This is a genomic window from Streptomyces sp. Edi2 (assembly GCF_040253635.1).
Taxonomy (GTDB): Bacteria; Actinomycetota; Actinomycetes; order Streptomycetales; family Streptomycetaceae; genus Streptomyces.
On sequence record NZ_JBEJGX010000003.1, the window covers coordinates 172,260 to 287,602 of the forward strand.

A 115,343-nucleotide genomic window follows, 5' to 3' on the forward strand; every position below is an offset into this window, starting at 1 on the left:
CGAAGTCGGTCAGCTCGTTGTTGAGGAGGAAGCCGCGTCCGGGCACCGTGATGGCCGAGCCGCCGGTCTGCTCGATGGTCAGGGTGTAGGAGACGACGTTGCCCCAGCGGTCCGAGGCGACCAGGTGCGTGGTCGAAGGCCCTTCGTGGGGTTGCTTGTTGCCGGTCTTCAGGTCGCAGCCCGCATCCGGATGGCGCGGGTCGGCGGGAGCCAGCGGGCTGGTCAGCGCCTTGTCGGAACGGATCTGGCAGGCCCGGGCCTTGCCGAACTCCTTGGAGAGCAGTTGCTTGGTCGGCACGTCCGAGAACGCGGGGTCGCCCACCCAGCGGTTGCGATCGGCGAAGGAGATCCTGCTGGCCTCCAGGTAGTGGTGAAGCGCCTGGACCTTGTCGGCCTTGGAGAGGTGGAAGTTGCCCAGGATGTTCAGCGCCTCCCCCACCGTGGTGCCGCCGGCCGAGGACGGCCCCATGGAGTAGACGTCCAGACCGTGGTAGCCGGTCCGGGTCGGTTCCCTGCGTTTGGCGGTGTAGTCGGCGAGGTCGGCCGTCTGCATCAGACCGGGACGGGCCTTGTGCCGGGCGCCGGGCGCCATCGGCGGCTTCTGGACGGTCCGCACCACATCACGCCCCACCTCTCCGTGGTAGAGCGCGTCGACGCCCTCACGGGCGAGCAGCCGATAGGTGCCGGCGAGATCGGGATTGCGGAAGCGTGAGCCGACCACCGGGAGTTTGCCCTTGGGCAGGAACAGGTCGGCGGTGGACTTGATGTCGCGGAACCGCTTCTCGTTCATTTCCGTCTGGGCCCGGAATTCGTCGTTGACCACGAAGCCGTCGTCAGCGATCCGGGTGGCCGGACGCAGGGCCTTCGCCAGGGAGACCGTGCCCCAGTCCTTGAGCGCCTTCTGCCACGTCGCCGGAGTGCCCGGGACACCGACCGACAGGCCCGAGTTGATGGCGTCCTCGGTGGGAAGCGGCTTGCCCGTCGAACGGTCGAGGAAGGAGTCCGCACGCATGCGACGGGGAGCGGTCTCCCGGCCGTCGAGGGTGTGCACCTTCTTGGTTTTGGCGTCGTAGTAGACCATGTAGCCGCCCCCGCCCACCCCTGCCGAGTAGGGCTCGACCACGCCGAGCGCGGACGCGGTGGCCACCGCCGCATCCACCGCGTTGCCTCCCTTGCGCAACACCTCGAGCCCGGCCCGGGAGGCGTACGGGTTGACGCTGGAGACGGCGCCACCGCTGCCGGTGGCCACGGCCTTCTTCGCAGGCGGCCGCTCCGCCCCGTCGGCGGCCGACGGGGCGGCGTTGACCTGGCACGCGGTGGCCAGCAGGGAAAGACTGAGCGCAGCCGCTGATGCGGCGGCGACAGCGGTACGACGGACAGCCATACGGCCTCCACGACTTCACTGTGATGCTTACGAGGGATTACCGAACCCTGGCATCGCTCGGGCAGGGGAGCAACGCCGCGCCACAAGGTTTGCGCGAGATCTGAGGTTTCCCTCCGGTAACCCGTCCGGAGGTCCGGGGTGTCGGAGGCTGTTGTGGGAGGAACGGCAGCTCGCACCACCGGCGGGGAAGCAACGGGGAAGCAAAAGTCCCCGGCTGGACGGGGGAGGCCAGCCGGGGACTACAAAGCGCGTGCCCCGCGCGTCGCGGCCAAAACCTGCCGGTCCGGTCGAGGTGCGCGCCTGCACGGCCATGAGTGCGCGTCGGCTTCGGAGGGGCCACCTCCATACCCCGTTCGCCAAGGGACGAGCAGGTGGGGCGCCGGCCGATCTGCAAGGGCCCGTCAGGCGGCGCGCCGGCCATTCCGCGAGGCCCAGCCAGGTGGCCCGTTCAGGTGGCGCGGTCAGGTGGCGCGGTCAGGTGGCGCGGTCAGGTGGCGCGGTCAGGTGGCGCGGTCAGGTGGCGCGCCACCCCGACCAGCGGCCCACCGCGATCTCCACCACGGGGCCGTCCGGCGGGCGGTCGGCGTACTGCTGCCGGTACTTCCGCACCAGCAGGTCTACGTATCGCGCCGACACCTCCGCTTCGTCGGCCGGTGGCAGCACCACGGCCGTACCGTCCGCCCGCGCCCACCACAAACGGTCCCAGTCCTCGTCATAACCGTCGACGAGGAGACACACCTCGGGATGGGCACGGATATGGGCCAGCCGCTTCAACCGGACCGTTTGCTTCGGCTTGTGGTCCACGGCGAAGACGACGGTGTCCCCGGTGACGGCGAAGACCGCGGGGACCAGGTGCGGCCGGCCGGAGGCGTCGACGGTCGCGAGCCGGCCGATCCGGGCCCGGATGAAATACTCCCGGGCCTCGCCGTTCGTCATCCTCGGCACTGCGGTCCCCCAGGTCTCACCGGAAGCGCTGCGCGACGTCGGCGAGCTCGTCCAGGCAGGCCAGCGTCTCCGCCTCCGGCATCGTGGGGAGGTAGAACAGCAGCCGCTCCACATCGAGCTGGAGGTACTTCTCGATGATCTCCGGATCCCTCCCCACCGCGTAGACGGTCACCGGCACGTCCCGCCCCGCGATGCTCCGCATACGGTCGATCTTCGGCCCGAGCTCCTGGGGCGGCAGACTGTTGGCCAGCCAGGCGTCGCCCAAGGCGGCCACCCGCGCGAAGGCCGCCTCCCCACCGCCCACGTACAGGGGAGGGTGCGGTCGCTGTACAGGCTTCGGCCAGGAGTAGACGGGGTCGAAGTCGACGAATTCCCCGTGGAACTCCGCCTTGTCCTTCGTCCACAGCTCGCGCATCGCCCGCAGCCGCTCGTCGACGAGGCGTCCCCGGGTGCGCGGGTTTGTCCCGTGGTTCTCCATCTCCTCCCTGTTCCAGCCGACGCCGATCCCGAAGACGGCCCGCCCGCCGGAGACGAGGTCCAAGGAGGCCACCTCCTTGGCCGTGATGATCGGGTCCCGCTGTGCCACCAGCGCGATCCCGGTGCCCAGCAGGATCCGCTCGGTCACCGAGGCGGCCGCGGCGAGCGCGACGAACGGGTCCAGGGTGCGGTAGTAGATGTCCGGCAGCTCACCGCCGGCCGGGTAGGGCGAGCGGCGGTCCACCGGGATGTGGGTGTGCTCCGCGATGAGCAAGGAGTCGAATCCTCGTTGCTCGACCGCGCGCCCGAGTGGGGCGGGCGCGATGCCCTGGTCGGTGATGAACGTCGACACACCGAACTTCACAACGGCTCCCTCGGTTCCAGAGTCTCGGACGTGCGGGTTCGCGAGCGCGCGCCCTCGCCAGCCCGCCTCCCCGCAAGCGCGCAAGCCCGCGGCCATTAGCAGGTACCCCGATCACCTCCAGCGCAACAATGCGTGCAGCCGACCGGGCGAACCCCTCCGCCCGGCGCGCATCACCGCACGTCGCGCCCCGAAGGCCCACGGCTCACGGGCCGGCCGAGGCTGTGCGGGCAGAGGTTGACACGGAGGAACTGCGCAGGTCTGCCGTCGTGGCGCCCACCACGGCCACGGCACCGAGGCAGAGCAGGCCCCCGCTGACGAGGGCGGTCGCTCCCGAGGAGGCATCTGCCACGAGGCCGCCGCGCATATTGCCGATGTCGGGCCCGGCTTGCCCGACGATCTGTTCAGCTGCGCTGACCCGGCCGAGTAGTTCGTGAGGCGTGTGCATCTGGACGACGGTGCTCCGGGAGACGACAGAGACGGTGTCGGCGGCACCGGCTATGACGAGGAAGACCAAAGCGGCCCATGGGCCGGGTGACATGCCGAACAGCGTCAAGGCTGCGCCCCACGTGGCGGAGCCGCCGAGCATGACCAGGCCGGGGCGGGGGAACCGGGTGAAGGTTCCGGAGAAGAGGGACGCTGCGACACCGCCGACGGCGATGGCCGTGAGGAACAGTCCGAGGGTGCGTGGGTTGCCGCCGAACCGTTCGGCGTTGATCAAGGGAAACAGGCTGATGGGCATCGACAACACAGTGGTGGCCAGGTCGGTGAGCAGGGCCCCGCGAATGATGGGGGTGCGGCTCAAGAAGGCCAGGCCGTCCAGTACACCCCGCAGGCCGGGCCGTGCGGGCTCGTTTCCGGGGTTCATCCGCGGCAAGCCGAAGGCACCATAGAGCGCGGCGCCGAACGTCACGGCGTCGATCAGGTAGCAGGCGCCCACTCCCGAACCGCCCACGATCAACCCGCCGATCGCCGGACCGAGCAACATGGCTCCCTGGAAGGCGATGCGTCTCAGCGCCAGTCCTGCGGCCAGTTGCTGCTTGGGCAGGAGGTGCGGAATGAAGGTGCGGGAGGCCGGGCCGCCGCCGGCGACGAAACATGACTGGAGTGCGACCAGTCCCAGCACACCCGCGACCGGAACGTGCCCGAGGAAGCCCTGGAGTGCGAGGAGAAGTGCACACACGGCTTGCCCGCTGGTCGTGAGCAGGTAGAACTTCCGACGGTCCACTCGGTCGACGAGCGATCCGGCGAACAGCCCGAGCGCGACGAGCGGAATCGCCTGCGCCAGCCCGACGCCTCCCGTCCATGCGGTGCTCTTCGTCATCTGCCAGACCTGGAACATCACCGCAACGAGCGTCATCTGACTGCCGAACCCGGACAGCGCCTGGCCGATCCACAATCGCCGGAACGGTGGTGACGACCGTAAGGGAGTGACGTCGAGAAGCGTGTGCCTCATTCCCATGCGGGGTCCCCGGCCAGCTTCTCGGCGATCCGGTCCTGGAAACCCTTGCGCTCAAGGGCGCGCTCGATATCGGTGACGACCCGAGAGAGCGGGTAGGGGATCTCGGCTTCCAGATCAGCGAGCGCGGCCTCAGTGGCTCGCCATTCCGCCGCCAGGCGAGGGACGACGCGGCGAGCCTTGTCGGTGAGCGTCACCTTCCTGGTGCGCGCGTCGTCGCCCACGACGGTCTGCACCCAGTCCGCCTTGCGCATGGCGGCGACTTTCTGACTGACCGCCGAATGCGTGAGCTGAACCGACTCGGCCAGCTCCGCGATGGTCATCGGCCCGCAGGCGTGGAGCCGGAGCAACTCCATGATGAAGCTGGGCTTGAGCCCGTCGATCTGTTGCTCGTCGTAGATGCGAGCGATGCCGGCGTCCAAGGACGCCTGGAGCAGCCGCAGAGGGCGCCAAAGGCTCTGCTGTGTCGGGTCGAGCGCATGAGTTCCGGTCATACGACGCACCGTAACAGCACTTATATAAGCACTGTTGCTTTTTTGATCCTCGGCTGACGAAGCGGGCGCAAGGTCACCGACGCGCGAGGAACTGGACATGGGCGGCCGGCAGCCGGCAGTCGTCAGGTACCGATGCCGTACAGGGCTGCCGCGTTGGCCGACGAGAACTTTCCGCGGTCCGCATCGGAGGCGAAGTGCCCGAGGAAGGTGGTGATGTCCTCGCGGGTCGGACGCTGGAAGGGGTAGTCGGTGGAGAACAGCAAGCGGTCCACGGTCGTCACCGACAGGGTGTGGTGAAGGAGCGCCGGGTTGAGCATGCCGGAGGCGGTGATGAAGAAGTTCGACCGTAGGTAATCCGACACCGGTCGTCGCAAGCCGGAGACGCGGGACAGGCTGTCGGCCCGGTCCAGCCAGAACAACAGCATTTCGCCCCAGTGTCCGAGCACGACCTGCAGATCGGGATGCCGGTCGAAGGTTCCCCGCAGGATCAGTCGCAGTGCGGCTGTCGCGGCGTCGAGATGCCACCCCCAGCCGAAGGTGGCCAGAGCGAGGTCTGTCATCGGGTCGAAGCCTCGGTAGGAGGCGTCGCGAACCGCGGAGGAGGGCAGTTGGGGGTGGATGAACACCGGCTGGCCGAGCCGTTCTGCGGCGGCGAAGAAGTCGTTGTAGACGGGGTCATCCAGGAAGAGATCGCCTGACCGGCCGTAGACCATGGTGCCGACGTGCCCCAAGCCGGCGGCTCGTGAGAGCTCGCCGGCAACCTCGTGTGGCGCCGACATGGGCAGGGTCGAGAGCGCCCGGAGCCTTGACGGGTTGCCGGTGACGGTTTCGGCGGCGACGTCGTTCGCGGCGCGGCTGAGTCGCACGGCCTCATCGGGGGCGAGCGGGTGGGTGCCGGGCGGTGTCAGGGCGATGATCGATACGTCGATGCCTTGAGCGTCCATGGCGGCTATCCGGCCTGCGCCCAGGTCTTCCAGACGCCACCGGTTGTCGCCCGTCTCGTTCAAGGCGAGGCTTTCGTCCCGGTGCTCAGGCGGGACGGCTTGGAGGGCGGACGTCAGGTCCGGCATGATCCAGTGTTCTTCGACAGCGATGAGCGTCATGTCGTTGTCCCCCTTGTCCTTTTGCCCTTGCTGCTGGTGCACTCAGGTGGCGACGACAGCACGGTTGACTCCCCCTCCGTGGCCGAACTCCCCAGAGACTGAACGTGGCCGTCGGAAGGGACTCCGCCTTCAGGTCATTGCCGTCGCCTGATCAACTCGCGTATCACCAGGGAACGGTTCGGCCCTGGTAGTCACGGAATTGCACGCCGGGGGTTCCGAGCTGAGCGAGCATGATGTTCACCAGCCGCGGAATGCTGTCCTCGACAGCGAGAGGGGCGTTTGGTCCTCCCAGCTCCGTGCGGACCCAGCCGGGTGCCATGACCAGCAGCGTGCGTGCCGGTTCGGGCTGGCGGACCGCGAAGCTTCGCATGAACTGGTTCAGGGCCGCCTTGCTGCCTCGGTAGACCTCTCGCAGTCCGGTCTCGTTGTTGGCGATGCTGCCCTGGCCGGACGACATCACGCCGATCAAGCCGGTCGGGGTGACGAGGTCCTGCAGGGATTCGATGACGCGCATCGGGCTCAGCGCGTTGGTGAGCATGACGTCGTTGAATTCGTCGGTCGTGACCTCGCCGATGGGAATGTGTTCGTCCCGGGTGGTGATTCCCGCGTTGACGAAGAGGATGTCCAGCGCCCGGCCGTCCAGGCGCCTGCGCAGCGCCGCGATCTGCTCCGGCTCGTTGATGTTCAACGTTTCGATCTCCACCCTGCCGCCCGCGGTCTCGGCGAGATCATGGAGCTTGGGTCCCGGGCTGTCCGGTCGGACCGTGCCGATGACATGCCACCCCTTGTCAAGGAACTGCTCGGCGATGGCACGGCCCAACCCGCGTCCGGCGGCAACAACCAAAACGGTGGGGGGCGCTTCGTTCGAGGTGGGAGCAGACACAGTTCAGAGCCCTTCATTGGTTCGTAGATGCCGAGAGACCGGGATTGGGGGATCCGGAGGCCGCGCAGGCCTGGCCTGCGCATCCCGCATCCCCACGCCTGCGGTCGCATCCGTGCAAGCCTCGGCGACGTGCGGTGCGCAACGGCTCAGAATCAGCACTCTCTGTAGTATTGCTGCCATGTCGCGTCCTGAGATCGCTGATTCCGACATTCTCGAGCCGGATGATGTGCGAATCCTTCGCGCCCTTCAGATTGATCCGCGGGTCGGGTTCGCGACCGTGGCGATGGTCCTCGGACTCTCCGAGCCGACCGTCGCCCGCCGCTACCGCCGCATGCGGCGTGCCGGGGCGATCCGGGTGATCGGGGTCGTCGATCCTGGAGCGCTCGGGCAGAGCCGGTGGATGGTGCGCCTGCGCTGCCGGCCCGGCAGCGCCACGGCCATCGCCGAGGCACTTGCGCAACGCGACGACATCAGCTGGGTCGCCCTGAACGCTGCCGGCTCCGAGGTCACCTGCGCCGTGCGCTCGCGGTCACAGGAACAACGCGACGACCTGCTCGGCCGCCGGCTCCCCCGCACCGCCGCCGTGCTCGACCTACAGGCATCGGTGCTGCTCCGTCAGTTCGTCGGCGGACGCGGGCACTACTGGGCGGCACTCGCCGGATCCCTGACCCCCGAGCAGGAGTCCGCCCTGGGGTCCGGCGACAACCCGTTCACCGAACGGCCGGTTGTGCGGAATCAGCCCTCACAGCTCAGCGCCCAGGACGAGAAGCTGCTCGCGGCCCTCGCCGCCGACGGACGGGCGAGCCTCGTCCACCTCGCAGCCGCGGCCGACCTCACACCGGGCCGAGCATCACGACGTCTGCACGCACTGCTTTCCGGCGGAGTGGTCCACATCGACGTGGAGATCGCACCGATGGCCCTGGGATACCGAGCCCGGGCGAACCTGTGGATGCGAGCCCACCCAGGCAAGATCAAGGCCGTCGGGCGGGCCATGGCGCAGATGCCCGAGGTGGGATTCGCCGCCGCGGTATCCGGACCGTACAACCTCCATGCCGTCGTACAGTGCCGCGATCTGGACGAGCTGTTCGAGTTCGCCACCGACCGCGTCGGAAACCTGCCCGGTGTCGAAGGCATGGAGATCAGCCCCGTCGAACGCCAGATCAAACAGGCCGGAACCCGAGTCGACGGCGACCGGCTGACCGACCCGCCGAGTGAGCACAACCGCCGGTGATACCCGCGGCGGAAACACTCGGGGCACGCCCATCCTGGGCACGTACACCACCGGCTCCTGGGTATCCGGGCCGAACCCTGGCGCGTTGACCGAGCCGGTCGACCGCGCGCCGCCCGAGGCCCCCGCCGAGCACCCCCTCGTCGCCTACCGCTACCCCGCCACCACCTACGCTCCGGACCAAGTCATCGACGAGGAGGCGCACGACTGGTTCCGCTCCCCTACCGACGAGGAGTGTCCCAAGAACTACACCCACGCGGTCGGCATCGACGTTTACATGGCCTTTGCCGCCGCCAACCGGCTCGTCATCGGCACCGGCCCGGCAACCCACGTGAAAAACCCGGCGTTCGAGCCCAAGTTGCCCGGCTCCTGGCTGGTCGGCCTCGCGCACATCGAGACCGACCCCCGGCTGCTCATCCCCTTCACCCCCAGGGGGCCCGGCCGGCCGGACACTGCCTGGTAGGCGACATCGACCGTCGCTACGCGGTGGCACTTGGCTACGACGTGACACCGGCAGAGGCGTACGCCCGCCACGAGCACGCGGCCCATTTCGACGCCTGGTACACCCACCTGCGCGACGCCTACATCGCGACCATGGCCAGCGGGGCTGAGCCTCCTGGTCGGCCGGCAGAGCGGCTGCGCGACTTCTCATCCGCAGCTACAGGTTCGTGGGTGGGGCAGGTCGGGCATGGTGCGTGCCGGGCGCCGCTACGGTCACACTGCCGTCACTGCGGTCACTGCGGTCACTGCCGTCACTGCGGTCACTGCCGTCACTGCGGTCACTGCGGTCACTGCGGTCACTGCGGTCACTGCGCCGACCGCAAGATGTCGGCGAGTTCGGCGGCCGGGGTGGTGGGTGTGCGGGGGTGAAGGAGCTCGGTGCGGTGCACGATGCGGGGCTCGGTGATCGGCACGGCCGCGATGCCGGGGAGGTCTCCGGCTGCGGGCAGGGCGGCAACGGTGAGGCCGGCTCCGGCGGCCACCAGGACGGACAGACCGCTGAAGTCGGTCCCGGTGTAGGTGAGTTGGTGGCCGAAGCCGTCGGACCGGGCGGCGGCCCGGAGCTGGGCGAGGGGTACGGCGGCGTCGGGTGCATCGATCCAGCGGGCGGCGGCGAGGTCGGCCAGCCGCAACGCCGGACGGCCGGCAAGCGGGTGGGTGGCGGGCAGGAGTACCGCGAGAGGTTCCTCGCCGAGGGGAAAGGTGGTCAGGGGGCCGGCGTCGCGCAGCGGCAGCGGATCGCTGGGTGCCACGGCCCCGTCGACCAGCACCAGGTCCGCCGTGCCGGTCAGCGCCGCCTGGACCGCCTCGGTGCGACCGCACACCCGCACCGAGGCCGCGAGCTGCGGGGCCGCGGTGCGGGCGCGTACCAGCGCGAGCGCGGCGGAAGGCGTCAGCGCGCCCGGCGTGCAGGCCACCGCGAGGCGCCCCGGGCGCACTTGCCGCAGGCGCGCGACGTCGGCCCGCGCCGCATCCAGGCGCAGCAGCAGCGGCCGGGCGTGTTCCAGCAGCCGTTCGCCCGCCTCGGTCGGCGCTACCGGGCGGCGGGTGAGCAGCGGCGCCTCCAGATCGGTCTCCAGGCTCGCGATGTGCTGCGAGACCGCGGACTGGGTGTAGCCGAGGGCCTGGGCTGCGGCGGAGAAGGAGCGGTGGTCGACCACGGCGACGAAAGTTCGCAGCTGCTGCGGATCCATGAGCATCAGTATTACTGATTGTGGATGCAGGAAACATCGTTGGACGTGATGCAGGTGGGCGGCTGAGGATTGTCGCGTGACACACACCGCCCGCGTCGCCCTGGTCGGCGACCGCTCGCCCCACGTCCGTTCCCACACCCGCATCCCGGCCCTGCTCGACGCATTGCGCGAGCGTGACGGTCTGGACCTGGACGCCTACTGGATCCCCACCCAGGATGTTGCGGACCACACGACCCTGGCCGGGTTCGATGCGATCTGGGTGCTGCCCGGCAGCCCTTACCGCAGCGAGGCCGGCGCGCTCGCGGCCATCCGCACCGCCCGCGAGGACCGCATCCCCCTGCTCGGCACCTGCGCCGGTTTCCAGCATGTCCTGCTCGAATACGCCCGCAACGTGGCCGGGTTGGCAACGGCCGGTCACGCGGAGAGCGCTCCCGGCACACCGGCGGCCGACGCCGTGGTGGTGCCGCTTGCGTGCTCCCTGGTCGGGCACGAGGGCACGATCGAGCTGACCGCGGGCTCCCGCGCCGAAGTGCTCATCGGCGCCGAACGATCCGTCGAGCGCTACCACTGCAACTTCGGCGCCAGCCCCCACCACGTTCAGCTACTGCGCACCCATGGGCTGCAGTTCACCGGCACCGACACCGACGGCGAGGTGCGAATCGCCGAGCTGCCGGAACACCCGTTCTTCCTCGCCACCCTCTTCCAGCCGGAACTCGCCGGCGACGGCGCCCGCCCGCACCCTCTCATCCGCGGCCTCGCGGCGGCCGCCGTTGCCCGGGCGAAGACGGCAGAGTGAACGGCCTCAGGCCTCTGTTGAGCACCTGCCTGCGTCTCCAACTGAAGCGCTCGGCCGCAGCGCTGCTCTCGATCTCGCCACCACCTCTGCGGCCCATCAGGCGGAGTTGGTCGCGCGCCTCCAGGCACTCGGTGCGACGCCCGCCCACGTGGGACGGGGCACAGTGCCGTGGACGGTCCTCGCCGACCCGCAGGGCAACGAGTTCTGCGTCCTCGGCCCGTCCTGAGGCGGAGCCTCAACGACTCGGGCTCGTCGGGCCGGTCCGGAAAGCCGGGCAGGTGGGCGCAGGGCCCACAGGCGGACCGGCAGACGGCAGGTCCGAGCATCGGCAAACGGCAGGCCTGAACATGGCGGTGCGCCGCAGGTGCAGGAACCTGCGGCGCACCGGGTGGCCGGCGAGGGGACGTCACCTCTCACCGGCCGGTTCGGGCTGATCAGCGGGGGTGGCCCCAGTGACCGTTGTGCCCACCGTGGCCGTGCTGCCCCCAGCTTTCGGAGTCAACGACCCGGCGGTGGTCGTTGCTCAGCACCGCGGTGCCCCTGTGGTTGTCCCAGACGTAGTCACGACGGTCCTGGAAGAGGTCCCGGCGGTTGTCACGGCCGATGCCCGTGTGGACACGGACCTGTGAGTGGCCGCCCAGACGGACGTTGCCGAAGCGGTAGGTGTGGCCCGCGCGGTCCGAGAGGGTCCAGCCACGCAGGTTGACCGCCGTACGGCCGTTGTTCTTCACCGTCACATACTCGGCGTTCAGGCTCCGGTTGGAGTGGTCGTCCCGCCCGGGGCTGTCGTACTGGATGGCACCGAGCACCACCGCCGAGCGGTGATGCGGAGCCGGAGCATGGCCGTGGCCGGCCGCGGCGGCCGGGAGAACGGCGGTGGCCGCCAGAGCCACGGAGCCGAGGACCGTGGCAGCAATACGCGAAGTCTTACGGAGCACGAAAACCCCCTGGATACGGCACCTACAACCAGGTGCCGGAAACCGGATACCCGGCCGGTTTGACCGGGCTCCCACACAGTGACGGCTGGTCACACCTTGAGGGAAGAAATCCGGTTTGGTGTTACAAAACACAGACATATACACAACCACACCACGCCAGGCGCACACTCCCCCGCGCTCACCAGCGCAAACACGACGCCCTGTACACGCACCCAGACCCTGCAAGGGTTACTCGCGGTGTACACCTCGCGGTTGCGGCGGGGTTGCGCCGAGGAGGCGCTCGATCGGGAGGGGGCATGGACTCCGAAGCGCCCCTGAATTCCGGGCGGTATGACGGCATGCCGTATGGCCACACGGCCGTATGCCGACTTCCCCATTCCCCATGCGTCCGGCGTCCGGCATCGGCATCGGCATCGGCATCGGCATCCCACGATCACCTCACGGGTGATGCTGTCCCAGCAGCTCAGCGCCCACGGCATCCCGCGAGATCCCCAGCCGGCCGGTGGCCGTGTTCCGTCGCCGTTCCGATGGACATGATCGGTGCGGCGAACGGGCGGCCCGGTGCTGCCCGTCGCGGCCGTTCCACCGACGAACCGCCGCCCCACCCGGGGAGTCGGCCCATCTCCCCCTCGCCGTGAATTCGCCTTCAGCTCGCTTCGAACGCGCCTTGAACTCGCTTCGACTTCATCTCGACCAGTCGTCACGAAGGGAACCCGGCTATGTCCACCCATCTGTCCGCTCGCAGCGGCCTCGTCGCCGTGCTGGCCGCGGCTGCCATCGCCGCACCCGTCGCCACCGCAGGCACCGCGGCCGCCAGCGGTTCGAAGCTGACGCATGCGCAAGCCGCGAGCAGGCTGCGGGCGGCCGGTATCGCCTGGACCTCCAGCGGTCACTGCTCGAACCGCAACAACCGGCGGTGCACGTCCTTCACCCGCATCAACTCCGGCACCATCAAAGGGATCATCACCTTCAAACGGACCGCCCGGTGCGCGGTCACCATCACCGGCGGCACCGAGACCGGCCATGCATCAGGCCGGTACAGCCACTGGAACGGCTACAAGGTGGATATCTCTCCGACCGGTTGCGTCACGAATTACATCAAGCGCACGTTCCGGTACGCCGGCAAGCGCGGGGACGGAGCGCCCATGTACAAGTCCTCCGTGGGCAACATCTACGCCCGCGAAAGCAGCCACTGGGACATCACTTACCTTTGATCGACAACGGCCGCCCCCTTCCTGAACAGGCATAACGCTGGCCCGGAAGGGGGCGGCGGCAGGTGTGGGGCTTTTCTGGGAATTGCGCCCGGGCAGGGGATGCCGCGTGCCGCTCCACCTGCTCCACCTGCTCCACCTGCTCCACCTGCTCCACCTGCTCCACCGGGGGAGCAACGACGACGGCCTTTGTGGCACACCGTCCACGACCCCGAGACGAGACGCTGGGGCCCGGAAACGCAGTACCCGCACCACCTGACACCACACCGCCTATGCACCCGCACTGGCCGTCTTCCAGGACAAGCTGTAGTGCGTCCACCGCTCCCAGGCCGACCTCCGTGCGGCGCAGTCCTGGACAGCTCCACCACACGGAGGCCTTCGCCATGATCAAGCCGGGCCGCTGTCAACAACGCTCCGGGTCAACACACCCAGATCCTGCGGCGGGGAAGAAATTCGAGTCACCCTTCGCGAGCTCGGACCCGCCTGCCCGCCCTGCAGCATGGCGTTCTCGGCCAATGTGACCTCAAGTGGCCCACGAGGAACATGAGTTGTGTGTATGTTCAATGGGAGTGTGATCGACTAGAAAAGCGGGAAGAGGCTGCATGGCAACGGCACCGTCGGCTCGCTGGCACAGACTGGCCGTGCTCGCGGCCCTGATGCTGGCCGCGTTCACTTTCAACACCACGGAGAACCTGCCGATCGGGCTGCTCAAGCTCATCTCGGCCGACGTGCAGGTGTCACTCTCGGCGGTGGGCTATCTGGTCACCGCATACGGTCTGACCGTCGCCCTGGTCTCCCTGCCTCTCGCGCACACCACCCGGTCCATGCCGCGCCGCCATGTACTCACCGTCCTGCTGGCCGCGCTCGTCCTGTCCAGCCTGATCTCGGCGCTGGGATCCAACTACTGGCTGCTGATGGTCGCCCGGCTGGTTACCGCGCTCGCCCAGGCGCTGTTCTGGGCGGTGATGGGGCCGGTGGCGGTCGGCCTGTTCCCACCGGCTGTCCGGGGGCGGGTGATCGGGGTGCTGTCGGTGGCCGGTTCCCTGGCCCTGGTGCTGGGTGTCCCGCTCGGTACGTGGCTGGGCCAGCAGAGCGCGTGGCAGGTCCCACTCGTCGTGCTGGCCGGGCTGGGGCTGGTCTCCCTCGTCACGATCGCTGTTCTGCTCCCGACGTCCCGTCCGGAGGAGGGGCACGCGGCCTACGGTTCGGCACCCGACAAGCGGCGGTTCGGGATCGTGCTGGCGACCACCGCCCTGTCCGTCACGGGCGCGTTCGCGGGCTATACGTACCTCGTGAAGTTCCTGGGTGACGTGAGCGGTTTCTCCGACACCTCCGTCAGCGCTCTGCTGATGGTCTCCGGCATCGCGGGCGTGGTCGGTGTGTCGAGCGCGGGGCCGCTCCTGGACCGCTACCCGCGCGGCACGCTGGTCGTTCCGGTGGCCACCCAGGCGGCCGGCATGCTGGGCCTGTACGCGTTCGGTACCGCCCGGGCCGGAGCCGTCGCGTTCCTGGTGCTGCTGGGCGGCTCGCTCGGCCCGGTGTTCATGGCCACACAGAACCAGATGCTGCGCTTCGCTCCCGGCCGTACGGAAATCGCCCTGGCGGCCAACTCCGGTGCCTTCAACGCCGGGGTCGCGGGCGGGGCGCTGCTCGGTGGCCTCATCCTGCCCGTCTGGGACGTGCGGGCCACGTTCCTGGTGGGCGGGCTGCTGACCGTCGCCGCGTTCGCGACAGTGCTCACCGAGCGGATGCTGCCGCCCGCGGAGCAGGGCCGTCCGGCCGAATCCGGCCGGACGGTGGACAGGAGCCCCGCCGAGCACCGCTGATTCCGACGGGCGACGCCCCGTCGGCCCCTCTCACCAGGCGTACGCCTCCGGTGCGGGCCCGCCGGGTCCGGGGAAGAGCGCGTCGAGCTCCTTGAGCTGGCTCCTGTCCAGGGAGATCTTCAGCGCTGCGAGGCCCTGGTCGAGCTGTTCGGCCAGGCGTGGACCCAGGATCGGCGCGGTGACACCCGGCTGGTGCAACAGCCAGGCCAGCGCCACTTGGGCGGGCGGCAGACCCAGGTCGGCGCACCACTTCTCGTACGCCGCGATCCGATCGTGGTGCCGCTTCAGCTGCTTGCCCGATTTGGGTTCCGCCATACGGCCGTCAGCAGTGCCACGGCGCACCGCTCCGCCCAGCAGACCGCCGTGCAGCGGGCTGTAGGGGAGCAGGCCGATGCCGTAGTCGCGGCAGGCGGGCAGCACTTCCAGCTCGACGGTGCGCTCCAAGAGGTTGTAGACGGACTGCTCGCTGACCGGGCCGGGTGTGTTGCGCTGCCGGGCGTGCTCCTGTGCCCTGGCCAGGTGCCACCCGGCGAAGTTAGAGGTGCCGACGTAGGTGACCTTCCCCTGGGCGACCAGCAGGTCCAGTGCCTGCCAGGTCTCCTCCCACGGTGTGGTCCGGTCGATGTGGTGCACCTGCAGCAGGTCGATGTGGTCGGTCCGGAGCCGGCGCAGCGAGTCCTCGCACGCCTTCCTGACGTGGAAAGCGGACAAGCGGCCGGAGTTGGGCTTGAGGCCCATCATTCCGTAGACCTTGGTGGCCAGAACGATCTGGTCGCGACGTGCGGGATCCTCGGCGAGCCAGTTGCCGATGATCTGCTCCGTGATCCCCTCGCCCATCTGCGCGCCGTAGATGTTGGCGGTGTCGAAGAGGTTCACGCCCTTGTCCAGGGCCAGGTTCATGATGGCGTGCGCCTCGCGCTCCGGTGTTTGAGGGCCGAAGTTCATGGTGCCCAGACCGAGGCGTCCGACGACGAGTCCCGAGCGTCCCAAATTGGCGTACTTCATGATGCAGGTGCCTCCACCTCGTGACGGGAGCCCGGTGACCGGGCGGATTGGACAGATCGGACGGCGCTCAGCCGGTGCTCCAGATCTGCGGCCAACGGGCCTGGCGGCCGCTGGACGACGTAGTGGTCCCCAGGCATCCGTACGGCTGCCGCCCGCCCCGTGGTGTGTTGCTTCCAAGCGAGCGCGGGCACGTCGTCCTGGTTCCCGTAATAGGAAACGATGTCGCAGGACAGGGCTTCGGTGGGCGGCAGGTGGCCGTCGCACAGCTCCAAGTCCGCCCGCAGGACCGGAGTGATGAGCTCGATGATCTCCTCCAGCAGCGCCGGGTCGGCCGGGCCCAGGGACGTACTGAACGCCCGGGTGGTGCGCTCCAGTTCGGCGGGGTCGAGCCGGCCGTGGTCCACGGGTGCTGGGGTGCGGAGGGGAACAGCCCGCCACGCACAGCAGGTCGGGCTCGGCCAGGGCGGCGACGTCCCGTGACCGAGGTAGACGAGGGAGCGGCCGGTGCCGCCCAGTCGGGACCCCACGGCGGCGGCCACCTCTTGCGCGGCCGCGTGGCTGTCCGGACCGAACACGGCGTGCCAGCCCGCCGGCGCCTCGGCGGACGCAGGCCACAGCGAGTGCTGGCCCTCGTGGTTGACCAGGGCGAGGAATGATCCCGCCGGGTCCTCGAAGGGGTTAGGCACGGTTCTGCCTCCTTTTCTCCGGGAGTTGGGTATGGCGCCTCCGTTTCTCTTCGCGTCTACGCCTCTGCGTGCAGGCGCGCGGCGAGTGAGGCCACGGTGGGCGCTTCGAAGAGGGTCTGGACGCGGATGCTCGCATCGACGTCGGCCCGTATACGAGCGACCAGTTTGGTGGCGAGCAGGGAGTGCCCACCGAGGTCGAAGAAGCTGTCGTCGATGCTGACCCGGGGCACCCCGAGAACCTGCTCGAACAGGTCGCACAGTGCCTTCTCGTCCGGCGTGCGCGGGGTCCGCCCCGCCCCGTGTCCCACGGCGTCCGGTGCGGGCAGGGCGCGGCGGTCGAGTTTGCCGTTCGCGTTCAGGGGCATCTGGTCCAGCTCGACGAAGGCGGCGGGGAGCATGTACGCGGGCAGGGTCCGTTCCAGATGCGTGCGCAGCTCCTCCTGCTGGGGCACCGGCCGGAGAGCCACCGCGTCCCTCGTCCCGCGGCTCGGCACGTAGTACGCGACCAGCTCCTTGTCGCCCGGCCGGTCCTCCCGTACGGTCACGGCCGCTTGGCCGACCCCGGGGTGGCCGGTCAGGGCCGCCGCCACTTCATCCAATTCGATTCGAAACCCGCGGATCTTGACCTGGTCGTCCGTCCGCCCGATGAACTCCAGGCAGCCGTCCCGGTGGCGACGGACCAGATCGCCGGTACGGTACATCCGCTCGCCCGGGCCGCCGAAGGGATCGGCGACGAAGCGCTCCGCGGTCAGCACGGGGCGGCCGAGGTATCCGTGTGCAAGTCCGGCGCCCGCGATGTACAGGTCACCTGCCACACCGGGCGGAACCGGCTGGAGGTACCGGTTCAGCACATGGACACGAGTGTTGTCGAGGGGGCGGCCGATGGGCGGAGTGCGGTGGCCGCAGTCCTCGCCCAGCCAGGCCGTGGCGTAGACGGTCGTTTCCGTCGGCCCGTAGATGTTGGCGATTCGGGCGCCGGGGACGGCGGTCCGCAGTTCCGCGGCGACATGGGCGGGCAGTGCTTCGCCTGCCAGCACGACGGTCTCCGCCCTGAGGTCCACATCGTGGTGGCCGACGAGGTTGGCCACGGCCGAGGGCACGCCGCTGATCAGACTGCCCGTCCAACGTCCCGCCGGGCGCTCCGCCACCGCCAGCACATCGCGGACGATCTCGATGCTGCCGCCGCACAGCAAGGGGCACAGAACCTCGAAGACGGAGACGTCGAAGGTCAGTGAGGTGGCGGCCAGGACATGGGAGAGCCCCTGTCGCCCGAAGGTGTCGCGGGCCCAGAGCGCGAGGTTCACGGCAGCGGAGTGTGGGACCGCTACGCCCTTGGGTCGGCCACTCGTCCCGGATGTGTAGATCACGTACGCGGTGCTGCCGGGGAGCGGTCCCTGCGGCCGGCCCTGGTCGGCGAGGCCGTCATCGGCCAGGCCGTCGACGCGGAGCACGGGAAGGCCCTCGGGAAACAGTGCGCAGGTCTCGTCGGTGGCGACCGCGCAGACGGGGGCCGCGTCGTCCAGGACCAGGGCAATGCGCCCCGCGGGGTGGCGCGGGTCCAGGGGAAGGTAGGCGGCGCCGGTCTTCAGCACGGCCAGTACGGCCACCACCATGTCCGCCGACCGGGGCAAGGCCAGGGCCACGAACCGCTCGGGTCCCGCTCCGGCGGCGCTCAGACGCCTGGCGAGCCGGTCGGCACGGGCATCGAGCCGGGCATAGGTGAGACGGTCGCCGTCGCAGATCACGGCCGTCGCGTCCGGGGTGCGGACGACCTGGTCCTGGAAGAGGGCGGGTAGCGTGGTGGCGGGCCGGGGGCGGTCGGTGCGCGTGCGTTCCGCCAGTAGCTGGTGGTGCTCCTCGGGGGCCAGGATGTCCAGGGCCTCGACGGGCGTGTCCGGGGCGGCCACCGCCCTGGTGAGCAGGAGGGTCAGCCGGGCGACCAGGCCGAGGACGGTGTCCCGGTCGAACAGGTCGGTGCTGTACTCGAGGAATCCGCTCAGCCCATCAGGTTCGCCGTCCGCCGTCTGCTGCTCGGCGAGGTTGAGCAGCAGGTCGAAGCGGGCCGCCCCGGGGTGCAGGAGCTCGCTGTCGATCTTCAGCCCGGGGGTGGTCCACCTGGGTTCGGGGGCGTTCTGCAGGGCCAGGGACACCTGGAAGAGCGGATGGCGGCCGATGGCGCGGGCCGGGTTGAGGTCCTCGACGAGGTACTCGAAGGGCACGTCCTGGTGTGCGTACGCGCCCAACGCGGTGTCGCGTGTGCGGTGGAGCAGTTCCCGGAAGCTCGGGGAGCCGGAGGTGTCCGCCCGCAGGACGAGGGTGTTGACGAAGAATCCGACGGACCGGTCCAGGGCCTGGTCGGTACGTCCGGCGACGGGTGAGCCGATGGGTATGTCGTGTCCCGCGCCCAGCCGGGTCAACAGGGCGGCCAGGGCAGCCTGCAGCGCCATGAAGAGGCTGGTGCCGCTGTGGTGGGCCTGATCGGCCAGGGCGCGGTGCAGTTCCGCGTCCCAGGCGACCGGCACCGTCGCGCCCCGGTACGTGGGGTCCGCGGGGCGCGGGCGGTCCGAGGGGAGGTCCAGTTCCGCTGGCAGACCGCTGAGCTCTTGCCGCCAGTAGGCGAGTTGGCGGGCCAGCCGGCCGGCCGGGTCGTCGGCGTCGCCCAACAGGTCGCGCTGCCAGAGCGTGTAGTCGGCGTACTGCACGGGCGGCCCGGGCCGTTCGTCGGCATGGGCGTCGCCGGGTGTGCCGGCCGCGACGGGAGACGTGGCAGCGGCCTCGGGCACGGCTCCGGTGTGGACCTCGTAGGCCGCCATCAGGTCCTCGGCCAACGGGGCGAAGGACCAGCCATCGCAGGCGATGTGATGGATCAGGAGCAGAAGTACGTGTTGGTGCGGGCCGAGGGAGAAGAGATGGGCCCGCAGCGGAAGGCCATCGGCAAGGTCGAAGGGCTGGCCGATCGCCTCGTCGAGGGCGGTGGTCAGTGCGTCGTCGGTGATGCGCCGTACGGGCATGGCCGCGGGGGCGTCCGCCGGGTCGAGGATCCACTGGCAGGGCTCGCCGTCCTGGTCGGGAAAGATCGTGCGCAGGACTTCGTGGCGGGCGACGAGGTCCTGGAGGGCTGCATGGAGCGCGCCGGTGTCCAGTTCGCCGGCCAGCCGGAGCAGCCAGGGCACGTGGTACGCCCGGCTCGGTCCTTCCAGGTGGTGCAGGAACCACAGGCGGCGCTGGGCGAAGGACAGCGGCAGCGTGCCGGGGCGGTCGGCCTGCCGCAACGCGGGACGGGTCTCGGTGTCGAACCCACGGTCCTGGACCCGCTCGGCCAGCTGGGCGACGGTGGGGCGCTCGAAGAGTGCGCGGACGGGGAGTTCGGTACCGCGCGCGGCACGTACCCGTGCCACGAGGCGGGTGGCCAGCAGGGAGTGACCGCCGAGGGCGAAGAAGTCGTCGTCGATGCCGATGTCCGCGACGCCGAGGATTTCGCCGAACAGCTCGCACAGCTCGCGTTCGAGGTCCGTGCGCGCGGGGCGGCCGGAGCCGGCCTCGACAGCCGGGGCGGGCAGCGCCGCCCGGTCGAGCTTGCCGTTGACCGTCAGGGGCAGCCGCTCCAGGAGCACGATCGCCGTCGGCACCATGTAGTCGGGCAGCTGTTCGCGCAGGTACGCGCGCAGTGCGGCGGTCAATCGCGCGCCATGGCGCGCCGCTGCCGGACTGGTGGCATGCGCAGCCGGTGTGCCCAGGTCGTCGGCGGGCTCGTACGCCTGCAGAGTGGTGCCGGCGCGGGAGAAGAGGACGTCGACAGCGTCCACGTCCGTCGGCGACGGTGCGACCGCCACCTGGTAGCCGAGTTCCGCACCGAGTGCGTACAGCTCGTCGGGCTCGACCCCGTGCGGTGCGGCCGACAGGAGGTTCAGTGCCTCGGCCGGGGTCGCTCCCTCGTCGAGGGCCCGGGCGGCTGCGACTTCCTGGGTCGTTCGCCGGTTGGGGATCGCGGACATCCGAAGGTGCGCTGGACGGTGCTCGCGCAGGTACTTCGTGAGGGCGGCCGGAGTGTCCTCGATGTCGGGCCGCCGCAGCCGGAGGGTCGCGTCGTGACGGTTGGCTGTGGGCGGTGTCGTCGTCTTGTACAGCACGGCGTCGTAGCGGTAGCGGGTCATCTCGTTGTGGTGGCGGCCGCGGCGCACCTGAATGTCGACCGCGCCGACCGACGGCTGCCGACGGGCGAAGGCGTGGAAGTAGTCGGGTGCCAGCAGCAGTTCCTCCTCCAGCATCAGGGCGCGTTCCACGGCCTGGCGCAGCCTGGCCGTGTTGTCGTCCACAGCGGCGCGGTGCAGCTCCACGGCGGTGGTGAAGCAGCGCAGGGAGCGCGCGTCACGGACGTCGCCGACGAAGAGGGCCCCGCCGGGTGTGAGCAGCGCGAGGGCCTGCGTCAGTACGTCGTGGAGATAGCCGGGGTTCGGGAAGTACTGCAGGACGGAATTGAGGACGACGACGTCGAAGTGACCGGCGGGCAGTTCGCCGACGGTGTCGGCAGCCCGACAGCTCAGCCGGATCCTCGGGGCCAGGGCGGGCCGCGCCGCCACTTCGCGACGCAGCAGGTCCACGGCTTGCTGGGAGACGTCCGTGCCCCAGTACTCCTGGCAGCCGGGAGCCAGCTGCGACAGCAGCAGGCCGGTGCCGACGCCGATCTCCAGGACGCGGTCGGGGTTCAGGGCGCGAATGCGACGGACGGTTTCGTCGCGCCACTCCCGCATGTGGGGTGCGGGCAGGGATGCGCCGTCGAGGTAGCTGTCGTGCCAGCCGGAGAAGTCCTCGCCGAAGGCAGGGGCAGGGGCAGGGCCGAAGCGCGTGCGCGCGTACTGGGAGTCGAACACCTTCGCCCAGTCGTCGACCTGCTCGGCGGCCGTGTCATCGGGTGCCTCGCCGGTCCGGGGGGCGGTGACGGCGTAGGCGGTCAGGCGTTGGTCGCCGGGGCGGTCCTCGCGGACGACGACGGCTGCCTGGCTCACGGCGGGGTGGGCGGTGAGGACCGACTCGATCTCGCCCGGCTCGATGCGGAAGCCGCGGATCTTGACCTGCTGGTCCGCGCGGCCGAGGAACTCCAGTGTGCCTTGGGCGTTCCAGCGCGCCACGTCACCGCTGCGATACATGCGGCTGCCCGGCGGCCCGAAGGGGTCGGCGACGAAGCGTCCTGCGGTGAGGGCGGGCCGGTTCAGGTAGCAGCGTGCGACGCCGGGCCCGGCGACGTACAGCTCGCCGGGGACTCCGGCCGGCACGGGGCGCAGGGTTTCGTCGAGGACGTAGGTGGACAGGTCGGCGAGTGCGGTGCCGATCCTGCTGGCGGGCCGGCCGAGGGTGTCGTCCCGGGTGAGCGCCGTGTAGGTGACGTGGACGGTGGTCTCGGTGATGCCGTACATGTTGACCAGGACCGGTGCGTCCTCGGCGTGGCGCTCGTACCAGGCGGCCAGCTTCCCGAAGTCGAGTGACTCGCCGCCGAACACGACGGCGCGCAGGGCGAGCCGGTCTCCTTGTGCGGGCCGGTCCCGGTCGGCCTGGATCAGGGGATAGAAGGCCGACGGGGTCTGGCTGAGGACCGTGACGCGTTCTTCGGCGAGCAGGGTGAGGAAGCGGTCGGGTGTGCGGCTGATGTCGTAGGGGACGACGACCAGTCTTCCGCCATGCAGGAGGGCACCCCACATCTCCCAGACCGACACGTCGAAGGCGTAGGAGTGGAAGAGGCTCCACACGTCCTGTTCGGTGAAGTGGAAGTGGGACGCGCTGTGGGTGAAGAGGCGGACCACGCTCCGATGGCTGACCACGACTCCCTTGGGCCGGCCGGTGGATCCCGAGGTGTAGATGACGTACGCGGCCGTGTCCGGGCCCACAGGGGCGCTGCGGTCCATGTCGGTGGGGGCGGTCGTGTCCTGTTCCGCCAGCTCCGCGGCTGCCTGCGGGGTGGAGAGCACCAGTCGTGGCGTCGCAGCACGCAGGTCAAGGGGGGCGAGGCTCAGCAGGAGCAGCGGGCGGGCGTCCTGCAGGATGCTCTCCAGCCGCTCCTCGGGGTGGTGCAGGTCCAGCGGGAGGTAGGCGGCGCCGGACTTGAGGACCGCCAGAATGGCCACGACGAGGTCGATCGAGCGCGGCAGGGCGAGAGCAATGAGCTGTTCGGGTCCCGCGCCGCGCTGGATCAGGACACGTGCCAGCCGGTTGGCGCGTGCGTCGAGTGCGGCGTAGTCGAGGCTGTCGCGGCCGTAGTTGACGGCCGTGCGAAGGGGATGGCGCAGCGCCTGAGCCTCGAACAGGTCTGTCAGGGCCGTACCGTCGGCCGCGTGCCGGTGGCACGCCGGTACGCTTTCCGATCCGGTGATTGCCATTGCTCAGTTCCTCACTTGTTCGTCCCGGCGGATCCCGCGGCCGGTCTGTTCGAGGTCTCTGTTCCAGGTAGGCGGCCGGTCTGTTCCGGTTTGCAGCGGGCGGGGTGTCCACGGTCCGTGTTGTCAGCCGGCGACGTCGGCGGCTCCCTTCCGCGGTGCGGCCGCCGGGTGCGGAGCGGGGCGGCTGCCGGGCGCCAGGACACGCAGCAGGTTGTCGCGCAGGATGAGTTGTTGGTCGGTGCGGGAGACCCCGGAGAAGACGGTCGGTCCGTGCAGGATTTCGTCGGTCAGGCGTTTCAGCCCACCGCCCATGCGGCCCAGCGGCCAGTCCGTCCCAAAGATGATCTTGTGGTTGATGCCCGCCCGGAAGAGCCCGTTGAGATGCTCCGGCCAGTCCCGGAGGGTCGGGGTGCTGGCGAATCCGCCGATGTCCAGGTACACGTTGGGCCGGTATGCCGCGAGGTAGCCGCCTGAGTCCACATGGGTCAGCCCCGCGTGCCCCAGGACGAAGTCGACCTGCGGGAAGTCGCGGGCCGCCCGATCGATCTTGATCGGGTCCGCGGGCTCGTAATCCAGGCTCGCCGCCGTGGGTCCGGTGTGTACGAACACGGGCAGCGACAGGGCCGCGCAGATCTCGTAGTACGGGTAGAGATCCGGGTCGGAAGGCGAATAGCCGCAGGGCGGATACAGCTTCACCCCGTCCAGGGCATACTCGTCCACCATCTGCGCGAAGGCTCGCACCCCTTCGGGGCCGCGCCGCGGATCGACCCCGATGTAGACCCAGAAGCGATCGGGGTGGCGCTGCCGGATCTCGTGGTGAAGCCGGGCCGCCTCGGAGGGCGGCACGCTTCCGGGCATGCGCAGGCTGAAGTCCGGTACCAGCAGCACCGCCCGTGCGATCCCGGCGGCGTCCATCTCGGCGATCAACCCGTCGGCCAGATGGTCCTGGTGCTGGTCGACGTAGCTGCGGGCGATGCGGGCGACCGACGGGGACGCGCCCCTCGCGGAGAGCTTGCTGTGGACGTTGCCCGCGACATCCGCGACGAACGCCTGGGGGATGAAGCGCGTGGATGCCACATGGCAGTGGCCGTCGTAGATGGTGGTCATCCGACGCAGTGCCGAACGATGCCCCGGACGGTGACACCGTCACTGTGGTCGAAGGTGGCGAAGTCGAAGGTCGTGTCGATCTGTTCCTCCAGGTGAGCGATCAGGCCGACGACCGCCATGGAGTCGAGCAGACCCGTGTGGCTGAGATTGGTGTCCGCGTCGACGACGGTCTGCGTCTCCCCGGCGTTCCAGTCCTCCACCCATGCGATCAGCGACTTTTCCAGCTCCGCGCTGTCCTGCTTCATATCAGGTCACTCCTTTGCGTCGTTGTGGGATCGTGTGGTGTGCGGTGCGGCTCCCCAGGAGCCGGTTCCCGTGGACTTCCTGCGGCCGATCAAGCGCAGGCTGTTGCCGCTCATCAGCAGGCGTCGGTCAGGCTCCCGCACTCCGGCGACGGCAGGGGAGCCCTGGGCGAACGCGCCGACCAGGCCGCTGAGCGACTCCGACAGCCGGTAGGAGGGCCAGCACGTACCGAAGAGAATCTTGTGGCAGATCCCCGTGCGGAGGAGCCGGTTCAGATGGGCCTGCCAGCCGTCCGCGGCCAGGACCGAGTGGAACTGGCTGATGTCCAGGTGCACGTTGGGCCGGTGGGCGCACAGATAGGTCGCCTCATCGATATGGGTGACCCCGCCGTGCCCCAGGATGAAGTCGACCTGGGGGAAGTCACGGGCCGCCCGGTCCAGCAGGAGCGGACTGCCGTAGGAGAAGTCCAAGGGCCCCCAGCCGGGACCCGTGTGGGTGAGGACGGGCAGTCCGTAGTGCGCGCACATCTCGAAGTACGGGTCCAACCGCGCGTCACTGGGCGAGTAGCCGCACAGCGGGTACAGCTTCAGCCCGGCGAAGCCGTACTCCGTCACGCACCGTTCGAAGAGGTCGATGCCGTCCTGGCCGGCTCGCGGGTCGACGCCCCAGAAGACGTGGAAGCGGCCCGGGTGGCGGCGGGTGACCCGGTCGTGCCAGGCCGCGAGTTCGGGACGGGACAGGCGGCACCGCGCCACCTGGGAGAAGTCGGGGACGACCAGGAACGCCTGATCGACGCCCGCCTCGTCCATCTCGGCGACGAGCTTGTCGGCCTCGTCGTCCTGGTGGAGGGCGAGTACGTGGTCCAGGGTGCGCGAGGGTCGCACCCGGTGGCCGTACGAGGCCAGCCGGTGCTGGACGTTGGCTGCCTGGTACTCCAAGAAGGCGCGCGGGATGGCCAGTTCGCTGCCCAGCTGTACCTGGGCGTCGACGACGAGCGGTCGGCCGGAACTCCCGGTCCCCGTACCGTTGCGTCCAGTTCCGGCCGTCGTCGGCCCGGCGGACTCGCTCACCGGCCCCCCTCGTCCGCTGCGGGCGCGGCGGAGAGCATGGCGGCGAAGTGCTCCGCCGCACGGGCCCTGCTCAGCTTCAGATTGCCGGTCAGGAAGGCGGGATCGGAGCGCAGCGGCCGCTCGGAGAAGACCATCGACATCACGCGCTGGTGGGCCGGGAGCGACCCGTTGACCTCCTCGACGCGCTTGCGGAGCTGCGTGCGCAGGGCGGCGTCCTTGGGGTCGGTCGGAGTGATGATCGCGCCGAGCCTGGCCGATTGCGAAGTCGGCACCACGATGATCTCACTGAGGCCCTCGACGGAGACGAACGCGCTCTCGATCTCGGCGGGGTGCACCTTGCGCCCGCTGCCGAGCACGATGACGTCCTTCTTGCGGCCGATCAGGGTGAGGTACCCGTCCTCGTCCAGACGTCCGTAATCGCCGGTCAGGATGGAGCCGTCGGGACGGAAGCAGTCTTCGGGCGTCAAGCCGTCTTCGGTCTCGAAGTAGCCCCGGCTCAGCGGCGCCGGGCGGTTGATGACCACCTCCCCGTCATCCAGGAAGGTCACCGCGTCCGGGTCGATCAGCTTGCCGACGGAGCCGAGGCGGTAGGCGTCCTGGGTGTTCCAGGCGACCATGCCGGTCTCTGTCAGCCCGTACGCCTCCAGGAGGCGGACATCCTGTTTCCAGTACCCTTCGAGGGTTTCACGCCGGATCGGCGCCATCCCTGTGATCAGGAAGCGTATGCGCCCACCGAGGAAGTCGCCCAAGGTGATGTCCGCGCCGCTTGAGGCACAGAGCTGCAGCGCGGTGTCGTAGAAGACGGGTGGGCCGATCAGGAAGGTCGGCTGCTCCTTGCGCAGGGCCTGGAAAACACGCTGGTAGGGGGCGAGCACCAGATCCGCCCCGAGCCACAGGCAGCAGTAGACCGACAGCCGCTGCTGGTAGTTGGAGAGCGGCAGGAAGATCAGGTGCCGGTCGGCGGCGGTCAGACGGAAGCTGTCGATGAAGCGGTTGATGACGTAGTCGGTGCCGCTTTCGCTGATCTGAAGTCCCTTGAGCCGGCCCGATGTGCCCGAGGAGTAGACCAGGCTGTGCACGTCCTCGCGGTCGTACACCTCAGCGCTCGGCGGCGCCACGTTCTCCCCGGGGACGCCGTCGGGCCGGATCACGGTGGGCGCCGTGAGCGGTACGGAGTCGTCCGCGATCAACAGTGCCAGGCCGTGCCGGGCGACGAACTCCGAGGGATCGGCCACCTCCGTGGAGTCCGGGAACGCCTTGAGCAGGGCGCCGGTGGCCAGTGCCGCGAGGTCCCAGGCCAGCCAGTCGAGGCTGTTGCCCGCCTTGATCCCGATGATGTGACCCCGCCGCACGCCCGCGGCGGTCAACTGCCCGGCGCGGTCGGCCGCCAGGGCGTGCAGATCGCTGTGCGTCATCTCTCGGCGACCGCCCGAGACGTCGATCTCCACCACGCGGGCGTCCGTGTGGCCGCCGTAGCGGTCCGTGAGGTCGTGCAGGGTCATGCTCACTTCGAGTTCGCCTTTCGTTGCCGCTGTTGCCGCCGTTGCCGTCTCGTCGTTCGGGGTGTTCGCAGGGCTACCCGCAGGGGGCTGTGCGCGGCTCACACGGTCTCCCGCACGGATCCGAGCGCGGACCGCAGCGCCGCGACGCACTCGGTCAGCGCCCGGCCGGCCAGGAAGCCGATACGGCCGCCGAGCAGTTCCTCGTACGAGCCGCTGTCGGTGTCCCAGGTGATGCACAGCTGCAGGAGGCTGCCGCCGTCGGCGGCGGGCGTGACCGTCGCCTCGCGGCAGAGGGTGCGCCACAGCCAGCCGGCCTCGGCGCTCAGCCGGACTCCCTGGGCGGTGGTCTCCATACGATCGGCCCAGACCACGGTGTCCGCCCCGAGCCGTCCGGCGAACTCCGCGTCGTACTCCTCCGGTCCGCTGTCGGCAGTGGCGAAGGGATCCAGGATGCGGGGCCGGGCGTGCAGGAGTTCCAGCACCTCATGGGCCGGGTGCGGCAGCGACACGGTGCGGGTGAGCGGGGACAGTTCGGTGCCGGAGCCGTCGGCACGTCCCTCGCCGACAGCACGTAGATGCGCGTCGGCCTCCGCCAGGAGGGTGTCAAGGACCGACAGGCAGTGGTCGAGCTCGTCCACGGTGATGACCATGGGGGGTTGGACCCGCAGCACCGCCGGGTTGTACAGCGAATAGGTGGACGTGATGCCTTCTTCCAGCAGCCGTCCCAGGACGAGACCGGCCAGGGCCTGGTCGTGGAATTCCAGGCCGTGCATCATCCCCACACCGCGGTGCGCGGCGACCACGCCGGGGTGCCGCTCCGCAGCCGCGGTCAGCCGCTGCCCGATCATCCGCGCCCTTTCCCGCACTCCGTCGAGGAAAAGCGGGTCCGAGGCGATGGCGACACTCTCCAGACCGACCCGGCACGACAGCGGGTTGCCGCCCAGACTCGACCCGAATGTCGAGGGCAGTTCCCGCAGCACTCTCCATACCTCCTCGGTGCCCAGCACCGCCGAGACGGGCAGCACACCGCCGCCGAAGGCCTTGCCCACGCACACCAGGTCGGGGACGATGCCGAACTGCTCGTGAGCGAAGAAGGTCCCGCACCGTCCGAAGGCCGTCTGCATCTCGTCGAGGATGAGGAGGGCCCCTGCCTCGGTGCACAGCCTGCGCACCTCCCGCAGGTAGTCGGGCGGCGGCACGATCACCCCGGCCTCCGCCTGTACGGGTTCCAGCAGAACCGCACCGACCGAGTCGTCCAGCGCGGCGGCCAGCTCGGCCGTGTCACCGAAGGTCACCTGCCGGAAGTGCTCCATGAAAGGGCCGAGATGCGCGCGGTGTTCGGGGCGGTTGGAGGCACTGAGGGTGGCGAAGGTCTTGCCGTGGAAGCAGCCTCGGGCGCTGATGACACCGGGGCGGCCGGTCGCGGCACGGGCCAGTTTCAGGGCGTTGTCGATCGTCTCCCCTCCGCCGTTGGCCAGGTACGAGTACGGCAGACGCTGCCCGGTGATCTGCGCGAGCCGCTCGGAGAGCCGTATCTGCACATCCTCGAACATGATCTTGGTGCTGTTGAGCACCCCGGTGTCGAGCTGTTCCCGTACGGCCGCGACGATCCGCGGATGGGAGTAGCCGAAGGACTGGTTGCCGTACTGGTCGAACATCGCGAGGAACGACCGTCCCTCGTCGTCGCTGACGCGGCTCCCCTCCCCCCTGTCCTGGACCTTGCAGCCCATGACGAACGCCATCTTGGCGTAGGTAGGGTGGTTGTGTGCCGCCTTCAGTTCAGCCAGCCGCTGGCGTCGGGTTCGCATATACGGCCTCCTTCGGACCGGCGGACGTGTAGGTGTCGTAATCGCCGAAGAAGTACTGCAGCAGCCGATTGCCGCGGTGTACGTCATCGCGCGCCGCCTGTGCGGCTCCGGGCACATCCAGGGTCGCCACCAGGCTGAGCGGCGCGCCCTGGAAGCGTTCGTCCGCGTACGGCTCGCCGAGTGCCACGAAGCCGATGTCCTGGTAGAAGCTGCGCAGGCCGCCCGAGTCGTCGACGAAGAAGTCGCCGATGATGTGCGTGGCCCCGTGCGTACGGACGCTGTGGACCAACGCCTGGCGCATGAGCGCCATGCCGATCTCCTGGTGCCGATGCTTCGGCAGGGTCATCAGATGGCCGAACTCCACCAGCCGGTTTCCCGGCCGCAGCAGTGAAAGGTCGACGGTGTCGTCGCAGGGCAGCCCCGACGGTGAGTCCGGAACGACCTTGACGGTGCCCACCGGCACGCCGTCGAGGTAGCCGACGATGTATTCGGCCGTCCCGTCGAAGCGGTCGAAGGTAGCTGCCGTGTCGGCCGTGTCGGCGAGCCGGCCCTGGTCCTGTACGTAGACGGCGTCACGCAGCAGGATCACATCGGCTCGCTCGGCCTCCGTCCGGGCTATTCGATAAGTAACATCCACGACCTTCACCCCTTTTTGGATCACTTGCGGAGCAACTTCAGGAAAAAGTCGAGATATCCGCTGTGGAAGTAACGGATCCGGTCTCGGACTTCGGTGTGGAGAGCGGGCAGTCGCTCGATCGGAAGATTCGGCATCAAGTGGTGCTCGACGTGGTAGTTGTTGCCATTTGTGAACCACATGGCGATCCGGTTGGAACGTATCGTCCGAGTATTGGCGAACGGGTCCCGGTTGAGGGTCTCGCACCGGTAGTGCTCGGGCAGTTCGATCACCGCGTGCACCGGAGCGGCGACAAGCAGAAGCGGCAGCAACCACACCCAGACGATGACGGCATACCCTGTCCACCAGGTCAGTGCTCCTAACCCGGCAATGACAGCCGCCGCAAGAAAATGGTCCCGCCGGATCCTGCGGGAAACCAGGGCGTTCTCATCGGGGAAATCCTGACCCAGCAGCGAGCGGCCGAGATTCGCGACGAAGAATACGTAGTGGTGGGCCATGGAGAAACGAACGGCCCAGTCGAGACCAACAGCCAGTCGCGACCGGTCCCCTTTCGCGCCGTACTGGTTGCCGTAGTCGAAGAACTCACGGTTCATCGGGGTTCCCAGATCGCGGTGATGGCGCATGTGGGTGGCCCGGTAGGCGGCGAAGGAGATGAGCATCGGCAGCCCGAGGACGATGCCGGTGACGGTATTCGCCCGGCGGCTGCGATACGCCAGATTGTGAAGTGTCTCGTGCTGGAGCTCCGCGGCGTGCGCGAACATGGCACCGGCCAGGGCCACTCCGACGATCCGACACCAGAGCACGGGCTGCAGCGCCAGCGCGACACCCGCCCCGGTGAGGACGACGCACAGTGTCAGCTTGAGAGAGAACACCCAGCCCCGGGGCTCGGTGCGCAGGTGTTTCAGCGTTGCTTTGAGATCAGCGGCCTCCTGCTGCCGGGATAATCGAGGGACTGTCGTCTCGCCTGCGGACGCGTCCACGCTCCTGCCTCCTTTTCCGATCACGACGCAAGGTGTGCGGTGCCGAGGGCGCGTTCGGGCGGGGTGTGTTCGTGGCAACACCGCCCTCGACCTGGCCTGGTCCGGATCTGGCCAGGCCTGGTTCGCCGCTCGGCTCTGCTGGGTCGGCGCCTGGTCAGCCCGACGACGCGGGGGACCGCTCGGGCCCGGGGCACAGCGCCTGGAGCGGCGTGCGTGGAGCGGCCTTCTCGATCGCGTCGAACATCGACAGCAGCCTCGCCAGATGCGCCTCGGTCTCCGGTGCGCTGTAGAGGTCGGGGTGGGTGTCGAGGATGAGTTCCATGGTCCCGTCGGACGCGATCTGGATCAGGTACACCGTCATGTCGACGGTGAGGGGGATCGAAACCGTGTGCTGGATCGCCGGGACTCCCGCGAAATCCAGCCGGTGGTCGAACAGCATGACGTTGACCATTGCGGCCCACAGCCGTCCGCTGCCGCCCCGTTCGGTGATCTCCCGCGACAACTCGGCTGTGGGATAGCGCGAGTGCAACAGCAGTTCACGCACTTCGCGCGAGACGCGTTGTGCGTGACCGACCAGGGACGATCCGTCGTCAAAGGGGACCCGCAGCGGCAGGATGTTCGTCGCCATGCCGACGGCGTTGCGCACCTGCGGACTCAGCCGGCCGGCTGTCGGAAGCCCGAGGAGCACTTCGGGCACCTGGACCGTGCTGCCCACGTACGCGGCCATCACGCCGATGGCCAGATCGGACCAGGTCACGCCCAGGCCGTCCGCCACCTCCCCCAGGCGGGCGACCCGGTCGGGCGCCAGCTCGTGCCGAAGCCGCCGGCCTGCGGTGACTTGGGCCCGGCGACGGGACGGTCCGACGGGCTCCGGGCGGTCCGCCAGTTTGCTGTGCCAGTGTGCTCGATCTGCGAGGTAACGTTTCTGCCAGTAGGCGGCCTCGCTCTCCTGCAGCCGCTCGAAGGGCTGGAGCATCCCCTTCTCGTAACTCCGCCCCTCTGACAGGGCGCTGTAGACGGCCGCCATCCGGTTGAAGATCAGTGCGAGGCTCCAGCCGTCGACGACGGCGTGGTGGACCTTCCAGTACAGCAGGAAACAGTCGTCCGCCGTTTTGATAACGGCAGCACCGCACAGCCTCAGCGGATCCACCGGCCGGTGGACGTCCTCCGCCATCCACGCCGCAGCCGCCGCAGCCGGATCGCTCCGTGCACTCAGGTCGACCCATTGCAAGGGAGTAGGGTCCGGGTGCACGAATTGGCGGTGTTCGCCTTCCACCGTGATGATGCCCAGACGCAGCGCGTCGGCTTCGCGCTCGACCTGCAGATGTGCGGCACGCAGGAGATCGGGGTCCACTGGACCGCGGATTTCCAAATAGTCACAGATGAAGAAGACAGGATTGGTGAGGTCTTCGATCTGTGCATTCCATGTTCTCAACTGTGCAGGGAGCAGCGGAAAGTGTCCCCCGTGAGGTGCATGCACTTTGCTTCCCTTCTCTGATGTGGGGCGAACTGAAACATTCACAAGCGGGCGAGGAGGAAAATGGCTGGATGCATTCGTTAATGGTCACGCTCGATAGTCGACCGGCAGGTCAGAACAGATAACCGGCATGGATGTCATGCCGGCGGCCCTGTCAGGCAGTCGGTACCCGACAAACGCTGCGAACAGTCCGAATGCCGACCACCTTGCAGCCCGAAAATGATGTTCATCAGTCGACCGGTGAGACGCTACACGCGCAACGAGATGGCCTCAAGGATCAAGGATTAGCCCAGATTGTGATCAAGACAGGCTGCGATACGGCTAAATCTGCTCACCGCGCGTCGGGGGATTGCGGAAGATCCGCTGGTCACGAGAACGCCGTTGCCAGATTGGCCAGAGTGAACGGTGTGGTCCGATCTGCCTCGCGTGATCGGTGAGCGGACACCCCGCCCGCTCAGGGGCGGCTGACGGCCGGGGTGAGAAGGCTGGTAGCAGCGGCGGGAACGGGGCCGACGGCGTCCGCCGGGAGGCTTTGTCACCAGCTCACCGGCCGGCGATGAGCTGGCCAGTTCCGTCAAGGCCCTCTTGACAGTGGATCCGGAGGCGCGGCGCGAGCACGAGTGGGCCGCAGCCAAGCGTCACCGGCTTGCTCATCATCGCCCGCGTGGACGAGCTGGGCCGGCCCCCTCAGCTCTTCGACGACTTGGACGGATTCCGCGGTTCGTTTCCCTCATCACGCCAGGCTCACAAGGCCGAGCGCTTCGGCGAGGAGTACCGGTGGCTCGCCCTCCATGAACTGATGGAGCACGCCTCGCCAACCACCACCACGACGCCGGTCCTTCGCCCACGAGCCGTCTGTCTACGACGTATGCGTATCGGCAGCCGGGCACCCACGCACCGGCGGGGACATCGGCCTCCTCGACCGCGTCATGGACTCTGCTTCGGTGGGTGCTCCTGGGCGGGCATCCCGACGCGGCCGTGAGAGCGCGCCGCATAGACTCCCCCTGCCGGCCCGTCCGCCGCCCCCGCCCGCAGAAAGGTGCCGCCGTGCCCGAGCAGTCCGCGTCCGCCGCCCCCGCCCACGGCTGCGCTCACCTCCTCGCCGTCACTGGCGACGTCGTACCGGCAGCCCCTCACCTCTGAGGGACGCCCTCCAGCCCAGGCCCGTTTCCCCGGCCCACCCGCAAAAGGACAACCCCACCCGTGAAGAAGAGCGCGATAGCCGGAGTCTGCATACTCGGCCTTCTCGTGATCGCCGGCGCCTACCAGGGCAGCACCGCCTCCACCGACCCGCTGACCCTCGCCGAATACCAGAAGCTCAAGGCCGGCAGCAGCGAGAAGACCTTGTTCACCTACGCCAGCACCTGCCAGCGGGAAAGCGAAAAGCCCGCCGAGGGCTATCCCCTCACCTGGACGTGCTACGGCGCCGACGGAAGCAGCAGCGCGGTGTTCTTCTATTCCAAGGGTGTGCTGTTCAGCAAGGCAGAGACCGGGCTCACTTAGCCCGGGTCCACCGAGCGTGTGATGCGGTGACGCGGGACCCAAGGGGATGAGACGTTGCGAGCTATCGCTTCCAGCAGTGTGTCCCGGTCCGCGAAGTACTCGTAGAACCCGCACTTGGTGACGCCGAGCGCCTTGGTCGGCGCCACCACCCGCGCCGCGCGTCCGCGGCGCTGGTGGCCGGCGCCCGCAGCCCTCCTCAATCAATCAGGCAGTGACGGCGCCGGTCGACCGGCTGACGCGCCGCGGCCCCCGCCGCTCGGCGGGGGCCACAGTGTCCTGGTCTTTCAGTGAAGCCGGGAGGGACGATCGCGGGTCACTTGCCCGACGTCTCCGCCAACCGGAAGGGTCCCGCGGCGCCGGGGCCGAACATCACCGGAAGGTTGCGCCCCAGCGGCACCACGACGACCGGCTCGTCGCGGTACTCCCTGAGAAAGTTCTCCAGGGGCTCCCAGATGAGACTCCGGTAGGCCGTCTCGCTTCGTTGAGGTTCGAAGGACAGGGTCAGCGCGGAGTCCATTACGGTGACGCTCACGGCGTCCACTTCCAGCCACTCTCCACCGATCCAGGCTTCGAGCCTCACGTATGACATGACGTAAGGGTGCCTTGCACCTCGTGCCACCCGCAAACCAGCCCCCGCGTGCGGCCCCTGCGGGGACGGTCCGGACGACGGTCGCGAGGCCCGGTGGGAGTCCTATCCCCCGTTTTCCGTCAGTGGGACCGGGCCGGTGCGGGAAGGAACTCCACTGCCGTCACCTGCTCTCGTGAACCGCGGTCCAGCAGGACCACCGAGTGCGCTTCCGGCACCGGGTCGGCGGCCGGGTTCGCCGGTGGTGCGGACTGCTTCGGACGCCTGGTGGCGTGTGGGGGTGAGGCGTCATCCGCTTCGTCGGCGGCAGTTCGTGGGGCAGGCAACTGCGCCGGGCCGAGCTCGGGCAACGCCCCGAGCAACCGGTCGAGGCCTCTGCGATGCCGGACGAAGGCACGGCGCGGAGCCCACCGGCCGCGGGCCTGCTGACCCGACAACGCCTCGGCCACCCCTACGTCCAGCAGCACCAGGTGCAGTTCGCGCCCCTGCCGTCCGGCGCTTCTGGCCAGCCACCGGCGCATCCACGGCCGGCCACCGCAATCGTGGACCAGCAATGCCTCGCCGCCGCGTACCGCCGTACGCAGCCACCGGAAGTACTTCCACCGCGCCCAAGGGCGGTACACCGCGTACGGCAACCGGGCCGGCATCACCGCCTCACAGGCGAGATGCACGGTGCGCGGGTCCACCACGCACGCGGCCTCGGACCAACGTCGCAGCAAGGTGCTCTTTCCGCTGCCCGGCAGCCCGGAGACCACCACCACCGCTCCCGGGGGATACGACAACAGGGCCGGCACGTCTCCCGAGCCCCGCAGATCGACCGGTCCGCGCGGCCTCAGCACCAACCCCCCGTGCAATGCAACGGACTTCTCCGCTGCACCCGGTGCACCCGATGCACTCGGTACACCCGATGCACCCGGCCAGACCGAATTACCCACTCCACGCCCTTTGACCTCATTGGTTTCCCCCGCCCTCCGCAACGAGCGATCTTCACACACGGCTCACGGACTGCAAAGCCGGGACGGTTCGTACCGGTGCTGCCGACCGCCGTGGCGGCGCGGCCGACCGGTCACACCAGCTCGTCGGCCGTCGTCGGGTGGTACCACTCAGCGTCCAGGAGAGCCCGGAGAGGCGGAGGGCGGGCGTGGGTGCGCGCGCAGGACGCCGTACACGGACCAGGCCACGGAGACCAGCGGTACGGCGACGACCGCTCCGGGCACGCCCGCCGTGACGCTGCCGCAGATGACCGAGAGCGCCACCACCACCGGATGCAGACGGACGGCCCGGCTCATCACGAGGGGATGCAGCACATGGCCTTCGATCTGTCCGATGACCACGATCAGCAGCACCACGACCACGGCCACCAGCGGCCCCTTCGCGGCCAGCGCCACGACGGCGGCCACCGCCAGTGCGATGGGCGAACCCACCAGCGGGATGAAGGCGGCGAAGAACTCCAGCACGGCCAGCGGAACGGCGAGGGGAACTCCCAGGACGAAGAGCATCACCCCCACCAGCACCGCATTGATCGCGGCCACCACCACGATCCCGCGGGTGTACCCGGTGAAGGTCACCCACGCGGCACGCCCCGCCAGACGCACAGGGTGCCGCCCGCGCCCCGGCAGCTGACCGCCGAACCACCCCCACATCCGGTCCCCCGAATGCAGAAAGAACACCGCACAGAAAAGCGCCAGCACGCCCACCGTCAGGACTTCCACCAGCTGACCCACCCCGCTGAGCGCGGTGCTGATCAGACTCGCGCGATGGCTCGACACGAACCGTGAGACGCGCGCCTGGACATCCGAGAGCGTCCCCGCACGCAGGCGGAACGGCGGCCCTTCGAGCCACCGCTCGATCCTCGCCACGCCGCCGACGAACTCCCGGCGCAGTCCCTCCCACTCGCCCGCGACATTCGCCCCGATCAGACTCAGGATGCCGAAGAGCAGCACGATGCCGAGCAGCAGGCCGACCGCGACCGCCACGGGCCGTGGCATCCAGCGGTTCAGCAGACTGACCAACGGTTCCAGAAGGGCCGTCAGCACCAAGGCCAGGAACACGGCCAGCGTCACCAGCTGGAACCGCCCCAGTGCCGCAAAGATCGCGTAGACGGCGGCACCCACGATGATCAGGCGCCACCCGTAGGCCGCCGCCACCCGCAGCGACGGCGAGACCTCGGCCTCCGCGCCCGGACCGCGATACGGCATGCCCCCTGCCGAGCAGCGGATGCCGATGACACGCGCCCCGCGGGCCAGACGCCGCGCGCGGTTCCTGCGCCGCTGTGCCGTGCCCCCGTGGGCAGCGGGGCCACGCCCGTGATCCCTGCCGGACCGGTTCCGCACTTGGCCGCCACCACCTCCCTCCCCTCCCGTGCCCAGGGCCGGAAGAGGGACGTCTGCCGCACGAGGGGCGGGGCGCCCGCCCTGCGCGCATACCCCAACGTGGTATCACCGCGAGCGGGCCTTCGAACGTGAGCGGGGCTGCATTCCCCCAAAGGCACGCGGCAGGGAAGGGCTCACGGGACGGAGGGCTCACGCTGAGAGAAGGCAAGTGCTCATGCTGGGAGAAGCCCAGGGCGCACGGCACCTCCGCAGAGCGCACCTCCACAGGGGCACCTCCGCGGAGACCCCAGAGGGACCTCCGTGGAAAACGTCTCCGCTCCCCCACTCCCGGAGCGGGCGCAAAAAAATTGCCGTCCGGTCGTCCTCCGGCGTCGATCCGCGACGAGGCCGTTCGTATAGAGAGTGAGACGACGCCGGCACAGGGCCGGATGACTCGGCCAAGGAGGCACACCATGACGCACTACCTGCTCAGCATCTACCAGCCCGACGGGGACGGGACCCCGCCGCCGCCGGAGTTCCTGGAGCCGATCATCAGGGACGTCGAGGCCCTGAAGGCCGAGCTCAGAACGGCCGGCGCCTGGGTGTTCTCCGGGGGTCTGCACGCGGCGAGCACCGCCACCGTGGTGCGGCAGAAGGACGACGAGGTACTCACGACCGACGGGCCGTACATCGAGGGCAAGGAGCACATCGGTGGCTTTACCGTCATCCAGGCACCCGATCTCGATGCCGCCCTCGAATGGGGTCGCAAGCTCGCCCGCGCCACCACCCTCCCCATCGAGGTCAGGCCGCTGCAGGACGGGTCCTGCGGGTGACATCCGGCGGGCCAGGGGCGACCGCAGCGGACATCTCCGGCGTGTTCCGCGAGGAGTACGGCCGCGCGGTCGCCGTCCTGGTCCGCGTGTTCGGTGACCTCGATGTCGCCGAGGAAGCGGTCCAGGACGCGTTCACCACGGCGTCCGAGCGCTGGCCGTCCGCCGGGCTGCCCCCGAGCCCGGCGGGATGGATCATCACCACCGCCCGCAACCGGGCGATCGACCGCCTCCGCCGGGAAGCGTCCCGCGAGGACCGGCAGGCCCAAGCCGCTCTGCTGCACGCCGGGGACGCACCGGCCGAGGAGGGACCCGTGCGCGACGACCGGCTACGCCTGATCTTCACCTGCTGCCACCCCGCACTCGCCCCCGCCGCCCGGGTCGCCCTGACCCTCCGGCTCCTCGGCGGGCTGACCACCGCCGAGATCGCCCGCGCCTTCCTGGTCGCCGAGCCGGCCATGGCGCAGCGGATCGTCCGGGCCAAGGGCAAGATCCGCGATGCCCGGATCCCCTACCGGGTCCCTGCCGACGCCGACCTCCCCGACCGCCTCCGGGCCGTATTGGCCGTCCTCTACCTGATCTTCAACGAGGGCTACACGGCCAGCTCGGGCGAGGCGCTGGTCCGCGACAACTTGTGCACGGAAGCGATCCGCCTCGGCCGGCTGCTCACCGCGCTCATGCCCGACGAGCCCGAGGCCACGGGTCTGCTCGCCCTCATGCTGCTGACGGCCTCGCGCCGCGCCGCCCGTACCGGCCCGGACGGCACCCTGGTCCTGCTGGCCGACCAGGACCGCCGTCGATGGGATCACGGTCTGATCGCCGAGGGCCACGCCCTCGTCCGGCGCTGCCTGCGACGCAACCAGCCGGGCCCCTACCAGATCCAGGCGGCGATCCAGGCCGTGCACAGTGACGCACCGACCGCGGCAGCCACCGACTGGCGGCAGATCCTGCAGCTGTACGACCAGTTGCTCGCCCTCGACCCGAGCCCCGTGGTGGCTCTTCACCGCGCGGTGGCGGTGGCCGAGGTCGAGGGGCCCGAGCAGGCACTCGCCGTCGTCGGCAGCCTTCAGCTCGACCGCTACTACCTGTTCCATGCCGTCCGCGCCGACCTGCTCCGTCGCCTCGGCCGCGATACCGAGGCGGCCCTGGCATACGAGAAGGCGATCGCCCGCACCGAGAACGCGGCGGAGCGTGACTTCCTGCGGCGCAACCGCCAAGCCCTCTCCGGGGAGGGCTGAGGCCGGCAGTGAAGGAAGTGGCCGCTATGCCGAGGCGGCGGCCAGGGACGGAAGCGGGGTGGGCGGGGCCGGGGCAGTGGCGGCGGCGTCGAGGATCTGGCAGGCGTCCGCCTCGTGGTGGGCGAGGACGGCGCTGAGGGCTTCGTCCGCCTGGCCGTGCGGCTGGGTGTCCGGCAGAACGGTGATCGACAGGTGGCGCAGGAGCTCGGTATGGGCGGCCAGGACCTGACGGGTGCGGGTATCGGTGTGGTCGGTGAGCAGCAGGCGGGCCGCGGTGTTGGCGGCGCGCAGGCGGGGCTGGTGGAGGCGGCGGTGGGAACGGGGAAGGGCGCGCCAGGCGGTGTTGGCCACGGTCACCAGGCGCCAGATTTCGTTCTCGGCGGGTTCGGTGTCGTAGAACCGCAGGCCGTAGCGGCTCACCAGCCAGTAGGAGGCGGCCAGGATGAGAGCAGTGGCGGTGTCGAAGGTCAGCCAGAGCTGCAGCAGCGGGGGCCGGCCGCAGGCTGCCCGTACCACCATGGCTGCACCGGCCCCGCCGGCTCCGAACAGCAGCACCCCGGCGAGCAGAAGGAGGAAGACAGCCGGCAGGGCACCGATCCCGTTGTCACTGTCAAGGCGCGCCATGCCCTTCCAATGGGGCGCCAGATAGCGGGCGTAACGGGCCGGCTTGGGGGCGGGCTCGATCAGCGCGATACGTCCGGCCCAGCTGACACTCTTCGGTCTGTTCATCGTTTTGGTACCAGAGAGGGGGCTGCTACAGGGAATCATGTGAGCGTCAACGAGCCGTGAGGGAAAACGCGACAGGCTGAGCGGAGGTTTAGGCGGCAGATTCCTCCCACCGGCCGGGCGCGCGACGCAGCAGCCGGAATGCGCCGGTGGAACACCTGGCCGATCATCCGACACATCGTCACCGCGGAGCGACCGCGTGAACCGCGCTCACGGGCGCCCGTGTAGCCGTGCGGCCGTCCGCGCCGTCCCGTGCATTCCGCGTCTCCGGGGGCTGCGGGTCCGTACGCCGTGCGGTGTCGCCGGGGTGTGGTCGTACCCGCGCTGCGGCCGGAGGGGAGTCCTCAGCCGGAGCCGGACGGGAGTCCTTTGCCGGAGAGAGCCCCCGGCCGGACGGGGGGGCCGGCCGGGGACTGCAGAGCGTGTGCCCTGCGCGGCATCACCGAAACACGGTGTCGGAGTTACGCCGCGTCGCCGTCCTTCGGGTCCTTCCGGTCCTCCGCGACCTCCGGGAATTCCGGGTCCTTCAGGTCCTTCAGGTCCTTCGGGCGGTACTCCTCGGGGATCGGCTGCTCGAACCACACGACCTTGCCCGTGCTCAGCCGGGTCGCTCCCCAGCGCTGCGCGAGCCAGTCGACCAGGAACAGGCCGCGTCCGCCCTCGTCACCCGCCTGGGCACGCCGCATCCGGGGCACCTGCGGTGAATCGTCGCCGACTTCGCAGCGGAGCACATCGGTGCGCAGCAGCCGCAGCGCGATCGGCCGGGAGGCGTAGCGCACCGCGTTCGTCACTACCTCGCTGACCAGGAGTTCGGTCGTATCGAGCATCGGGTCCAGGCCCCAGCGGTGCAGCGCTCTGCGGGTCAGCTGCCGGGCGCGGCCGGCCGTCTGCGGCTCCGGGTTGAGGAACCAGTAGGCGACATTGCGCGGCGGAAAACCGTCGAACCGGGCGGCGAGCAGCGCAACATCGTCGTCCCGGTCGCCGTGGTCCAGGATGGTCAGCACCGCGTCGCAGAGCATTTCCAGCGGCGGGGAGCTGACCGCGGCGGCGGTGGCTTGCAGGCGGGCGCACAGCACCTCCACTCCTGTGCCTACGTCCCTCCCCCGGGACTCGACAAGGCCGTCGGTGTACAGGAGCAGAGTCGCTCCCGTGGGCGCGGGCATCTCCACGGATTCGAAGGGGACGCCGCCCACCCCGATCGGCGCGCCGGGCGGAATCCGCAGTACTCGGGCCGACCCGTCCGGGTGCAGCAGTACCGGGGGCAGATGGCCGGCGTCGGCCACCAGCAGCCGCTGCGATATGGGGTCGTAGACGGCATAGAGGCAGGTCGCCATGTGCTCGCTGCCGAGGCGCTGGGCCTGCTCGTCGAGGTGGTGCAGGACCTCTTCCGGCGGCAGGTCGAGCCCGGCCAGGGTCTGCACGGTGGTGCGCAGCTGTCCCATGATCGCGGCGGAGGTCATCGAGTGGCCCATGACGTCACCGACGACCAGCGCGACGCGGTTGCCGGGCAGCGGGATCGCGTCGTACCAGTCGCCGCCCACCTGGGAGGTCTCGGCGGCCGGCAGGTACCGGCTCGCCAGTCGGACACCCGTGGTCTCGGGGAGCGACGAGGGCAGCATGGTGAGCTGGAGCGCATCGGCGAGCGAGGCCTCGTGCCCGTGGAGCATCGCCTTGTCGACGCCGAAGGCGGTGTGGGTGGCGAGCTGGGAGGCGACGAGGAGGTCGTCGCCCGTGAAGGCGGGCCGCTCGGCGCCGCGCAGCAGGGCGACGGTTCCGACGAGATGGCGGCGGCCGTACAGCGGGGCGATGATCAGCCGTCGGCCCGGTGGCGGTGTCTCCGGCGTGCTCGCCACCGGCTTCAGCAATGCGGTCAGCTCGGTCACTGCGGGGGCGATCTCCGGGGCCTCGCCGAACGCGGGACGCCCGGCCAGCAGGAGCTCGGCGAACCGGCCGGTGACCGTCAGCCGGACGAAGTCGCCGGAGCCCACCGGCGCGGCGGTGACCAGGCCCTCCTGCCCTTGAGCGATGCTGTGCAGCCGCAGGACGAGAGGGCCGGCCGGCTGCCGCTCCCCGGTCGGAAGGGGATCACGCAGATGGACGAGAATCGCGTCGGCGAAGGTGGGGATCGCTGCCCGGCACAGTTCCCAGAGGGTTTCGTCCTGGTCGAGGCCCCGGGCGATCTGCCGCGTGGCGGCTTCGAGGTAGCGAAGCCGGTCGGTCGGTGTCCCGGGGGCGCGCTCCGTCGCGTCCCGGACGCCCTGCACGGGGCGCTCGGCGGCGGCCGGATCGGGACGGGTGGTGCCGCGGTCGGGAGCGGCCGGGCCTTTGGGGGACGCGCTCTCGGGACGGCCGCTTGCGGGAGGCGGCGGCCGGGCCGGCGGAGCGGTGCCCGTGTCCACGGGTGTGGCGTGCACTGCCAGGTCCTGGGGCACACCATGCCCCTCGGTCCCGGCGGGGAGCGGGCCGGGACCTTGGTCGGGGGTGCGGGGCTCCATTACTCGTCGCGTCCGTCCGGTGGGTGTCAGGGACCGCGGGGCGGTGGCCTCAGCCGCGTCGCGTGCAATTGAGGAACAGCTGTTCCTCGGGCGGCACGTCCGAGATCGCAGGGGCGTAGGTGTACGAGGTCTCGTCGACGATCTCGAAGTCCGCCTCCTCGAGGACCGCGCGCAGGTCGTCCCGCAGGTAGCCGGACACCCGGATGGTGTTGCCGAGGAACGGGATCGTGAAGTAGTCCACATCGGCCTCCACCATCGAGAGGGCGAACAGGCCACCGGGAACCAGCAGGTCGTGGACCGTGCGCAGCGCACAGGGGATCTCGGCGCGCGGCAGCATCAGCAGGGAGAAGAAGGCCGCGACGGCGTCGAAACGGCCAAGGTCGTGGGGGCCGTCGGGCGCCAGGTCGGCGATGTCCAGGCGGTGGAACGTTGCACGAGGCACATACTCCCGGGCGAGGTCCACCATCCCACGGGACAGGTCGACGCCGACCACCTCGAAGCCCGCCTCCACCAGCTGCCGCGCGGTCGGGAGGCCGGTTCCGCAGCCCAGGTCCAGCACCCGGGCCCCGGTGGGCAGCGTCCTGATCAGCCACTCGGCCGCGGCCAGCTGCCCCTTCTTGTACGGGAACGCCTCGTCGTAGCGGTCGCCGATCGCGTCGAACGCCTCGGCCTGCCCCTCGCGGTCGGGCCGTGTGCCCCCGGGGGCGGCATCGCTCTCGTAATCGGTCTCCAGAAATCCTTCGCTCACGAATGACGCCTCTTCACGTGCGTTTATTCGATTACCTCCATCATGCACCCCGTCCGTCCGCCACCGCCCCCTGCGCAGCTGGCCGCCGGGGCACACAGGGAGCACGCACGGAGCACGGGCGGAGCGCAGGCGGTGGCCAGGGCGGGGCCGCTCCTCCGGCGGCCCGACCGCGGTGGGGCGCACGGCTGCCGGCCGCGCCACCGCCGGGCGACGACCTCGCGGCGACGGCTGACGGTTTGCGGAGCTGCCCTCACGGTTAGTCCCCCCGTACCCAGACGCACCGCGGCACAGGTCACGGGGACAGGAGTCCAGATGGCAACGGAACCGGTGGAGACCCTTGATCTGGCGGCGTTAGGGGAGGACTTCGTCCGCCATCCCTACGAGGTGTACGCGCGACTGCGCGAGCGCGGGCCCGTGCATCGCGTACGGCTCCCGGAGGGCACGGTCGTCTGGCTGGTCGTCGGCTACGAAGAGGTGCGCGCGGCCCTCAGCGACCCCCGTCTGTCGAAGGAGTGGCGGCACGCCTCGTCCGCGCTGTCCCTGCAGCGGGTGTCCATCGGCGTGTCGATGCTCCGCTCCGATGCGCCAAAGCACACCCGCATCCGCGGACTGGTCGCCCGAGCCTTCACCGCGCGCCGGGTGGCGTCCCTCGCACCACGGGTCCAGGAGATGACCGACGAGCTCCTGGCGGCGATGCTCAAGCGGCCCGAAGGCCGCGGTGACCTGGTCGAGGCGCTGTCCTTCCCGCTCCCGGTCACCGTCATCTGCGAGCTCTTGGGAGTGCCCTTCCTGGAGCGGGAGGCCTTCCGCACCTGGACCGACATCCTGATGGTCGGTGCCAGGACGCCGCAGACCAGGGAAGCCCTGACGGCCATGACCGGGTACCTCGACGACCTCGTGGAGGCGAAGCGCGCCCGGCCCGGCGACGATCTGCTGACCGATCTGATCGCGGTGAGCGACGAGGACGGCGACCGGCTCAGCCGGGAAGAACTGCTCGGCATGGCCCAGTTGTTGCTGATCGCCGGCTATGAGACCACCGCCAATCTCATCTCCAACGGGGTCCTGGCCCTGCTCACCCACCCGGATCAGCTCGCCTTGCTGCGCGCCGATCCATCCCTCATCGGCGGTGCGGTCGAGGAGATGCTGCGCTATGACGGACCTCTGGAGACCTCCACCTTCCGTTTCACCGTCGAACCGACCGAGATCGCGGGCACGGTGATCCCCGGCGGCGGCGAGGTGGTGCTCCCCGTGATCTCCGACTCGGGACGCGATCCCCTGCGCTTCGACGATCCCGGCCGCTTCGACATCACCCGCGACGCCAGGGGCCATGTGGCTTTCGGCCATGGCATCCACTTCTGCCTCGGGGCCCCGCTCGCCCGGCTGGAGGCCCGGATCGCGGTGCGCACGCTCCTGGAGCGCTGCCCGGCACTGGAACTGGACGCCCACCCGGCCGACCTCTCCTGGCGGTTGGGCGCGTTGCTCCGGGGTCCGCGGAGCCTTCCCGTCCGCTGGGCGTGAAGGGCCTTCCGGCAAGCCTCTCCTCCCGATGGTGGGCGGCTTCGGTCAACTCCACCACGGACGAACGCCGGTGGCCGTACCCGAACGGTTCGGGTACAGCCACCGGCGTGTGGGTGCCTGCTGCTCAGCGGACTACTTGGTGAAGCCGATGTGCTCGTAGACCGGGTCGGTCATACCGAGGGCGCCCATGTTGGCGAGCTTCTTGTTGATCGCCGCGATGTCGGGACGCTGGTAGAGCGGCAGGACTCCGGCGAGCTGCCAGGCCTCGGCGTCTGCCTGGTTGGTCGCCTTGAGCGCGCCGGCCGGGTCGGCAGCGTTGCTGCTGGCGGCGTTGAGGAGGTCGTCCAGCTTCTTGCTGCCGACCTTGGAGTAGTTGTTGCCGCCGTTGGCGGCGTAGACGTTGGTGGCACCGCTCGCGGCGAACGGTGTGCCGAGCAGGGTGTAGGGCGTGACCTCGAAGTCACCCGGAGTGATGTACTTGTCGAAGAAGTCGTTGCTCGGCACCGTCTGTACCTGCAGCTTCACACCGATCTGCCGGTACATCTGGGTCAGCATCGACCCTTCGTTGGTGGCCGCGGGGGTGCCGGAGGGAATGACGAACCGCAGCGACAGCTCCTGGCCGCCCTTCTTGCGGACCTTGCCACTGAGCTTCCAACCGGCCTCGTCGAGGAGCTGCCCGGCCGCCTGCGGATCGTACTTACCGAGCCTTCCCCCGTTGTCCTGATACCCCTTCTGGTTGGCGATCAGGAGGTGGTTGTCCAGGGTGGAGGGCTTCCAGCCCAGGCCCTTGAGGTCCGACTTGGCGATCGTGGCGCGGTCGGTGGCCTTGAAGAGAGCCTGCCGGACCTTCGGGTCCTTCAGCTTGGCGCTCTTGCCGTTGAAGGTGAGCTGGCGGTAGTTGGGGCCGCCAGCTTCACGGATTTCACCGGCCGACACCTTGGACGCCTGCTTGTAGGCGGAGGAGTCGCCGCCGACGTCGAAGTAGTCGACCTCGCCGTTGGCGAAGGCGCCGGGCATCGACCCCTGGTCCATCGCATGGAAGACGATCTTGTCCAACTTGGGCTTGTCGCCCCACCACTTCGGATCGGCCACCACCGTGACCGTCTTGGCGGACTTGTCGATGTTGCCCACCTTGAAGGCGTTGCCGGTGACCGGGATCTTGTTGACGTAGGCGGTGTTGTAGGACTTCGAGTCGGAGACGTACTTCGCCGGATACAGCGGCTGGTTGTTCGCCGCGTTGAACATGCCCTTCCAGTCCGCGAACGGCTTGGCGAAGGTCATGACGGCCTCGTAGTCGTCCTTGCCCTTCTTGACGTCCGCCACCTGGTCGAAGCCGACGGTGGTGGTCACCTTGAACGCCTTGTCGTGACCGTCCATGGCGCGGGTGCCGGCGGCGATGTCCTTCCAGGTAATCGGGGTGCCGTCGGACCACTTGGCCTTGGGGTTCAGATGCCAGGTGACCACCTGCTTGCCCTTGACGGTCTGGGAGTCCGCGTCCAGCAGGAACGCTTTGTTCGGCACCTGCTCGCCGCGTGCGTTCGAGTGCCACAGGCTCGGCATGAGGGACTTCATCACCTCGGTGCCTTCCAGCCCATCGATCTCGGCCACGTTCCACTGGGTGGCGAACGTCTGGACGGCCCAGTTCATCGTCCCGCCCTGCTTGAGCTTCGCGGGGGCGGTCGCCTTGATGTTAAGGGCGGTCGTCCCCTCCGGCGCCTTCTGCTCCGCGTCGTCGTCCGAGCCGCCGCAGGCGGTCAGTGCCAGCGACGACACGGCGAGGGTCGCGACGAGCGCGAGGGGATATCGGGAGACCTTCACGGATGCCTCTTCCTGAGCTGTCGGGAACTTCCGGCTCACGTGCCGGCTATGGATGTGTGGTGCGAAGCGATGCGGACCGGAACGGTCGGGTGGGCGGCCTGTCAGTCCGCCGCGGGCTCGACGACATCGAGCGGCGCCGCGTAGTGGCAGGCCGCCGTGTGGTCCGTGCCGAGGACGACCGTGGCGGGGTCCTCGTCCCGGCAGCGTGCCTGCTCGCTCTCGCCGAGCCCGGCGTACTTCGGGCAGCGGCCCGCGAACCGGCAGCCGGCCGGCACGTCCGCGGGACTGGGCAGATCACCCTTGAGCAGGATCCGGCCGCGTTCCCGCTCCTTGCGCGGGTCGGGCAGCGGGACCGCGGACAGCAGCGCCTGGGTGTACGGATGGGAGGGCGCGGCGAAGACCTCGTCGGCCGCGCCGAGCTCCACGATCCGGCCGAGGTACATCACCGCGATGCGGTCGGCGATGTGCCGGACGACGGACAGGTCGTGGGCGACGAAGAGGTAGCTGAGCCCGAGACGGGTCTTGAGCTCGTCGAGGAGGTTGAGGACACCCGCCTGGATGGAGACATCGAGGGCGGAGACCGGCTCGTCGAGGATGACCAGCTTGGGTTCCAGCGCGAGCGCGCGGGCGATGGAGATGCGCTGGCGCTGACCGCCGGAGAACTCCTGCGGGTAGCGGTCGGCGTGCTCGGCCTCCAGGCCGACCATGTCGAGGAGTTCGGGGATACGGGCGGCGATGCGTTCCTTGTCCCAGCCGTGGGTCTTCAGCGGCTCGGCGAGGATGTCACCGATCGGCATCCGGGCGTCGAGCGCCGCCATCGGGTCCTGGAAGACGATCTGCATGTCACGGCGGAGCCCCTTGCGGTCCGCCCGGCTGAGGCCGCGGATGTCCTTGCCGAAGACGGTGACGGTGCCGGCCTGGCCGCTGGGCAGGTCGAGGATTTCCAGCAGGGTGGTGGTCTTGCCGCAGCCGGACTCGCCGACCAGGCCCAGCGTTTCGCCCTCGCGGATGTCCAGGCTGATGCCGTCCACGGCCCGTACGGTGCCGACCGTGCGCTTGACGAGCGCGCCCTTGGTGAGCGGGAAGTGCTTGACGAGTCCGTCGAGGGCGAGAACGGTGGGCCGCTCCTCGCGCGGCAGCCGCTCGATCGTGCCGGCTTCCGGGAGGACCGGCACCGGGTAGACGGCGTCGCGGTCGAGGCCCGCGCCGATCTCGTGGGCGCGGTGGCAGGCGGTGGGGTGGTCGGAGCCCTCGGCGAGGGTCAACTCCGGTTCCACCGTGCGGCAGCGGTCGATCGCGATGGGGCAGCGGGGGGCGAAGGGGCAGCCGGGCGCCAGGTCGACCATCTTGGGCGGGTTGCCGTCGATGGGGGTGAGCGCGCGGCGTGCGGTGCCCTCCGCGCGGGCCTCGTCCAGCCGCGGGATGGAGCCGAGCAGGCCGATGGTGTACGGCATCCGCGGCCCGTAGTAGACCGCGTCCACCGGGCCCGCCTCGACCGGCTTGCCCGCGTACATGACCTGCACCCGGTCGGCGAAGCCGGCGATGACACCGAGGTCATGGGTGATCATGACGATGGCGGCGCCGGTGACCTCCTGGGCTGTCTTGAGCACGTCCAGGACCTGGGCCTGGATGGTCACATCGAGGGCGGTGGTGGGCTCGTCGGCGATGATGACCTTGGGGTCGTTGGCGATGGCCATGGCGATCATCGCGCGCTGGCGCATCCCGCCGGAGAACTCGTGGGGGAAGGCGTCCACCCGGCGCTTGGAGTCGGGGATGCCGACCACGTCGAGGAGGTCGATCGCCCGTTTGCGGGCGACCTTCTTGTCCAGGGACTGGTGGACCTGAAGGGCCTCGATGATCTGGTCGCCGACGGAGTAGACGGGGGTCAGCGCGGACAGCGGGTCCTGGAAGACCATCCCGATGTCCTTGCCACGGATCTTCGACAGGGCGGCGTCGCCGAGGCCGAGCAGTTCACGGCCGGCGAGCTTGACGGACCCGGCGACCTCGGCGCTCTCGGGGAGCAGCCCGAGCACGGCCATGGAAGAGACGGACTTGCCGGAGCCGGACTCGCCGACGATGCCGAGCACTTCCCCGGGGCGCACCGCGTAGGACACGCCGCGTACGGCCTGCACCTCGCCCGCCTCGCTCGGGAAGGAGACCGTCAGGTCGCTGACTTCGAGGACGGGCTGCGCCTCGTCAAGGGCCTCGGTGGGCTGGGACGGCCTGGTCTCGGTCACCGTCGGGGTCCTTCCTGGGGCGCGCGGTGCGCGGGGTGCTGGTGCTGGTGCTGGGGGTGTGCGGCGCGGTTCACGAGGCGGCGCCCTGGCTGCCGGCGGACGTCTCGTATTCGTCGGACCGGGTGCCGGGAGCCGTCGCCTGTGCCGGGACCACCGCGGCCGCGGACGGTCGCTGCCGCTTCTTCTTGCGGGGCGAACGTGCCTTCGCGCCGGACGCGTTGGGGTCGAGGGCGTCACGCAGCCCGTCGCCGATGAAGGAGATGGAGACGCCGATCAGCACCAGGCAGCCGGCCGGGAAGAAGAACAGCCACGGGTAGGTGGAGGCGTTGGTGGTGTTGTCGGCGATGACCGTGCCGAGGGACACGTCGGGCGCCTGCACGCCGAACCCGAAGTACGACAGGCTGCTCTCGCCGATGACCGCGGCGCCGACCTGGATGACGACGTCGATGATCAGCATCGAGGCCATGCTGGGCAGGATGTGCCGGAAGATGATGACGGGCGCGGGGACGCCCATGTACTTGGCAGCCTTGACGAATTCGCGGTCCTTGAGCGTGAAGGTCATGGAGCGGACGACCCGCCCGGTGACCATCCAGCTGAAGGCGCCGAGCAGGAAGACGAAGACCAGCCAGGTGGCACCGCGGAACGCGGGCGACAGCACGGCGATGATCAGGAACGAGGGCATCACCAGCAGCAGGTCGACGATCCACATCAGCACCCGGTCGGTCCAGCCGCCGAAGTACGCGGCGAAGGCGCCGACGGTGGCGGAGAGGAAGGTGGAGATGAGGCCGACCAGCAGGCCGATGATCAGCGACTTCTGCAGACCGCGCATGGTCAGCGAGAAGAGGTCGACGCCGCCTTGGGTGGTGCCCCACCAGTGGTCCCCGGAGGGGCCGGCGAGGAAGTTCATGAAGTCGTGCTGCTGGTAGTCCCACTTGGTGAGGAACGGGCCGCCGTAGGCGCCGGCGAACAGCAGCACGAGCAGCGCCAGGCCGAGCAGTGCCAGTCGGTTCCGGGCGAAACGACGGGCTGTCAGCCGCATTCGTGAGGTACGGGCCTTGGTGGGACGGCCTTCGGCTTCACCGGGCGGGACGGGGCCGGGGACCGGTTCGGTCGCAGGGGGCAGCTGGACGCTCATCGCGCGCTCTCCTGAGGGGCGGTGGGGGTGGGGGCCGGTCGGCGATGGGGCACCTCCCAGCGGTAGCTGAGGGGCACCTCCCAGCAGCAGCCGGGGTGGGGGCACCTCCCAGCGATAGCTGGGGTGGGGCACCTCCGGCGGTAGCTGGGGGAGGTCAGCGGACCCGTACGCGCGGGTCGAGCGCCGCGTACAGCAGGTCCGACAGCACGCCGGCGATCAGTACCAAGACGGCCGTGAACAACCCGACCGTGGCGACGGAGTTGACGTCCTGTTTGTTGATCGAGTCGACGAGGAGTTCACCCATGCCGTGCCAGCCGAAGGTCTTCTCGGTGAAGGTCGCTCCGGTGAAGAGCAGCACGATGTTGTAGACGAGCAACGGCACCACGGGCAGGATCGCGGTCCGCAGCCCGTGCTTGACCAGGGCCTTTCGTCGGCGCAGCCCCTTGGCCCTGGCGGTGCGCAGGAAGTCGCTGCCGAGGACGTCGAGCATGGTGGAGCGCTGGTAGCGGCTGTAGAGCGCCACCTGAAGGATGATCAGGGTCAGTGCCGGGAGCAGCATGTGCTGGGCGCGGTTGACGAGGGCGTCGAAGTTCCACTGCCCCGCGTACTGCGGGTCGTACTCACCGAGCACCTTGATGGTCTGTGTGCCGTCGTTGACCGCGGTGGCACCGATCTTGAGCGCGACACCGATCACGAACACCGGCATGGCCAGCACGAAGAACGAGGTGAGGGTGGTGAACCGGTCGAAGAGGCGGTACTGGCGGATGGCGCCGAATGCGCCGAGCGCGACACCGCCGAGGGAGCCGATGAGGGTGGCGATCAGCAGGAGCCGGGTGGAGACACCTACCCGCCTGCCGAAGTCGTCGTTGACGTCATCGCCTTCGATGGTCTTGCCGAGGTCACCGTGGACGACGCCCTCCGCCCAGTGTCCGAACCGGGACAGGATCGGGGTGTCCGGGTTCATGTTGTAGTCGTCGAGTGTCTTGGTGATGGACGACGCGGGCAGCGGCGGGTTGCGGCCCTCGAACTTGGCGCGGGGATTGAGGCTGAGCCCGGCCAGAAAGTACGTCAAGGACGCGGCGACGATGACCAGGACCAGGTAGTTCGCCAATCGGCGCAGCAGATATCGGCCCATGGTGATGTCTCTCCTCATGCGCACCGAATCAGCCATGTGCAGCTGAAGTGGGGGTCGGTACGGATCGAGCACATCCTTCTTGGCATCGACACATTTGTCGATCACAAGATGTTTACGGAGCGGTAACGCCAACTACCCTGCCAGCTAAGGACATTGCGACCTCCACTAGGACAATCGATGGCCAACGCGGAGTCACGCTTTCGAATCGCAGGCCTGCACCGCTCCCCCGCGTAGCGAAACCCGATAGTCGGACACCACGCGAACGTGATGTGTCACAAAGGTAGTTGACGAAGACTTTACGACAGAAGAGGTATCGGGGAGACCGCGGACTGACGGGGCGCCCGAAGAGACATCGCGGGCCGGCGTCGCAGAGTGGAGGGGTGCAAACCCTGGGGCGGCTCAACACGGGCATGGGATCAACGGGATCAATCGGAACAATCCGGTGCCGGTGATCCTAGAGTGGCGTGGTGAACGATCACCGGCGGATGCGGGACGACGAGGGGAGCGCAGCCCGGTTCCTCGCGCTGTCCGATGGAGTGTTCGCCATCGCGATAACGCTGCTGGCGCTGGATATCTCGTTGCCCGACGGGCTGGGCCCCGCCGGTTTCGACCGGGCGCTCGGCGAGGTGATGCCCAAGGTGTGGGCGTACGCCCTCAGCCTGCTGGTCGTTGCGGCGTTCTGGCGCGGCCACTACCAGATCTTCCAGTACGTGCGGGAGGTGGACGGGACGGTCATCAGACTCGGGCTGCTGGGCCTGGGGCTGATCGCCTTGATGCCGTTCCCCACCACCCTGCTCGCCGAGTACGGGGACCTGCCGCAGTCGGTGGCCATCTACTCCGGCGCCGTCGCGGCCATGGGAGCCACGCAGCTCGCACTGACGGCCGTGCTCTGGAAACGGCCGTGGCTGGGGCGCGCGGCGCTGCCCGACCCCGTCGCGCGCAACGATATGGCCGACCTTGCGTCCACGGTGCTGGTCTTCGCCACCGCCGTACCGCTCGCTTATGTCTCCCCGACGGGCGCGAAGCTGTGGTGGGCGGTACTGATCCCGGTCAGAACGGTGACGGGCAGACGGGGCAAGCGGCTGCGTGCGGTCACGCAGCGACTCAGTGACTGAGGGACGTCCCGGGTATCGGCGTGATCGCCGCAGTGGTCTCGACACCGTCGGCGTGCAGCAGATGGCGCATGCGGGTGATGTCGGCGTACGCGTCGTCGAGGCCTGTTCGACCTGCTGCAGCAGGTACGAGCGGTAGCCGGTCCGCTCGTCGACACCGGCCGGGACGAGCAGCCCCTCGGAGTGGTAGTACCGCAAGGTCTGCGGCGGCAGATGGCACATTTCGCTGAATTCACCGATCGACAACATGACGCCATGGTCGTCCTTGCAACAACTACAAGGTCAAGCGTGGTGGCTGCAGGGCGGCCGAAACGGTCCCGGACGCCGGTGTGAAGTGCCGTTCGGGGGAAGGGCGGGTGTCGCAGAGGGGGACCGGTGCGCGCGGCTCGTACGTTCGGTCGGCATGACGTACGTATCGGCTGATCACACATCCGGCCCCACCCGCCGCACCGCGCTGGCCGGGCTCGTCGGTGGGGCCGGGGCCGTACTGGCCTCCGGGTGCGGCACCTCGGGCGGCTCGCCCGCGACCGCGCCCACGGCCCGTCGCACGGCGTGGGCCTACGCCACGGCGAGCGATCCCACGCCCGGTGTGATGACGCTCTTCAAGGACCCCGGCTTCAATTTCAACGGGCTCCTTGCGCTCGGCGCGTCCGGCTACGGCGCCGGCGAGGTGGGCGAGGTGCTCACCGCAGTGAACACCATCAACAAGGACGGCCTCTCCGCGCAGACGTACACCGACACCTTCAGGAAGCTCGGCGATCAGCTGAGGGAACCGCCTCAGGACACCGAGCCCGGGACGCAGACCACACGGTTCCGGGACCTGCGGGCCGCGCAGTACTACGGCCAGGGGCTCTTCTTCGTCCTCGGCTCCCACACCCCCGGCAGCGAGGAGCAGTTGTACACGGCGGGGCGCGACGCCTGGGACGCGTTCTGCGAGCGGTGCGACCCGGCACCGGTGACGGCCCGCGTCCCGTACGGGAAGACCCCGCTGCCCGTGTGGTTCTTCCGGCCGGACGACTCCCGCGAGCGGCGCCCCACCGTGATCCTCACGAACGGCAGCGACGGGCAGAACGTCGACATGTGGACCTATGGCGTCCCGGCCGCTCTGCAGCGCGGCTGGAACGCCCTGGTGTACGACGGTCCCGGACAGGGCCAGTTGCTCTTCGTCGACCAGGTGGTCTTCACACCACGCTGGGAGAGGGTCGTCACGCCGCTCGTCGACTGGCTGTCCGCCCGCTCGGACGTGGACAGCGGCAAGATCGCGCTGACCGGGCTGAGCATGGCCGGCAATCTGGCTCCCCGGGCCGCGGCCTTCGAGCACCGGATCGCCGCGCTGGTGGCGATGCCCGGTGTACTCACGCCCTGGCTGGGCTTTCCTCCGGAGATCCGGGAAATCCTCACCCCGGACAAGGAGAAGACCAACGCCATCTGGAACAAAGAAGTCGTCCCGGACCTGCCGCCGTCCGCGGCCGCGACGATGAAGAAGCGCTTCGAGCCGTTCTCCGTGCCGGCGATGCTCGCGGCCCGCAAGGGCAAGATGTTCACCGACTTCTACACCCCCGCCACCCTGATCAAGTCGCTGGACATCACGGACGTCGTGGGCCGGATCATGATGCCCACGCTGGTGCTCGACTACGAATTCGAGCAGTTCTACCCGGGACAGCCGCGCCAGATGTTCGACAAGCTGACGGCTCCCAAGGACTACGTGAAGCTCACCGCGGCCACCGGCGCGCAGTTGCACTGCTCCCCGATGGCACCGCAGCAGCACTGCGAGGTCGTCTTCGACTGGCTGCAGGAGAAACTGACCGGCAGCTGACCTCCGCGGCGGCCTCCCCCGGCCCGGGGCCGGAAAGGCTCCCACCTGCCGCGGCGCAGAGAACCTGCGCCCGTACACGCCCTCCCGCCTGCCGTACCCGGTCCGTGGCGCTCTTGCACGGCGGGGAGAGGACGGCCAGTGTGGTCGCACGTGGCCCTTGGCCGCCTGCGGGTTCGTCACACCTCTGGAGTGCGCGTGGCTTCCTTCGTACTGCCTCATGCCCTGCACGGACGGGGACCGCACAAGGTCATCGCCGTGCACGGCTGGTTCGCCGACAGGTCCGCCTTCGACCCGGTCCTGCCGGATCTCGATCAGAGCGCCTTCCAGTACGCGCTGGTCGACCTCCGTGGCTATGGCGAGGCGAGGGGCGCGGTCGGCACGTGCACCTCGGGCGAGGGCGCGGCCGATGTGCTCGCGCTCGCCGACCGGCTGGGCTGGGACCGGTTCTCGGTGGTCGGGCATTCGATGGGCGCCAGTGTCGTCCAACGGGTACTGGCCGCGGCTCCGGACCGGGTGCGCAGACTGGTGGGAATCTCGCCGGTGCCTGCCTCCGGGCTGCCGCTGCCACCGCAGCAGTGGGAGTTGTTCTCCTCGGCGGCGCACTCGCCGGAGAACCGGCGGGTCATCATCGATCTCACCACCGGCGGGCAGCGCCCGGCCGCCTGGCTGGACCGGATGGTGCGGCGGTCCCTGGAGTGCAGCGATCCGAAGGCGTTCCGCTCCTGGCTGGATTCCTGGTCCGGGGAGACGTTCTGTGCCGAGGTCGAGGGCTCGGCGGTGCCGGCGCTCGCGGTGACCGGGGCGCTGGATCCCGCGCTGACCGCCGAACTCGCGCGTGCGACATGGATGCGCTGGTACGCCAACAGCCGGCTGGTGGAGCTGCCCTCGGCGGGGCACTACGCCATGGACGAAACCCCGCTGGAGCTGATCCGGGCCGTGGAGGACTTCCTGCGCGCCGACGGGGACGGGGATGGGGATGGGGATGGGGATGGGGACGGCAGCGGCGACAGGGACGGTAGTGGCGACAGGGACGGCGACGGGGCCGAAGCCGGATGACCGTGCCCGCCAGCGGTGCGGCTCAGCCGGATGTGCCCGACGCGCCCGATGTGCCGGACGTCCCGGACGTCCCGGACGTCCCGGACGTCTTCGACCCACGCGGCTACGCGGACGGCCTGCCGCACGCGGCGTACCGGCTGTTGCGTGAGCGGCATCCGGTGGCCTGGCAGGAGGAGCACGAGGTGCTCGGCTGGCCTGCCGGCCCCGGCTTCTGGGCGGTCACGCGCCATGCGGACGTCGTACGGGTGCTCAAGGACGCGGGCAGGTTCTCCTCCCAGCTGGGAGCCACCCAGATCCGCGATCCGGACCCCGCCGATCTGCCGTTCATCCGCCGCATGATGCTCAACCAGGACCCTCCCGGCCACGGGCGGCTGCGGCGCCTGGTCAGCCGTGCCTTCACCCCCCGCCGCATCGAGCGGTTCGGCTCGGCCGTCCGCGAGCGGGCCCGTGACCTGCTGACCTCGGCGGTCGATGCCGCGCATACGGGGAACGGGGTACGCGACCTCGTCACCGATGTCACCGACGACTTCGCGCTGCTCAACCTCGCCGACCTGCTCGGAGTGCCACCCGCTGACCGCGGCCTGCTCCTGGCCTGGACCCGGCGCGTCATCGGCTACCAGGACCCGGACGAGTCGGGCCAGACCGCCCCGGGCCCGGACGGCCGCCTAGCCGACCCGCGGTCCCCGGCGATGCTGCAGGACATGTTCGGCTTCGCGCGTGAGCTGGCTGCCCACAAACGACGGCACCCGGGCGACGATGTCATGACCGTCCTGGCCTCGGACGGCGAACTGGCCACAGCCGAGCTGGAGATGTTCTTCTTCCTGCTGACCATCGCGGGCAATGACACCGTACGCAGCGCGGCCCCCGGCGGCCTGCTGGCACTGGCCCGGCACCCGGACGCATACCGCGGCCTGCGCACCGGTGAGGTGGGGACGGCGACGGTTGTGGAGGAGCTGCTGCGCTGGCATCCGCCGGTGCTCAGCTTCCGCCGGACCGCCGTGTGCGACACCGAGCTGGCCGGACAGCGGATACGCGCCGGCGACAAAGTGGTCGTCTTCCACGGCTCGGCGAACTACGACGAGCGGGCCTTCGCCGCCCCGTACCGCCTGGACCTGTCCCGCTCCCCCAACCCCCATGTCTCGTTCGGTGACGGCCCGCACATCTGCCTGGGTGCCCATCTCGCCCGGCTGCAGTTGCGGGTGCTGTACGAGGAGACGGCTCGCCTGGTGTCCTCCCTGGCGGTCGCCGAGCCTCCCCGGCGGCTGGTGTCGAACTTCATCAACGGGCTGAAGTCGCTGCCTCTGCGGCTGGTGGACGACCCGCACCGGTAGCGGCGGCCAGGGCGGGAAGCGACGCCCTCGCGGATGGGCCGGGGCACGGGGCGTACGCGCGGACGGGGCGTACGCGCGGACGGGCCGGGGCACGGGCTGTGTCCTCGCGGACGGGCAGGCTCACGCACCGGCCCGTGTCATGGCACCGAAGCGCACTACCGCTCCCCGGGGCGCGCCCCCTCCAGTTCGTCGATGCTGCCCGACATGACCGCCGGGAGGTGTGCGGTCAGGTGCTCAACCGGCCAGTCCCACCAGGCCACTGCCAGCAGCCGGGCAATGTCCGCATCGGTGAAGCGACGACGGATGAGGCGGGCCGGGTTGCCTCCGACGATCCCGTAATCCGGGACGTCATCGACGACGACGGACCCGGACGCGACGACCGCGCCGTGACCGATGCGGACGCCGGGCATCACCGTGGCCCGGTATCCGAACCAGACGTCGTGACCGACCACGGTGTCACCCCGGCCGGGCAGGCCGGTGATCAGATCGAAGTGCGCGGCCCAGGATCCGCCCATGATCGGGAAGGGGAATGTCGAGGGGCCGTCCATCCGGTGGTTGGCGCCGTTCATGAGGAACCGCACCCCCTCCCCCAGCGCACAGAACTTCCCGATGACCAGCTTCTCCGGCCCGTATTGGTACAGCACATTGCGGGTCTCGAAGGCCGTCGGGTCGTCCGGATCGTCGTAGTAGGTGAACTCCCCCACCTCGATCAGCGGCGAGGTCACCAGCGGCTTCAGCAGCACCACACGCGGCTGCCCGGGCATCGGGTGCAGCACGGTCGGATCAACGGGAACGGCAGGGCCCACGGTGCTTCCTCCACACACTGCAGCAAACGGGCTCCCATGGTCACAGCCGTCACCGAGGGCGGTCCACTCCCTTTCGCCGGCCGGCCCACCCGGTAGCCGCGTGTCGGGCAGTGGCCGCGTGCCGGGCACGCGGCCACAGAGCCTTCAAGAACCTTCCAGAGCCTTCAACTGACGGCGGGTGCCCCGACGTTGCTCGACAGCGCGTCGATGGCTGCGCCGACATCGGCTCGCGTGATGACCCAGTCCGCGCGCCTTCCGGCCTCCGCTGTGCCGACGCATACCGAATATGCGGCGTTCTCGAACATGCGCAGATCGTTCTGGTCATTGCCGAAGGCGACATATTCCTTGGCGGGAATGTTCAGCGCGAGGAGGGCCGTCGCTTTGTCGACCGCCTTGGGGGACAGGTCCACCAGGTCCTCGGACTGGTGGATATTGATCGTCACACCGAGCTTGGTCAGTTCCGTCAGTGCGACCTCTCCGGCGCCGAACAGAACGACCTTGGCGTATTCCGGCAGTTCCTCCCGGGCCACACGATTCGCCAGGCCCGCCTGGTCGACACGATCAAGGATCTCCCGTTCCTGGGTTACATGGAAACTGTAGTCCCAGGAACTGTCGATAAGGTACTCGAGCTCGTACCGATCGATGATGTCGTTGATCGAGCGCCGAACGCTGTCGCTGAACTTTGTCACCTCGATGCGCCCGTCGGACCGGGTAAACGCGCCGTTGCCGCCGATGAGTGGGACATCGGCCAGCTCGGTGGGAAGCACCGGAATGAGGTCGCGAATCGGGCGGGCCGAGGCAAACAGGATGGGGTGCCCGGCTCGGCACCGTGCGATCGCCTCAACGATCTCGGGCGGAATCTGCGTCCCATTGAAACAGGTGGTGCCGTCGACGTCGAAGACGAACGGTATCCCCTGATCCATCTGCGGCACCTGGTCGGCACCGCCTTTCCGTGCGTGCATCGATTTCCTTCCGGATCAACCTGATGAAATGGTCACGCTATCCGACGGACTCGCTTCCCGTCCGGCAGATGTACGTGCCGAGCGCAGATTGAGGGTAGCTGCGGAGCCCACCGCCAGTATCGATGCAGCGACCATCATCACCACCACTGCCGACTGCCCGGACCACGAGCCCAGGGTGCCCGCCAGGAAAGAGCCGCCCGACGAGCCCACGACGATGATGCCGCCGAGCCAGGAAAACGCCTCGGAGATCTCTCCCTTGGGAATGGAGGCATTCACCAAAGCGAATGTCCACGTCAGGGCCGGTCCCATGAAGAATCCTGCGAAGAAGAAGGAGGATTCCTGGACGAGTACCGGGAAGAACGGCGCGGCCAGCGCCCAGGACGCCGAGAAAGCGGCAAGGACGGCGATCAGTCTCTTGGTGAGATTCCCGATCTTCTCGGTGTCGCCGCCGCTCAAGGTCAGGGCGCCGATGAATGCACCGCAGCCGTGTAAGGACAACAGGATTCCCACACCCCCCACGGACGTGTTCGACTCGGTCAGTCGACCACCCAGGATCGCCATGGCGCCGATCGTGACCCCGATCATCGCGGCACAGCACATCAGAAGCCGGAAAGCGCCGAAGAACAGCGGACCGATGATCCTCCTGAACCCCATGTGCTCGACCCGGTCTTCGGTATCGGCCGTCGGCATCACCTCGATCATCCAGGCACCCAGCAACAGGAAAGCTATACACAGGTAGGACGCGAGACTAGGGTTCAGGGCGATCGCACTTGCCGTGGCCACAAGCGGCGCCACGATAAAGAGAAGTTCCTGTGACGCGGAGTCGAAAGCGTACGCCTTCATCAGCAGGGGACCCCGGACGATTCGAGGCCAGGCGGACCTGAGATACGGTTCGAACGGGGGATTGAAGACACCGGCGACGCCAAGTGCGGCGAAGGCGATAATCATCGAGTGGCCCGAGGCGGCAAAACCCAGGAATCCGAATCCGCTGACAATCGCTGTGAGCCAGATGGCGAGCCGTGCGCGACCGCGGTCGACCATCCGTCCCCAGATGGGTGACCCGGCAGCGGACAGGAGTGAATATACGGCCGCGGCCGCACCGACCGTCAGCCAGCTCTGGTCCATATAGCGAAGCTGCATGGGAATTGCCGCGAGTGCCAGTGCGTTCGGGATCCGTCCGACGAGGGTGCCGGCGGCGAGGCGTGGAACGCGGTTGCTGCGCAGAACATCCACAAAGCCCAGGTTGATCATTAACTCTCCCATCATGGTCAGCCTCCGTACGGCCGGCCTCACGGCGCACGGGCACACGTCAGATTTCATTTACCTCGTAGACTGTCATGCCCATGGCTTTTGCCTTGCTCACCCGCAACACGTCGACGTCGTTCGATGCGATCTTTCTTGCCAGCACAGGAAGGCAGGATTGCAGTACCGCCCGCGCCAGTCGGGCGCCGAGGCAGTAATGCCGTCCGTGCCCGAAAGAAAGGTGGCGATTCGGCTGGCAGTCTTCGTTCGCCTTGAGGAGATTCACCACGACCCTGGCGTCCTCGGGTATGGTGCGGCCACCTAATTCGACGGTCGTGGTGGTACGCCTCGGCGCGAAATGAAAAGGCGGGTCGTCGCGCAGCTGGTTCTCGATGAAGTGTGCCCAGTCCGCCGGTTCAAGCTTTTCGACATCCGCCGGGGACCAGCCCTGGTCATCGATATGAGCGAGACAGGACACCAGAGCAGTCTTCAGGGGCTCGAGCGCACCGGTGAACAGCTGGGTGTACGTCGCGGACACCCCGGTCAGATCCAGTACCTTCTGCTGATGCAGCGCGCGCAGGGCAACGGCGATCCGGTCCTCCCCGTGCAGAAGCCGATCGTCGACGAGAGCTTCCAGCAGACGAATGTGATCCGCCGCGCATTGAGCCTTGCCGGCATCCACGCCAGGCACGGCCAGATAGGCCATCACCGCGTCCGAAACACTCTCGATGATCTCCAATTGCGAGAGGGTGACACCGAGCAAGGTGCGGGTCGCCGCACGGGCGACGGGCAATGCCATATCGGTGATGAGATCCACCCCTGCGGACCTGATGGGCACATCTGCCTGCTGTGCGGCCTCGCGAGTTATCTCGGTCATGAACGAACTGCTCAGAGCGGCCGCCAAAGCCATCCGGACGTGTTGCTGGACTGGCGGATCGGAGAACACCAGCCATTGCGAGAGGAAACTCTCGACATAGTGAACGTCGGCACGTCTGACCTCGGGGACCAGGTGGGTCTTGTGTTTCATCCCCCTGGCGCGGAACCTCTTGTCCGTTAACACCTTGCGTGCGAGAAGTGGCGACATGACGTGCCAGGACTGCGTGGTCGGGTCATACGCGACCTCTCCCTGATCTTCTCGGAGCAATTCGTATGCTTCGCGTGGCGCATGGAGCACATGCTCGTGAAAACTGATCGGACATTTCAATGAGCGGTGCCGACCGTGGTCGGCCACGCCTTCGTCGGAATGCACGCCTTTCTGTCCTCCCCCGTGACCACTTCTCGAAAACCGAGCATTTCGACACTCCAGCGCGCAACCATTGCCCGACTGCGGGCCGACCCATCATGATTCATTGCAGAATTCATGCGTGCCAGGTGGTAATCACCCTTGAAGTGCGTAAGGGCGCAGCTTTATTGCATCGCAGATGAATGCGCAATTGAGGGTACGGGCATGACCGGCACGCTCTCGTACCCCCAGATGCGCACACAGGTCGCACCTACCGAATCGACGAAGCGGCTCTCCGACCCCTTCGAAATCCCCCAAGAATCCGCACTCGCGCATTCACGCATCAATGTGACAGCGCGCGTCACCGAGGCGGCTTCAACCGCCAGTTCCCGCTCGTCACATCAGTCACATGAGCCACATTGATCCACGCTTTCCCCCTCGCCCCCGTGACTCCGCAAACTAGTCAGGAACGCGGAATCTTCGGGATGCTATCACTCGATTTTGGGCGCGGCAATGAGCTTTTAGCGAGTTTTTCCTCGACATCGGATTCGATGATCAGGGGGAAGATCCGTGACGCATAAGATCATGGCGGGGGCGGCCCCCTTCCAGAGGCGGCGAAGGGGATACCCGGAGAGAAAGATCTTCCTGGGGATAAGGCGTAACCGGCAGTCGGGCCGCCCTACGAGGGATGGGCCCGGCGGGTGCAGGTGAACGGCTCATCGATCCAGTAGGTGTCATGCTGCTCGTCGTGGACGACCGAGTACCTGGTGTGCGGATCGCAGAGCTTGTCGATCTGGGCGTGATCCGCGGAACTGATGGTGAACCAGTACTTGTTGGTGTCCGGGCCGATCCTCCGGCACTTGTAGAAGAACCCCTTCATACCGGGGCCGAACACATCGCTGCGGAAGTCAGCGGCCAGCTTCTTGTTCAGATTGATGTTGTCGCAGTCTGCCTTCATGCCCTCGACGCTGATGGTCTCGGCTGCCTCGGTCGTATATCCCTTGGCCGTGTGGGTACCCGACGCCGTCCAGGCCCGCGCCGGCAGGTCGATCTGCTCGGCGACTTCGGCAAGGAAGGGGCTGCGCGGTGCGGCCGGTGTCGTGGTCCCGGCATCCGCCATGCCTACGACGGCGACACCGACACCGACACCGACACCGACAGTCGCCAGCAGAAGGGGCGCGATCCGGATCCCCTTGCGGACCCAGGACGAGTAGGTCACGTTGCGCTCCATTCCGGGCGGGCCCGGCGGTCCTGCTGCCGGCCGGGGACCTGATCGCACCCTAAGACGCCGCGGCGAGTTACTGGTGGGAGCGGCGGCCGACCGAGGCTCGTCTCCCCCATGGTCGACCCGGACGGGCGAAGCATGCACCGTGTCAGCTGGTGTCCAGGCGACAGGGCGTCACCTCCCCTCCCTCCCACGGAGCCTGTGTCCCTACCGACACGCCGGGCATCGCCTCGTGGCAACCGCGCCACCGGCCCCCTCAGGCACCGGCCCGGCCTCGCTCGACGAGCAGGTGCCGGGGGCCGCGCAGTACGGGACTGCGGCGGTAGGGAGGCGGGTCCTCGACCAGCCGGGGGTCGTCGAGGTGCTGGATCAGCTCGTTCAGGGCGATCTGCGCCTCCAGACGGGCGAGCGGCGCGCCGAAGCAGCTGTGGATGCCACTGCCGAAGCCGAGATGCTGGTTGTCGTCGCGGGTCGGGTCGAAGCGGTCGGGGTCATGGAACCGCCGGGGGTCGCGGTTGCCGGACGCCAGCATCAGGATGAGGGGCGCGCCCTTGGGGATGGTGACGCCCGCGACCTCGACATCGGCCAACGGTGTGCGCTGCGGGAGCATCTGCACGGGCGGCTCGTAGCGCAGCAGTTCCTCCACCGCTCGGGGCATCAGGGCGGGTTCGCTGCGGAGGCGGGCCAGCTGGTCGGGGTGGCGCAGCAGGGTCAGGATCCCGTTGGTGATCAGGTTGACGGTGGTCTCGTGACCGGCGATCAGCAGCAGCACGGAAGTGGTCATGATTTCGAGCGGTGTCAGCTGCCCGTCGGAGCTGTCGCTGACGAATGCGGAGAGCATGTCGTCGGACGGATGGGAACGGCGCTTGTCGGCGAGGTCACCGAGGTACAGACCCATCGTCTTCCGGGCCTCGGCGGCGGCCCGTGACCGCGCCTCGGGGTCCTCGCCCGGGGTGGGATCGATTCCGGCGACGATGGCGTCCGACCATCGGCGGAACCGTGGCTCGTCCTCGAGGGGCACTCCCAGGAGACGGCAGATCACGGTGACGGGCAGCGGGTAGGCGAAGTCGTCGACGACGTCGATCCGCTCCTTGTCCGCGAAGTTGCCGATGAGGTCCTTGACGATCCGGGTGATGTCGTCGTGCATACCGGCGATCCGGTCCGGCGTGTGCGGCGGGCCGAAGGAACGCATCGTCAGGTTCCGCAGCCGGTGGTGTTCGGGGTCGTCGAGTCCGATGAAGGCCGGCGAGAGCCCTTCCTCGGCGACGGCGGCCTCGTCCGGGACGGTGCGCTTGCGCCGGTCCGAACTGATCCGCGGGTCGTGCAGCAGAGCTTCGATCTCGTGGTAGGTCCCGACCAGATAGCTGCCGTCCTCCTGCCGTACCACCCCCTCCTCCCGGAGCTCGGCGTACAGCGGGTAGGGGTCGGCGCGGTGGGCATAGTCGGTGATCCGGTGGAACAGGGTGTCCGTGTCCGCAGCCATGCGCGGCGCTCCTCATCGCTAGGGAGTGGCGGTCTCAGCGGGCCGGCTGCACCAGGGTCAGGCGCCGGTCCGGCAGATGGCCGGTGAGCGCGACGGTCGGTCCGTGCGACAGCATCTTCGGGTCCGGCACGTCCGAGGGGACCGGCGCCCGGGAGTCGAGCTGGTCGGCGGCTCCCGGCGCGGGCGGGAACGGCGCTGCCGTCTCGATCAGCCGCTGGTAGTACTCCAGCGACTTGGCCTGGTTCACGCTCACCGCGGCGGTGACGCGTCCTCGGTAGCCGTAGACGGCAACCAGCCGGGCGTCCTTGAGCGACCCCTGGGCGATGACCACCTGGTCGGAGAAGGTGGGTACCCCGACCGACTTGATGTTGAGTCCGAACTGGCTGGACCAGAACGCCGGGACCGTCAGATGAGGGCGTCTGCGCGGCCCGGGATTGACCATGTTGTGGGCCGCGACCTCCGCCTGGGCGACCGCGTTGCCCCAGTGCTCCAGCGAGAGCAGTTGGTACTCGAAGAGCGGATGCGGGAACCGGGCCACGTCGCCGGCGGCGAAGACGTCGTCGGTGACGATTCCGTACATGTCGAAGGCGCGGCACCCCGCGTCGCAGGTCACGCCCCGTGGGCCGGCGGCGAGTCCCGTCTCGGCCAGCCACCCGGTGTTGCGGACCGCGCCGAGGGCCACCACGGCGACATCGGCATCGATCCTCGTACCGTCGGAGAACTGTGCGCCGGTGAGCCGGCCGTTGCCCTCCAGCGCGGTGACCGTCACCCCGCAGCGCAGATCGACGCCGTGGGCACGCTGCAGCTTCGCGGCAAGCGCGCCCAGTGTTCCCCCGAGCGCACCGACCAGCGGCGCCGGGCCCCGCTCCGCGACCGTCACGGCAAGACCGCGCTCCCGGCAGGCGGAGGCGATCTCCGAACCGGTGAACCCGGCGCCGATGACCAGGACGCGTTCCGGCCCGGCGTCCAGACGCTCCACAAGGCGGCCCGCGTCCTCGCCGGTGCGCAGGGTGAACACCCCGTCCATGGCGGCCTCTGCCGGGTTCGGCCAGGGGCGGGCCCGGGTGCCGGTGGCGATCAGCAGCCGGTCGAAGGGCACTTCCTCGCCGTCGGCGAGGAGTACCCGTTTGCCCACCGGATCGAGGCTGGTGGCGCGCACGCCGAGTTTCCAGTGCGCGTCCACGTCACGGCGCCGGGGCAGCCCGGTCTTGTCGGCCGGCACCCTTCCGAGCAGCACCTGTTTGGACAACGGTGGCCTGTCGTACGGGGGGTGTGGTTCGTCGCCGATCAGAGTCAGCGAGCCGACGAACCCCTCGTCACGCAGGGTCTCGGCGGCCCGCAGACCCGCGAGCGAGGCACCGACGACCACGATGCGTCCTTCGCGTGGTTCACCCTGCACCGGGGCCCGCCTCCTCGCCCACGACGATCGCCTGCACCGGACACGCTGCCGCAGCCCGGAGAACACGTTCCCGCTGGTCGTCCGGGACGGCCGGGGTGTACAACAGGGCCTCCTCGCCATGCATCGTGAACACGCGGGGAGCGAGGAAAGCGCACTGTGCATAGCCCTGGCACCGGTTGAGATCAACGACGATGTTCATCCCGCGCCACTCCTCCCACGGCCACACCCGTCGTCTGCCGCCCCGTCCGTCTGCCGACCCGTCGTCTCCGTCCTACAACCGGTCCCGGTGCGGCGCACGTGGTGCCGGGCCATCCGAGGGGTGCGCAGGGTGAGCGGAAGCAGTGGCGCGCGCGGAAGCAGGGGACGGGCGCGTCAGGCGGCGCAGCTGGGGTGACGCGCCTCTGGTGGCGCATCTCTGGCGGCACACCTTTCACCGCCGGGTCGCCCGGCCCACCTGCGGCGACGGGCGGCCGACCGCTGTCTCACACCGGACTTCGCCTCGCCACCCACGACGGCTCGGCTCCCACAACCGCCCGGCACCACGGCACAGCGGCATTACGGCACCTCGGCGTCACGGCACCTCGGCGTCACGGCACCTCGGCGTCACGGCACCTCGGCATCACGGCGTCACGACACCTCGCGTGCCACCCGACTCCGGCAGTTCACGCGGCGCACGCGGAGTTCACGGTGGTCTCTTCGCGACCGGTGAACGGAGAAAACCACAACCGGTCCACCGGAAGAAAGACTCAAAGGAGTGACAACCGGACGGAGTTCACGACCTCTGCCGACAGCGCATGAGGCCACGCCCCATGCCCGTATGGCTCATTCAAGTCCCTTGTCTTGACTGGTGGCGAAGGGTTGGGCAGCATCCGAACACCCCATGATGGTGAGCTTGTTCGGCCGCGGAGCCGACCACCGATGCCCTGTGTGTGGCGATAAAACGGAACGGAACCGGGTTAATCGCGGAGCGGGATGAGTAACATCCAGCCAACCGCAGACCGATCAGGCAAGAGAGAGCAGGCTGTTTCATGTCAGACGCGGATTTCGCTGTCCAGGTGACTGCCAAGCTGAAGAGCATCGCGAAGGAGATCGACGAACTGCAGAAACTCCGGGCGAAGCTGGAAGACCTCCAGCAGCATCTCGGCACGGCATCTTGGGAAGAAGCCGTCGCCCCTCAGCCCTCGGAGGCCGTCACCCCGGTGACAAAACCGGCGACCGTGCCCGCGGCGCGACGCGCGAAGCCTGCCGCGCCGAAGGCCAAGCCGGTAAAGAAGGCCCCGGCCAAGGCGGCGGGGAGCACAAAGAAGGCACGGAAGGCCGCACCGGCACGAGGTAAGGCCCGGCAGCGGAATGCCACCCGCGCCGACCGCGTTCTCGCCCTGCTCGACGGGCAGCCGCGCACGGTGACGGAGCTGACCAAGCTGCTGGCGCAGGAGCACCCGGACCACACGGCACCGGAGACCGCCGTGCGCAACACCCTGGAGACCTCACTCGTCGCCAAGGGCCTGGCACACCGCAGCAAGCAGGGAAGGAGCGTCTTCTACTCCCTCCCCGGAGCCGCTGCCGAGGCCGGCGCCGAGGACCGCGCGGCCAAGGACGCCGACACCTCCGAGGAGGCCGCTCCCGCCCGGGCCTGACCGGCGGCACGCCCCGGGGCGCCCGCCGGGAGACCGGGCGCCGAGGGGCGGCCCGGCGGCGAGGAGCCCGGACGGGGACCCGGCGAGGGGCCGGCGGCGCAGGGCGCGGCGCCGCCACGGCCCACCCTGGCGATCAGGAGCCCGGGCTTCTGAGACGATGAAGATCGACAAGAAGCCTTGCAGTGAGAGCGAACTGCCCGGCGGCCGAGACATCGTCGCGGCCCGATACGGGTCATACCACCGCAAATTACGGTGCTGACGCCGTCGGCGAAGGCAGTCGCAGGGGGGCGATACGGCCGAGTCTTGACGAACCGGCCCTGCCCGATCTTGACTGCCAGGGTCCCACCACCGCAGGGCCCCCACCAGGGGTGTTGCCCCCCTTACCGAAGGTCACGAACATGACGGTTGACGCCACCGCCGCCACCGAAGTCGACGCCTCTGCCGACGTCGGACGGTTCCTGCTCGGCGACGCCTTCCCTTGCCTGGCCGGTCGCTCGGCGTGGCGACAGGGCGGCATCGTTCATCGCCACTACACGTGGTTCGGGGATGACGACACGGCCCGGGAGATGGCCGCTGATCTCCAGGCGTATGTGGAGGCGGTGGACTGGGCCGCCAAGCCCTTCACCAGCTTCGTAGCCACCTTCTCGGGCCCTCTGAACGTGTCGGAGGTCGAGTTCGAGGCGCTGCTGTGGCAGCAGCTGCAGGCGGTCCACGACTATGACAGCCTCACGTACCCGTGGGCCGAAGGCTACGACCCCGATCCGTCGTCCGGAGCCTTCGCTTACAGCGTCGCCGGGCACCCCTTCTTCGTGATCGGGCTGCACGAAACGCACAGCCGCATCGGCCGCCGCCCGCCCTTCCCCATGCTGGCCTTCAACTCCCACGCCCAGTTCGACCGAATAAAGGCCGCGGGCCTGTGGGACCGGCTGCAGGAGAAGATCCGCAAGCAGGACATCGAGCTGCAGGGCAACATCAACCCCAACCTGGTGGAGTACGAGCAGCTCTCCGAGGCCCGTCGCTACTCGGGCCGACGCAAGCCGGCGGACTGGGCCTGTCCCTTCTCCGCCCGGGCGTGAGTCAACTTCTGTGCTTCCAGGGGCAGTTCACACAGTTCTCACGCAGTTCACACCAAGAACTCCGCGAGAAACCGCAAGAAACCGCGAGAACTCCGACGCAATGTGGGGGCGAGGCAGGTCCGCGCCCCCCTGTATGACGGCGGGTGCATGACTGCGGGTGCACGACTGCGGATGTATGACGGCGGACGGCCGGAATGGGATCAGGCGGTCTGCGGTCGCGTGGCCCGGTCCTCCCCCTCCCCGGTGCCGTAGTGGGCGAGCTGGCGGTCGTGGACGCGACTCAGGAGCAGCAGCGAGACGATCGCCCCGAGGAGGGCGCAGGCCATGTCCCACTGGGTGTCCCACTGGTCCCCCTGGGTGGCGAGGAACGCATCGGCCCCGGAGCCGCCGACCAGCGCGCTCCACCACTCGATCAGTTCGAAGAATGCGCTGAAGGCCAGGCATGCGCACACCGTCAGGGGAGCCAGCCAGGCGCTGCCGCGCAGCGGGGAGGTGCGGACCAGAAGTTCGCGGACCAGGATGGCGGGCACGAAGCCCTGCATCAGGTGTCCGATCCGGTCGTAAGGATTGCGGGACAGGTCCAGCACGTCCTGGAGCCAGTGGCCCACGGGCACCTCGGCGTAGGTGTAGTGACCGCCGACGATCAGGATCAGTGCATGCGCGGCGAGCAGGCAGCACAGGAGCGGGCTGAGCGGAAAGCGGCGCCACACCGCGACCAGCAGTGGCAGGCCGGCCATCACCCAGCAGGTCTCCATGACCCAGGTGATCCGGTCATGGGGCTGCAGACCCGACAGGATCAGAGCGAAAAGGACCGCTACGGCCAGCGCCTGGGGAAGCACACGGGAAGTGGTCGGGGTGGCCTTCATGCATCAGCCTCGATCAGCCTCGAAGACATTGGGTGCAGGTCGGCGCGGTGCCGACGCCGGGCGGAGGGAGCGGCCCCGGCCGTAAGACGCAGGTACCCACCGAAGCCCTCATGACGCATGTGCCCAGCGAAACCGGCATGACGCATGTGCCCGCCGAAGCCGCCACCACACCACAGCGGGCCTCCGAGGCTAACCGGCGGCAGGTGACAGAGCGGTGACCGTGAACTCGTCGCCGCATACCTGCAGGCCGGAGGTGCGCGTGGTCATCGCCTCCTTGGAGCCCGGCGGGTACGCCTGCACCAGGTCCGCGCTCTTCCAGCAGCCGGAGCCCTTCGTCCCCTCGCTGACGGTGTGCAGCACCGCGTGTGCGCCGGTGTCGGGAGCAAGCGTGACGGCCTTGCCCGCGCCACCTTCACGGACGGCCGGCTTTCCGATCGGCTGCCGTCCCTGGCCAGGAGCGAGACGCCGGAAAAGCCTCGCAGCGTGCAGGACCGCTTGCCGTTGTTGGTGAGCACCAGCGCATAGCGGATGTTGCCCGCCCCCTGGTCAGGCCGGCCCAGGCTCGTCCGCAGCGACGCGGCCCGGCAGCGGTCCGAGGAGTTGTCCGCGGAAGCGGCCCCCCGCGCCGCGGTCGGCTGACGGCTGACGCCCCACCGGAGCTCTGCGAGCCCGCGGCCGCACCGCCCCCGTTGCCCCCATTGCCCCCGTCGCTGCCGCTGCCACTGCCACTGCTGCCGGACGCCGCGGCCGACCCGGCGTCGGACGAGGCCGCGCGCGACGGATCCTTGGCGCTCTCGGCCTTCCCCTCCTGACACGCGGCGAGCGCGACAGCGGCGGCGGTCGCCTTACTCGTCGTCGCGGCCGGTATCCACGGTCCGACTACGCCGATCCCCTTACTGACGTGCACATGGCGCGTACGATCGGATGTCCCCCCTACGGGAAGGTATCCCCATGAAGAAGACATCCGCCCGCAGAGTCACCTGGCGCACGCTGCTCGCCCTGGGCGGCGTGGCAGCGTTAAGCGTGCCGGCCGCGGGCGCCGCCGAGGGCGCACCGTGCACCGCCGGTGAAGGAGGGCGGGCAGGCGGTTGTGCCGTGGTGTATTTCGACCTCGGCGAGACGCTGGTACACACGGCCGAGGACAAGAGCGTGCGGTACATGCCGGGAGCCGCCCGGTATCTGCGCGCGCTGCGCGCCCGCCATATTCCGGTAGGGCTGATCACCAACGTTCCGTCCTCCTGGGGCGCCACCGACGCGGAGCGCGCAGCGGAGTTGAAGAAGGTGATCGACAAGGACTGGGCGGGCACCAGCCCGTTCGCCTGGTCGGACTTCGGCGACCGGATCTTCACCCCGCGGACCGAGGCGGAACGAAAGCCAGCGTCGGCGTTGTGGAAGCGCGCCAAGAACGCATCGGGTCACTGCCGGGTGGTGTACCAGGCGGAGACACCGGAGGAGGTACAGGTCAGCCGCTCTCTCGGGTACGTTGCCTACCAGGCGACCCGCCCCGAGTGGCCCGCGTACCTGCCGGTCCCGGTGATCACCGCACTCGCGCACCTGCCGTAAGGGGCACAGCAGTCGAAGGGCTGTGAGGTCGTCACTCCGCTGCTGACCGGCTGTAACGCTCCAGTCGGTCAGCCAGCTCCACCGGACGGGACAGCATCGGGAAGTGCCCGCCGTCCATCTCGTCGGGTGCCACCCCCAGGCGTTCGGCCACCACCTCGCGCAGGAACGGTGCCGGGAAGAGGCGGTCCTGACGGCACAACAGGAACCGCGTCGCCACCGCGGGCCAGGCTTCCATCGGCCAGGGCCGCGAGGCAGGGGTGTCGGACTGGCGCCGCCAGCGGACCGCCGCCTCGGCCGCCAGCCGCGGCGGCAGATCCTGGAAGAACGGATCCGCGGCGGAACCCGGCACGGCGGACTCCGGCGTCCCCTCCGCCGCCGGGTCCGCGCCGGCCCGCTGCGCCTCCCGCCCCGCCCGTCTGACCTGCGAGTCCGGGTGACGTGTGGCTCGCCACCACTCCGCCGGCGCCTCACCCGGCAACGGCACCATCGCCGCCAGCAGCACCAGCTGATCCACCGGCACCCGCGCACAGACCAGGGGCGCGGAGAAGCCGGCGAACGAGTGCGCCACCAGCATGAGCCGCCCCCGGCCCGCGACCGCGTGGACGACAGCATCCGCGTACTCGTCCAGGCCTGCCGCATCGTCCTCGCACGGCAGATCCACACTCACCACGTCACGGCCCCGGGTGCGCAGCTCCTCCGCCAGCAGATGCCAGTGCCACGAGTCGCATGCCGCACCGGGAATCAACACAAAGGTCGTCATCGACCGCATCATGCCACCGTCGTCCGTCCGACGTCCGGGCCTCGACCAGATGCTCAGGACAACTCAGGGCTGCGTGCTCAGCGCTCGGCGCTCAGGACTCACGGCTCAGTGCAGGACTCAGAGCTCACCACTCGGTGCTCGGCTCAGGCCGGCTGGGTCGCCCCTCGGCAGACCGTGCACACAATGCGGCGCGCCGGCTCCGGCAGGGTGCTCTGGCCTACGCCCTGCACACGGACCACGGTCTGCGGGGCGGACCAGGCGTGCTGGTCGCACAGCGCGGCGCCGCAGTTCCGGCAGATCGCTACCGCGGCGGCGTTTCCGTTGCCCCTCGCGTTGCCCCTCGCGCAGTCATAGCAGTTCATGGCACATGTCCGATCTCGTGAGGTAGCCGACGCAGACCCAACGGCAATGTACGTCGCGCGGCATGAGGGACGCGAGAAGCGCCGTCCCGGGTCGGGGCGGCTCACCTGACCGCCCCAAGGAGGACGCGGCTGACCGGGACCGCGGTGCGTCAGCTCGCTACGGGTGGCCGTTCCCGTCAGAAGCAGTGCCCGCCACATTCAAGAGCAGGGCCCGCCACATTCACGATCTTCGAATTGTCCTGGCGGACGCGGCCGCGCCCGGCATGGTTCCCGCCACGGATTGCGCGGTGTCGTGACATGCGTCATACGGCATTCCGGTACTAACTAAGCTGGATAGTAGACTCTACCCCAAGGACATAGTGGATTTGTCCGTCTTGGCTGATGAATACCCCGCACGGGGATAAGTGAGATTCGGTCCGTCGCACGCTTTTGCCCGCGCGGCGAGCACATAAAGGATTCTGACGGGTCAACAGGAATTCCCGAAGATCCAGCAGCCGGACCAGCATGCTCCCTCACTCATGGCAAGCACCTCGGAGTCCTACGAAGCGAAGTAGTACTCAGAGTTTGTTGCCTCGCCTGCGCAGCGGTGCCAAGAATGACGAGCCGCAAGGCGTCTCCGCAGCTCAGGCGCGGGAATTGCACAGAGCCAGGCGCACCAGGGACGCTCCGCAATTACCGATTGAGGTCACGCATGACGAAACATCGCAGGACGCGGCGATACCGGCAGATAACCGTCGCCGCCTTGGCCATAGGCGCCGTGGGCGTGCCCTCCGCAGCAATGGCTTGCCTGGGGCAGGAGAATGAGGCCGGCCGGCACCACGGCCATTGGCAGAATGCGTCCTACGATCATCGGCAGGCGAAGGCGAAATGGGGCTCCGAGCCGGCCGCTGGTGCGGCACAGAAGCCCGCCGCTTCTTCCGGCGCCTCGAAAACCACCAGCGCTTCGAAAACCGCGGCCCCGGCGTCCGGCGATGCGGCTCGCGTGGTGGAACTCGTCAACAAGGAGCGCAGCAAGGCCGGGTGCTCCCCGCTGACCGTGAATGCGAAACTGACAAAGGCCGCCCAGGACCACAGCAAGGACATGGCGGACCACAAGAACATGTCGCACACGGGCTCCGACGGCTCCTCCCCGGACGACCGGATCACGCGTGCCGGTTACCACTGGAACTCCTACGGCGAGAACGTGGCCTACGGGTACTCCACACCCGAGAAGGTCATGGCGGGCTGGATGTCCAGCCCCGGCCACAAGCGGAACATCCTGGACTGCTCCTTCAAGGAGATCGGCGTCGGCCTCGCTCAGCCCGGCGATTACTGGACGCAGGACTTCGGCACGGCCGGCTGACCGCCACCAGAGCTCCGGGCGCCCCTACCCCGGCCTCCGTTCCTCAGCCCCTGCGGTGCACATGCGCCACCCAGGAGCCGCGCATGAGCCATGGCGGCGTATGAGTCCCTGCAAAGCGCACGAAGGTCCCCGACCGCATTCCGGCCGGGGGCCTCGGCGCGTCCAGGCCATCAGCGCACCGGCTGAGCACCGCTCTCAGGCCCCGGCGTGCGGGCCGAATGCCGGTGGCCTCTGGTCCTCCCCGGCCGGGCCGATGTCGCCGTTCTTCCACGCCGGGTCGTAGGCGCAGGGCATGGCGGCGTCGCCCATGAAGTACTCCCGGTCCGGGAACCAGGTGAAGGACATGCGCTCGGCCCCGTCGTCCCGCTGGACGAACAGTTCCCATTCCTGGCTCTTCGTGCCCTCACGGTAGGAGGTGACCACCCAGCCGTTGTCCTTCAGGTGCCGGTGCAGTCGGCGGAGGCCGGATTCGGCCTGGCTCGCGGGGACGTGGTCCAGGGCCCAGCTGTGGCTCATCCGGTAGGCGCCGTCGACGGTCTCGTCCGCCAGCCCCAGCGGGCCCCCGTCGTAGCAGAAGGAAGAGCTGAACGTGTTCTCCGTACTGACGCCGATTTTCTCGACACCTGGTTTCACCGTGCGGGTGAACCCCACGACGTCATACATCTTCCGGGATCGCTGGAAGACGCGGCGCGCCATGTCCTCGGGTGCGACGCGGGGAAAGTCCGTCGACCCCCATGAAACCGAGGCGAGCGGGACGATCAGAACGAGGACGACGAGCGCGGCACAGCCGCATCCGAGGGTCTTGAGGACGGATGAGGAGGCCTCGGACTCGCTCGGGGCAGTGGTGGCGTTGGCTGGCATGGTCTCCTCGGGCATACGGGGACGGTATGCCGACCGGGAGCGTGGCGGATGAGCGCGGCAACCCGGCAAGGGGTGAGTATGCGTACTCACTTGATCTGCCCTCGGTGTCAGCGGGCGGGGGTGGGTCCGGCTCGACACCCGTGCCGCGCATACGTGATCGTGCCGCGCGTACGTGACAGCCCTTGGCTAGAGCAGATCGCTCGCCGAGTCGGCGAGCCGCCGCCGTGCGGCGCGGGCGGCAGGCAGGGCCGAGGCGGTTGCGGCGATCGCCACCGCGACGGCAATGACCAGCAGCAGGGTGGCCGGGCCGGGTTGCCGGGCGATGCCGGTCCCCCAGCCACTGGTGCGGCCCTGGAGGTCGATGAGCCATTCGGAGGCGAGGAGGCCCGATGCCGTGCCGGCCAGCGCGGCGGCGAGCGTGACGAACGCGGTGCCCGAGACGATGACGGCGGTGATCTGGCGGGGTGTGAGGCCGACGGCCTTGAGGGCGAGCAGATCGCGGCTGCGGTCGCGTACGCCGGCACCGACCGTGGTCGCGAGCTCCGCCAGCCCGATCAGGATCAGCACCGCGATCAGACCGATGGCGACGGCACGGACCGCCGACAGCTGGTCCGCGGGGTTGGGGATCTCCCGCACTTCGAGACGGCCGGCCGACGCCTTGGTCAGGGCGTCGCGCACCACGCCGGGGTCGGCTCCGTCGTGCAGGACCAGGTTGTAGAAGTCCGGGCGGGGTGGCTGTGCTGCCGGAGGCGTGGTACCGGCGGTGTCGTCGTCGCGCAGGGTGTCGAGGGTGGTGGAGACTACCCGGCCGCCGTCCGCGGTTTCGATGTTGCGGCCGACGATATGGAGGACGTGCGGACGGCCGGCGACGGTCATCCGGACCCAGTCGCCGACGCGTGCGTCCAGCAGGTCCAGCAGGCCCTGTCCGGCGATCGCTTCGTCGGGGCCACGGGCGGCGCGGCCTTCCACGACGGCGAAGGGGTACGGCTTGGCGTCCGTGCCGAGCCCGCGCAGGGTGATGGTCCCGGTTTGTCCCGGTACGAGGGCCTGCACCTCGGCTCCGGGGTAGGCGGTCATCCGCGGCCGGGAGGAGAGGAGTTGGCCCAGTTCGCGTGCGCCGAGGGTGTCGGAGCGCGCGGTGAGCGCCGCGGGCAGGCCGACGTTCTCGGGGTGTGAGGTGAAGCGGTCCAGCGTGGTCCAGGTGCCCAGCGCGATGGTGATGAGCAGCAGCGGGACCGCGAGCCGTGCCACGGCTGCCGACGAGCGCAGCGGGCGGTGGAAGGCGCCCCGCCAGCCGAGGACCAGGGCCGGCGGGATCCTCAGGCCGAGTGCCCGCCGGGTGAGGCCGGAGGTGCGGCCGCCGCCGGCCGTGGCGGCACGGGCCACGGGCACCGGCGGTACCCGTCCCGCACGCCACGCGGCCAGGCAGGTCGCCGAGCCGATGAAGACCACCACCCCGCCGGAGATCACCAGGGTCAGCCAGGCGTGCCCGGGGAGCTGCCGCCACAGGGCCATCGCTTCGCCGATCCGGCCGGGGACCAGCGTGCCGAGCGCCTGGGTGAGCAGCGCCCCGAGGGCGACGCCCAGCAGCGCGAAGCCGAGGTGGAGGGCGAGGAACATCCGGACCACCTGGCCGGGTGTGAACCCGATGGCCTTGAGGATCGAGATGTCGCGCAGATGTCCGCGGATCCGGGTGCTGATGGCGCCGCCCACCGCCAGGGCGGCGGCGAGCAGCGCGCCCAGCCCGAAGAGGCCCAGCAGCCGTCCGAGGAGCTGGTTGTCCCCCTCGGCTTCCGTCTTGGCCTGCCGCCAGGTGGAGACATCGGTGATCTGATCGGCGCCGAGCCGGGTGACCGCGCGCTGGACGACATAGTCGGTGTCCGCGGGGTCGGTGAGCTGGAGGCCTATGGTGCGGCCACGCTGGTCACGGCCCGCATCCGAGGCGGCCAGGGTGCCGGGGAGCACCCATGCCACGCCCGGGGATTCCCCCGCGCGGAAGGCGGCCTCGGCGGTGTCCGCGACGCCCACCACGCGCAGCCGGGCCGCGATGCCGCTCAGCACCAGCGAGTCGCCCGGCTTGGCCCACATCGCACGGGCCACCGAGCTGTCCAGCACGATGCCCTTGGTGGCGCCCGCATCGGTGCCCGCGTCGAGCCAGCGGCCCGCAACGATCTGGGGTGCGGCGGTGGCGGGGCGCTTCGCCACGCCGCGCAGCTCCAGGGTGGCCTTGGCTCCGCCGGGCTGGAGGCTCGCGGTGGTGCGGACGGTGGGGAAGGGCCCGGAGGTGGCTCGTACCTCGTCCAGTCCGGCGAGCGACCCGGCGGCGGTGCCGGCCTGGGTGTGGATCCATACGTGGGCGCCGGAGGACTGGGTGAAGGCCCGTTGCCAGGGGTCGGTCGCGTAGGCGAACAGTGCGGTGGCCAGCAGGAGCGAGATGGTGATCCCGGCGGTGGCCAGCACGATGAGCACCGCGGCCGGCCGGTGTGCTCTCAGATGCGCCTGGGTCCAGCGTGCTGCTGCTCGCACGGGTCAGCCCTTGAGCTTGAGGACGTCGGCCACACCGGCCGCGGGACGGTTCCGGCTGCCGCCGAGGTGCGCGTCGTCGGCGACCTGGCCGTCGTAGAAGCTGATCACCCGGTCCGCGGCGCTGGCCATTCTGGCGTCATGGGTGACCAGCAGGATCGTCTGCCCGCGCCGGTGGAAGCGGGCGAGCAGCCGCAGCACCTCCCGCGTCCCCTTGCTGTCCAGGCTGCCGGCGGGCTCGTCGGCGAGCAGCAGGCTGGGGGTGTTGACCAGGGCACGGGCCAGCGCGACGCGCTGCTGTTCGCCGCCGGACAGTTCGCCCGGCGTGCAGTTCTCCTTGCCGGTCAGGCCCAGTTCGTCGAGCAGTTCGGCCCGGTCGGTACGGGCCTGCCGGGGGGATCTGCCGGCGAGCAGTGCGGGGAGTTCGACATTGTCGGCGACGCTGAGGTTCGAGACCAGGTTGAAGAACTGGAAGACGATGCCGATGTGGTGGCGGCGCAGCTCCGCCCAGCGTGCCTCGCTGTAGGCGTCGACCTGGCGGCCGTCGAGCCAGAGCGCACCGCTGTCGGGCCGGTCGAGGCCGCCGAGGAGGTGCAGCAAAGTGGATTTGCCGGCCCCCGAGGGCCCGGTGACGGCGACGAACTCGCCGCGCTCGATGCACAGATCGACGCCCCGCACCGCGGGGACGGGTGCGGCGCCCTCCGGCCGGTGGGTCTTGACCAGGCCGGCTGCCCGGACTATCGGGCCGGACGGCTCGTCCCGGTTCATTCCAACTCCTCTTGACAGCGCTCCAGCCAGTCGAGATCCGCCTGCAGATGCAGCATCGCGCCCTCGACCAGCAGCTGCGCGACCCGGTTGTCCCGGTCCTCGCCCGCCGCGAGTTTCGACAGGTCACGCATGGTGTTGAGGTAGTGGCGGCGCTGCTTGTTGATCAGGGCGATCTGGTCTGCGGTCCCGGTGTGGGGGGCCAGGGCGAGCTTCATGAAGAATTCGTCCCGTACCCGTGGTTCGGCGGTGGATTCCTCGAACCACGCGTCCACCGCTTCGCGTCCCGCTTCGGTGATCCGGTAGATGCGCTTGTTCGGGCGGTCCGACTGCTCGACGTCTTCTCCCTCGATCAGGCCCGACTTCTCCAGCCTGCCCAGGGTGACGTAGATCTGGCCGACATTTGGCTGAGGGTATGCCGCGCCCAGAAGGTTCTCAAGGGCCTGTTTGAGTTCGTAGCCGTGTGCGGGGCCGCTGACCAACAGTGCCAGGAGTGGCAGCCGCACGCTCTCGCTCTCCCTCTTCCGCCCTGGGGCGTATCCGTCGGATCGCCGCGGGCCCGCGGCGATCCGGAAGATACGACCTAGTTGACGGTCATCTGCACTCATCCGGCTGTGAGCCGGGTCGCCGTCGTATCTTCCTGCACCATCTAGTATCCCGCATGGCTAACAGGTATACATGGGGTGGGTTGTCGGCCCCGTACCCCGTCGACGCCTGGTGCGAGGAGGAGCCCATGCGGTGGAAGCGTGCCGCGGGAAGGGCTCTGCTGGTCTGCTCGCTGCTGTTCGCGGGCCATACCGGTGCGCAGGCCGGGGAGCCGGCCGGCGGTTCGGACGGGCGGGGCCCGATCACCCTGGTGACGGGCGGCGACCTCACGGGCTATTTGCGCGGCGTCCTCGACGGCTGGAACGACCGGCACCCGCGCGAGAAGGTCACGCTGGTCGAGCTGCCGGACGCGGCCGACGAGGTGCGGGCCCAGATGGTCACCGAGCTGCGCTCGCACAGTGACCGCTTCGACGTGCTGAACATCGACGTGGCATGGACCTCGGAGTTCGCTGCCGCGGGCTGGATCAAGCCCGTGAACGCCGACCGGTTTCCGCTGAAGCACTTCCTTCCTCCCGTGGTGGACACCGCCACCTTCCGGGGGCGGCTCTATGCGGTCCCGTATGTGACGAACGCGGGGCTGCTCTACTACCGCAAGGACGTGCTCGCCCGGGAGGGTGCGCGGCCGCCGCGCACCTGGGCCGAGTTGGAGCAGCTGGCGAAGACTGTCGCGCCCAAGTACGGGATGGACGGTTACGCGGGCCAGTTCCTGCCGTACGAAGGGCTGACCGCCAATGTCGGCGAGGCCGTCCAGTCGGCGGGCGGCACGGTGCTCGCGGGCGAGGGCTCGCGCGTGACGGTGGACTCCCTCGCGGCCCGCCGGGGCCTGTCCTTCCTGCTCGACGGGGTGCGCGAGGGCTGGATCCCGCAGCGGGCGCTGACGTACAAGGAAGAGGAGTCCCGCAAGGCCTTCCAGGACGGCCGGCTGCTGTTCCTGCGGAACTGGCCGTATGCGTACGCGCTGGCCAACGCCCGGCCGTCGAAGGTGGCGGGGAAGTTCGGCGCGGTGCCGCTGCCGGGCCCCGGCGGGCCGGGGTCCAGCGCGCTGGGCGGCTCCAACCTTGCGGTCAACGCGCAGTCGCGGCACCAGAAGACCGCCACCGAGCTGATCTCCTATCTGACGTCCGAGTCGGTCCAGCGCCGGGTCCTCACCAAGGGCGCGCTGCCACCGGTATGGGCCGATCTGTACGCGGATCCGGAGCTGGTGCGTCGCTTCCCGTACCTTCCGACGCTGAAGCGGGCCGTCCTGGCGGCCAAGCCGCGCCTCAAGAGCCCGCACTACGACCAGGTGAGCCTGGCGGTGCAGGCAGTCATGCACGATGCGCTGGTGCATCGCCGGAGCACGGACGCCACCGTCGCGCGGCTGACGCGGGAGCTGCGGGCCATCGTCGGCCGCGGCTGACCCTGCCAAGCTCCCCGCGGCCCCACACCCCACTCCTACTTACATGTTAAGTACAGGAGAGCTGCGCAATCTCCCATAAATCCGGGCATCTCACAGCGAGTTTCGACCATTTCGTTGACACCCAAAAGACATCCCTACTTAACATGCATGCATAACAGCGATCGCAGCCGCACGGCATGCCCATGCAAGAACGGGATCACGGCAGATGCTCATAGCCACGGCAGGGAACGGCTCCTCCGCCGACTCCGCGCCCTCTCCCTCCCTCCCCGGTCCGGCCTCCCCCACGGCCGCCACCGGAACCCCGTCCCAGGACCCGGCACAGCGCTGGTGGCGCGATGCGGTGATCTACCAGGTCTACGTCCGCAGCTTCCTCGACAGCACCGGCGACGGCATCGGCGATCTGGCCGGCGTCCGCACGGGGCTGGCGTACCTCAAGAAGCTCGGGGTGGACGGCATCTGGCTCAGCCCCTTCTACCCCTCCCCGCAGCACGACCACGGGTACGACGTCGCGGACTACCGCGAGGTGGACCCCGTCTACGGCGACCTCGCCGAATTCGACCGCCTGGTGGCCGACGCCCACCGGCTGGGCCTGAAAGTGCTCCTGGACATCGTCCCCAACCACTGCTCCAGCGAGCACCCGTGGTTCCGGGCCGCCCTCGAGGACGGTCCCCGCAGCCCGGCACGGTCGCTGTTCCACTTCGCCGACGGGCGCGGCGAGGCCGGCGAGCTGCCGCCCAACAACTGGCGGGCGATGTTCGGCGGCCCCGCCTGGTCCCGGGTCAAGGAGGCGGACGGGAGCGAGGGCCAGTGGTACCTCCACATGTTCACGCCCGAGCAGCCCGACCTGAACTGGCGCAACCCCGCCGTGGCCGCCGACTTCGACCAGGTGCTGCGCTTCTGGCTGGACCGCGGTGTCGACGGCTTCCGTATCGATGTGGCCGCCGGGCTGTTCAAGCACCCCGAGCTCCCCGACTCCCCCGACCCCGCGGCCGACGAGCGGACCCGCGACTCGGTCAACCCGCTGGCCTGGAACCAGCCCGAGGTGCACCAGGTGTGGCGCGACTGGCGCGCGGTGTGCGAGGAGTACACGGCCCGCGACGGCCACGACCGGCTGCTGGTCGGCGAGGTCTCCGTACGGACACCGAGCGAGCAGGCGGCATACGTCCGGCCCGACGAGCTGCACCAGGCGTTCTTCTTCCACCTGCTGACCGCGCGCTGGGACGTCGACACCTTCCGCCGGGTCATCTCCGAGGCGCTGACCGATATCGCGGACACCGGTTCCACCGTCACCTGGGTGCTCAACAACCATGACCAGGTCCGGACGGTTACCCGGTACGCGGCCGCCCCGGGGAGCGCCGGGCCGGCGGAGTCCGCGGGCGCGCTGGGCCCTGCGCGCGCCCGCGCCGGCGCCCTGCTGATGCTGGCCCTGCCCGGCGCCGCGTACATCTACCAGGGCGAAGAGCTGGGCCTGCCGGAGGTCGTCGACCTGCCCGACGAGGTCCTCACCGACCCGATCTTCCACCGCACGGGCAGCCGGGAGCACATCCGCGACGGCTGCCGGGTCCCGCTGCCCTGGTCCGGCCACGCCTCCCCGTTCGGCTTCACCTCCGGTACCGACGCGGCGCGGCCCTGGCTGCCGCAGCCCGAGTGGTTCGCCGACCACGCCACGGACCGGGCGCTCGCCGACACCCGGTCGTTCTGGCACCTGTACCGCGAGGGGCTGCAGCTGCGCCGCAGCCTTCCGCAGCTCGGCGAAGGCACCCTGCGCTGGCTGGAGTCCCCGCCGCAGGTGCTGGCGTTCGTCCGTGGCGACGGTCTGGTCTGCGCCGTCAACTTCGGCACCGATCCGGTGCCGGCTCCCGTACCCGGTGTCCCGCTCTTGGCGAGCGGTGACTGCCCGGCGGGCACGCTCCCGGGCTCCACCGCCGCCTGGTGGATGCACGCGCCCGCACACCCTTAGCACCCGCTCCCGCCGGCGCCCGCTTCCCGTTGCGCCCCCGTTAGCGGCTTCTCCCCGTCAGCCCTCCCCCTCCCCCACCCTCCCCGTCAGTCCTCCGAAGGGAACCCACGATGAGACGACCCGCAGTACGACACACCCGAGCCGCCGTGTCCGGCGCCGCCGTGCTCGGTCTGGCGCTCGGCGCCACCGCATGCGGCGGCAATGTGGCCGCCGGGGGCAAGAAGCAGGAACTCACCGGCCAGACCGTGACCGTGGCGGGCGTCTGGACCGGCGTGGAACAGCAGAACTTCAAGAAGGTCCTGGACGCCTTCTCCGAGAAGACCGGTGCGAAGGTCACCTTCGCCTCCACCGGCGACAATGTCTCGACGGTCATCGGCAGCCAGGTCGAAGGCGGCAACGCCCCCGATGTGGTGATGGTCCCCCAGGTCGGCGTGCTCCAGCAGTTCGCCAAGAAGGGCTGGCTGGCACCGCTGTCGGCACAGGTCGGCGCCGAGGCCGACAAGAACTTCGCGAAAGTCTGGAAGGACTACGGCACGGTCGGCAACAAGTACTACGGCCTGTACTTCAAGGCCTCGCACAAGTCGACGGTCTGGTACAGCCCGGAGGCGTTCGGCCAGGCCGGCGTCACCCCCGCGAAGACGTACCAGGAGCTGCTGAAGTCGGGACGTACGCTGTCCGACTCGGGTGTGCCGGCCTTCTCCGTCGCGGGTGAGGCGGGCTGGCCGCTGACCGACTGGTTCGAGAACATCTACCTCTCCCAGGCCGGTCAGGAGAAGTACGACCGGCTCGCGGCCCACAAGATCCCGTGGACCGACCCCAGCGTGGTCAAGGCGCTCACCGCGCTCGGCAAGGTGTTCAGCGACAAGAACCTGGTGGCGGGCGGCGGTTCGGGCGCCCTGCGCACCGATTTCCCCGAGTCCGTCCAGCAGGTCTTCGGCCCCGAGCCGAAGGCGGCCATGGTCTACGAGGGCGACTTCGTCAGCGCGCTGGTCACCGATGAGCTCCACAAGGAAGTCGGCAAGGACGCCAAGTTCTTCCCCTTCCCCGCGGTCGACGGCGGCAAGGCCCCGGTGGTCAGTGGCGGCGACGCCGCGGTGGTGCTCAAGGCGGGGAAGAACAAGAAGGCCGCGATGGAGCTGGTGAAGTACCTGGCCACTCCCGAGGCGTCCAGCGTCTGGGCCAAGGCGGGCGGCTATATCTCGCCCAACAAGAAGGTTCCCGCGGACGCGTACCACGACGAGGTCGCCCGCAAGGCCGCCAAGTCCCTCACCGACGCCGGGAACTCCGTGCGCTTCGACATGTCCGACCAGGCCCCCGCTGCGTTCGGCGGCACCCAGGGCGCCGGTGAATGGAAGCTGCTCCAGGACTTCCTGCGCGACCCCTCGGACCCCGAAGGCACGGCCCACAAGCTCGAGGCCGCCGCGGCCAAGGCGTACGGAAAGTAAGGACCAGGGCCCGATCCATGCCTGTCACCACTCCCGCGGCGGCGCCCGCCACCTCGCGCGCCGCCGCGCCCCGCCCTCCGGGCGGCACCCCCGGCAGCACCACCGACCCCGTGCGGCGCGCCGTCCGGCGCCGCCGCCGGATCGCCGCGCTGTTCCTGTTCCCCGCCCTGTTGCTGCTGGGTGCACTGGTCGCGTACCCCATCGTCTTCTCGGTCGTCCGCAGCCTGTACGACGCCTCCGGCAGCACCTTCGTCGGCGCCGGCAACTACACCGCGATGTTCCAGGACCCCGCCACCCTCCGGGCCATCCGCAACAGCGCGATCTGGGTCGTCTTCGCCCCCGCGCTGCTCACCGGACTCGGTCTGGTCCTCGCCGTGCTGACCGAGAAGATCCGCTGGAAGACGGCGTTCAAACTGCTGATGTTCATGCCCATGGCGATCTCTTTCCTCGCCGCGGGCATCATCTTCCGCCTCGCCTACGAGCAGGATCCGCAGCGCGGTGTGCTCAACGCGATCACGGTCGGCATCCACGACAAGGTCCAGGGGGAGTCCGTCTCGTTCCCCACCGCCAAGGCCCGTCTCGGCGACAAGCGGCTGGCCAAGGGGCATGACGGTTCCTACCGCACGGCGCACCGCACCGGCCCGGGGAACACCGTCAACCTCGGCCTGGTCGGCGTCGCGCCCAAGGACATGCCGGCGCAGGCGCGGCCGGCGGCCGAGGCCGCCAAATCCCCGGCCGGCAAGGGGGAGCTGCGGGGCGTGGTCTACCTGGACTTCACCCCCGGCGGGGGCGGCACACCCGGCACGGTGGATCCCCGCGAACGCGGTCTGCCGAAGCTCGCCGTCGAGGCCGTCGACTCGCACGGCAAGGTCGTGGCGACGGCCACCACCGCGGCGGACGGCTCCTACCGGCTGCCCCGTCTGGCTCCGGGGTCGTACGCCGTCCAGCTCCCCGCGAAGGACTTCGCCCCGCCGTACGAGGGCATCTCCTGGCTCGGCCCGGCCCTCATCACGCCCGCCATCATCGGCGCGTATATGTGGATCTGGACCGGCTTCGCGCTCGTCCTGATCGGCGCGGGGCTCTCCTCGATGCCGCGTGACGTCCTGGAGGCGGCACGGATGGACGGCGCGAACGAGTGGCAGGTCTTCCGCAGGATCACCGTGCCGCTGCTCGGCCCCGTACTGGGCGTGGTGTTCGTGACGATGGTGATCAATGTGATGAAGGTCTTCGACCTCGTCTACATCATCGCCCCCGGTCCCGTACAGCAGGACGCCAATGTCCTGGCCCTGCAGATGTGGCTGGTCTCCTTCGGCGGCGGCAACAACCAGGGCCTCGGCAGCGCCCTCGGTGTCCTGTTGCTGCTCCTGGTGGTCCCGGCCATGTTCCTCAACATCCGACGTTTCCGCAGGAGCCAGTCATGACCACCGTCCCCGGTACCGCAGCGTCCCGCCGGCGGGCGACGGCACGGCCGGTGAAGCGTCTCAGCCGTGGCGCGATCCAGCTGTTCCTGCTCCTCATCGGCCTGGTCTGGCTCACCCCTGCCGCGGGACTCTTCCTCTCCTCCCTGCGTACGGAGGAGAAGAACGCGAGCAGCGGCTGGTGGACCGCCCTCACCGCGCCCGGCCAGCTGTCGCTGGACAACTACACGGCGCTGCTGAAGGACTCGGGCATCGTCCAGGCGTTCTGGAACACCGTGCTGATCTCGGTGCCCACCACCCTCGCCGTGGTCGTGATCGCCGCGCTGGCCGGATACGCCTTCGCCTGGCTGGAGTTCCCCGGCCGGGACTGGATCTTCCTGGTGGTGGTCGCCATGCTGGTGGTGCCGGTCCAGATCGGACTGCTGCCGGTGGCCAAGCTGTTCGGCGCGCTCGGCCTGTTCGGCTCCATCCCGGGTGTGGTCCTCTTCCACACCGCCTACGGCCTGCCGTTCGCCATCTTCCTGCTGCGCAACTACTTCGCGGAGATCCCCAAGGAGATGCTGGAGGCGGCCCGTATGGACGGCGGCGGGGAGTGGCGCATCTTCTCCCAGCTGATCCTGCCGCTGGGCCGCCCCGCCATCGCCAGCCTGGCCATCTTCCAGTTCCTGTGGGTCTGGAACGACATGCTGGTCGCGCTGCTCTTCGCCGACAACGCGTCACAGCCGCTGACGGTGGCCCTGCAGTCGCAGATGCGACAGTTCGGCAGCAACATCGGGGTACTCGCCCCCGGCGCCTTCCTGTCGCTGATCGTGCCGCTGATCGTGTTCTTCGCCTTCCAACGGCACTTCGTGCAGGGGATCATGGCCGGTTCGGTCAAGTAGGCCCTCCAGTGAGGGGATGGTGACCGGGCCGTACGGAGGGGGCCTCGGCGCGGGCGGGTTCGGGCTGTCCGGAAGGGCCGTGGCAGCCGTCCGGAAGGGCTGTGGCAGCGCGGGCGGGCCGGCCCCCGTCCGCGCTGCCTGCATCGCGGTTAATCGCTCGCCTCCCCCGCCCGGCGGAGTTAGGTTGGCCCGATGTCTGCACTGCAAACCGAGCGTCTGCTGCTGCGTGCGTGGCGGCCTGCCGACCTTGCGCCCTGGGCGGCGATGAACGCCGATCCCGAAGTCCGCCGGTACTTCCCGGAAGTGCTGACGCGTGAGCAGAGCGAGGCCTCCGCCGCTCGTTTCCAGGCCTGTCTCGATGAGCGCGGCTGGGGGTGGTGGGCGGTCGAGGTGCGCGCCACCGGCGAGTTCATCGGGTTCACCGGACTCGATCCGGTGGACGAGGACATGCCCTTCACGGGAGTGGAGGCCGGCTGGCGTCTGACCCGGTCGGCCTGGGGGCACGGCTACGCCACCGAGGCCGCCGAGGCCGCTCTGGCCTTCGGCTTCACCACCCTCGGTCTGCCGGAGATCCTTGCGGTGACGACCGCCACCAACCTCCGGTCCCAGGCCGTGATGCGCCGCATCGGTATGGTCCGCGACCCCGCGGACGACTTCGACGATCCCGATGTACCGGACGGGCCGCTGCGCCGGTGCGTGGTGTACCGGATCTCCGGCGAAGCGCAGCGGGTCAGGAAACAGCGGACGTAGCGCCGACCGCGCAACCGGCTCCGGCTCCGGCTCCGGCTCCGGCACTGTGACCGGCTGCCGGAGCCGACACCGCCCGTCCACCGCGGCCCGCCCGTGGCGCCGCGATGCGGCCGTACGGCGCCCCGGCGACCTGCGTCACCGGCCGGAGGATGCGGTGGCCGGCGGCGACAGCATCTCCAGGCCCGCCGGCAAGGGCGCCGTGTGCACGACGCCGAGCCGTTGCGTCGCCCGGGTGAGGGCGACGTAGAGGTCGCTGGCCCCGAATTCGGCCGGTTCCACCACGATCACCGTGTCGAATTCCAGGCCCTTGGCCTGCCGTGGGTCGATGAGGACCACCGGGCGGGTCAGGTCCGGGAAGGAACCGGCGGAGGCGGCCGGGAGGGCGGCGGACAGGGCCTCGTGACGGGATCGCGGGGCGATCACGGCGAGGCGGCCTTCCTCATGGGCGTCCCGCGCGACCGCCTCGGCGACGGTGCGCGCGCAGTCGCCGGTGCGCTGCGCCCATGGGGGGACACCGGTGGAACGGATCGAGCGCGGCGGTTCGAACGCGGGGTCCGTGGACCGGGGCACCTGCGCCGCGATGTCCATGATCTCGCTCGGCGTACGGTAGTTGACCCCGAGCCTGACATGGTGCCGGCGCTCCCCGGTGTACGGCGCGAGGATGGCCTCCCACGAGCCCAGGCCGCCCGGTTCGGCGGTCTGGGCCGGGTCGCCGACCAGGGTCATCGAGCGGGTGGGGCAGCGGCGCATCAGCAACCGCCACATCATGGCGGAGAGCTCTTGAGCCTCGTCCACGATGATGTGGCCGAACGCCCAGGTCCGGTCGGCTGCCGCGCGCTCGGCGGCGGTGCGGTGGTCGGCCTCCTCGTGGCGGTCGGCGAGCCGTTCCGCATCCAGCAGATCGTGCGCGGCCAGTACCTCGGAGTCCTCGTCCACCCGGTCCTCGAACTCCTGGGTACGGGAGCCGTAGGAGAGTTCGAGCACGCCCTTGGCGTACGCGATCTGCTCCTGTCGTTCCGCCTCGGCCGCGGCGCGGGCCGCCGAGTCGTCCTCGCCGAGGAGTTCGGCCGCCTCGTCCAGCAGGGGGATGTCCGCGGGAGTCCAGTCGCCGTCCGCGCGGCGGATCAGGTCCGCGTCGGCGTCCGGAAGGTGGGCGGGGTCGGCGAGGAAGCCGGCGACCAGCCCCTGAGGCGTGAGGTCGGGCCACAACTCCTCGATGGCGCGGTGCACTTCGGGGCTGGTGGCGATCGCCTTGCCGAGCTGGGCGAGATCGTCGGGGCCGAGGAAGTTCGGCCCGCCGAAGGGGTCGGCGCCGAGCTGGTCGGCCAGTTGTGCGGTGAGCGCGTCGATGATGCGGAAGGCGAAGTGGGGGCGGGCGAGGTTGTGCGGCAGCTTGGTCTCACGCGCGAGGCGGCGTGCCTCGTGCGCCATGTCCGCGTCCAGCCGCAGTTCGCCGTCCTCGTGGTCGATCACGATCTCGGGGTCGGGCAGGGTCTGCCGGTCCCGTACGTACGCCGCCAGAGCCTCCGCCATCTCCGCACGGCCCTTGATCCCGGCGGCCTCGGCGGTGTCGGTTCCGGTCGCGGTCACGCCGGGGAAGAGCTCACCGGGTGTGGCGAGCAGGACGCCCGTCTCGCCGAGCGAGGGCAGCACCTCCTCGATATAGCTGAGGAACGCGGGGTTGGGTCCGACGATCAGCACGGCACGGCGGGCGAGCAGTTCGCGGTGCGCATAGAGCAGGTACGCGGCGCGGTGCAGCGCGACGACGGTCTTGCCGGTGCCGGGCCCGCCCTCCACGACGAGGACGCCGCGGTGCGGGGCACGGATGATCGCGTCCTGTTCCGCCTGGATGGTCTGCACGATGTCGTGCATCCGTCCGGTGCGCGCCGCGTCCAGCGCGGACAGCAGGACGGCGTCCGCGTCGGCGCTCTCGTACCCGGTGCATTCGGTGTCGTCGAGGTCGAGGATCTCGTCATGGAGGGCGGTGACGACCCGGCCTTCGGTCGTGAGGTGACGCCTGCGGCGCAGCCCCATCGGGGTGTGCCCGGTGGCGAGGTAGAACGGGCGGGCGACCTCGGCCCGCCAGTCGAGGACCAGTGGGGTCCGGTCCGCGTCGTCGCGCCGGATGCCGATGCGGCCGATGTGGTGATCGCGCCCGTCCCGGAAGACCAGCCGGCCGAAGCACAGGCCGTTCTCGCCGGAGTCGAAGGCAGCCAGCAGGCCCGAGTGCTCGGCCACCAGTACATCGCGCTCCAGCCGTGCCTGGGCGTGGTTCCCGTCCAGCGGCAGGGCCGCGTTCACCGCCCTCTCGGATCCGGCCCGCAGTTCGGCGAGGCGTTCATAGAGCAGATCAATGAATTCCTGCTCGTGCCGCATTTCCTCGTTTGACAATTCAGCTCCGCTCGGGTAATGTTCGGTAATGAAGTTGGGCTCACTTCATTGCTTGACGAAGAGACAGCTTGAAGACACAGAAGCCCTCAATATACACAGAGAAATACCCCGGCCGTCAATTCGGACCGGGGTATTTCTCTGTGTGCCGCCGGAGCTTTTACCCGGGCGTCAGGCGGGTTGCCGCATCCCTCCCGGCGAACCGGGCCGGGCGCCCACGACCAGCCGGTTCACCACTTGTGGGCGACATCCACGATCAGCTCGTGACCGGACTGGACCACCCGGAACGGCAGCTTGGCGCGCAGGCCCAGGCCGACCTGGGTCTGCCCTTCGAAGCTCGCCCCGAACTTGGTGTCCGTGAACGTCTTGTATCCGGTGATGTTCACCCCCGGGAGCGGCTTGCCGACCGTCCCCGCATAGGTCTGCTTACCGGTCACCGGGTCGTGGCTGGGCGCGGACACGAATATCTGCAGGATCGCGCCGCCCTTGACGGGTATCGGCTCGCCCGAACCGTCCTGATGGAACGCATCGACATAACCGACGTGGTAGCCGAGCTTGCCGTGTGCGCCGCTGATATCGAAGACCATCCGGTCATAGCAAGCGGTCCGACTGGTCTTGACGTCCGTCAAGGGCTTGATATTCGCGGTCGTCGCCGACTTGTTGCCGCTGCCCCAGGCGGTCGAGCAGGCCGCGGGGGCCTTGTCCGCCGGGCCGGTCACAGCATTGGCCGCCGTGGCCGTGCCCGCCACCCCGGCTCCCGCCAGCACGAGCGCCGCGGCCGCTGTCCCCAACCGTCGCATGAATAACCTCCGAAGAAGAGTGCCTACAGATGCGTGCGGTAGGACGGATGGGGTTGCGGGAGAGTTGTCCGCCGGCCGGTATGTGGCCGACGGACGGGCCACGTTGTCGCGAAATCGGAGTGGTCAAGCAGTCGCGCTGTCCGTCCGGGGCGCCGCCGCGCTCAGTTCCTCCACCGGCCGGCCCTCGCCCCCCGCCTCCCTACCGGTCGGCGAGGTGTCGCACCCGCACGGCGACGTCGTTCCAGACCGGTTCCGGCAGGTCGTGGCCGACCCCGGGCAAGGGGACGAACTGCGCACCGGGGATACGGGCCGCAACGGCGCGCCCGGCAGCGGGTTTGACCAGGGGGTCGTCCGCGCCGTGCAGGACCAGGGTCGGCACCGTGATCCGGCTGATGGCAAGGCCATGCCACGTTGCCCCGATCTGCCGGCTCTGGCTGTGCCCGTCGCGGACCCCGGTATCCGCCAAGCTGGTGACCGAGTCCCTGACGGCTTGCTCATCGAACGGATATGCGGGCGAGTGCAGGAGTCGGGCGAGGGCGATTCCGGCCTCGATATCACCTTCGGGAGTGTCCGGGTACGTCATCCGAGCGAGCTTGCCCAGCGTCCGCAGCCGGATGTAACGCAGGGCGCCCAGGCCCGCGGCGTCGCCGGGGACGGCCGACACCGACGTCAGCGTCCGTACCCGCCCGGGGTGGCGCAGCGCGATGCGTTGGGCCACCGCGCCGCCGAGCGACTGGCCGAAGAGATGGGCCGAATCCCAGCCCAGCGCATCCATCACGGCGACCGCGTCGTCGGTCATGCCCTCGGCGGTGTACGACGCGCCGCGCTTGCGGACGAGCGCCGTGATGGGGTTGCCGGTCGCGGTGGGCGGCAGACGGGTCGATTCTCCCGCGTCGCGCTGGTCGTAGCGGGCCACCGCGAAGCCCTGCGCGGCCAGGGCCTGCGCCAGTCCACCGGGCCACCAGAATCGCGAAACGCCCAGGCCGGTCACCAACAGCAGTGGCTCGTTGCCTTGATGGCTCGTCAACTGGTCATAGGCAAGCTCCACTTCGCCGTTGTGGGCCCAGTGGGTCGGTGTCCATGTGGTCATGATCCCCCTCAATACTGCGATCACTGTTCGCAGTTATTAGCATAGCGGCCGGACGAGAGAGAGGGGCAGGTGAGGGGCTCGGTGGCCGAGGAGCCAGTAGTGGTGTGGAAACGTCCCGAGCGGGGAGCTCGAGGGCCGGCACCCGAGCGCAGCCGTGGGCAGATCACCCGGGCCGCGGTCCGGCTGGCCGATGCCGGCGGGTTGGCCGCCGTGTCCGTACGGCAGGTGGCCAAGGAACTGGGCACCGGCCCCGCGTCCCTCTACCGCTATGTCGCCGGCCGTGATGATCTGGTGGATCTGATGGTGGACGCCGTGACCGGCAAGATCGACCTCACGGTGACCTTGACCGGGGAACCGGTGACGGATCTGGTGGCGCTGGCCACCCGTACCCGGGAGGTCCAACTCCGCCACCCCTGGCTGCTCGAGGTGACGCCGGAGGCGATGCGGGTGGGTCCCTGCGGACTGGACTACCTCGAATTCGCGCTCGGGGCCCTGGCGCCGGTGCGGATGACGGGCCCGGCCAAGCTGGAGGCGGTCGCCGTGCTGAGCGCGCTGGTCGCGATGCTCTCCCGTGCCGCCCTGCAAAGCTGCCGGTCATCCACTGCGCGCCAGTCGGCACAGGCCGCCTATCTCGCCACCGCGGCCCGGGAAGGTGCTCATCCACTCCTCGCGGAGGCCCTCGCCGCCCCCCCGGCGGCCCACCCAGAGGCCGACCGGGCGCAGGAAGCTCCAGAACTATTCGAGCGGGTGCTCCGCCGGGTGCTCGCGGGCCTGCTCGCCCCCGGCCCGGAGTCACCGCAGCCTCCCCGGGGATGAGGTTCGGCGCAGGCCCGGCGGGTGGGGGGGGGAGCCCCGGCGGGTGGGGCCGGTACCGCTCCACTGCGGCGTACCGTCAGGCGTCGACCACGTCGACGGCCACTCCCCTGCGGCGCAGTTCGGCGAGTTCCCCGGCCGGCGCACCGCGGTCGGTGACGACCCGGTCGTAGCGGGCGATGTCGCTGTAGGCATGGGTGGCGGTCTTGCCGAACTTGGTGTGGTCCACCAGCAGCAGCGACCGCTCGGCGCAGTCCAGCATGGCTTCCTTGACCTCGGCGTAGTCGCGTATCGGGTGGAAGAGTCGGCCGCCGAGTACGGACACCGCGGACATCACCGCGAGGTCGGCGCGGAGCCGGCCGAGGGCGCGGAGTACTTCGGGGCCGACGCAGGAGCCGAACTCACCGCGGTAGCGGCCGCCGAGGAGGGTGACGTCGGCGCCCGGTGTCTCGTCGAACAGCCGGGCCACACCGAGGGAGTTGGTGATGACGGTGACCGCTTCGGTCCGCGCGATCCGGGCCGCAAGCGGGAAGACCGTGGTCGAGTCGTCCAGCACGAGGGTGCTGCCGGGCCGGATCTCGTCGGCGACGGCGGCACACAGCGCCTCCTTCACCCCGAGGTTCACGCCGATGCGGAAGCGGGTGGCGGTCTCCATGGTGAGGGTCGGGAAGGGCGCGGCCCGGCCGCGTTCCTTGCGCAGCAGGCGGCGTTCGGCGAGTTGGTCCAGATCGCGGTGCATGGTCGCGAGGCTGACCCCGAAGTGTCTGGCCAGGTCGTCGATGCGCACGTCGCCGTGCTCGACGACATGGGCCAGTACGTCCTGCCGTCGCCGGTCGACCTCGGCCAGCGACGACCGTGTGGAAGCCATCGGGGCCGCCCCCTTCCGTTCGGACAGCGGCAGCGCGGCTACCGCTGCGGGTAGATGACGGCCTTGACGGCAGTCGCGTCGTGGGTGGCGACGGTCAGTGCGCTCTCGGCCTCGGCAAGACCGTAACCGTGCGAGACCAGGGAGTCGAGCCGGACCCTTCCCGACTCCACCAGGGACATCGCGGTGGGCCAGGTATGGGCGTAGCGGAAGGTGCCGGTCAGTTCCAGTTCGTAGTTCTGCAGCCGGCTCACGGGCAGCGGGACCTCGGACCCGCCCATCCCGATGAGCACCACCCGTCCGGCCCGGCCCACGGTACGGATCGCCTCGCCGCTCACGGCGGGGACGCCGGAGCACTCCAGGAGGACGGTGGGGGTGTACTCCGCCTCGGACAACGGGGTACGGGAGACATCGAGGGCCGTGGCGCCGGCGGCGCGGGCGAGTTCGAGGCGGTGCGGCAGGACATCGGTGACCAGTACCTCCCGTGCCCCGAAGGCCCGTGCCGTCTGGGCGGCGACCAGGCCGATGGGCCCGGCGCCGGTGATCAGCACCCGGTCGCCGGGGGCCACGCGGGCCTTGCGGCAGGCCCAGACCGCCACGGAGAGCGGTTCCAGCAGGGCGGCCTCCTCGATGGTGAGGGCGTCGGGGACCTCGTGGGCGAAGCCCTCGCGGACGGCGAGGTATTCGCAGAAGGCGCCGTCCACGGGCGGCGTGGCGAGGAAGCTCATGTCCGGGCACAGGTTGTAGCGCCCCGGACGGCATTCACCGCAGCTGCCGCAGGGCGTACCGGGCTCGATGGACACCCGCCGACCCATCCGGCGCTCGTCGGTGCCCGGACCGCAGGCGACGACCGTGCCGGCCGCCTCGTGCCCCAGCACGAGGGGTGCGCGTACGACGAAGTCACCGATCCGCCCCTCCCGGTAGTAGTGCACGTCCGAGCCGCAGGTCCCGACCGCCTCGACGCGGACCAGGACCTCTCCCGGGCCGGGGGCGGGAGCGGGGCGTTCCTCGATGCTCAGCTGCCCGGGTCCGTTCAGTACGGCGGCACGCATGGTGGTGGGAATCCCGGATGTGGTGGTCATGGCGGGGTCACGGCTCCCTCGGTGCGGGGGTGGGGCGGGGCCGTGCACGATCCGGTTCCGGACCGGCGCGTCCCTGGATGTCAGCACGGTACCGCTTCTTTTTTTATCAGAGGAGCCTTGACTTCGCACAAAATACGAGAAGACTTGCCCCGGCTCACCGTCTGCCGACGCGGCCGGCGGTGCGGCCTCCCCCTTGCTCACCGATCACGCCCAGCCCCCTGGAGAGCCCATGAGCAGCCCCGCTCACCCCCGGCCGGCGCCGGCACCGGCCACCGGCTGCCCGCCGGCCGTCAGCAGCCACTCCCGATGTGCCCGCCTGGGCATACCTCCGGCTCTGGCCTGGGGATTCCTGGGTGTACTGCTGTTCATGACCGGCGACGGCGTGGAGACCGGTTTCTTCTCGAAGTACCTGGCCGATCAGGGCCTGGCCAAGGCCGATGCTGCGGCGGTCATCGCCGTCTACGGCATCACCGTCGCCCTCGGTGCCTGGCTCTCGGGGGCCCTCTCGGACCTGTGGGGGCCACGGCGGGTGATGACCGCCGGATTCGCCATCTGGCTGGTCTTCCAGCTGCTGATGCTGACGGTGGCACTGCCCAGCATGAACTATCCGCTGCTGATGCTCATCTACGGGCTGCGCGGATTCGGATACCCGTTGTTCGCCTACGGGTTCCTGGTGTGGGTCACCGCGGCGACCCCGCCGCAGCGGCTGGGAACGGCGGTCGGCTGGTACTGGTTCGCGTTCACCGGCGGCCTGCCGACCCTGGGCTCACTCGTCGCCAGCGCCACGATCCCGATGGTCGGCTCCTACCGGACCCTGTGGTGCGCGCTCGGCCTGGTGCTGCTCGGCGGCCTGCTCACCCTGCTGCTGGTGCGCGAGCCCACCGGCCGTAGCGGACTCGCTCCCGACCGGGGGCATCCGCTCGCGACCCTGGCGGGCAGCGTCTCGATCATGCGGCGCCGCCCCCGCGTGGCCATCGGCGCCGCGGTCCGCGTCGTCAGCACCGGTTCCCAATTCGGCTTCCTGGTCTGCCTGCCGTTCTTCTTCACCGAGACGGTCGGCTTCAGCACCTCGGCCTGGCTGCGCCTGCTCAGCGTGATGTTCGCCGCGAACATCTTCGCCAACCTGTTCTTCGGAGCCGTCGGCGACCGCCTCGGCTGGCAGCGCACCATGACCTGGTTCGGCGCCGTGGCCTGCGCCCTCACCTGTCTGGCGCTGTACTACGTACCGGTCCTGGCGGGCCCGCACTTCCTTGCCGCCGCGGTGGCCGCCGCCCTCTACGGCATCGCCCTGGCCGGCTACGTCCCCATCTCGGCGCTGATCCCCGCCCTGGCGCCACGCCACAAGGGGCAGGCGATGTCCGCACTCAACCTGGGCGCCGGAGCGAGCACCTTCGCCGGCCCCGCCATCGTCGCCCTCGCCCTGGGCCCGCTCGGTGTGGAGGGCATCGTCTGGATCTTCGCCGGCCTGCACCTCGCCACCGCCGTCGCCATCCGGTTCCTCGAACCCGACCCGGAGTTCCTGACGGCCGACGCCCCGCCGGCCGTGGAGGACACCGGTCTGCCCGCGGGACAGCACTGACACCCGGACGTATCGCCCGTTACGCGGATGCCTGCGCGGCCGCGCGTTCGTGGGCGGCCGCGGCCCGTGCCGAGTCGCCGAGCTGTTCCTCGAGCCGGGCCTTGGCCGACCAGTTGTACGGGCAGACCGGGCGCAGCTGAATCCGTTCGCTGAGCAGGGTCCGCGCCAGGTCGGCCCGGCCCGAGCGGAGGGAAGCCTCGACGAGGGTGCGCTGGATCGCGTCCCGCTGGGCGTGGCTGCCGCCGAAGGTGTGCAGGCGGTGACGGACGGGCAGCAGCAGATCGACGGCCCGGCCGTAGTCCTGCCGGCCGTAGGCGATCAGTGCGCGGCAGACGGGCAGTCCGACCTCGGCGGTCATGACACGGTTGGCGATGCTTCCCTCCGCCGCCAGCCAGTTCTCCCGGTCCCGGACGAGGCGCTGGGCCTGGGTGAAACGGCCTGCCCCCACATACGCCATGACCGCGTGTGCGTCGTTGAAGGCATAGTGCGGGCCGTCCTGACGGCTCTCCCAGGCATCGGCGAGCGGGGCCCACCGCGCGCTCTGTTCCTCCTCTGCCAGGTACAGCCGCCACAACAGCGCCGCGGCGTCCAGCAGTTCCATCGCCACACCGGCCGAGGCGTCGTGGTGGAGCGCGGAGTCGTAGATCTCCAGGACCCGGTCGGTGGCGCCGAGCTCCAGTGTGTAGAGGGCGTAGTGCCACCAGTTGTGGACGGTGAGCAGGCTGCCCCGGGCCCAGTCGTCCGTACGGGCGTCAAGAAAGCGGATCCCGTCCGCGAACCGTCCCCGCATCTCGTAGGTGTGCACCACGCTGTGGATGCCCCACACATCGCCCGGATGCTGCCCAAGGGCCGCCAGACCGACCTCCTCCGCCCGTTCGTAGTGGCCCGACTCCTCCAGGCCGAAGGCATACATGCCGAGCAACGGACCGCGGTGGGGGTCGTCCTCGTCCCAGACGTCCAGCGCTCCGCCGACGCGGTCGCGCAGGCGCTGGGCGTCCCCGGTGAGGAAGTCGTGCTGGTGGCCGGCGAACAGTGCCAGCGCATCGCGCGGGAAGGCGACGGAGAGGTCGCCGAGGATGCGGCCGCCGCCGTGCAGGTCGCCGTCCAGCCATGCCGTAGCGGCGGCGATATGCATACGTTCACGGGGCGTCAGGCGCTCGGTGTCCAGGCCGGAGCGGAAACGGACGAAGCGGTCCCGTGCCGCGGCCGCGTCCTTCTCCTCGGTGCCCAGCACCCCCAGATAGGCGGCCAGCGTCTGCCCCATCACCGACCGCGGCGAGGCAGCCAGTACCGCCTGGGACGTCTCCGCGACCCGGGGCCGGAAGAACAGCAGGTCGTCCAGGGCCTGTTCGTACCGGTGGCCGGCCTCGGCGCCGGTATCGCTCATCAGGTGCCCGTGTCGGTCCGCTGTCATGGTGCCTCCTGCGGGTGAGTGGGGAGGGAGGGACGGGGCGAAGAGGGCTCGCCGGGCGGTGACAGGCGCCGGGTGCCGTCCCGGACTCCGCTCCGCCGTCGGCAGCTTCATGTCTACCCGCTCTCCCGGACGCGCAGCGAGCACATCGTGCTCATGGCGCCCGCCGTTCTCCCCCCGCCCCGGAAACACCCCCTTCACCGGGGAGGACGCTGCGGGAAACACGCGCTCCCTACTCTCCCCAGCACCGCACACCCGCCTCGCCGACGTCGGCACGCGCCGCACGGTCCCCTGTCGTGCGCGCGGCCGCACGGCGTATTCCCACTGCCCCAGGAGGTCCGGCATGAGCGTCGAGCCACAACTGACCGTCCCCGACAGCAGCCCTCGGCCCGCCCCCACCGAGACGCCGGCCGGCAAAGCGGCCGACGAGACCCTGGAGGACTACACCCTCCGGTTCGCCCCGCGCAGCTACCGCCGTTGGACGCCGATGGTCGTGGCCACCACGGCGCTGGGCGGCATCGCCTACATGGCCGACTTCTCGATCGGTGCGGGCATCGGCCTCACCCACGGCACGGGGAACGCCCTGGCCGCGATCCTGGTCGCCGCGGTGGTCATCTTCATCACCGGCTTCCCCCTGGCCTACTACGCGGCGCGCTACAACATCGATCTGGACCTGATCACCCGGGGCTCGGGCTTCGGCTATTACGGCTCTGTCCTGACCAGCGTCATCTTCGCCAGCTTCACCTTCATCTTCTTCGCCCTCGAAGGCTCGATCATGGCGCAGGGCCTGAAACTGGGCTTCGGGCTTCCCCTGTGGCTGGGCTATGTGCTGTCCACCTGCATGGTCATCCCGTTGGTCATCTACGGCATGAAGGCACTGAGCAAGCTCCAGGTCTGGACGACCCCGGTCTGGCTGCTGCTGATGGTGGGCCCGCTGCTCTACCTGATCGCCACGGACCCCGGCACGGTGCACACGTTCCTCTCGTACCGGGGCACCCACGGCAACGGCACCGGCACCGGAGGGATCGACGCCGCGTCGGTGCTGCTGGGTGCGGGAGTGTGTCTGTCGCTGATCGCGCAGATCGGCGAACAGGTCGACTACCTGCGCTTCATGCCGCCCAAGACCGAACAAAACCGGCGCAGTTGGTGGACGGCCGTGGTGATGGCCGGCCCCGGGTGGGTCGTGCTCGGCGCGCTCAAGCAGGCGATCGGTGTCTTCCTGGCCGTCTACGTCCTTTCGGAGGTGGGCGCGGCCTCGGCCACCGAGCCCATCCAGCAGTTCTCCGGCGCCTTTGCGGCCATGATGCCGTCGTGGCTGGTCATCCCGCTGGCCGTGGTTCTGGTCGTGATCAGTCAGATCAAGATCAACGTGACCAATGCCTACTCCGGTTCGCTGGCCTGGACGAACTCGTTCACCCGGGTCACCAAGCGCTATCCGGGCCGGTTGGTGTTCGTGCTCGCCAACCTGACCTTCGCGCTGGTCCTGATGGAAGCGGACATGTTCAGCTTCCTCAACAGCGTCCTGGGGTTCTACTCGAATTGCGCCATCGCCTGGATCGTCACCGTCGCCACCGACATCATCGTCAACAAGTACCTGCTGAAACTCTCCCCGAAGGCCCCCGAGTTCCGCCGCGGCATGCTCTATGCGGTCAACCCTGTCGGTGTGGTGTCCTTCACCGCCGCGTCCGGCCTGTCGATCGCCCTGTACTTCCACGCTCTGGGTGACACGCTCCAGCCGTACTCACCTGTCGCGGCCGCAGTGATCGCCTTCGTGCTCACCCCCCTGACGGCCGTCCTGACCAAGGGCCGGTTCTACCTGCGGCGCACCACCGACGGAATTGACGCTCCGCTGCTGGACCCGGACGGCAACCCCAGTCCGGCCCGGTACGCATGCCATGTCTGCCGGCAGGAGTTCGAGCGCCCGGACGTCGCCGCCTGCCACCAGCACGCCGCGGTGATCTGCTCACTGTGCCTGAGCACCGACCGGCCCGGCGCCCATGTCCTGCCGGCGGCGCCCGCTTCCTGAGGCCGCGGCAGGCCGTGCCTCGCTGACGGCCCGTCGCCTGCCACCGAGGCACGGCCCGGGCGCTGCCGTCGCGGGCGGCGAGGTCCTCTTCCCGGGTACGCACCACCAGAAGTGGCCCCCGACATGCGCTTCCCGGGGGCGACTTCGGCCCGGAAAATGCCATGCCCGGCGTCGTCGGCCCGGATAGCCTCACCGCTCATGACCCCATCTCGTATTCGTCCTCCTTTCGACGCCGATGAGCGGAACCAGCTTGTCGGGTGGCTCGATATGCAGCGCGCGATCATCCACTACAAATGTGACGGGCTGTCGGGCACCGACACCCACCGTCCCGTCCTGCCGCAGTCCCCCCTGATGACGATGGCGGGGCTCGTCTCCCACTTGCGCTGGGCCGAGCACGGCTGGTTCGAGGTCGTGTTTCTCGGCCGGCCGGCCGTGGGGCCGCAGTTCGACGACGGGCCCGAGGATGCCGATATGAGGGTCGACGACATCCCCCTCGCGCAGCTCCTTGCCGAGTACGACCGGCAGTGTGCCGTGTCGAACGAGATCATCGCCGCCCATGCGCTCGATGACGTCGGCTCCCACCCCGACTTCGGGATTTCCGCCGCGAACCTGCGATGGGTCGTGTTCCACATGATCGAGGAAACAGCCCGGCACGCAGGCCATATGGACGCCATCCGGGAGCTCGTCGACGGCAAGAAGGGTCACTACTGACCCGTTCCGGAGGGTCATTCCGGCGCCGGCCACCCGGCCTCACAGTCACCCGGTCGCCCCGCCACCCGCCCATCACGGTCACCCGGCCGTCACGGTCATCCGGCCGGGGCGGTGTGCCGCACCTGTCGCAGGAATGTCGCGTTGTCGGGCGTACGCCGGACCGTTTCGAGCAGGGATTCCGTGTTCGCCTGGCCGTCTCCGGCCCGAAGGGCGCGGCGCAGTCGACGGACGGCCGTCAACTCGGCTTCGGGGAGCAGCAGTTCCTCCCGCCGGGTGCCCGAGGCGGTGACATTGACCGCGGGATAGCACCGCTTGTCCGCGAGCGCACGGTCCAGGCGGAGTTCCATGTTCCCGGTGCTCTTCAATTCCTCGAAGAAGTAGTCGTCGGCCCGGGAACCGGTCTCCACCAGAGCCGTGGCGAGAATGGTCAGGGAACCGCCTTCCTCCGCGAGCCGTGCCGCGCCGAAGAGCCTCTTGGGGCGGTACAGCGCGGCGGCGTCGACGCCTCCGCTCAGGGTGCGGCCCCCCGAAGCGGCGGCGTTGTTGTGCGCCCGGCACAGGCGGGTGAGGGAGTCGAAGAGGATGACGACGTCCTGCCCGTGCTCGACGAGTCGCTTGGCGCGTTCCACGGCCAGTTCGGCGAGGGCGATGTGCTCCTTCGCCGGCCGGTCGAAGGTGGAGGCAAGCACCTCTCCGCGTACCGAGCGGCGCATATCGGTAACTTCCTCGGGTCGTTCATCGATCAGCACGACCATCAGCCGGGACGCGGGGTAGTTCTCGGCAATGGCGGCGGCGAATTGTTGCAGCAGCACCGTCTTACCCGTCTTCGGGGGTGCCACGATCAGGCCCCGTTGCCCCTTGCCAACCGGTGCGATCAGATCGACGACACGCGGTGCCAGTGCGCCGGTCGCACTCTCCAGGCGCATGCGGTGGCGTGGGTGGAGAGGCGTGAGGTCACGGAAATGCGGCCGTCCGCGGACGGCCTCCGGCCGGTGCCCATTGACCGACTCGATCCGTGCGAGCACCCGCGGCCGCGAGCACGTTCCTACGACGAAATCCCCTTGGCGCAGGCCCGCTTGGCGGATCAGCGCAGCGGGCACCCGCACATCGCCGGACGCAGCAAGGCAGCCTTCCGCGCGGAGAAAACCGGCTTCTTGCCGGTCGTTCGCGAAATCCAGAACCCCGGCAGCCGCCACTTCGGATTCCTCGCCGGCCACGGGCGCGGGCACAGGAGCGGGCTGTTCAACGATGCGAGACACAGAAGGGGAAGCGGAAGGAGAATGAGAAGGGGAGTGGGAGCGGGAGTGGGAATGTGAAGAGGAAAGGGAACGGGAAGCAGGAACAGTGGCCTTGGCGGGCCGCCTGCTGACATGAGTGCCAGTGGTCATGAGGGTAGGTCCTCTCGGGAGGTTCGTCTGCGGGTCGACGGGGAGGGGAATCCGGCAGGAAAGGGCGGTGAGTTCACGCCCTGCCGGAGGCCGGAAATGCCCGCGACCGGAAGGAAAGGGGATGTCGCCTCGCCGGACGTGCCTATCGACCAGCCGGTACCTGCCGGCTCGGCGGTCGAGAAGGGCGGGCGCAACAGCGATGCGCAAGCGAAGGAAAAGAAACGACGTACGGGCGCCGGAAGGGCGGCGAGCACACATACGTTCTGTTCGGACGGTACCACACAGCGCGGCCGATGCGGCGCCAGGTGCGGACGAGTTCTATGCTGAGGGCAATGTTCGCACCCCAGGGCCCCACCTTCCGTGAACTCGCCGTGCAGGCACTGTCCTCCGTCGAGCGCGGCTACGACCTGCTCTCGCCGGCATTCGACCACACCCCGTTCCGCACCCCGGACGCGATCCTGACGCCCGTGTCGCGGGCGCTGCAGAGACTGGGGCCGTTCGACAGCGGCCTCGACCTGTGCTGCGGCACCGGCGCGGGTATGGACGTACTGCGGCAGACCTGCCGGGAGCGGGTCACCGGAGTCGACCTCAGCGCGGGAATGCTCGCGCAGGGGCGCGCCCGTGAGCGCCCGGCCGCGGGCGCACCACGGACCACTTGGGTGCGCGCGGACGCACGGGCGCTCCCCTTCGGACCGGTCTTCGACCTCGTGGTGAGCTTCGGTGCGTTCGGGCATTTCCTGCCCCGGGAACGGCCGGGGCTGTTCTCGCAGGTGCACTCCGTGCTGCGCCCCGGCGGCCGGTTCGTCTTCCCGATCGGGGCTCCGGCACGGCCGGGGTCACCCGGCTACTGGGCGCTGCTGGCTTTCGACACGGCGATGCGGGTCCGCAACGCCGTATGGCGGCCGCGCTTCGTCATGTACTACCGGACCTTCCGGCTCGCCGACGTGCGGACGGAACTGATCCGGGCCGGATTTGATGTGCGGCTGCACGCCCTGCCGGAGCTCGGCCGACGCCCCGACGGCAGCCCCCGGTGCCGGCTGGTGGTGGCCACGCTGCCTTCACGGCAACGTTCTGCTCTCGCAGCAGGACGACAGGCGGAGCATGCGCCTGGGCCTGCCGAGGCACCCTGATCCAGGAATCCGGTAAGGGCCGTCCGGTAACGATCACGCAGGACGGCGCCGCAGCTGGTGGCCGACCAGCTGCGGAGTCAGCCAAGGGCGGTTGCCCATGCCCTCAGCGCGGCGAAGTCGTCGCTGGTCAGGCCACGTCGTGGGTCGACCCGGTGCAGCAAGGCGGGACCGTCGTGGTGGTCCTTCACCCAGGTGCGATCCCCCTCTGTGATTTCGTCGTCGACCCAGGCGAACGCGCGGCCTTTCGCCCACGCGACGATCTCAGGAGTCTTCCAGAACACACCGTCCCCGGGCTCGGGTCGCGGCGAGGGCCAGGGGACGAAGGGCAGCTCGGGCAAACCCAGGACTGGCGCAACGAAGGCGTTGGCTTGCTCCTCCCACGTTGTCGCCCACACGAGGTCGAAAGGAAGCGCGTCCAGCGCCGGGCCGTGATCCGGGTTGAGCCACACCCGCAGCGGCTTTACGGGCTTGTTCGGCAGCCCCCACTCAGTCAGCCGGCGCCGCTCGGCGGCTTCCCAGCGAGGGGTCAGCAGGCGCTGCGTCTGATAGCCCTCGGGCCGACGGTGCGGCTTCGCGGCGTACGGGTTCAGCGGTCCGTCCACATCCACCAACAGCACTGGGCGCACCAGCTCATCCCCCTCGGTACCGTGTCGCACGGTACCGGTCGGTGACGAGACCGCCCAACTAATTTCTGGCCGTTGTTCGGAATCTCGAAGTCTGCGGCCGACCGCTTCCTTGCCGGCATCGCCTGCGCCCTGATCTGCCGTCGGTAACTCACGAAATGAGAGCTTCTCTTTGCTCACGTTGGTCCGGCGCGCGTCGGCCCCCGCCCTCCCTGCGCGATTCAAGTGGCCGTCCGGCACGCGGCGGACAGCCTGCGGAGGGTTACCCGCATGCCGGCGCGGTTGTACGCGGCGCGCCGGGCCGCCGGGGTGCCGGTGAAGACCAGGCCCAGCATCTCGGCGGCCCAACGGCGCCACCCGTGGCGGCGGCGGTCGGTCCAGTATTCGGTGACCAGCGTGCCGTGCTCCGTCGGGGTGAGGCGGTAGCCCCAACGCGCCACCGGGAGGCCGAACGTGGTGTTGTCGAAGGCGAACTCCCGGCCGGGGTCGGCGATGACGATCCGGCAGGTGGCGAACCAGATCCAGCAGGCCTTGCGGTTGATCCCGACGAAGCGTTCCCCGCGGGGCCACACCCAGATGACCTCGGGGCTCCACTCCTTCATCCGCCGGATGTCCGCCAGGGCCGCATAGACGGCGTGCGGCGGGAAGGGGATTTCCAGGGATTCTTCCAGGCTCCATATGCGGGCGGCGGTCACTGCATTCCCTCCGGTATCGACGTGCCGTGGCTCCGGGCGGCGACGACCGTGGCGGCATCGCGGATATGGCGGGTGAGGTCCGCCGTGTCGCTGAGGCTGGTGACGTGTCCGCACCCCGGCCGGATGACGAGGCGACCGTCGCGGCAGGAGCGGAGGAAGAGGCGTTCATGGCGGCGGAAGTGGTCGCGCTCGCCGTTCACCAGCCAGACCGGGCCCGGGTACGCGGAGAGCAACGCCGGCGGGTCCATCTCGGACACGGCCTTGATGATGCTCGGTGTGATGTCGCAGCTCAGGCCGCCGGAGACCATGGCCCGCGCTTGAGGAGGGGGCAGGGTACGGCGGAACGCGAACGTGCTGAGCCGGTCGGCCTGTCGGGGGTGCCGGGCCGCGAGCCGTGCCGCTCCCCGGTAGGCGGCGCCGAACACGCCGCGCGGGAGCGCCGTACAGCCCATCGCGACCGTGCCGAGGACACGGTCGGGGTGGGCGGCGGCGGTGGCGATCGCGACATAGCCGCCCAGGGACAGGCCGACGAGCATGGCCCGGCCGCCGAGTGCGTCCACGGCTTCGGTCACCGCCGCCACGGCGCCGGGGATGCTGAACGGCTCGCCCTGCCGGTCCCCGTGACCGGGCAGGTCGGGCGCGGCCGTGGGATGACGCTGACCGATGGCGCGGATCACGGGGCGCCACATCGTGCCGCTCAGCCGCATGCCGTGCACAAATACGAGGGGCAGGCCGGCCTTCTTGGATTCCATGCCTGGCACGCTACCTCAAATGCAACGCAACGTTGCGTTGTTTTCTGCTGCTACTCTCCCCTTCATGAGCGAGGAGCGGAACGGAACACGACGCAGCGGCGGCCCACGGAAAGCGCAGGAGATCTTCGACGCCACACTGGATCTGCTGGCGGAAAAGGGCTACGAGGGGCTGACCATCGAGGGGGTCGCCCAGCGGTCCGGCGTCAACAAGACCACGCTCTACCGCTGGTGGCCGTCCAAGGGGGCCCTCCTCGGCGCCGCACTCATCGGCGCACGCCAACTGGAGCTCACGCCTCCCGACACCGGCAGTCTCGAAGGGGACCTGGAGGCCCTTCTGGGCACGATGACGACCCTCCTCACCACGCGACCGGCCTCCGACATCGCCGTCGCCGCACTGGGAGCCGTCACCCACAGCCCCGAACTCGCCTCACACGTCAAGGACTTCTTCGCCGACCGGATCGCCCGCGAGCAGGCCGTTTTCGACCGGGCCGTCGCGCGCGGCGAAATCCCGGCGGACACCGACCCCATGCTGCTGATGGACCTGCTGGCCGGGGCCGCGTGGGTGCGTGTCGTACTGCGGCGGCTCCCGCTCGAGAAGGACTTCGTGGCGCGGACCGTACGCACTGTTCTCCACGGGGCGTGCGGCGCCGGCTGAGGCGGAGGCGGCCTCCTGCGGACACGGCGGGAGATGAGCCTTCCGTCGAGCGGAGGTAACCCTTCCACTGAGCGGGAGGTGATGCTGCCTCCGTTTCGGTCCGCTGTAAAGGGCCTGTTTCACTATCAACTACAACTTTGCCAACTCTTGGTGTAGTTGCAACAGATTTCACACCAGTCTCATACGCAACAGCGACGCATCCCCCACATGGACTCGTCGCATCCACAAGGCTGGGCGAGAGGCAAGAGCACGATGACAAAGAGCAGAACGATCCGCCACGGAAGCCGGCTGCTGGCACTGTCCACGGCGTCCCTGGGTCTGGTCGCGGCGATGGCCATACCGGCTGCCGCGGACGACGGGCCCACCCGGGAGCAGCTCAAGGCCGACTGCGCTTCCGGTGAAGGGAAGTGCAGCTTCAACGAGCCGACTCTCGGCAAGGCGTACCTCGGGGACTTCCGTCAGGTATCCAACTCCCTCTACAACTGCAGCACTTCGGATGCCACCCAGTCGATGGGCTGGGCGGACACGGTGGGTTCCACGGACTCCGCCGGTGTCTCCGTCACCGCGGGCGGAAACATCGCCGGCCTCATCGATCTGAGTGTCACCGCGACCTACAGCCACACCTGGACGAGCTCGCACACCGAGAACAGCTCCCTGAACATGACGGTGAAGCCCGGCGAGGTGGGCTGGATCTCCCGCGCCCAGGTCATGCAGACCGTCTCCGGCACCTGGCAGACGCACTACGACAGCCCGAAGTGGGGTCACTACTTCTGGTTCGTGCCGGACAAGGTCACCGGGCCCGCGCCCAACGGAACGGACGGGCAGAGCAATGCGGTAACCGTCAAGACGCGCAAGATGACCACGGCGGAGAAGAACTCCTGCTCCGCCGACTCGAAGAAGGGCAAGTCGTTCGTGGTCAAGCGCTGAACTGACCACAGCGCCGCCGCACGGTTGCACCGGGGGGCTGCCCCGCGCCTTCGGGCACGGGACAGACGACCGCAGCCGTCGGCCACCGTGCCTCCCGGCTCGTGGGAACGGGCCGGGAGGCACACTTTCCCGCAACTGCCCCGCCCGCTGAACTGTCCCTGAGGACGCTGTCCACGGCGCCGCGCGCGCCACCCGTCCGTAGGCTCCGGCTGTGCACTCTTCACGCTTCCTCGCCGTCGGCGCCTTCGTCCTGGTCATGGCGCTCGGTACGGCATGCTCCGCCGCCCGCGCTCCGCACCCCGCCGGCTCCAGCGCACCGGCGCCGTCCGGCGGGGCGAAGGTCCCGGCCACGGTACGGCCACCGACGGCGAACGCCGCCTTCGACTACCAGCTCGGCGGCGCCTATCCCCCGCCCGCCGGGGCCCGGGCCGTGTCCCGCGACCGCACGGCCGAGCCGGCGCCCGGTCTCTACAACATTTGCTACGTCAACGCCTTCCAGGCCCAGCCCGACGCGACCGGCCTCTGGAAGGACCGCCACCCCGAGCTGCTGTTGCGGGACGGGGACGGAAAGCCCGTCATCGACAAGGACTGGGACGAGCCCCTGTTCGACATCTCCACCGGTGCCAAACGACGGGCGCTCATGGACATCGTCGGTCCATGGATCGACGGCTGCGCCCAGGCCGGTTTCGACGCCGTGGAACCCGACAACCTCGACTCCTACGAGCGGTCCGGCGGCAGGCTCACCGCCGGGCATGCCGCGGCCTTCGCGCAGCTCCTGGCCCGCCGCGCCCACCAGCAGCACCTGGCCGTCGCCCAGAAGAACACCACCGACCTGCTGCCGCAACGCCGTCGCATCGGCTTCGACTTCGCCGTCGTCGAGGAGTGCGCCCGCTACCACGAGTGCACCGAGTTCGCCGAGGCCTATGCCGACAAGATCTTCGTCATCGAATACGAGTCGAAGGACTTCGCCGCGGCCTGCCGCGCCTGGGGGAAGACGCTCTCCCTCTCCCTGCGCGATCGCGATGTCCGCCCCGCCGGCGCCGAGGGCCATGTCGCGGAGCGCTGCTGACGGCGTGCCGCGCAACGGCGTCGCCCACGCAGGGCGGCGCCGGTGGCTCAGTTGCGCTCGGTCGGTTCGCCGCGGCCCGGGCCGGACGGCTTGTCACGGAGCGGATCGGTCGCGCCGCCGGCTGATGGATCGGTGGCGCCACCGGCCGGTCGAGCGGTGGCGCCACCGTATCCAGGATCGGTAGCGGCGTCGCGTCCGGGATCCGTAGCGCCGCCGTGTCCCGGACCCGTGGTTCCGTCATGCCCCCGAGACGGCTTGGCGCGTCCCGGTCCGGGCGGGTCGTCGCGGCCCGGCCGGGTCCGTTGCAGGTCGGTACCGGAGAGCGGTTCCAGCTCGCCGTGGGTGTCCAGCCAGTACAGGCACGCCACTGCCGGGCAGACGAGCACAACAGCCACGAGGGTGACCAGGCCCACCCACCGCAGGCTGCTGGGTGCGCCGGCGCCCTCGGCGACGGTCAGCGAGGTGGGGATGAGATAGGGGCGTTGGGCGACTCCCCAGGCGATAACCGCCGCGGCGACCACGCCGACGGCGGTCAACCGGGACCAGGCCCCGGACCGGCGCAGCAGGAGCCACCCCGTGGCGAGGGAACAGACTCCGGCCAGGATGACGAGGCCCAGGCCGGCGCCGTGGGTGAGTCCGTGCCAGACGTGCGGGGCGTCGCTCCGGGTGACGGTCAGCATGACCGCCGCGAGTACGGCGAGCGCGACGACGCTGCCCAGCGCCCGCCGCCGGAAGTAGCCGACGAGGTCGGGCGCTTCGAAGCGGGCGGCGTCGGCGGCGAGGAACACGGCGCCGAGGAAGGCCGTGGCCACGATGGCGATCAGTCCGAAGAGGATGGAGGTCGGGTTGGCCCAGGCATGAGCCGACGCCTCCGTTCCCGGTACCGCCCGTCCCGAGGCGATACCGCCGACGGCCGCGCCGAGGAAGAACGGGGTGAGCAACGAGGAGAGGGCGAAGACCGCACCGTAGAGGCGCCGACCCGCGATGCGGCGGACGGGCTTGCGCAGCGCGAAGCCGGCACCGCGCAGGACCAGGCCGACGGCGGCCAGGGCCAGGGGGAGCCACATCGCGGAGAACACGGTCTGGAAGAGGACCGGGAACCCGGTCCACATGATGACGAAGAGGAAGACCAGCCAGACGTTGTTGACCTCCCATACGGGGGCCATCGCATGGTCGATGAGCCACCGCGGCCGCTTGCCGCGCTCCGCGCCCCCGGCGGTCAGGTCCCAGAACCCGGCTCCGTAGTCGGTGCCGCCGGCGCAGGCGTAGGCGGCCACGGCGAGCAGCATCACCACGGCGATCACGGCGGCCATCACGGTCGGCCGTCCTCGGCCGGGTCGGGCCCCGTTGGGCCGGACGACGGTGGGTCACCGGCCGGCACCGGCGCGCGCGGCCCGTAGGGAGTGTCGGCTTCCGGTTCCTCGTGCCGCTCCCCCGCTGCGGGTCGCGCGTCGGCGAGCCGCCAGCCGGTACGCATCTTGAGCAGCACGGCGAGCAGCGAGCCGAAGATGAACACATACACCACCATCACCAGGCCGAGCATGATCCACAGACTGGTGGACCGGGTGGCCGTCACCGCCTCGCCGATCCGCATGTGCCGGTAGACGATCCAGGGCTGGCGGCCCACTTCGGCGGTGATCCAGCCGCATTCGACGGCGACGACGGAGGCGACACCCGCGCAGGCCGCACCGCGGAAGAACCACGGTGACCGGGGGAGCCGGTGGCGCCGCAGCCGGCACCAGCCGTACCAGAGAGCGAGGAGGAGCAGCAGCGAGCCGAGCACGACCATGAGGTCGAAGGCCCCGTGGGCGATGGTGGCCTGGGCCGCCGTCGGCCGGTCGCTCGCCGGGACGGAGGTCAGTCCGGTCACCTTGGTCCCGGGTGTGAACCCGGCCAGTACGGAGTCGAGTTGGGGGATCTTGATGCCGCCGGAGACGGTGCCGTCGGGGTGCAGACGGCCGAAAATGTACTCCGGCACGTGGGTGCCGGTCCGCCAGACGATCTCCGTCGCGGCGAACTTCACCGGCTGCTTGTGGAAGACCGACCGGGCAATGGAGTCGCCGAGCAGCATCTGCACCGGGGTGAACACCGCGGCAAGGGTGAAGGGAACGGTGAAGCCGAGCCGGTGATAGCGGTCGCGGCGGCCGCGCAGCCAGCCGACGGCGTAGACGCCTGCGACGACGTAGCCAGCGGTGACCAGCATCGCCACGACGAAGTGCCAGTACTGGGGGCCGAACATGGGGGTGAAGATCGCCGACCAGATGTGGACGTCCACCGGTTTGCCGTCGGCATCGAGGGTGAAGCCTTGGGGCGTGTTCATCCACGAGTTGGCCGCCAGGATTCCGAACGCGCCGAGCAGCGCGGCAGCCGGGAGGGGCAGGCCGAGCAGGAAGTGGGTGCGGGGTTTCAGCCTGCGCCAGCCGTAGAGGTAGATGGCGATGAGCACCGCTTCGAGGAAGAACGCCCAGGCCTCGACGCCGAACCCGATGCCGAAGACGCCGCCCCAGGTGCCCATCAGGCCGGGCCACAGCAGCCCGAACTCGAAGGACAGCACGGTGCCGGTGACGACACCGACCGCGAACTGCACCGCCATGACCGCCGACCAGCGCCGGGCGAGGAGCAGTGCCACGGGGTCGTTCCGGCGGAGGCCGCGGTGGTGCATCACCAGGGTGATCAGCGGCAGCGCCACGCCGAGCGGCACCAGGATGATGTGGGAAGCCAGGGTGAACGCCATCAGCTGCCTGGCCGGGAGCAGTTGGGCCGGAGCGTCCGCCAGCAGTGTGACCGTGGTGTGCATGCCTCCGTGCCTTTGCTGCTCGGGACGTTCAGGAGCGGGCCGCCTCGGGGTCGTTGACGGGCGGGGCACGCCCCCGGCCCGGTCCGCCGGGCGGGACGTCCCGTGCCTGCACCGGCCTCGGCTCTCGTGCCGCACCGGTGGTGGAGTTCACGATGGCCCGCCTCCTCGGTGCTCGGCCCCGCCGCGCGGACTCGGCCCCGTCCCGCGGGCCCAGCGCCGGTCGTGCCCGGCTCGTCACAGAAGCACCGACGGGCCCGGGCGGCACGCACCGCGGGCCCGCGTTGAGCCGTTGGGCCGATGATCTTCGCTCGGTCGGCCCAGCGGGCACGGAGAAGGGCAGGGGGTCCGGCAGTTCAGGACTGCCGGACCCCCTGCCCCAGGGGACCAGGACTCTTCTCTTCGCCGCCCTCCTCAGTGCGGCGCCGCGCTACGCCGTCTCATGAGCGGTGGTGCCGTTGATCTTCTCTATCGCTTGGCGGGCCTGCTCCTGAGGGGAACGGGACGGCAGGGGCGACACCGTGGTGGACGCCACGGCGGGCTGCGCCCGTTCCTGTGTCACCGTCTTGGCATGGGTGGCCGGCGGGCGGATGCGCAGCCGCTGGCTGGCGGCCTCGTCCAGAGTCACCGGGCGCTTCCAACGGGCAGCCAGCCTGGCGGCGTCCTGACCGAGCGCGGCAACATCCTCCCACTGCAGACGAATCACCAGGGATACTTCGGCGTCTCCCTCCGGCAAGGCCTGGAGCTGCGGGATACCAGGGTCAGTCATGATGCCCTCCTCACATCGCGGACCGGTGCCCCACGGGGCACGGATATGGAGAGATACGGAGCGGCCGCCGCGGCTGTTCAAATCCCGCCACCGGAAGGTGATTTCCGTGGCATCTTGCTGATGTCCGTGGGCGACGGCGCCTGCCGACGGTGCCGGCTGCCGGGCCGGCTCAGGGGCGGAACGGCAGGTACCTCCGGGGCGTTGTCGATGTCGTCGACGGTCAGCTTGAAGCTGTCGGGGTAGGCATCGCGCCGGGTGCGGCGGTCGGGTTCGGCGGTGCGCCAGCAGTACAGGCACCGCCCGCACTGCAGAACGTCCCAGACGCCGGGGACGGGTGAGGTGAACAAGTGCTCGATGACGGTGTGCGCACAGCGGGGGCAGCAGGTGGCGGCAGCATCGGTCATGGCGTGCTGTCCCTTTCGTGAAGTGGGAGGGGCGGGACGTGGGAAGGGCGGTATGCGGGAGGGACGGGACGTGGTGGGTGTGGTGGGGACAGGCCGGACGTGAAGTGCGCCGTACGGTTTCCCTCAGCGGCGGGCGGCAGCGGCTGCGCCGGCGGCGAGCTGCTGGAGCTTGGTGAGCCAGGCGGCCGTCTCGGGCAAGTCGCGGACCTGGTTGCCGTAGGTGCCGCGGCCGTCAGGGGGGACGGGGGTGGTGGCGTCGATGATGAGCTTGTCGACGATGCCGGGCGGCTGCGCCTGTGGGGCCAGTTCGAGGACGGGCATACGAGGCACCTGGACGAGGTCGCCCGCCGGATTCATCTTGGTGGACAGGGCCCACATCACCTGCGGCAGGTTGAAGGGGTCGACATCCTCGTCGACGACGATGACGGTGGTGGCGTAACCGAGGCCGTGCGGCGTGGTCAGCACCCGCGTACCGACCGCCTTGGCGAAGCCTCCGTAGCGCTTCTTCGTCGAGACGATGACGACCAGACCGTGGGTGTACATGGCGTTGACCGCCTGGACCTCGGGGAAGTCCGCCTTCAGCTGCTGATACAGCGGCACGCAGGTGTTGGCGGCGATCAGGTAGTCGATCTCGGTCCACGGCATGCCGAGGTAAAGGTGCTCGAAGACGGGGTCGGTGCGGTAGGAGATCTTGTCGATGCGGAGGACGGGCAGCCTGCGGCCGCCGGAGTAGTGGCCGGTGAACTCGCCGAACGGGCCCTCGATTTCGCGTCGCCGGCCCTCGATGACACCTTCGATGACCACTTCCGACCCCCACGGCACCGGGAGGCCGGTCAGCGGCGCCTTCGCGAGTGGTGCCGGGGCGCCGCGCAGGGCTCCGGCCAGCTCGTACTCGTTCTCGTCGTACTTCATCGGGGTCGAGGCGACGAGGGAGATGACCGGGTCGTTGCCGAGGGCGAGGGCGACCGGCAGGTCCTCGCCGGCCTCCTCGGCCTTGCGGAGATGCTGCGCGATGTCGTGCATCGGCACCGGCTGCAGCGCGAGCCTGCGCTTGCCCTTGACCTCGATGCGGTAGATGCCAACGTTCTGTTTGCCGCTGTGGCCGGGGTCCTCGGGATCCTTGGAGACCACCGCGGCTTTGTCGAGGTAGAAGCCTCCGTCGCCGTCGTTGAGGCGGATCAGCGGGAGCACCTGGAAGATGTCGGCCGCCTCGCCGTCCATAGTGTTCGCGGCCCATGGCGGATCGCTGCGCCACTCGGGCGCGACGGGGAACCTGGCCCAGCGGCGGATAAACTCCGCCACCTGCTCCTTGGTGCCGGTCTCCTTCGGCAGGCCCAGGGCGAGGGCGTGATTGGCCCAGGAGCCGTGCACATTCATGGCGATACGGGCATTGCTGAAGCCCTGTACACGGTCGAAGTACAGTGCCGGCGCCGCGTCGCCCAGACGCGGGGCCGCGTTGGCGGCCGCGGCGATATCGGGCTCGGGCCGCACCTCTTCGGTGATGCGCAGCAGCTGCCCCTCCTTGTCGAGGGTCGCCAGAAAGCTGCGGAGGTCGTCGTATGCCATGGGGGCTCCTTCGTGAGTGGGGGTGCCGGGAGTGCCGGGGGTCCCAGGGATATCGGGGATGCCGGAGGTCAGGCGGTGGGCTTGACCGCTCGGGCGGCGCGCATGCCGTCCCACCGCTTGGCATCGGGCACGGACAGGCCGAACTGGTCCAGGATCCGGGCCGTGAGGTGGCCGACGAGGTCGTCCACCGACTGCGGGTGGTGGTAAAAGGCGGGCATGGGCGGCACCATCTGCACGCCGTTGCGCGCGAGAGCGAGCATGTTCTCCAGATGGATCTCGCTCAGCGGTGTCTCGCGCGGGACGAGCACGAGCGGGCGGCGCTCCTTGAGCACCACGTCCGCCGCCCGCCCTAGCAGTCCGTCGGCACAGCCGGCCCGGATACCCGCCAGGGTCTTCATCGAGCAGGGCGCAATCACCATGCCGTCCGTCCTGAAGGAGCCCGACGAGATCGTCGCTCCCAGGTCGTCGGGCCGGTGGGTGACATCGGCGAGTGCGCTCACCTCGGCGACGGAGCGACTGGTCTCCAGCTCGATCGTGGCCCGCGCCCAGCGGGAGAGGACGAGATGGGTCTCGACGTCCGGCAGCCCGGCCAGTGCCTCCAGCAGCCGGACGCCGAACACGGCACCCGTCGCTCCCGTCATTCCCACGATCAGTCGCACAGTGGTCAGCTCCCTCGGTTCATCGGTCGTCCGCAACGGCCCGTGCCACGCCGGCACACGGCTGGCAAGGCCCGCCGCGCCGGTGCGCGAAAGGTGGTCAAGGCCGGTCGGCACGTCAGGGCCGGCAGGCAGGCCAAGCCATTGGGCAGGTCATGGCCGCCAGGCAGCAGATGAGAGCGCAGCACCGAAATTTTCGGTCACTGCGTCGCCACACCGACACCGCCTCGTCACACCGGATTTACGCCCGGTAAGCCCGCACGCTGCCTGACCGGCCCTGTCACCCCTCACGCTAGGCGCGAGACAGCCCATCGGAGCGGTACGCTGAGGACACGCTATGGACAAAAACGGACCCGCTGACATCACCGAGGTCCCCTTCCGGGCCTCCGCGGGAGCCCCGCCCGGCGCGGAGGTCTTCGGCTTCGGCGATCTGCTCGCCCGCGCACGGGGGCATGACATCGACCCGTACGCCACCAAGCGCCTGGCCTTCCACGAGCTGATCGCCGTGCGCACCGGCACCCTGCGCTGCTCCGTCGACTTCACCGAGCACGAGCTCACCCCGGGCAGCTGGCTGTGGGTGCGCCCCGGCCAGATCAGTCAGTACCGCTCCGACCTGACCCTGGCCGAGGGCAGCATCGTCCTCTTCCTGCCGGGCTTCCTGAGCCCCGCCACCGCGGAGGCCGCCCGCGTCGACCAGTACGACGAAACGCTGCCACTGGTCCCTCAGGGCGCGGAGGGGGATGCCGTACGCCGGGTCCTGGAGCTGCTGGAGAGCGAGTACCGGCAGCTCGCCGACCTGCCCCTGGAGGTACATATCGAGGTGGTGCGCCATCTGCTCGCCGTCCTCGTCCTGCGGCTGGCCCAGGTGCGCGGCGCGCGGAGCGGCGATGAGGCGGGCGATGCCGCCTTCCGGAGTTTTCAGCGGGCCGTGGAACGTGACTTCGCCCGCACCCACCGGGTGGACGACTATGCCAAGCAGCTCGGCTACAGCGTCCGCACGCTCACCCGCGCCACCCACGCCGCCGCCGGGTGCGGCGCCAAACGCTATATCGACGACCGGGTGCTCCTGGAGGCCAAGCGCCTGCTGGTGCACACCGGCCTCACCTCCACCGCCATCGGCGACCGGCTCGGCTTCCCGGACGCCACGGTATTCACCAAGTTCTTCCGCCAACGGGCCGGCGAGACCCCGGCAACCTTCCGCAACCGAGCACGGGGGAACCGGCCATGAGCCGGCGCGCTGCCCGTCCGTGAAGGCCGCGGATCTGCCCCCCAAGGTGCCGGGCCGCTCCCCCGTCGGCGGCTGAGCCTCGCCGCGGTCTGCGTGTTGTCCCTGGCGGCCTCCTCCACTCCGGTGCGGTCGCCGCCCGCAACAGCGGTGTGCTCAATCTGCACGAGCCGGGCGTGGTCCGCCGGATCTTCGACGAGGTGGCCGCACAAGGCCATGTGCCGGCCCCTGCCAAGGAACAGGAGCTGGATGGCCGGCCGCTCTACGATGCGCTCGTAGCGCGCGAGGACAGCTGAACGCGCCGAACACGGGGGCCGGGTACGGAAGTTCACCGCCGGCCAGGAGGGCTGGACGGCCACAACCTCGTGCCGAGCGGTCCGACGACCGGCCAGGCCGTGGCTTAGGGGGTGTCTCCCTGATCCGGCATGATCGGGGAGACACCCCCTAAGCCACGGCATGGAACAGCGCCGCCGCCTCGCCCCGTGACTCGACGCCCAGTTTGGTGAGGATCTTCGCGACGTGGAACTTCACCGTCGACTCGCTGATGTGCAGCTCCTGCGCGATCGCCCGGTTGCGGTGCCCGAGCGCCAGCCGCGCCAGCACCTGGAGTTCCCGTTCGCCCAGCGTGGTGAGCGGGTCGGAGGCCGGGTCCTGGGACACTCGCAGCGGGATCGTCGCCGACACCGTGGTCCCCCACCCGGGTACGGCGTCGACGTCCAGCCGCCCGTTCAGCACCTCGAGTCGCCCGGTGAGCCCGCCGTCGGCCAGGCTGCCGTGGGTGAGGGCGCCGGGCCCGTCGTCGCGTACCGTCGCGCGCAGTGCGTCGTCGGTGATCTGCCAGCCGACGTGGACCCGGCTCACCGCCTCCTGCTCCAGAACCTTCAGCAGCAGCGTCCGGACGATGACCCTCGCGGTGTGTGCCACGTCGGCGGCCACCGTCCGCGCGGAGTCGGGCGCGCCCAACTCCAGCCGCACGGGACCGTATCGCACCAGCGGCCGCAGGGAGTCGGCGAGCCGGGCGAAGGCCTGGCCGGCCGGTTCCTCGGCGATCTCCTGGTCCCGTTCCGCCTCCGCACGCAGCTCGACCAGGGCCGAGACCGCGAGATCCGTGGCGGTGGCACGGGCCGCCGCATCGTCGAGGGTGCGACTGCGCAGGACGCCCAGCACTCCGGTGAGCGCGGCCGCGTAGGCCTCGCCCAGCTCCGCGATCACCCGCGCCCGGGTCCCGGCGGCGGTCCGTGAGCGGGCCAGTGCACCGGGCAGAGCCTCGGCCGCCAACCGGTCGAAGTGGCTGGTGACCACGTCCCACAACGCCTGCACAAGGGCGGCTGCGGGGGCGTCGACAGGGGCGGCACCGGCGTCCCGCACCAGCAGCAGGACGGCGCCCCGGATCGTCGCATGGCTCGTCACGGCGAGGACGCGCCACTCGGAACCGGCGAGGGCGAGGGTGCCTTGCCACGGGCGGCCCGGGATGCCGGAGGCGAGCAGCGGCGCCAAGTGAGCGGTGGACAGCCTGCCGCTGAGCTCGGCGTCGCCATACGTCTTGAACGGGGAGTGTGCACAGTGCGTGGAGAGTTCCGCGGCCGCCCGGTGCGGCACCAGCTCGGTCAGGACGGCGGACAGCCGGGGCAGGATCTCGCCCAGGGGCTGGCGGATCACCTCGTAGGCGGCGGTCAGGGCGGGCACGGATCCGGTCAACTCCATGTGCCTCAGCGTAACCAGGGGCACCCCGGCCGGTGCTGGCCTTTCGACCAGGCCGGACTGTCCCGATGGCGGGCGCCGCGCCTCATGTCGGAGACGAAGCTGAGACCGTCAGCCCCGCCCGTCTACGGGACTCAGACACCCCATCCACCTCGTCCACACTCGATCCACCTCATACGCCCCATCTGCCTCGTCCACCCCATCCACCATACATTTCATGCCTTGAACAGGGAGACCGATATGCGAGCGATCCTCTACAACGAATTCGGCGGGCCCGAAGTGCTCGCTCTCGGGCACACCGACAAGCCGGTGCCCGGACCGGGGCAAGTACGCGTGAAGGTGGTGACAGCCGGCGTCAATCCACTGGACCACAAGCAGCGTTACGGGTGGGTGGAGCAGTTCTACCCGACGACGTTCCCCGCCGTGCCGGGGCTGGAGTTCGCCGGGGTGGTGGACGCACTCGGCGAAGGGGGCGACACCGGCCCGATCCCGGGGGAAAATCTCGCCGTCGGCGACGAGGTCTTCGGCTGGTCCAGCACCGGTTCCTACGCGGAGTACGCCCTCGCGGGAGATATCGTGCGCAAGCCCGCCGCGCTCCCCTTCGACGCCGCGGCGACCCTCCCGGTGGCCGGTGAGACGGCGCAGCGCGTCCTCGGCCTACTGGGGCTGAAGGAGGGCGAGACCGTGCTGTTGCACGGTGCGGCCGGCGCCGTCGGCCAGGTCGCGATCCAGCTCGCGGTGGCGGGCGGCGCCACGGTTGTGGGCACGGCGTCCCCGGCCAATCACGACTTCCTGCGCTCGCTGGGCGCGGTGCCGGTGGCGTACGGGGCGGGCCTTGCCGACCGGGTCCGGGCGGCCGCCCCGCAAGGCATCGACGCGGTCTTCGACGCGGCCGGACAGGACGCGCTGCCGGTTTCGATCGCCCTGCTCGGCGGAACGACCGACCGCATCGTCACCATCGCCGATATGCACGCCGCCGATCATGGTGTGGTCTTCTCCGCGGGCGGCACACCGCCGGAGCAGGTCCGGGCGGTCATGGCCGCCCACGCCCGCCTGGCGGTTGAGGGGAAGCTCGCCGTGCCCGTCGTCGAGACCTTCGCACTCGCCGACACCGCGAAGGCACAGGAGCTGAGCGAGGCGGGGCATGTGCGGGGAAAACTGATCCTCAAGGTCTGAGCCGCGCAGCGTTCCGCGACTCCCCCGGCGCCCTGCTCCCTGCACCCTGCACATGGCGGTGCGCCACAGACAGGCTGCCTGTGGCGCACCGGGTGGCGGAGCTCCGGCCGGTGAGGGAGGGCGTCCCCTCACCGGTCACGTCCGTGCGGGGTCAGTGACGGCGCCCCCACGCCTCGGTGTCGATGACACGGTGGCGGTCGTTGCGCAGGGTCGCTTCGTCCCTGCTGTTGTCCCAGACGTAGTTCCGGCGGTCCTGGTAGACGTCATTGCGGCTGTCGCGGCCGATGCCGGTGTGGACGCGGACCTGGCTGTGGCCGTTCAGACGCACGTTGCCGAATCGGTAGGCGTGCCCGCTCTTGTCGGACAGGCTCCAGCCCTTGATGTTGACGGGTGTGCGGCCGGTGTTCTTCACCGTGACCCACTCCGCGTTCAGGCTCCGGTTCGAGCGGTCGTCCCGTCCGGGGCTGTCGTACTGGATCGTCCCGAGCACCACCGCGGACCGCGTGGGGTGCGGAGCGTGGTGGCCGGCCGCGCTGGCCGGAAGGGCTGCGGTCACTGCCAGGGCCGCGGAGCCCAGCACCGCCATGGCTACACGCGAGGGATGAAGAAACATCGAACCTCCTGCAAGGGGACACCCGTGTGGGACGCCCAAAAACCGGACACCCGGCCGGTTTGACCGGGCCCCCACAGATTGACCGCCCGTCACCCCTTGGTGGAGGAAATCCATTTTGGTGTGACAAAACGCAGACATATACACAACCACATCACGCCAGGCGCGCACGCCCCGGCGCTCACACTGCCGCCCACAACGCCCCTTACACGTATCCGGCCTGGGGACCGGTGGGCCCGCATGGCGAGGGGTTCGCGTATTCCAAGAGAACCGCCAAGGAGCAAGGAGCAAGGAACCAGAAGTTGGTTGCCACCCCCGCCGCTCCCCCAACTCAGGTGTCCGGTCGGTCACTTCGGCATCATTCGTTGCCTGTGGCCTCTGGAGCATCTACGTTGAGCGCGCCTGAATTCAGCTCAGCCCGCCGCTTCTGCGTCGGGCTTCGGGAGGGACCCCACATGCGCTCACGCACCTCCACCGACATCTGCAGACGCTTTTCCCTACGCACCGCGGTGACCGCCGGCCTCGCCGCGGCGGCGCTGGCTGCGACGGCCGCCGCGGCCACGGCAGCCCCAGCCCAGGGCGCCGTCACCCCGCCCCCGCACGGAAA

98 protein-coding genes and 4 pseudogenes (2 of these 102 cut by a window edge) are annotated in these 115,343 nt (G+C 69.6%); 36 read left to right on the top strand and 66 right to left on the bottom strand.

The window, feature by feature from the left end; translation table 11 throughout:
* The 7 genes from ggt to ABR737_RS04270 form a co-directional block, all read right to left on the bottom strand.
* Window positions 1-1,384, bottom strand: the 5' portion of a protein-coding gene (ggt, locus tag ABR737_RS04240) for a gamma-glutamyltransferase (protein ID WP_350248837.1). It extends 461 nt beyond the left edge of the window; 1,384 of the gene's 1,845 nt are visible here — the first part of the coding sequence; its start codon is at window positions 1,382-1,384; its stop codon lies off the left edge, out of view.
* A gap of 513 nt (window positions 1,385-1,897) precedes the next feature.
* Window positions 1,898-2,329 carry a TIGR03668 family PPOX class F420-dependent oxidoreductase gene (locus ABR737_RS04245; protein WP_350248838.1) on the bottom strand — a complete coding sequence of 144 codons (432 nt, stop codon included), beginning with the start codon at window positions 2,327-2,329 and terminating at the stop codon, window positions 1,898-1,900.
* Window positions 2,330-2,345: 16 nt separating this feature from the next.
* On the bottom strand, window positions 2,346-3,170 hold the full coding sequence (locus tag ABR737_RS04250; RefSeq protein WP_350248839.1) for an LLM class F420-dependent oxidoreductase: 825 nt from the start codon (window positions 3,168-3,170) through the stop codon (window positions 2,346-2,348).
* Window positions 3,171-3,372: 202 nt separating this feature from the next.
* A complete protein-coding gene (locus ABR737_RS04255) occupies window positions 3,373-4,629 on the bottom strand; it encodes an MFS transporter (RefSeq protein WP_350248840.1) in 1,257 nt (418 codons plus the stop codon).
* On the bottom strand, window positions 4,620-5,120 hold the full coding sequence (locus ABR737_RS04260; RefSeq protein WP_350248841.1) for a MarR family winged helix-turn-helix transcriptional regulator: 501 nt from the start codon (window positions 5,118-5,120) through the stop codon (window positions 4,620-4,622). Before ABR737_RS04260 ends, ABR737_RS04255 begins: the two co-directional genes overlap by 10 nt.
* 122 nt (window positions 5,121-5,242) lie before the next feature.
* Window positions 5,243-6,223, bottom strand: coding sequence for an amidohydrolase family protein (locus ABR737_RS04265; RefSeq protein ID WP_350248842.1), 981 nt, complete (start codon window positions 6,221-6,223; stop codon window positions 5,243-5,245).
* Between the two features lie 163 nt (window positions 6,224-6,386).
* Complete coding sequence (locus tag ABR737_RS04270) at window positions 6,387-7,106, bottom strand: SDR family oxidoreductase (RefSeq protein WP_350248843.1); 720 nt, start codon at window positions 7,104-7,106, stop codon at window positions 6,387-6,389.
* A 178-nt stretch (window positions 7,107-7,284) separates the two neighbouring features.
* On the opposite strand from ABR737_RS04270, the gene ABR737_RS04275 reads away from it, so the two are divergent.
* Together ABR737_RS04275 and ABR737_RS04280 are read left to right on the top strand one after the other, a co-directional pair.
* Window positions 7,285-8,337, top strand: coding sequence for an Lrp/AsnC family transcriptional regulator (locus ABR737_RS04275; protein WP_350248844.1), 1,053 nt, complete (start codon window positions 7,285-7,287; stop codon window positions 8,335-8,337).
* Between the two features lie 85 nt (window positions 8,338-8,422).
* On the top strand, window positions 8,423-8,797 hold the full coding sequence (locus ABR737_RS04280) for a hypothetical protein (protein WP_350248845.1): 375 nt from the start codon (window positions 8,423-8,425) through the stop codon (window positions 8,795-8,797).
* Between the two features lie 343 nt (window positions 8,798-9,140).
* On the opposite strand, the gene ABR737_RS04285 is transcribed toward ABR737_RS04280, so the two are convergent.
* Window positions 9,141-10,028: a LysR family transcriptional regulator gene (locus tag ABR737_RS04285; RefSeq protein ID WP_350248846.1), complete on the bottom strand. Its 888-nt coding sequence runs from the start codon at window positions 10,026-10,028 to the stop codon at window positions 9,141-9,143.
* 76 nt (window positions 10,029-10,104) lie between these two features.
* Between ABR737_RS04285 and ABR737_RS04290 the strand changes: the two genes are divergently transcribed.
* Both ABR737_RS04290 and ABR737_RS04295 read left to right on the top strand, forming a co-directional pair.
* The gene (locus ABR737_RS04290; protein ID WP_350248847.1) at window positions 10,105-10,824 is read left to right on the top strand and encodes a CTP synthase C-terminal region-related (seleno)protein; all 720 of its coding nucleotides are present in this window, start codon (window positions 10,105-10,107) and stop codon (window positions 10,822-10,824) included.
* Window positions 10,799-11,044 (top strand): annotated as a pseudogene (locus tag ABR737_RS04295) (VOC family protein); the annotation flags it as partial. The gene ABR737_RS04290 and the pseudogene ABR737_RS04295, both read left to right, overlap by 26 nt.
* A 214-nt stretch (window positions 11,045-11,258) precedes the next feature.
* Here ABR737_RS04295 and ABR737_RS04300 read toward each other — a convergent pair.
* A complete protein-coding gene (locus tag ABR737_RS04300; protein WP_350248848.1) occupies window positions 11,259-11,762 on the bottom strand; it encodes a lamin tail domain-containing protein in 504 nt (167 codons plus the stop codon).
* A 719-nt stretch (window positions 11,763-12,481) separates the two neighbouring features.
* Here ABR737_RS04300 and ABR737_RS04305 point away from each other — a divergent pair.
* Together ABR737_RS04305 and ABR737_RS04310 are read left to right on the top strand one after the other, a co-directional pair.
* Window positions 12,482-12,976: a hypothetical protein gene (locus tag ABR737_RS04305; protein WP_350248849.1), complete on the top strand. Its 495-nt coding sequence runs from the start codon at window positions 12,482-12,484 to the stop codon at window positions 12,974-12,976.
* A gap of 599 nt (window positions 12,977-13,575) precedes the next feature.
* Window positions 13,576-14,799 carry an MFS transporter gene (locus ABR737_RS04310; RefSeq protein WP_350248850.1) on the top strand — a complete coding sequence of 408 codons (1,224 nt, stop codon included), beginning with the start codon at window positions 13,576-13,578 and terminating at the stop codon, window positions 14,797-14,799.
* 30 nt (window positions 14,800-14,829) lie between these two features.
* On the opposite strand, the gene ABR737_RS04315 is transcribed toward ABR737_RS04310, so the two are convergent.
* The 11 genes and pseudogenes from ABR737_RS04315 to ABR737_RS04365 form a co-directional block, all read right to left on the bottom strand.
* Window positions 14,830-15,804: an aldo/keto reductase gene (locus ABR737_RS04315; protein ID WP_350248851.1), complete on the bottom strand. Its 975-nt coding sequence runs from the start codon at window positions 15,802-15,804 to the stop codon at window positions 14,830-14,832.
* Window positions 15,801-16,490, bottom strand: a complete 690-nt coding sequence (locus tag ABR737_RS43870) for an MbtH family NRPS accessory protein (protein ID WP_502964277.1) — start codon at window positions 16,488-16,490, stop codon at window positions 15,801-15,803. The genes ABR737_RS04315 and ABR737_RS43870 overlap by 4 nt, the downstream gene beginning before the upstream one ends.
* A 56-nt stretch (window positions 16,491-16,546) precedes the next feature.
* Window positions 16,547-22,804 (bottom strand): annotated as a pseudogene (locus ABR737_RS04325) (amino acid adenylation domain-containing protein); the annotation flags it as partial.
* Between the two features lie 180 nt (window positions 22,805-22,984).
* Complete coding sequence (locus ABR737_RS04330) at window positions 22,985-23,968, bottom strand: amidohydrolase family protein (RefSeq protein ID WP_350248853.1); 984 nt, start codon at window positions 23,966-23,968, stop codon at window positions 22,985-22,987.
* Window positions 23,965-24,213, bottom strand: a complete 249-nt coding sequence (locus ABR737_RS04335; RefSeq protein ID WP_350248854.1) for a phosphopantetheine-binding protein — start codon at window positions 24,211-24,213, stop codon at window positions 23,965-23,967. The genes ABR737_RS04330 and ABR737_RS04335 overlap by 4 nt, the downstream gene beginning before the upstream one ends.
* 6 nt (window positions 24,214-24,219) lie before the next feature.
* A complete protein-coding gene (locus ABR737_RS04340) occupies window positions 24,220-25,281 on the bottom strand; it encodes an amidohydrolase family protein (RefSeq protein ID WP_350248855.1) in 1,062 nt (353 codons plus the stop codon).
* A complete protein-coding gene (locus ABR737_RS04345; protein ID WP_350256667.1) occupies window positions 25,278-26,783 on the bottom strand; it encodes an AMP-binding protein in 1,506 nt (501 codons plus the stop codon). The genes ABR737_RS04340 and ABR737_RS04345 overlap by 4 nt, the downstream gene beginning before the upstream one ends.
* Window positions 26,784-26,881: 98 nt before the next feature.
* A complete protein-coding gene (locus tag ABR737_RS04350) occupies window positions 26,882-28,591 on the bottom strand; it encodes an aspartate aminotransferase family protein (protein WP_350248856.1) in 1,710 nt (569 codons plus the stop codon).
* Window positions 28,563-29,228, bottom strand: coding sequence for a GNAT family N-acetyltransferase (locus ABR737_RS04355; RefSeq protein ID WP_350248857.1), 666 nt, complete (start codon window positions 29,226-29,228; stop codon window positions 28,563-28,565). The genes ABR737_RS04350 and ABR737_RS04355 overlap by 29 nt, the downstream gene beginning before the upstream one ends.
* Before the next feature lie 20 nt (window positions 29,229-29,248).
* Window positions 29,249-30,205, bottom strand: coding sequence for a fatty acid desaturase family protein (locus ABR737_RS04360; RefSeq protein WP_350248858.1), 957 nt, complete (start codon window positions 30,203-30,205; stop codon window positions 29,249-29,251).
* Window positions 30,206-30,359: 154 nt separating this feature from the next.
* Window positions 30,360-31,727, bottom strand: a complete 1,368-nt coding sequence (locus tag ABR737_RS04365) for a condensation domain-containing protein (protein ID WP_350248859.1) — start codon at window positions 31,725-31,727, stop codon at window positions 30,360-30,362.
* Between the two features lie 1,158 nt (window positions 31,728-32,885).
* On the opposite strand from ABR737_RS04365, the gene ABR737_RS04370 reads away from it, so the two are divergent.
* Window positions 32,886-33,185 (top strand): hypothetical protein, encoded by a 300-nt coding sequence (locus tag ABR737_RS04370; protein WP_350248860.1) that lies wholly within the window; start codon window positions 32,886-32,888, stop codon window positions 33,183-33,185.
* 313 nt (window positions 33,186-33,498) lie between these two features.
* Here ABR737_RS04370 and ABR737_RS04375 read toward each other — a convergent pair whose 3' ends face one another.
* From ABR737_RS04375 to ABR737_RS04385, 3 genes are all read right to left on the bottom strand, one after another.
* Entirely contained in the window at window positions 33,499-33,774 is a 276-nt protein-coding gene (locus ABR737_RS04375) for a hypothetical protein (protein WP_328390600.1), read from the bottom strand.
* 119 nt (window positions 33,775-33,893) lie between these two features.
* A complete protein-coding gene (locus tag ABR737_RS04380) occupies window positions 33,894-34,610 on the bottom strand; it encodes an AAA family ATPase (RefSeq protein WP_350248861.1) in 717 nt (238 codons plus the stop codon).
* A 264-nt stretch (window positions 34,611-34,874) separates the two neighbouring features.
* Entirely contained in the window at window positions 34,875-35,969 is a 1,095-nt protein-coding gene (locus ABR737_RS04385; protein WP_350248862.1) for an AI-2E family transporter, read from the bottom strand.
* A 587-nt stretch (window positions 35,970-36,556) separates the two neighbouring features.
* On the opposite strand from ABR737_RS04385, the gene ABR737_RS04390 reads away from it, so the two are divergent.
* The gene (locus ABR737_RS04390) at window positions 36,557-36,916 is read left to right on the top strand and encodes a YciI family protein (protein WP_350248863.1); all 360 of its coding nucleotides are present in this window, start codon (window positions 36,557-36,559) and stop codon (window positions 36,914-36,916) included.
* Window positions 36,913-38,151, top strand: coding sequence for an RNA polymerase sigma factor (locus tag ABR737_RS04395; protein ID WP_350248864.1), 1,239 nt, complete (start codon window positions 36,913-36,915; stop codon window positions 38,149-38,151). The genes ABR737_RS04390 and ABR737_RS04395 overlap by 4 nt, the downstream gene beginning before the upstream one ends.
* Window positions 38,152-38,175: 24 nt before the next feature.
* Here ABR737_RS04395 and ABR737_RS04400 read toward each other — a convergent pair whose 3' ends face one another.
* From ABR737_RS04400 to ABR737_RS04410, 3 genes are all read right to left on the bottom strand, one after another.
* Window positions 38,176-38,880, bottom strand: a complete 705-nt coding sequence (locus ABR737_RS04400; RefSeq protein ID WP_350248865.1) for a hypothetical protein — start codon at window positions 38,878-38,880, stop codon at window positions 38,176-38,178.
* A 458-nt stretch (window positions 38,881-39,338) separates the two neighbouring features.
* The gene (locus tag ABR737_RS04405) at window positions 39,339-41,297 is read right to left on the bottom strand and encodes an ATP-binding SpoIIE family protein phosphatase (RefSeq protein ID WP_502964468.1); all 1,959 of its coding nucleotides are present in this window, start codon (window positions 41,295-41,297) and stop codon (window positions 39,339-39,341) included.
* A gap of 124 nt (window positions 41,298-41,421) precedes the next feature.
* Window positions 41,422-42,120 carry a class I SAM-dependent DNA methyltransferase gene (locus ABR737_RS04410; RefSeq protein WP_350248867.1) on the bottom strand — a complete coding sequence of 233 codons (699 nt, stop codon included), beginning with the start codon at window positions 42,118-42,120 and terminating at the stop codon, window positions 41,422-41,424.
* A gap of 312 nt (window positions 42,121-42,432) precedes the next feature.
* Here ABR737_RS04410 and ABR737_RS04415 point away from each other — a divergent pair, with 312 nt between their 5' ends.
* Window positions 42,433-43,638: a cytochrome P450 family protein gene (locus ABR737_RS04415; RefSeq protein WP_350248868.1), complete on the top strand. Its 1,206-nt coding sequence runs from the start codon at window positions 42,433-42,435 to the stop codon at window positions 43,636-43,638.
* A 132-nt stretch (window positions 43,639-43,770) separates the two neighbouring features.
* On the opposite strand, the gene ABR737_RS04420 is transcribed toward ABR737_RS04415, so the two are convergent.
* The 4 genes from ABR737_RS04420 to ABR737_RS04435 all read right to left on the bottom strand — a co-directional run bounded on the left by ABR737_RS04420 (window position 43,771) and on the right by ABR737_RS04435 (window position 49,963).
* Window positions 43,771-45,456, bottom strand: a complete 1,686-nt coding sequence (locus ABR737_RS04420) for an ABC transporter family substrate-binding protein (RefSeq protein ID WP_350248869.1) — start codon at window positions 45,454-45,456, stop codon at window positions 43,771-43,773.
* Between the two features lie 101 nt (window positions 45,457-45,557).
* On the bottom strand, window positions 45,558-47,693 hold the full coding sequence (locus ABR737_RS04425; protein WP_350248870.1) for an ABC transporter ATP-binding protein: 2,136 nt from the start codon (window positions 47,691-47,693) through the stop codon (window positions 45,558-45,560).
* Between the two features lie 70 nt (window positions 47,694-47,763).
* Window positions 47,764-48,828 (bottom strand): ABC transporter permease, encoded by a 1,065-nt coding sequence (locus tag ABR737_RS04430; protein ID WP_502964278.1) that lies wholly within the window; start codon window positions 48,826-48,828, stop codon window positions 47,764-47,766.
* A gap of 154 nt (window positions 48,829-48,982) precedes the next feature.
* Window positions 48,983-49,963, bottom strand: coding sequence for an ABC transporter permease (locus tag ABR737_RS04435; RefSeq protein ID WP_350248871.1), 981 nt, complete (start codon window positions 49,961-49,963; stop codon window positions 48,983-48,985).
* Window positions 49,964-50,427: 464 nt separating this feature from the next.
* On the opposite strand from ABR737_RS04435, the gene ABR737_RS04440 reads away from it, so the two are divergent.
* Window positions 50,428-51,078, top strand: coding sequence for a TMEM175 family protein (locus ABR737_RS04440; RefSeq protein ID WP_350248872.1), 651 nt, complete (start codon window positions 50,428-50,430; stop codon window positions 51,076-51,078).
* A gap of 108 nt (window positions 51,079-51,186) precedes the next feature.
* On the opposite strand, the pseudogene ABR737_RS04445 reads toward ABR737_RS04440, so the two are convergent.
* Window positions 51,187-51,324, bottom strand: a pseudogene (locus ABR737_RS04445) (MerR family DNA-binding transcriptional regulator); the annotation flags it as partial.
* 154 nt (window positions 51,325-51,478) lie between these two features.
* Here ABR737_RS04445 and ABR737_RS04450 point away from each other — a divergent pair.
* The 3 genes from ABR737_RS04450 (at window position 51,479) to ABR737_RS04460 (ending at window position 55,278) form a co-directional block, all read left to right on the top strand.
* Window positions 51,479-52,891: an alpha/beta hydrolase family protein gene (locus ABR737_RS04450; protein WP_350248873.1), complete on the top strand. Its 1,413-nt coding sequence runs from the start codon at window positions 51,479-51,481 to the stop codon at window positions 52,889-52,891.
* A 195-nt stretch (window positions 52,892-53,086) separates the two neighbouring features.
* Window positions 53,087-53,947 (top strand): alpha/beta fold hydrolase, encoded by an 861-nt coding sequence (locus ABR737_RS04455; RefSeq protein WP_350248874.1) that lies wholly within the window; start codon window positions 53,087-53,089, stop codon window positions 53,945-53,947.
* The gene (locus tag ABR737_RS04460; RefSeq protein ID WP_350248875.1) at window positions 53,944-55,278 is read left to right on the top strand and encodes a cytochrome P450; all 1,335 of its coding nucleotides are present in this window, start codon (window positions 53,944-53,946) and stop codon (window positions 55,276-55,278) included. The genes ABR737_RS04455 and ABR737_RS04460 overlap by 4 nt, the downstream gene beginning before the upstream one ends.
* A 155-nt stretch (window positions 55,279-55,433) precedes the next feature.
* Here ABR737_RS04460 and ABR737_RS04465 read toward each other — a convergent pair whose 3' ends face one another.
* From ABR737_RS04465 to ABR737_RS04500, 8 genes are all read right to left on the bottom strand, one after another.
* Window positions 55,434-56,042, bottom strand: a complete 609-nt coding sequence (locus ABR737_RS04465; RefSeq protein WP_350256669.1) for a CatB-related O-acetyltransferase — start codon at window positions 56,040-56,042, stop codon at window positions 55,434-55,436.
* Window positions 56,043-56,248: 206 nt separating this feature from the next.
* Window positions 56,249-57,046, bottom strand: coding sequence for an HAD-IIB family hydrolase (locus tag ABR737_RS04470; protein WP_350248876.1), 798 nt, complete (start codon window positions 57,044-57,046; stop codon window positions 56,249-56,251).
* 15 nt (window positions 57,047-57,061) lie between these two features.
* Window positions 57,062-58,297, bottom strand: coding sequence for an MFS transporter (locus tag ABR737_RS04475; RefSeq protein ID WP_350248877.1), 1,236 nt, complete (start codon window positions 58,295-58,297; stop codon window positions 57,062-57,064).
* 58 nt (window positions 58,298-58,355) lie between these two features.
* Window positions 58,356-59,537 (bottom strand): cytochrome P450, encoded by a 1,182-nt coding sequence (locus tag ABR737_RS04480; RefSeq protein WP_350248878.1) that lies wholly within the window; start codon window positions 59,535-59,537, stop codon window positions 58,356-58,358.
* Between the two features lie 652 nt (window positions 59,538-60,189).
* Window positions 60,190-60,729 carry a hypothetical protein gene (locus ABR737_RS04485; protein ID WP_350248879.1) on the bottom strand — a complete coding sequence of 180 codons (540 nt, stop codon included), beginning with the start codon at window positions 60,727-60,729 and terminating at the stop codon, window positions 60,190-60,192.
* A gap of 262 nt (window positions 60,730-60,991) precedes the next feature.
* Window positions 60,992-62,218, bottom strand: a complete 1,227-nt coding sequence (locus ABR737_RS04490; protein ID WP_350248880.1) for a cytochrome P450 — start codon at window positions 62,216-62,218, stop codon at window positions 60,992-60,994.
* Window positions 62,219-62,252: 34 nt separating this feature from the next.
* A complete protein-coding gene (locus ABR737_RS04495) occupies window positions 62,253-63,617 on the bottom strand; it encodes an NAD(P)/FAD-dependent oxidoreductase (protein WP_350248881.1) in 1,365 nt (454 codons plus the stop codon).
* Window positions 63,607-63,816: a ferredoxin gene (locus ABR737_RS04500; protein ID WP_350248882.1), complete on the bottom strand. Its 210-nt coding sequence runs from the start codon at window positions 63,814-63,816 to the stop codon at window positions 63,607-63,609. Before ABR737_RS04500 ends, ABR737_RS04495 begins: the two co-directional genes overlap by 11 nt.
* A gap of 856 nt (window positions 63,817-64,672) precedes the next feature.
* Here ABR737_RS04500 and ABR737_RS04505 point away from each other — a divergent pair.
* Entirely contained in the window at window positions 64,673-65,254 is a 582-nt protein-coding gene (locus tag ABR737_RS04505) for a hypothetical protein (RefSeq protein WP_350248883.1), read from the top strand.
* A 398-nt stretch (window positions 65,255-65,652) separates the two neighbouring features.
* On the top strand, window positions 65,653-66,330 hold the full coding sequence (gene gntA / locus ABR737_RS04510; protein WP_350248884.1) for a guanitoxin biosynthesis heme-dependent pre-guanitoxin N-hydroxylase GntA: 678 nt from the start codon (window positions 65,653-65,655) through the stop codon (window positions 66,328-66,330).
* Window positions 66,331-66,530: 200 nt separating this feature from the next.
* Here gntA and ABR737_RS04515 read toward each other — a convergent pair whose 3' ends face one another.
* Together ABR737_RS04515 and ABR737_RS04520 are read right to left on the bottom strand one after the other, a co-directional pair.
* A complete protein-coding gene (locus ABR737_RS04515) occupies window positions 66,531-67,196 on the bottom strand; it encodes a DUF2238 domain-containing protein (RefSeq protein ID WP_350248885.1) in 666 nt (221 codons plus the stop codon).
* 189 nt (window positions 67,197-67,385) lie between these two features.
* Window positions 67,386-68,011, bottom strand: a pseudogene (locus ABR737_RS04520) (DUF4232 domain-containing protein).
* Between the two features lie 136 nt (window positions 68,012-68,147).
* Here ABR737_RS04520 and ABR737_RS04525 point away from each other — a divergent pair.
* Window positions 68,148-68,759: an HAD family hydrolase gene (locus tag ABR737_RS04525; RefSeq protein WP_350248886.1), complete on the top strand. Its 612-nt coding sequence runs from the start codon at window positions 68,148-68,150 to the stop codon at window positions 68,757-68,759.
* Window positions 68,760-68,790: 31 nt separating this feature from the next.
* Here the strand turns inward: ABR737_RS04525 and ABR737_RS04530 are convergent, their stop codons facing one another.
* Together ABR737_RS04530 and ABR737_RS04535 are read right to left on the bottom strand one after the other, a co-directional pair.
* Entirely contained in the window at window positions 68,791-69,519 is a 729-nt protein-coding gene (locus tag ABR737_RS04530) for an alpha/beta fold hydrolase (RefSeq protein ID WP_350248887.1), read from the bottom strand.
* Window positions 69,520-69,662: 143 nt separating this feature from the next.
* A complete protein-coding gene (locus tag ABR737_RS04535) occupies window positions 69,663-70,079 on the bottom strand; it encodes a DUF2180 family protein (RefSeq protein WP_350248888.1) in 417 nt (138 codons plus the stop codon).
* 784 nt (window positions 70,080-70,863) lie between these two features.
* Here ABR737_RS04535 and ABR737_RS43875 point away from each other — a divergent pair.
* Window positions 70,864-71,223, top strand: a complete 360-nt coding sequence (locus ABR737_RS43875; RefSeq protein WP_502964279.1) for a CAP domain-containing protein — start codon at window positions 70,864-70,866, stop codon at window positions 71,221-71,223.
* 195 nt (window positions 71,224-71,418) lie between these two features.
* Here the strand turns inward: ABR737_RS43875 and ABR737_RS04545 are convergent, their stop codons facing one another.
* The 4 genes from ABR737_RS04545 to ABR737_RS04560 all read right to left on the bottom strand — a co-directional run bounded on the left by ABR737_RS04545 (window position 71,419) and on the right by ABR737_RS04560 (window position 75,878).
* Window positions 71,419-72,099 (bottom strand): class I SAM-dependent methyltransferase, encoded by a 681-nt coding sequence (locus tag ABR737_RS04545; RefSeq protein ID WP_350248890.1) that lies wholly within the window; start codon window positions 72,097-72,099, stop codon window positions 71,419-71,421.
* Window positions 72,100-72,270: 171 nt separating this feature from the next.
* Window positions 72,271-74,610, bottom strand: coding sequence for an ABC transporter permease (locus ABR737_RS04550; protein WP_350248891.1), 2,340 nt, complete (start codon window positions 74,608-74,610; stop codon window positions 72,271-72,273).
* Window positions 74,611-74,613: 3 nt separating this feature from the next.
* Window positions 74,614-75,375: an ABC transporter ATP-binding protein gene (locus tag ABR737_RS04555; protein WP_350248892.1), complete on the bottom strand. Its 762-nt coding sequence runs from the start codon at window positions 75,373-75,375 to the stop codon at window positions 74,614-74,616.
* Window positions 75,372-75,878 carry a PadR family transcriptional regulator gene (locus ABR737_RS04560; protein WP_350248893.1) on the bottom strand — a complete coding sequence of 169 codons (507 nt, stop codon included), beginning with the start codon at window positions 75,876-75,878 and terminating at the stop codon, window positions 75,372-75,374. The genes ABR737_RS04555 and ABR737_RS04560 overlap by 4 nt, the downstream gene beginning before the upstream one ends.
* 227 nt (window positions 75,879-76,105) lie before the next feature.
* On the opposite strand from ABR737_RS04560, the gene ABR737_RS04565 reads away from it, so the two are divergent.
* The 6 genes from ABR737_RS04565 to ABR737_RS04590 all read left to right on the top strand — a co-directional run bounded on the left by ABR737_RS04565 (window position 76,106) and on the right by ABR737_RS04590 (window position 83,831).
* A complete protein-coding gene (locus ABR737_RS04565) occupies window positions 76,106-77,377 on the top strand; it encodes an ABC transporter substrate-binding protein (RefSeq protein ID WP_350248894.1) in 1,272 nt (423 codons plus the stop codon).
* 205 nt (window positions 77,378-77,582) lie between these two features.
* Window positions 77,583-79,337, top strand: a complete 1,755-nt coding sequence (locus tag ABR737_RS04570; protein ID WP_350248895.1) for a glycoside hydrolase family 13 protein — start codon at window positions 77,583-77,585, stop codon at window positions 79,335-79,337.
* Window positions 79,338-79,447: 110 nt separating this feature from the next.
* Window positions 79,448-80,782 (top strand): ABC transporter substrate-binding protein, encoded by a 1,335-nt coding sequence (locus ABR737_RS04575; RefSeq protein WP_350248896.1) that lies wholly within the window; start codon window positions 79,448-79,450, stop codon window positions 80,780-80,782.
* A gap of 17 nt (window positions 80,783-80,799) precedes the next feature.
* Window positions 80,800-82,203, top strand: coding sequence for an ABC transporter permease subunit (locus ABR737_RS04580; RefSeq protein ID WP_350248897.1), 1,404 nt, complete (start codon window positions 80,800-80,802; stop codon window positions 82,201-82,203).
* Window positions 82,200-83,081, top strand: a complete 882-nt coding sequence (locus ABR737_RS04585) for a carbohydrate ABC transporter permease (protein WP_350248898.1) — start codon at window positions 82,200-82,202, stop codon at window positions 83,079-83,081. Before ABR737_RS04580 ends, ABR737_RS04585 begins: the two co-directional genes overlap by 4 nt.
* Window positions 83,082-83,273: 192 nt before the next feature.
* On the top strand, window positions 83,274-83,831 hold the full coding sequence (locus tag ABR737_RS04590) for a GNAT family N-acetyltransferase (RefSeq protein ID WP_350248899.1): 558 nt from the start codon (window positions 83,274-83,276) through the stop codon (window positions 83,829-83,831).
* A 135-nt stretch (window positions 83,832-83,966) separates the two neighbouring features.
* Here the strand turns inward: ABR737_RS04590 and ABR737_RS04595 are convergent, their stop codons facing one another.
* The 3 genes from ABR737_RS04595 to ABR737_RS04605 form a co-directional block, all read right to left on the bottom strand.
* Window positions 83,967-86,207: a HelD family protein gene (locus ABR737_RS04595; protein ID WP_350256670.1), complete on the bottom strand. Its 2,241-nt coding sequence runs from the start codon at window positions 86,205-86,207 to the stop codon at window positions 83,967-83,969.
* Window positions 86,208-86,449: 242 nt separating this feature from the next.
* Window positions 86,450-87,019, bottom strand: a complete 570-nt coding sequence (locus ABR737_RS04600) for an AMIN-like domain-containing (lipo)protein (RefSeq protein ID WP_350248900.1) — start codon at window positions 87,017-87,019, stop codon at window positions 86,450-86,452.
* A 199-nt stretch (window positions 87,020-87,218) separates the two neighbouring features.
* Window positions 87,219-88,109: an alpha/beta fold hydrolase gene (locus ABR737_RS04605; RefSeq protein WP_350248901.1), complete on the bottom strand. Its 891-nt coding sequence runs from the start codon at window positions 88,107-88,109 to the stop codon at window positions 87,219-87,221.
* Window positions 88,110-88,211: 102 nt separating this feature from the next.
* Between ABR737_RS04605 and ABR737_RS04610 the strand changes: the two genes are divergently transcribed.
* A complete protein-coding gene (locus tag ABR737_RS04610) occupies window positions 88,212-88,925 on the top strand; it encodes a TetR/AcrR family transcriptional regulator (protein ID WP_350256671.1) in 714 nt (237 codons plus the stop codon).
* Between the two features lie 76 nt (window positions 88,926-89,001).
* On the opposite strand, the gene ABR737_RS04615 is transcribed toward ABR737_RS04610, so the two are convergent.
* Both ABR737_RS04615 and ABR737_RS04620 read right to left on the bottom strand, forming a co-directional pair.
* Entirely contained in the window at window positions 89,002-89,790 is a 789-nt protein-coding gene (locus ABR737_RS04615; protein ID WP_350248902.1) for a DeoR/GlpR family DNA-binding transcription regulator, read from the bottom strand.
* A gap of 38 nt (window positions 89,791-89,828) precedes the next feature.
* Window positions 89,829-90,869: an NAD(P)-dependent alcohol dehydrogenase gene (locus tag ABR737_RS04620; RefSeq protein WP_350248903.1), complete on the bottom strand. Its 1,041-nt coding sequence runs from the start codon at window positions 90,867-90,869 to the stop codon at window positions 89,829-89,831.
* A 229-nt stretch (window positions 90,870-91,098) separates the two neighbouring features.
* Between ABR737_RS04620 and ABR737_RS04625 the strand changes: the two genes are divergently transcribed.
* Window positions 91,099-92,448: an MFS transporter gene (locus ABR737_RS04625; protein ID WP_350248904.1), complete on the top strand. Its 1,350-nt coding sequence runs from the start codon at window positions 91,099-91,101 to the stop codon at window positions 92,446-92,448.
* A gap of 19 nt (window positions 92,449-92,467) precedes the next feature.
* Here ABR737_RS04625 and ABR737_RS04630 read toward each other — a convergent pair whose 3' ends face one another.
* Window positions 92,468-93,862, bottom strand: coding sequence for a tetratricopeptide repeat protein (locus ABR737_RS04630; protein ID WP_350248905.1), 1,395 nt, complete (start codon window positions 93,860-93,862; stop codon window positions 92,468-92,470).
* Between the two features lie 340 nt (window positions 93,863-94,202).
* Between ABR737_RS04630 and ABR737_RS04635 the strand changes: the two genes are divergently transcribed.
* Entirely contained in the window at window positions 94,203-95,885 is a 1,683-nt protein-coding gene (locus ABR737_RS04635) for a purine-cytosine permease family protein (RefSeq protein WP_350248906.1), read from the top strand.
* A gap of 198 nt (window positions 95,886-96,083) precedes the next feature.
* Window positions 96,084-96,596: a DinB family protein gene (locus ABR737_RS04640; protein ID WP_350248907.1), complete on the top strand. Its 513-nt coding sequence runs from the start codon at window positions 96,084-96,086 to the stop codon at window positions 96,594-96,596.
* A 95-nt stretch (window positions 96,597-96,691) separates the two neighbouring features.
* Here ABR737_RS04640 and rho read toward each other — a convergent pair whose 3' ends face one another.
* Window positions 96,692-97,825 (bottom strand): transcription termination factor Rho, encoded by a 1,134-nt coding sequence (gene rho / locus ABR737_RS04645; protein WP_350248908.1) that lies wholly within the window; start codon window positions 97,823-97,825, stop codon window positions 96,692-96,694.
* 491 nt (window positions 97,826-98,316) lie between these two features.
* Here rho and ABR737_RS04650 point away from each other — a divergent pair, with 491 nt between their 5' ends.
* On the top strand, window positions 98,317-99,114 hold the full coding sequence (locus ABR737_RS04650; RefSeq protein WP_350248909.1) for a class I SAM-dependent methyltransferase: 798 nt from the start codon (window positions 98,317-98,319) through the stop codon (window positions 99,112-99,114).
* A gap of 77 nt (window positions 99,115-99,191) precedes the next feature.
* On the opposite strand, the gene ABR737_RS04655 is transcribed toward ABR737_RS04650, so the two are convergent.
* The 3 genes from ABR737_RS04655 to ABR737_RS04665 form a co-directional block, all read right to left on the bottom strand.
* Window positions 99,192-99,743 carry an HAD domain-containing protein gene (locus tag ABR737_RS04655; RefSeq protein ID WP_350256672.1) on the bottom strand — a complete coding sequence of 184 codons (552 nt, stop codon included), beginning with the start codon at window positions 99,741-99,743 and terminating at the stop codon, window positions 99,192-99,194.
* 215 nt (window positions 99,744-99,958) lie between these two features.
* Complete coding sequence (locus ABR737_RS04660; protein WP_350248910.1) at window positions 99,959-100,432, bottom strand: SRPBCC family protein; 474 nt, start codon at window positions 100,430-100,432, stop codon at window positions 99,959-99,961.
* Window positions 100,429-101,184, bottom strand: coding sequence for an alpha/beta fold hydrolase (locus tag ABR737_RS04665; RefSeq protein ID WP_350248911.1), 756 nt, complete (start codon window positions 101,182-101,184; stop codon window positions 100,429-100,431). The genes ABR737_RS04660 and ABR737_RS04665 overlap by 4 nt, the downstream gene beginning before the upstream one ends.
* Before the next feature lie 64 nt (window positions 101,185-101,248).
* Between ABR737_RS04665 and ABR737_RS04670 the strand changes: the two genes are divergently transcribed.
* The 3 genes from ABR737_RS04670 (at window position 101,249) to ABR737_RS04680 (ending at window position 103,835) form a co-directional block, all read left to right on the top strand.
* Entirely contained in the window at window positions 101,249-101,839 is a 591-nt protein-coding gene (locus ABR737_RS04670) for a TetR/AcrR family transcriptional regulator (RefSeq protein ID WP_350248912.1), read from the top strand.
* Between the two features lie 252 nt (window positions 101,840-102,091).
* Window positions 102,092-102,766 carry a hypothetical protein gene (locus ABR737_RS04675; protein ID WP_350248913.1) on the top strand — a complete coding sequence of 225 codons (675 nt, stop codon included), beginning with the start codon at window positions 102,092-102,094 and terminating at the stop codon, window positions 102,764-102,766.
* A 256-nt stretch (window positions 102,767-103,022) separates the two neighbouring features.
* Window positions 103,023-103,835 carry an endo alpha-1,4 polygalactosaminidase gene (locus ABR737_RS04680; protein ID WP_502964469.1) on the top strand — a complete coding sequence of 271 codons (813 nt, stop codon included), beginning with the start codon at window positions 103,023-103,025 and terminating at the stop codon, window positions 103,833-103,835.
* 47 nt (window positions 103,836-103,882) lie between these two features.
* On the opposite strand, the gene ABR737_RS04685 is transcribed toward ABR737_RS04680, so the two are convergent.
* From ABR737_RS04685 to ABR737_RS04715, 7 genes are all read right to left on the bottom strand, one after another.
* Window positions 103,883-105,148 (bottom strand): cytochrome d ubiquinol oxidase subunit II, encoded by a 1,266-nt coding sequence (locus tag ABR737_RS04685; RefSeq protein WP_350248915.1) that lies wholly within the window; start codon window positions 105,146-105,148, stop codon window positions 103,883-103,885.
* Window positions 105,148-106,632 (bottom strand): cytochrome ubiquinol oxidase subunit I, encoded by a 1,485-nt coding sequence (locus tag ABR737_RS04690; RefSeq protein ID WP_350248916.1) that lies wholly within the window; start codon window positions 106,630-106,632, stop codon window positions 105,148-105,150. Before ABR737_RS04690 ends, ABR737_RS04685 begins: the two co-directional genes overlap by 1 nt.
* Window positions 106,633-106,660: 28 nt before the next feature.
* Window positions 106,661-106,783, bottom strand: coding sequence for a hypothetical protein (locus tag ABR737_RS04695; RefSeq protein WP_350248917.1), 123 nt, complete (start codon window positions 106,781-106,783; stop codon window positions 106,661-106,663).
* A 276-nt stretch (window positions 106,784-107,059) separates the two neighbouring features.
* Entirely contained in the window at window positions 107,060-107,398 is a 339-nt protein-coding gene (locus ABR737_RS04700) for a hypothetical protein (RefSeq protein WP_350248918.1), read from the bottom strand.
* A 77-nt stretch (window positions 107,399-107,475) separates the two neighbouring features.
* Entirely contained in the window at window positions 107,476-107,802 is a 327-nt protein-coding gene (locus ABR737_RS04705; protein ID WP_350248919.1) for a non-oxidative hydroxyarylic acid decarboxylases subunit D, read from the bottom strand.
* A gap of 123 nt (window positions 107,803-107,925) precedes the next feature.
* Window positions 107,926-109,368 (bottom strand): non-oxidative hydroxyarylic acid decarboxylases subunit C, encoded by a 1,443-nt coding sequence (locus ABR737_RS04710; RefSeq protein WP_350248920.1) that lies wholly within the window; start codon window positions 109,366-109,368, stop codon window positions 107,926-107,928.
* Window positions 109,369-109,436: 68 nt separating this feature from the next.
* Entirely contained in the window at window positions 109,437-110,063 is a 627-nt protein-coding gene (locus tag ABR737_RS04715; protein ID WP_502964280.1) for a non-oxidative hydroxyarylic acid decarboxylases subunit B, read from the bottom strand.
* Between the two features lie 298 nt (window positions 110,064-110,361).
* Here ABR737_RS04715 and ABR737_RS04720 point away from each other — a divergent pair, with 298 nt between their 5' ends.
* Both ABR737_RS04720 and ABR737_RS04725 read left to right on the top strand, forming a co-directional pair.
* Complete coding sequence (locus ABR737_RS04720) at window positions 110,362-111,252, top strand: helix-turn-helix transcriptional regulator (protein ID WP_350248922.1); 891 nt, start codon at window positions 110,362-110,364, stop codon at window positions 111,250-111,252.
* Between the two features lie 149 nt (window positions 111,253-111,401).
* Window positions 111,402-111,545, top strand: a complete 144-nt coding sequence (locus ABR737_RS04725) for a hypothetical protein (RefSeq protein WP_350248923.1) — start codon at window positions 111,402-111,404, stop codon at window positions 111,543-111,545.
* 148 nt (window positions 111,546-111,693) lie between these two features.
* Here the strand turns inward: ABR737_RS04725 and ABR737_RS04730 are convergent, their stop codons facing one another.
* Window positions 111,694-112,953, bottom strand: a complete 1,260-nt coding sequence (locus ABR737_RS04730; RefSeq protein WP_350248924.1) for a LuxR C-terminal-related transcriptional regulator — start codon at window positions 112,951-112,953, stop codon at window positions 111,694-111,696.
* 237 nt (window positions 112,954-113,190) lie between these two features.
* On the opposite strand from ABR737_RS04730, the gene ABR737_RS04735 reads away from it, so the two are divergent.
* Window positions 113,191-114,126, top strand: a complete 936-nt coding sequence (locus ABR737_RS04735; RefSeq protein WP_350256673.1) for an NADP-dependent oxidoreductase — start codon at window positions 113,191-113,193, stop codon at window positions 114,124-114,126.
* A gap of 151 nt (window positions 114,127-114,277) precedes the next feature.
* On the opposite strand, the gene ABR737_RS04740 is transcribed toward ABR737_RS04735, so the two are convergent.
* Complete coding sequence (locus ABR737_RS04740; RefSeq protein ID WP_350248925.1) at window positions 114,278-114,739, bottom strand: lamin tail domain-containing protein; 462 nt, start codon at window positions 114,737-114,739, stop codon at window positions 114,278-114,280.
* Between the two features lie 452 nt (window positions 114,740-115,191).
* Here ABR737_RS04740 and ABR737_RS04745 point away from each other — a divergent pair, with 452 nt between their 5' ends.
* A protein-coding gene (locus ABR737_RS04745) for a M64 family metallopeptidase (RefSeq protein ID WP_350248926.1) crosses the window boundary here: on the top strand, window positions 115,192-115,343 show its start. 1,189 nt of this gene lie beyond the right edge of the window; 152 of the gene's 1,341 nt are visible here — the first part of the coding sequence; its start codon is at window positions 115,192-115,194; the stop codon falls past the right edge of the window.

Bases quoted from the DNA above. Each gene is read 5' to 3' on its own strand.
- ABR737_RS04255 (WP_350248840.1), bottom strand. From the start codon at position 4,629: ATGGGAATGAGGCACACGCTTCTCGACGTCACTCCCTTACGGTCGTCA.
- ABR737_RS04260 (WP_350248841.1), bottom strand. From the start codon at position 5,120: ATGACCGGAACTCATGCGCTCGACCCGACACAGCAGAGCCTTTGGCGC.
- ABR737_RS04265 (WP_350248842.1), bottom strand. From the start codon at position 6,223: ATGACGCTCATCGCTGTCGAAGAACACTGGATCATGCCGGACCTGACG.
- ABR737_RS04275 (WP_350248844.1), top strand. From the start codon at position 7,285: ATGTCGCGTCCTGAGATCGCTGATTCCGACATTCTCGAGCCGGATGAT.
- ABR737_RS04285 (WP_350248846.1), bottom strand. From the start codon at position 10,028: ATGGATCCGCAGCAGCTGCGAACTTTCGTCGCCGTGGTCGACCACCGC.
- ABR737_RS04305 (WP_350248849.1), top strand. From the start codon at position 12,482: ATGTCCACCCATCTGTCCGCTCGCAGCGGCCTCGTCGCCGTGCTGGCC.
- ABR737_RS04310 (WP_350248850.1), top strand. From the start codon at position 13,576: ATGGCAACGGCACCGTCGGCTCGCTGGCACAGACTGGCCGTGCTCGCG.
- ABR737_RS04315 (WP_350248851.1), bottom strand. From the start codon at position 15,804: ATGAAGTACGCCAATTTGGGACGCTCGGGACTCGTCGTCGGACGCCTC.
- ABR737_RS04330 (WP_350248853.1), bottom strand. From the start codon at position 23,968: ATGACCACCATCTACGACGGCCACTGCCATGTGGCATCCACGCGCTTC.
- ABR737_RS04335 (WP_350248854.1), bottom strand. From the start codon at position 24,213: ATGAAGCAGGACAGCGCGGAGCTGGAAAAGTCGCTGATCGCATGGGTG.
- ABR737_RS04345 (WP_350256667.1), bottom strand. From the start codon at position 26,783: ATGACCCTGCACGACCTCACGGACCGCTACGGCGGCCACACGGACGCC.
- ABR737_RS04350 (WP_350248856.1), bottom strand. From the start codon at position 28,591: ATGCGAACCCGACGCCAGCGGCTGGCTGAACTGAAGGCGGCACACAAC.
- ABR737_RS04375 (WP_328390600.1), bottom strand. From the start codon at position 33,774: ATGTCATACGTGAGGCTCGAAGCCTGGATCGGTGGAGAGTGGCTGGAA.
- ABR737_RS04385 (WP_350248862.1), bottom strand. From the start codon at position 35,969: ATGCCGTATCGCGGTCCGGGCGCGGAGGCCGAGGTCTCGCCGTCGCTG.
- ABR737_RS04390 (WP_350248863.1), top strand. From the start codon at position 36,557: ATGACGCACTACCTGCTCAGCATCTACCAGCCCGACGGGGACGGGACC.
- ABR737_RS04400 (WP_350248865.1), bottom strand. From the start codon at position 38,880: ATGAACAGACCGAAGAGTGTCAGCTGGGCCGGACGTATCGCGCTGATC.
- ABR737_RS04415 (WP_350248868.1), top strand. From the start codon at position 42,433: ATGGCAACGGAACCGGTGGAGACCCTTGATCTGGCGGCGTTAGGGGAG.
- ABR737_RS04430 (WP_502964278.1), bottom strand. From the start codon at position 48,828: ATGAGCGTCCAGCTGCCCCCTGCGACCGAACCGGTCCCCGGCCCCGTC.
- ABR737_RS04435 (WP_350248871.1), bottom strand. From the start codon at position 49,963: ATGGGCCGATATCTGCTGCGCCGATTGGCGAACTACCTGGTCCTGGTC.
- ABR737_RS04450 (WP_350248873.1), top strand. From the start codon at position 51,479: ATGACGTACGTATCGGCTGATCACACATCCGGCCCCACCCGCCGCACC.
- ABR737_RS04460 (WP_350248875.1), top strand. From the start codon at position 53,944: ATGACCGTGCCCGCCAGCGGTGCGGCTCAGCCGGATGTGCCCGACGCG.
- ABR737_RS04465 (WP_350256669.1), bottom strand. From the start codon at position 56,042: ATGCCCGGGCAGCCGCGTGTGGTGCTGCTGAAGCCGCTGGTGACCTCG.
- ABR737_RS04470 (WP_350248876.1), bottom strand. From the start codon at position 57,046: ATGCACGCACGGAAAGGCGGTGCCGACCAGGTGCCGCAGATGGATCAG.
- ABR737_RS04475 (WP_350248877.1), bottom strand. From the start codon at position 58,297: ATGATCAACCTGGGCTTTGTGGATGTTCTGCGCAGCAACCGCGTTCCA.
- ABR737_RS04490 (WP_350248880.1), bottom strand. From the start codon at position 62,218: ATGGCTGCGGACACGGACACCCTGTTCCACCGGATCACCGACTATGCC.
- ABR737_RS04500 (WP_350248882.1), bottom strand. From the start codon at position 63,816: ATGAACATCGTCGTTGATCTCAACCGGTGCCAGGGCTATGCACAGTGC.
- gntA (WP_350248884.1), top strand. From the start codon at position 65,653: ATGACGGTTGACGCCACCGCCGCCACCGAAGTCGACGCCTCTGCCGAC.
- ABR737_RS04515 (WP_350248885.1), bottom strand. From the start codon at position 67,196: ATGAAGGCCACCCCGACCACTTCCCGTGTGCTTCCCCAGGCGCTGGCC.
- ABR737_RS04525 (WP_350248886.1), top strand. From the start codon at position 68,148: ATGAAGAAGACATCCGCCCGCAGAGTCACCTGGCGCACGCTGCTCGCC.
- ABR737_RS04530 (WP_350248887.1), bottom strand. From the start codon at position 69,519: ATGACGACCTTTGTGTTGATTCCCGGTGCGGCATGCGACTCGTGGCAC.
- ABR737_RS04535 (WP_350248888.1), bottom strand. From the start codon at position 70,079: ATGTGGCGGGCACTGCTTCTGACGGGAACGGCCACCCGTAGCGAGCTG.
- ABR737_RS04545 (WP_350248890.1), bottom strand. From the start codon at position 72,099: ATGCCCGAGGAGACCATGCCAGCCAACGCCACCACTGCCCCGAGCGAG.
- ABR737_RS04555 (WP_350248892.1), bottom strand. From the start codon at position 75,375: ATGAACCGGGACGAGCCGTCCGGCCCGATAGTCCGGGCAGCCGGCCTG.
- ABR737_RS04565 (WP_350248894.1), top strand. From the start codon at position 76,106: ATGCGGTGGAAGCGTGCCGCGGGAAGGGCTCTGCTGGTCTGCTCGCTG.
- ABR737_RS04570 (WP_350248895.1), top strand. From the start codon at position 77,583: ATGCTCATAGCCACGGCAGGGAACGGCTCCTCCGCCGACTCCGCGCCC.
- ABR737_RS04575 (WP_350248896.1), top strand. From the start codon at position 79,448: ATGAGACGACCCGCAGTACGACACACCCGAGCCGCCGTGTCCGGCGCC.
- ABR737_RS04580 (WP_350248897.1), top strand. From the start codon at position 80,800: ATGCCTGTCACCACTCCCGCGGCGGCGCCCGCCACCTCGCGCGCCGCC.
- ABR737_RS04585 (WP_350248898.1), top strand. From the start codon at position 82,200: ATGACCACCGTCCCCGGTACCGCAGCGTCCCGCCGGCGGGCGACGGCA.
- ABR737_RS04590 (WP_350248899.1), top strand. From the start codon at position 83,274: ATGTCTGCACTGCAAACCGAGCGTCTGCTGCTGCGTGCGTGGCGGCCT.
- ABR737_RS04595 (WP_350256670.1), bottom strand. From the start codon at position 86,207: ATGCGGCACGAGCAGGAATTCATTGATCTGCTCTATGAACGCCTCGCC.
- ABR737_RS04600 (WP_350248900.1), bottom strand. From the start codon at position 87,019: ATGCGACGGTTGGGGACAGCGGCCGCGGCGCTCGTGCTGGCGGGAGCC.
- ABR737_RS04605 (WP_350248901.1), bottom strand. From the start codon at position 88,109: ATGACCACATGGACACCGACCCACTGGGCCCACAACGGCGAAGTGGAG.
- ABR737_RS04615 (WP_350248902.1), bottom strand. From the start codon at position 89,790: ATGGCTTCCACACGGTCGTCGCTGGCCGAGGTCGACCGGCGACGGCAG.
- ABR737_RS04620 (WP_350248903.1), bottom strand. From the start codon at position 90,869: ATGACCACCACATCCGGGATTCCCACCACCATGCGTGCCGCCGTACTG.
- ABR737_RS04625 (WP_350248904.1), top strand. From the start codon at position 91,099: ATGAGCAGCCCCGCTCACCCCCGGCCGGCGCCGGCACCGGCCACCGGC.
- ABR737_RS04630 (WP_350248905.1), bottom strand. From the start codon at position 93,862: ATGACAGCGGACCGACACGGGCACCTGATGAGCGATACCGGCGCCGAG.
- ABR737_RS04635 (WP_350248906.1), top strand. From the start codon at position 94,203: ATGAGCGTCGAGCCACAACTGACCGTCCCCGACAGCAGCCCTCGGCCC.
- ABR737_RS04640 (WP_350248907.1), top strand. From the start codon at position 96,084: ATGACCCCATCTCGTATTCGTCCTCCTTTCGACGCCGATGAGCGGAAC.
- ABR737_RS04650 (WP_350248909.1), top strand. From the start codon at position 98,317: ATGTTCGCACCCCAGGGCCCCACCTTCCGTGAACTCGCCGTGCAGGCA.
- ABR737_RS04665 (WP_350248911.1), bottom strand. From the start codon at position 101,184: ATGGAATCCAAGAAGGCCGGCCTGCCCCTCGTATTTGTGCACGGCATG.
- ABR737_RS04670 (WP_350248912.1), top strand. From the start codon at position 101,249: ATGAGCGAGGAGCGGAACGGAACACGACGCAGCGGCGGCCCACGGAAA.
- ABR737_RS04675 (WP_350248913.1), top strand. From the start codon at position 102,092: ATGACAAAGAGCAGAACGATCCGCCACGGAAGCCGGCTGCTGGCACTG.
- ABR737_RS04680 (WP_502964469.1), top strand. From the start codon at position 103,023: ATGGCGCTCGGTACGGCATGCTCCGCCGCCCGCGCTCCGCACCCCGCC.
- ABR737_RS04685 (WP_350248915.1), bottom strand. From the start codon at position 105,148: ATGGCCGCCGTGATCGCCGTGGTGATGCTGCTCGCCGTGGCCGCCTAC.
- ABR737_RS04690 (WP_350248916.1), bottom strand. From the start codon at position 106,632: ATGCACACCACGGTCACACTGCTGGCGGACGCTCCGGCCCAACTGCTC.
- ABR737_RS04700 (WP_350248918.1), bottom strand. From the start codon at position 107,398: ATGACTGACCCTGGTATCCCGCAGCTCCAGGCCTTGCCGGAGGGAGAC.
- ABR737_RS04705 (WP_350248919.1), bottom strand. From the start codon at position 107,802: ATGACCGATGCTGCCGCCACCTGCTGCCCCCGCTGTGCGCACACCGTC.
- ABR737_RS04710 (WP_350248920.1), bottom strand. From the start codon at position 109,368: ATGGCATACGACGACCTCCGCAGCTTTCTGGCGACCCTCGACAAGGAG.
- ABR737_RS04720 (WP_350248922.1), top strand. From the start codon at position 110,362: ATGGACAAAAACGGACCCGCTGACATCACCGAGGTCCCCTTCCGGGCC.
- ABR737_RS04730 (WP_350248924.1), bottom strand. From the start codon at position 112,953: ATGGAGTTGACCGGATCCGTGCCCGCCCTGACCGCCGCCTACGAGGTG.
- ABR737_RS04735 (WP_350256673.1), top strand. From the start codon at position 113,191: ATGCGAGCGATCCTCTACAACGAATTCGGCGGGCCCGAAGTGCTCGCT.
- ABR737_RS04740 (WP_350248925.1), bottom strand. From the start codon at position 114,739: ATGTTTCTTCATCCCTCGCGTGTAGCCATGGCGGTGCTGGGCTCCGCG.